The 115003-nt window shown below is 60.2% G+C and carries 105 protein-coding genes, 1 tRNA gene and 1 other annotated feature (2 of these 107 cut by a window edge); of the genes, 45 read left to right on the top strand and 61 right to left on the bottom strand.

The features are described from left to right. From fusA to rpsL, 3 genes are all read right to left on the bottom strand, one after another. Nucleotides 1-444: the beginning of an elongation factor G gene (fusA, locus tag SJY33_RS02700; RefSeq protein WP_379920994.1), read on the bottom strand. Its footprint begins 1650 nt before the window's first position; the window shows 444 of its 2094 coding nt (coding positions 1-444); it begins with the start codon at nucleotides 442-444; its stop codon lies off the left edge, out of view. A gap of 150 nt (nucleotides 445-594) precedes the next feature. Beyond that, a complete protein-coding gene (gene rpsG / locus SJY33_RS02695; RefSeq protein WP_379920993.1) occupies nucleotides 595-1065 on the bottom strand; it encodes a 30S ribosomal protein S7 in 471 nt (156 codons plus the stop codon). Between the two features lie 148 nt (nucleotides 1066-1213). After that, nucleotides 1214-1585, bottom strand: coding sequence for a 30S ribosomal protein S12 (gene rpsL, locus SJY33_RS02690; protein WP_006831873.1), 372 nt, complete (start codon nucleotides 1583-1585; stop codon nucleotides 1214-1216). Nucleotides 1586-2457: 872 nt separating this feature from the next. On the opposite strand from rpsL, the gene SJY33_RS02685 reads away from it, so the two are divergent. The 5 genes from SJY33_RS02685 (at nucleotide 2458) to SJY33_RS02665 (ending at nucleotide 6328) form a co-directional block, all read left to right on the top strand. After that, nucleotides 2458-2859, top strand: coding sequence for a hypothetical protein (locus tag SJY33_RS02685; RefSeq protein WP_379920992.1), 402 nt, complete (start codon nucleotides 2458-2460; stop codon nucleotides 2857-2859). Between the two features lie 26 nt (nucleotides 2860-2885). Continuing rightward, on the top strand, nucleotides 2886-3623 hold the full coding sequence (locus SJY33_RS02680; protein WP_379920991.1) for a DUF6683 family protein: 738 nt from the start codon (nucleotides 2886-2888) through the stop codon (nucleotides 3621-3623). Between the two features lie 92 nt (nucleotides 3624-3715). Continuing rightward, nucleotides 3716-4483 carry a DUF6683 family protein gene (locus SJY33_RS02675; protein WP_379920990.1) on the top strand — a complete coding sequence of 256 codons (768 nt, stop codon included), beginning with the start codon at nucleotides 3716-3718 and terminating at the stop codon, nucleotides 4481-4483. Continuing rightward, the gene (locus SJY33_RS02670; protein WP_379920989.1) at nucleotides 4480-5037 is read left to right on the top strand and encodes a hypothetical protein; all 558 of its coding nucleotides are present in this window, start codon (nucleotides 4480-4482) and stop codon (nucleotides 5035-5037) included. Before SJY33_RS02675 ends, SJY33_RS02670 begins: the two co-directional genes overlap by 4 nt. A gap of 481 nt (nucleotides 5038-5518) precedes the next feature. Continuing rightward, nucleotides 5519-6328: a hypothetical protein gene (locus SJY33_RS02665; protein ID WP_379920988.1), complete on the top strand. Its 810-nt coding sequence runs from the start codon at nucleotides 5519-5521 to the stop codon at nucleotides 6326-6328. Here SJY33_RS02665 and SJY33_RS02660 read toward each other — a convergent pair. The 5 genes from SJY33_RS02660 to SJY33_RS02640 form a co-directional block, all read right to left on the bottom strand. After that, the gene (locus SJY33_RS02660) at nucleotides 6325-7119 is read right to left on the bottom strand and encodes a LysR family transcriptional regulator (protein WP_379920987.1); all 795 of its coding nucleotides are present in this window, start codon (nucleotides 7117-7119) and stop codon (nucleotides 6325-6327) included. The two genes, SJY33_RS02665 and SJY33_RS02660, sit on opposite strands and share 4 nt — an antisense overlap. Before the next feature lie 39 nt (nucleotides 7120-7158). After that, complete coding sequence (gene apaG, locus SJY33_RS02655; RefSeq protein WP_379920986.1) at nucleotides 7159-7572, bottom strand: Co2+/Mg2+ efflux protein ApaG; 414 nt, start codon at nucleotides 7570-7572, stop codon at nucleotides 7159-7161. A gap of 225 nt (nucleotides 7573-7797) precedes the next feature. After that, nucleotides 7798-8427: a 2-hydroxychromene-2-carboxylate isomerase gene (locus SJY33_RS02650; RefSeq protein ID WP_379920985.1), complete on the bottom strand. Its 630-nt coding sequence runs from the start codon at nucleotides 8425-8427 to the stop codon at nucleotides 7798-7800. Nucleotides 8428-8751: 324 nt separating this feature from the next. Next, nucleotides 8752-9969, bottom strand: coding sequence for a trans-sulfuration enzyme family protein (locus SJY33_RS02645; RefSeq protein ID WP_379920984.1), 1218 nt, complete (start codon nucleotides 9967-9969; stop codon nucleotides 8752-8754). Nucleotides 9970-9979: 10 nt separating this feature from the next. Further along, nucleotides 9980-10519 (bottom strand): TetR/AcrR family transcriptional regulator, encoded by a 540-nt coding sequence (locus SJY33_RS02640; protein ID WP_379920982.1) that lies wholly within the window; start codon nucleotides 10517-10519, stop codon nucleotides 9980-9982. Between the two features lie 84 nt (nucleotides 10520-10603). Between SJY33_RS02640 and SJY33_RS02635 the strand changes: the two genes are divergently transcribed. Together SJY33_RS02635 and SJY33_RS02630 are read left to right on the top strand one after the other, a co-directional pair. Then, the gene (locus SJY33_RS02635; RefSeq protein WP_379920981.1) at nucleotides 10604-10999 is read left to right on the top strand and encodes a hypothetical protein; all 396 of its coding nucleotides are present in this window, start codon (nucleotides 10604-10606) and stop codon (nucleotides 10997-10999) included. A 144-nt stretch (nucleotides 11000-11143) separates the two neighbouring features. Then, nucleotides 11144-12376, top strand: a complete 1233-nt coding sequence (locus SJY33_RS02630) for a phospholipid carrier-dependent glycosyltransferase (RefSeq protein ID WP_379920980.1) — start codon at nucleotides 11144-11146, stop codon at nucleotides 12374-12376. A 34-nt stretch (nucleotides 12377-12410) separates the two neighbouring features. Here SJY33_RS02630 and SJY33_RS02625 read toward each other — a convergent pair whose 3' ends face one another. From SJY33_RS02625 to SJY33_RS02605, 5 genes are all read right to left on the bottom strand, one after another. Beyond that, nucleotides 12411-13505 carry a glycosyltransferase gene (locus SJY33_RS02625; protein WP_379923505.1) on the bottom strand — a complete coding sequence of 365 codons (1095 nt, stop codon included), beginning with the start codon at nucleotides 13503-13505 and terminating at the stop codon, nucleotides 12411-12413. Nucleotides 13506-13636: 131 nt separating this feature from the next. Next, nucleotides 13637-14695 (bottom strand): 3-isopropylmalate dehydrogenase, encoded by a 1059-nt coding sequence (leuB, locus tag SJY33_RS02620; protein WP_379920979.1) that lies wholly within the window; start codon nucleotides 14693-14695, stop codon nucleotides 13637-13639. Nucleotides 14696-14707: 12 nt separating this feature from the next. Beyond that, the gene (locus SJY33_RS02615) at nucleotides 14708-15310 is read right to left on the bottom strand and encodes a DNA repair protein RecO (protein WP_379920978.1); all 603 of its coding nucleotides are present in this window, start codon (nucleotides 15308-15310) and stop codon (nucleotides 14708-14710) included. An 18-nt stretch (nucleotides 15311-15328) separates the two neighbouring features. After that, on the bottom strand, nucleotides 15329-15580 hold the full coding sequence (locus SJY33_RS02610; protein WP_379920977.1) for an accessory factor UbiK family protein: 252 nt from the start codon (nucleotides 15578-15580) through the stop codon (nucleotides 15329-15331). A 117-nt stretch (nucleotides 15581-15697) separates the two neighbouring features. Then, nucleotides 15698-16246, bottom strand: a complete 549-nt coding sequence (locus tag SJY33_RS02605) for a TspO/MBR family protein (protein ID WP_379920976.1) — start codon at nucleotides 16244-16246, stop codon at nucleotides 15698-15700. 296 nt (nucleotides 16247-16542) lie between these two features. Here SJY33_RS02605 and SJY33_RS02600 point away from each other — a divergent pair, with 296 nt between their 5' ends. Beyond that, entirely contained in the window at nucleotides 16543-16755 is a 213-nt protein-coding gene (locus tag SJY33_RS02600) for a hypothetical protein (protein ID WP_379920975.1), read from the top strand. A gap of 129 nt (nucleotides 16756-16884) precedes the next feature. On the opposite strand, the gene SJY33_RS02595 is transcribed toward SJY33_RS02600, so the two are convergent. After that, nucleotides 16885-17649, bottom strand: a complete 765-nt coding sequence (locus tag SJY33_RS02595; protein WP_379920974.1) for a TlyA family RNA methyltransferase — start codon at nucleotides 17647-17649, stop codon at nucleotides 16885-16887. 49 nt (nucleotides 17650-17698) lie between these two features. Here SJY33_RS02595 and SJY33_RS02590 point away from each other — a divergent pair, with 49 nt between their 5' ends. The 4 genes from SJY33_RS02590 to SJY33_RS02575 all read left to right on the top strand — a co-directional run bounded on the left by SJY33_RS02590 (nucleotide 17699) and on the right by SJY33_RS02575 (nucleotide 21491). After that, nucleotides 17699-18250, top strand: a complete 552-nt coding sequence (locus SJY33_RS02590) for a hypothetical protein (protein WP_379920973.1) — start codon at nucleotides 17699-17701, stop codon at nucleotides 18248-18250. A gap of 597 nt (nucleotides 18251-18847) precedes the next feature. Continuing rightward, the gene (locus tag SJY33_RS02585) at nucleotides 18848-19927 is read left to right on the top strand and encodes a branched-chain amino acid aminotransferase (protein ID WP_379920972.1); all 1080 of its coding nucleotides are present in this window, start codon (nucleotides 18848-18850) and stop codon (nucleotides 19925-19927) included. Between the two features lie 8 nt (nucleotides 19928-19935). After that, nucleotides 19936-20862, top strand: a complete 927-nt coding sequence (locus SJY33_RS02580) for a rhodanese-related sulfurtransferase (protein ID WP_379920971.1) — start codon at nucleotides 19936-19938, stop codon at nucleotides 20860-20862. Further along, nucleotides 20859-21491: a glutathione S-transferase gene (locus tag SJY33_RS02575; protein WP_379920970.1), complete on the top strand. Its 633-nt coding sequence runs from the start codon at nucleotides 20859-20861 to the stop codon at nucleotides 21489-21491. The genes SJY33_RS02580 and SJY33_RS02575 overlap by 4 nt, the downstream gene beginning before the upstream one ends. A 2-nt stretch (nucleotides 21492-21493) precedes the next feature. Here the strand turns inward: SJY33_RS02575 and SJY33_RS02570 are convergent, their stop codons facing one another. Further along, nucleotides 21494-22402, bottom strand: a complete 909-nt coding sequence (locus tag SJY33_RS02570; RefSeq protein WP_379923504.1) for a LysR family transcriptional regulator — start codon at nucleotides 22400-22402, stop codon at nucleotides 21494-21496. 132 nt (nucleotides 22403-22534) lie between these two features. On the opposite strand from SJY33_RS02570, the gene SJY33_RS02565 reads away from it, so the two are divergent. Both SJY33_RS02565 and SJY33_RS02560 read left to right on the top strand, forming a co-directional pair. Beyond that, the gene (locus SJY33_RS02565; RefSeq protein WP_379920969.1) at nucleotides 22535-23236 is read left to right on the top strand and encodes a pirin family protein; all 702 of its coding nucleotides are present in this window, start codon (nucleotides 22535-22537) and stop codon (nucleotides 23234-23236) included. 83 nt (nucleotides 23237-23319) lie between these two features. After that, nucleotides 23320-23916, top strand: coding sequence for an FMN-dependent NADH-azoreductase (locus SJY33_RS02560; RefSeq protein ID WP_379920968.1), 597 nt, complete (start codon nucleotides 23320-23322; stop codon nucleotides 23914-23916). 54 nt (nucleotides 23917-23970) lie between these two features. On the opposite strand, the gene SJY33_RS02555 is transcribed toward SJY33_RS02560, so the two are convergent. The 3 genes from SJY33_RS02555 to SJY33_RS02545 are packed head-to-tail and all read right to left on the bottom strand — an operon-like array spanning nucleotide 23971 to nucleotide 28050. Further along, nucleotides 23971-24873: a DMT family transporter gene (locus SJY33_RS02555; RefSeq protein ID WP_379920967.1), complete on the bottom strand. Its 903-nt coding sequence runs from the start codon at nucleotides 24871-24873 to the stop codon at nucleotides 23971-23973. Beyond that, nucleotides 24873-26963, bottom strand: a complete 2091-nt coding sequence (locus SJY33_RS02550; RefSeq protein ID WP_379920966.1) for an NAD(+) synthase — start codon at nucleotides 26961-26963, stop codon at nucleotides 24873-24875. Before SJY33_RS02550 ends, SJY33_RS02555 begins: the two co-directional genes overlap by 1 nt. A 52-nt stretch (nucleotides 26964-27015) precedes the next feature. Further along, the gene (locus SJY33_RS02545; RefSeq protein ID WP_379920965.1) at nucleotides 27016-28050 is read right to left on the bottom strand and encodes a DNA topoisomerase IB; all 1035 of its coding nucleotides are present in this window, start codon (nucleotides 28048-28050) and stop codon (nucleotides 27016-27018) included. A gap of 98 nt (nucleotides 28051-28148) precedes the next feature. Between SJY33_RS02545 and yghU the strand changes: the two genes are divergently transcribed. After that, on the top strand, nucleotides 28149-29021 hold the full coding sequence (gene yghU, locus SJY33_RS02540; RefSeq protein ID WP_379920964.1) for a glutathione-dependent disulfide-bond oxidoreductase: 873 nt from the start codon (nucleotides 28149-28151) through the stop codon (nucleotides 29019-29021). An 80-nt stretch (nucleotides 29022-29101) separates the two neighbouring features. Next, nucleotides 29102-29176 (top strand) — tRNA-Gln (locus tag SJY33_RS02535). 1070 nt (nucleotides 29177-30246) lie between these two features. Here SJY33_RS02535 and SJY33_RS02530 read toward each other — a convergent pair. The 7 genes from SJY33_RS02530 to SJY33_RS02500 all read right to left on the bottom strand — a co-directional run bounded on the left by SJY33_RS02530 (nucleotide 30247) and on the right by SJY33_RS02500 (nucleotide 36977). Beyond that, nucleotides 30247-31143, bottom strand: coding sequence for a CPBP family intramembrane glutamic endopeptidase (locus tag SJY33_RS02530; RefSeq protein WP_379920963.1), 897 nt, complete (start codon nucleotides 31141-31143; stop codon nucleotides 30247-30249). 44 nt (nucleotides 31144-31187) lie between these two features. Continuing rightward, nucleotides 31188-33233: a M13 family metallopeptidase gene (locus SJY33_RS02525; RefSeq protein ID WP_379920962.1), complete on the bottom strand. Its 2046-nt coding sequence runs from the start codon at nucleotides 33231-33233 to the stop codon at nucleotides 31188-31190. 195 nt (nucleotides 33234-33428) lie between these two features. After that, a complete protein-coding gene (locus tag SJY33_RS02520) occupies nucleotides 33429-34226 on the bottom strand; it encodes a hypothetical protein (RefSeq protein WP_379920961.1) in 798 nt (265 codons plus the stop codon). Between the two features lie 128 nt (nucleotides 34227-34354). After that, nucleotides 34355-34777, bottom strand: a complete 423-nt coding sequence (locus SJY33_RS02515) for a hypothetical protein (protein ID WP_379920960.1) — start codon at nucleotides 34775-34777, stop codon at nucleotides 34355-34357. Further along, nucleotides 34774-35571: a CPBP family intramembrane glutamic endopeptidase gene (locus SJY33_RS02510; protein ID WP_379920959.1), complete on the bottom strand. Its 798-nt coding sequence runs from the start codon at nucleotides 35569-35571 to the stop codon at nucleotides 34774-34776. The genes SJY33_RS02515 and SJY33_RS02510 overlap by 4 nt, the downstream gene beginning before the upstream one ends. After that, complete coding sequence (locus SJY33_RS02505) at nucleotides 35568-36248, bottom strand: hypothetical protein (protein WP_379920958.1); 681 nt, start codon at nucleotides 36246-36248, stop codon at nucleotides 35568-35570. Before SJY33_RS02505 ends, SJY33_RS02510 begins: the two co-directional genes overlap by 4 nt. A 36-nt stretch (nucleotides 36249-36284) precedes the next feature. Next, nucleotides 36285-36977, bottom strand: a complete 693-nt coding sequence (locus SJY33_RS02500; protein ID WP_379920957.1) for a hypothetical protein — start codon at nucleotides 36975-36977, stop codon at nucleotides 36285-36287. A 244-nt stretch (nucleotides 36978-37221) separates the two neighbouring features. On the opposite strand from SJY33_RS02500, the gene SJY33_RS02495 reads away from it, so the two are divergent. After that, nucleotides 37222-38370 (top strand): helix-turn-helix domain-containing protein, encoded by a 1149-nt coding sequence (locus SJY33_RS02495; protein WP_379920956.1) that lies wholly within the window; start codon nucleotides 37222-37224, stop codon nucleotides 38368-38370. 224 nt (nucleotides 38371-38594) lie between these two features. Then, complete coding sequence (locus SJY33_RS02490; protein ID WP_379920954.1) at nucleotides 38595-39698, top strand: MFS transporter; 1104 nt, start codon at nucleotides 38595-38597, stop codon at nucleotides 39696-39698. On the opposite strand, the gene SJY33_RS02485 is transcribed toward SJY33_RS02490, so the two are convergent. The 4 genes from SJY33_RS02485 to SJY33_RS02470 all read right to left on the bottom strand — a co-directional run bounded on the left by SJY33_RS02485 (nucleotide 39634) and on the right by SJY33_RS02470 (nucleotide 42309). After that, the gene (locus SJY33_RS02485; protein ID WP_379923503.1) at nucleotides 39634-39867 is read right to left on the bottom strand and encodes a hypothetical protein; all 234 of its coding nucleotides are present in this window, start codon (nucleotides 39865-39867) and stop codon (nucleotides 39634-39636) included. The two genes, SJY33_RS02490 and SJY33_RS02485, sit on opposite strands and share 65 nt — an antisense overlap. 498 nt (nucleotides 39868-40365) lie before the next feature. After that, nucleotides 40366-41118 carry a hypothetical protein gene (locus tag SJY33_RS02480; RefSeq protein WP_379920953.1) on the bottom strand — a complete coding sequence of 251 codons (753 nt, stop codon included), beginning with the start codon at nucleotides 41116-41118 and terminating at the stop codon, nucleotides 40366-40368. Next, complete coding sequence (locus SJY33_RS02475) at nucleotides 41118-41717, bottom strand: hypothetical protein (protein WP_379920952.1); 600 nt, start codon at nucleotides 41715-41717, stop codon at nucleotides 41118-41120. The genes SJY33_RS02480 and SJY33_RS02475 overlap by 1 nt, the downstream gene beginning before the upstream one ends. 73 nt (nucleotides 41718-41790) lie before the next feature. Then, a complete protein-coding gene (locus SJY33_RS02470) occupies nucleotides 41791-42309 on the bottom strand; it encodes a hypothetical protein (protein WP_379920951.1) in 519 nt (172 codons plus the stop codon). A 1053-nt stretch (nucleotides 42310-43362) separates the two neighbouring features. Here SJY33_RS02470 and SJY33_RS02465 point away from each other — a divergent pair. After that, nucleotides 43363-45117 carry a hypothetical protein gene (locus SJY33_RS02465; RefSeq protein ID WP_379920949.1) on the top strand — a complete coding sequence of 585 codons (1755 nt, stop codon included), beginning with the start codon at nucleotides 43363-43365 and terminating at the stop codon, nucleotides 45115-45117. An 82-nt stretch (nucleotides 45118-45199) separates the two neighbouring features. Here SJY33_RS02465 and SJY33_RS02460 read toward each other — a convergent pair whose 3' ends face one another. The 11 genes from SJY33_RS02460 to SJY33_RS02410 all read right to left on the bottom strand — a co-directional run bounded on the left by SJY33_RS02460 (nucleotide 45200) and on the right by SJY33_RS02410 (nucleotide 54534). Then, nucleotides 45200-45703 (bottom strand): helix-turn-helix transcriptional regulator, encoded by a 504-nt coding sequence (locus SJY33_RS02460; protein ID WP_379920948.1) that lies wholly within the window; start codon nucleotides 45701-45703, stop codon nucleotides 45200-45202. A 9-nt stretch (nucleotides 45704-45712) separates the two neighbouring features. Further along, on the bottom strand, nucleotides 45713-46330 hold the full coding sequence (locus SJY33_RS02455; RefSeq protein WP_379920947.1) for a cytochrome b/b6 domain-containing protein: 618 nt from the start codon (nucleotides 46328-46330) through the stop codon (nucleotides 45713-45715). Between the two features lie 164 nt (nucleotides 46331-46494). Further along, nucleotides 46495-47190, bottom strand: a complete 696-nt coding sequence (locus SJY33_RS02450) for a VIT family protein (RefSeq protein ID WP_379920946.1) — start codon at nucleotides 47188-47190, stop codon at nucleotides 46495-46497. 157 nt (nucleotides 47191-47347) lie between these two features. Then, on the bottom strand, nucleotides 47348-48151 hold the full coding sequence (locus tag SJY33_RS02445) for a lipid II flippase family protein (RefSeq protein ID WP_379920945.1): 804 nt from the start codon (nucleotides 48149-48151) through the stop codon (nucleotides 47348-47350). An 18-nt stretch (nucleotides 48152-48169) separates the two neighbouring features. Next, nucleotides 48170-48943 (bottom strand): sulfite exporter TauE/SafE family protein, encoded by a 774-nt coding sequence (locus tag SJY33_RS02440; RefSeq protein WP_379920943.1) that lies wholly within the window; start codon nucleotides 48941-48943, stop codon nucleotides 48170-48172. A gap of 32 nt (nucleotides 48944-48975) precedes the next feature. After that, nucleotides 48976-51417 (bottom strand): TonB-dependent receptor, encoded by a 2442-nt coding sequence (locus tag SJY33_RS02435; RefSeq protein ID WP_379920942.1) that lies wholly within the window; start codon nucleotides 51415-51417, stop codon nucleotides 48976-48978. Nucleotides 51418-51504: 87 nt separating this feature from the next. Next, nucleotides 51505-51672, bottom strand: a complete 168-nt coding sequence (locus tag SJY33_RS02430) for a YezD family protein (RefSeq protein ID WP_291055151.1) — start codon at nucleotides 51670-51672, stop codon at nucleotides 51505-51507. Nucleotides 51673-51815: 143 nt separating this feature from the next. Beyond that, on the bottom strand, nucleotides 51816-52256 hold the full coding sequence (locus SJY33_RS02425; RefSeq protein ID WP_379920941.1) for an RrF2 family transcriptional regulator: 441 nt from the start codon (nucleotides 52254-52256) through the stop codon (nucleotides 51816-51818). 177 nt (nucleotides 52257-52433) lie between these two features. Beyond that, nucleotides 52434-53360: a hypothetical protein gene (locus SJY33_RS02420; RefSeq protein WP_379920940.1), complete on the bottom strand. Its 927-nt coding sequence runs from the start codon at nucleotides 53358-53360 to the stop codon at nucleotides 52434-52436. Between the two features lie 188 nt (nucleotides 53361-53548). After that, the gene (locus tag SJY33_RS02415; protein ID WP_379920939.1) at nucleotides 53549-53974 is read right to left on the bottom strand and encodes a hypothetical protein; all 426 of its coding nucleotides are present in this window, start codon (nucleotides 53972-53974) and stop codon (nucleotides 53549-53551) included. Between the two features lie 8 nt (nucleotides 53975-53982). Further along, complete coding sequence (locus SJY33_RS02410) at nucleotides 53983-54534, bottom strand: hypothetical protein (protein WP_379920938.1); 552 nt, start codon at nucleotides 54532-54534, stop codon at nucleotides 53983-53985. 489 nt (nucleotides 54535-55023) lie between these two features. On the opposite strand from SJY33_RS02410, the gene SJY33_RS02405 reads away from it, so the two are divergent. Next, nucleotides 55024-56892, top strand: coding sequence for a methyl-accepting chemotaxis protein (locus SJY33_RS02405; protein WP_379920937.1), 1869 nt, complete (start codon nucleotides 55024-55026; stop codon nucleotides 56890-56892). 40 nt (nucleotides 56893-56932) lie between these two features. Next, nucleotides 56933-58177 (top strand): alginate export family protein, encoded by a 1245-nt coding sequence (locus SJY33_RS02400; RefSeq protein WP_379920936.1) that lies wholly within the window; start codon nucleotides 56933-56935, stop codon nucleotides 58175-58177. Nucleotides 58178-58402: 225 nt separating this feature from the next. Here SJY33_RS02400 and SJY33_RS02395 read toward each other — a convergent pair whose 3' ends face one another. From SJY33_RS02395 to SJY33_RS02385, 3 genes are all read right to left on the bottom strand, one after another. After that, nucleotides 58403-58924: a hypothetical protein gene (locus SJY33_RS02395; protein WP_379920935.1), complete on the bottom strand. Its 522-nt coding sequence runs from the start codon at nucleotides 58922-58924 to the stop codon at nucleotides 58403-58405. Nucleotides 58925-59422: 498 nt separating this feature from the next. Next, nucleotides 59423-61444 carry a site-specific integrase gene (locus SJY33_RS02390; protein ID WP_379920934.1) on the bottom strand — a complete coding sequence of 674 codons (2022 nt, stop codon included), beginning with the start codon at nucleotides 61442-61444 and terminating at the stop codon, nucleotides 59423-59425. Between the two features lie 313 nt (nucleotides 61445-61757). Then, nucleotides 61758-63044: an Hsp70 family protein gene (locus SJY33_RS02385; protein WP_379920933.1), complete on the bottom strand. Its 1287-nt coding sequence runs from the start codon at nucleotides 63042-63044 to the stop codon at nucleotides 61758-61760. Nucleotides 63045-63211: 167 nt separating this feature from the next. Here SJY33_RS02385 and SJY33_RS02380 point away from each other — a divergent pair, with 167 nt between their 5' ends. Genes SJY33_RS02380 through SJY33_RS02370 form a run of 3 tightly spaced genes read left to right on the top strand, consistent with a single transcriptional unit; the run spans nucleotide 63212 to nucleotide 66163 of the window. Then, nucleotides 63212-64174 carry a mechanosensitive ion channel family protein gene (locus SJY33_RS02380; RefSeq protein ID WP_379920932.1) on the top strand — a complete coding sequence of 321 codons (963 nt, stop codon included), beginning with the start codon at nucleotides 63212-63214 and terminating at the stop codon, nucleotides 64172-64174. Between the two features lie 8 nt (nucleotides 64175-64182). After that, nucleotides 64183-65322 carry a hypothetical protein gene (locus SJY33_RS02375; RefSeq protein ID WP_379920931.1) on the top strand — a complete coding sequence of 380 codons (1140 nt, stop codon included), beginning with the start codon at nucleotides 64183-64185 and terminating at the stop codon, nucleotides 65320-65322. A 1-nt stretch (nucleotide 65323) separates the two neighbouring features. Further along, nucleotides 65324-66163 carry a mechanosensitive ion channel family protein gene (locus SJY33_RS02370; RefSeq protein ID WP_379920930.1) on the top strand — a complete coding sequence of 280 codons (840 nt, stop codon included), beginning with the start codon at nucleotides 65324-65326 and terminating at the stop codon, nucleotides 66161-66163. Nucleotides 66164-66390: 227 nt separating this feature from the next. Here SJY33_RS02370 and SJY33_RS02365 read toward each other — a convergent pair whose 3' ends face one another. Both SJY33_RS02365 and SJY33_RS02360 read right to left on the bottom strand, forming a co-directional pair. Then, on the bottom strand, nucleotides 66391-70638 hold the full coding sequence (locus SJY33_RS02365) for a translocation/assembly module TamB domain-containing protein (protein WP_379920928.1): 4248 nt from the start codon (nucleotides 70636-70638) through the stop codon (nucleotides 66391-66393). Further along, the gene (locus tag SJY33_RS02360) at nucleotides 70638-72905 is read right to left on the bottom strand and encodes an autotransporter assembly complex family protein (protein ID WP_379920927.1); all 2268 of its coding nucleotides are present in this window, start codon (nucleotides 72903-72905) and stop codon (nucleotides 70638-70640) included. The genes SJY33_RS02365 and SJY33_RS02360 overlap by 1 nt, the downstream gene beginning before the upstream one ends. Nucleotides 72906-72959: 54 nt before the next feature. On the opposite strand from SJY33_RS02360, the gene SJY33_RS02355 reads away from it, so the two are divergent. Together SJY33_RS02355 and SJY33_RS02350 are read left to right on the top strand one after the other, a co-directional pair. Beyond that, nucleotides 72960-74012 (top strand): YihY/virulence factor BrkB family protein, encoded by a 1053-nt coding sequence (locus SJY33_RS02355; protein WP_379920926.1) that lies wholly within the window; start codon nucleotides 72960-72962, stop codon nucleotides 74010-74012. A 125-nt stretch (nucleotides 74013-74137) separates the two neighbouring features. Continuing rightward, nucleotides 74138-74193, top strand: a sequence feature (sul1 is cis-regulatory element that is thought to sense ions involved in sulfur or methionine metabolism; They are found in Alphaproteobacteria). Between the two features lie 40 nt (nucleotides 74194-74233). Next, the gene (locus SJY33_RS02350) at nucleotides 74234-75718 is read left to right on the top strand and encodes a SulP family inorganic anion transporter (RefSeq protein ID WP_379920925.1); all 1485 of its coding nucleotides are present in this window, start codon (nucleotides 74234-74236) and stop codon (nucleotides 75716-75718) included. 19 nt (nucleotides 75719-75737) lie between these two features. On the opposite strand, the gene SJY33_RS02345 is transcribed toward SJY33_RS02350, so the two are convergent. Continuing rightward, on the bottom strand, nucleotides 75738-76481 hold the full coding sequence (locus SJY33_RS02345) for a haloacid dehalogenase type II (protein ID WP_379920924.1): 744 nt from the start codon (nucleotides 76479-76481) through the stop codon (nucleotides 75738-75740). A 210-nt stretch (nucleotides 76482-76691) separates the two neighbouring features. On the opposite strand from SJY33_RS02345, the gene SJY33_RS02340 reads away from it, so the two are divergent. Together SJY33_RS02340 and SJY33_RS02335 are read left to right on the top strand one after the other, a co-directional pair. Then, entirely contained in the window at nucleotides 76692-77141 is a 450-nt protein-coding gene (locus tag SJY33_RS02340; RefSeq protein WP_379920922.1) for an MAPEG family protein, read from the top strand. A gap of 11 nt (nucleotides 77142-77152) precedes the next feature. Then, a complete protein-coding gene (locus tag SJY33_RS02335) occupies nucleotides 77153-77581 on the top strand; it encodes an MAPEG family protein (protein ID WP_379920921.1) in 429 nt (142 codons plus the stop codon). A 23-nt stretch (nucleotides 77582-77604) separates the two neighbouring features. Here the strand turns inward: SJY33_RS02335 and trxB are convergent, their stop codons facing one another. Together trxB and SJY33_RS02325 are read right to left on the bottom strand one after the other, a co-directional pair. Further along, nucleotides 77605-78576 carry a thioredoxin-disulfide reductase gene (gene trxB / locus SJY33_RS02330; RefSeq protein WP_379920920.1) on the bottom strand — a complete coding sequence of 324 codons (972 nt, stop codon included), beginning with the start codon at nucleotides 78574-78576 and terminating at the stop codon, nucleotides 77605-77607. Nucleotides 78577-78632: 56 nt separating this feature from the next. Next, a complete protein-coding gene (locus tag SJY33_RS02325) occupies nucleotides 78633-79448 on the bottom strand; it encodes a tyrosine-protein phosphatase (RefSeq protein ID WP_379920919.1) in 816 nt (271 codons plus the stop codon). Between the two features lie 151 nt (nucleotides 79449-79599). Between SJY33_RS02325 and SJY33_RS02320 the strand changes: the two genes are divergently transcribed. Then, nucleotides 79600-80061 (top strand): PleD family two-component system response regulator, encoded by a 462-nt coding sequence (locus SJY33_RS02320; RefSeq protein ID WP_379920918.1) that lies wholly within the window; start codon nucleotides 79600-79602, stop codon nucleotides 80059-80061. On the opposite strand, the gene SJY33_RS02315 is transcribed toward SJY33_RS02320, so the two are convergent. Together SJY33_RS02315 and SJY33_RS02310 are read right to left on the bottom strand one after the other, a co-directional pair. Further along, the gene (locus SJY33_RS02315) at nucleotides 80058-81716 is read right to left on the bottom strand and encodes an acyl-CoA dehydrogenase family protein (RefSeq protein ID WP_379920917.1); all 1659 of its coding nucleotides are present in this window, start codon (nucleotides 81714-81716) and stop codon (nucleotides 80058-80060) included. The two genes, SJY33_RS02320 and SJY33_RS02315, sit on opposite strands and share 4 nt — an antisense overlap. A gap of 8 nt (nucleotides 81717-81724) precedes the next feature. Continuing rightward, nucleotides 81725-82861: an acyl-CoA dehydrogenase family protein gene (locus SJY33_RS02310; protein ID WP_379920916.1), complete on the bottom strand. Its 1137-nt coding sequence runs from the start codon at nucleotides 82859-82861 to the stop codon at nucleotides 81725-81727. Nucleotides 82862-83098: 237 nt separating this feature from the next. On the opposite strand from SJY33_RS02310, the gene SJY33_RS02305 reads away from it, so the two are divergent. From SJY33_RS02305 to SJY33_RS02295, 3 genes are all read left to right on the top strand, one after another. After that, entirely contained in the window at nucleotides 83099-83464 is a 366-nt protein-coding gene (locus tag SJY33_RS02305) for an ArsR/SmtB family transcription factor (protein ID WP_379920914.1), read from the top strand. A gap of 15 nt (nucleotides 83465-83479) precedes the next feature. Further along, complete coding sequence (locus SJY33_RS02300; protein ID WP_379920913.1) at nucleotides 83480-84142, top strand: carbonic anhydrase; 663 nt, start codon at nucleotides 83480-83482, stop codon at nucleotides 84140-84142. A gap of 95 nt (nucleotides 84143-84237) precedes the next feature. After that, a complete protein-coding gene (locus SJY33_RS02295; protein ID WP_379920912.1) occupies nucleotides 84238-85770 on the top strand; it encodes a SulP family inorganic anion transporter in 1533 nt (510 codons plus the stop codon). Between the two features lie 21 nt (nucleotides 85771-85791). Here SJY33_RS02295 and SJY33_RS02290 read toward each other — a convergent pair whose 3' ends face one another. Next, nucleotides 85792-86157 (bottom strand): ArsR/SmtB family transcription factor, encoded by a 366-nt coding sequence (locus SJY33_RS02290; RefSeq protein ID WP_379920911.1) that lies wholly within the window; start codon nucleotides 86155-86157, stop codon nucleotides 85792-85794. A 246-nt stretch (nucleotides 86158-86403) separates the two neighbouring features. On the opposite strand from SJY33_RS02290, the gene SJY33_RS02285 reads away from it, so the two are divergent. Beyond that, nucleotides 86404-88368: an alkyl/aryl-sulfatase gene (locus tag SJY33_RS02285; RefSeq protein ID WP_379920910.1), complete on the top strand. Its 1965-nt coding sequence runs from the start codon at nucleotides 86404-86406 to the stop codon at nucleotides 88366-88368. 63 nt (nucleotides 88369-88431) lie between these two features. On the opposite strand, the gene SJY33_RS02280 is transcribed toward SJY33_RS02285, so the two are convergent. The 4 genes from SJY33_RS02280 to SJY33_RS02265 all read right to left on the bottom strand — a co-directional run bounded on the left by SJY33_RS02280 (nucleotide 88432) and on the right by SJY33_RS02265 (nucleotide 96763). Further along, nucleotides 88432-90810: a glycoside hydrolase family 3 N-terminal domain-containing protein gene (locus SJY33_RS02280; RefSeq protein WP_379920909.1), complete on the bottom strand. Its 2379-nt coding sequence runs from the start codon at nucleotides 90808-90810 to the stop codon at nucleotides 88432-88434. Nucleotides 90811-90889: 79 nt separating this feature from the next. Then, a complete protein-coding gene (locus SJY33_RS02275) occupies nucleotides 90890-92101 on the bottom strand; it encodes an MFS transporter (RefSeq protein WP_379920908.1) in 1212 nt (403 codons plus the stop codon). Next, nucleotides 92098-93156, bottom strand: coding sequence for a LacI family DNA-binding transcriptional regulator (locus SJY33_RS02270; RefSeq protein ID WP_379920907.1), 1059 nt, complete (start codon nucleotides 93154-93156; stop codon nucleotides 92098-92100). The genes SJY33_RS02275 and SJY33_RS02270 overlap by 4 nt, the downstream gene beginning before the upstream one ends. Before the next feature lie 301 nt (nucleotides 93157-93457). Next, complete coding sequence (locus SJY33_RS02265) at nucleotides 93458-96763, bottom strand: TonB-dependent receptor (protein ID WP_379920906.1); 3306 nt, start codon at nucleotides 96761-96763, stop codon at nucleotides 93458-93460. A gap of 159 nt (nucleotides 96764-96922) precedes the next feature. Between SJY33_RS02265 and SJY33_RS02260 the strand changes: the two genes are divergently transcribed. The 5 genes from SJY33_RS02260 to SJY33_RS02240 all read left to right on the top strand — a co-directional run bounded on the left by SJY33_RS02260 (nucleotide 96923) and on the right by SJY33_RS02240 (nucleotide 101957). Continuing rightward, a complete protein-coding gene (locus SJY33_RS02260) occupies nucleotides 96923-98470 on the top strand; it encodes a tryptophan halogenase family protein (protein WP_379920905.1) in 1548 nt (515 codons plus the stop codon). Between the two features lie 89 nt (nucleotides 98471-98559). Beyond that, on the top strand, nucleotides 98560-99354 hold the full coding sequence (locus SJY33_RS02255) for an NTP transferase domain-containing protein (protein WP_379920904.1): 795 nt from the start codon (nucleotides 98560-98562) through the stop codon (nucleotides 99352-99354). Between the two features lie 5 nt (nucleotides 99355-99359). Further along, nucleotides 99360-100022 (top strand): HAD family hydrolase, encoded by a 663-nt coding sequence (locus tag SJY33_RS02250; protein WP_379920903.1) that lies wholly within the window; start codon nucleotides 99360-99362, stop codon nucleotides 100020-100022. Then, a complete protein-coding gene (locus SJY33_RS02245) occupies nucleotides 100019-101176 on the top strand; it encodes a hypothetical protein (RefSeq protein WP_379920902.1) in 1158 nt (385 codons plus the stop codon). Before SJY33_RS02250 ends, SJY33_RS02245 begins: the two co-directional genes overlap by 4 nt. 7 nt (nucleotides 101177-101183) lie before the next feature. After that, entirely contained in the window at nucleotides 101184-101957 is a 774-nt protein-coding gene (locus SJY33_RS02240) for an FkbM family methyltransferase (RefSeq protein WP_379920901.1), read from the top strand. On the opposite strand, the gene SJY33_RS02235 is transcribed toward SJY33_RS02240, so the two are convergent. From SJY33_RS02235 to SJY33_RS02215, 5 genes are all read right to left on the bottom strand, one after another. Beyond that, nucleotides 101930-102901 (bottom strand): NAD(P)/FAD-dependent oxidoreductase, encoded by a 972-nt coding sequence (locus tag SJY33_RS02235; protein ID WP_379920899.1) that lies wholly within the window; start codon nucleotides 102899-102901, stop codon nucleotides 101930-101932. The genes SJY33_RS02240 and SJY33_RS02235 overlap by 28 nt on opposite strands. A 28-nt stretch (nucleotides 102902-102929) precedes the next feature. Then, nucleotides 102930-103916 carry an L-histidine N(alpha)-methyltransferase gene (gene egtD / locus SJY33_RS02230; RefSeq protein WP_379920897.1) on the bottom strand — a complete coding sequence of 329 codons (987 nt, stop codon included), beginning with the start codon at nucleotides 103914-103916 and terminating at the stop codon, nucleotides 102930-102932. Between the two features lie 2 nt (nucleotides 103917-103918). Further along, nucleotides 103919-105190, bottom strand: coding sequence for an ergothioneine biosynthesis protein EgtB (egtB, locus tag SJY33_RS02225; RefSeq protein ID WP_379920896.1), 1272 nt, complete (start codon nucleotides 105188-105190; stop codon nucleotides 103919-103921). Between the two features lie 190 nt (nucleotides 105191-105380). Continuing rightward, on the bottom strand, nucleotides 105381-106763 hold the full coding sequence (locus tag SJY33_RS02220; protein ID WP_379920895.1) for a class II 3-deoxy-7-phosphoheptulonate synthase: 1383 nt from the start codon (nucleotides 106761-106763) through the stop codon (nucleotides 105381-105383). A 137-nt stretch (nucleotides 106764-106900) separates the two neighbouring features. Next, nucleotides 106901-109897 (bottom strand): M16 family metallopeptidase, encoded by a 2997-nt coding sequence (locus SJY33_RS02215; protein WP_379920894.1) that lies wholly within the window; start codon nucleotides 109895-109897, stop codon nucleotides 106901-106903. A 94-nt stretch (nucleotides 109898-109991) separates the two neighbouring features. Here SJY33_RS02215 and SJY33_RS02210 point away from each other — a divergent pair, with 94 nt between their 5' ends. The 7 genes from SJY33_RS02210 to SJY33_RS02180 all read left to right on the top strand — a co-directional run bounded on the left by SJY33_RS02210 (nucleotide 109992) and on the right by SJY33_RS02180 (nucleotide 114426). Next, the gene (locus SJY33_RS02210) at nucleotides 109992-110570 is read left to right on the top strand and encodes a NifU family protein (protein ID WP_379920892.1); all 579 of its coding nucleotides are present in this window, start codon (nucleotides 109992-109994) and stop codon (nucleotides 110568-110570) included. Nucleotides 110571-110601: 31 nt separating this feature from the next. Then, nucleotides 110602-111210 carry a malonic semialdehyde reductase gene (locus SJY33_RS02205; protein ID WP_379920891.1) on the top strand — a complete coding sequence of 203 codons (609 nt, stop codon included), beginning with the start codon at nucleotides 110602-110604 and terminating at the stop codon, nucleotides 111208-111210. Nucleotides 111211-111260: 50 nt separating this feature from the next. Then, nucleotides 111261-111890, top strand: coding sequence for a tRNA (adenosine(37)-N6)-threonylcarbamoyltransferase complex dimerization subunit type 1 TsaB (gene tsaB, locus SJY33_RS02200; RefSeq protein ID WP_379920890.1), 630 nt, complete (start codon nucleotides 111261-111263; stop codon nucleotides 111888-111890). After that, nucleotides 111887-112390 (top strand): GNAT family N-acetyltransferase, encoded by a 504-nt coding sequence (locus SJY33_RS02195; RefSeq protein ID WP_379920889.1) that lies wholly within the window; start codon nucleotides 111887-111889, stop codon nucleotides 112388-112390. Before tsaB ends, SJY33_RS02195 begins: the two co-directional genes overlap by 4 nt. A 116-nt stretch (nucleotides 112391-112506) precedes the next feature. Continuing rightward, nucleotides 112507-112959: a MucR family transcriptional regulator gene (locus SJY33_RS02190; RefSeq protein ID WP_379920888.1), complete on the top strand. Its 453-nt coding sequence runs from the start codon at nucleotides 112507-112509 to the stop codon at nucleotides 112957-112959. A gap of 168 nt (nucleotides 112960-113127) precedes the next feature. After that, entirely contained in the window at nucleotides 113128-113550 is a 423-nt protein-coding gene (locus tag SJY33_RS02185) for a Fur family transcriptional regulator (RefSeq protein WP_379920886.1), read from the top strand. A 9-nt stretch (nucleotides 113551-113559) separates the two neighbouring features. After that, nucleotides 113560-114426 carry a lysophospholipid acyltransferase family protein gene (locus SJY33_RS02180; protein WP_379920885.1) on the top strand — a complete coding sequence of 289 codons (867 nt, stop codon included), beginning with the start codon at nucleotides 113560-113562 and terminating at the stop codon, nucleotides 114424-114426. 206 nt (nucleotides 114427-114632) lie between these two features. Here the strand turns inward: SJY33_RS02180 and SJY33_RS02175 are convergent, their stop codons facing one another. After that, on the bottom strand, nucleotides 114633-115003 hold the 3' portion of the coding sequence (locus tag SJY33_RS02175; RefSeq protein WP_379920884.1) for a LysR family transcriptional regulator. Its footprint extends 514 nt past the window's final position; only the last 371 of its 885 coding nucleotides appear in the window; the start codon falls outside the window, past its right edge — the gene reads right to left on this strand; it ends in the stop codon at nucleotides 114633-114635.

The raw sequence follows: 115003 nt of genomic DNA, 5'->3' as shown, positions 1-115003 counted from the left end.
GCCGGTGCGGTCGAGCTTGTTGATGAAGCACATGCGCGGCACGCCGTACTTGTCGGCCTGACGCCATACGGTTTCGGACTGCGGCTCCACGCCGGCCACGCCATCGAAACAGGCGACCGCGCCATCGAGCACGCGCAGCGAGCGTTCAACTTCAATCGTGAAGTCGACGTGGCCGGGGGTGTCGATGATGTTGATCCGGTGTTCGGGACCCTTGCCGTCTTCGGCCTGCCAGAAACAGGTCGTCGCGGCCGAGGTGATCGTGATCCCGCGTTCCTGCTCCTGCTCCATCCAGTCCATCGTCGCAGCGCCATCATGCACTTCGCCGATCTTGTACGACTTGCCGGTGTAGAACAGAATCCGTTCGGTGGTGGTGGTCTTGCCGGCGTCGATGTGCGCCATGATGCCGATATTGCGATAGCGTTCGAGCGGATGGCTGCGTGCCATGATGAATTCCTTGGAGTTGGAGAAGCGGCCCGGCCCAACAAGAGACCCGTAGCGCGCTCCATATAGTGATGATTGTGACAGCCGGAAGACCCTGGGTTACCTTGGCGCTCCGGCTGTCTGCAATCAACGATCGTTCCAGCGCTCCGCCTGTTACCAGCGGTAGTGCGAGAAGGCGCGGTTGGCGTCTGCCATACGGTGCGTGTCTTCACGCTTCTTCACCGCATTGCCGCGGTTGTTCGCCGCATCCAGAAGCTCACCCGACAGACGTGCGGCCATGGTGGTTTCGGGACGACCGCGTGCAGCAGTGATCAGCCAGCGGATCGCGAGCGCCTGGGCACGTTCGGGGCGAACCTCGACCGGCACCTGATACGTGGCACCGCCAACGCGGCGGCTGCGGACTTCGACCTGCGGCTTCACATTGTTCAGCGCATCGTGGAACAGCTGGATCGGGTCCGCCTTGGCCTTGGCCTCAACAGTTTCGAGTGCGCTGTACACGATACCTTCAGCGACGGCCTTCTTGCCGTCATACATCAGGTTGTTCATGAACTTGGAAAGGATCTGATCCCCGTACTGGGGATCGGGCAGGATGACCCGCTTTTCGGGACGACGACGACGTGACATATTCTTGAACTCCTTCGGAGTGCGGCAAACCCGTCCGGGTTTACCTTGCGGCTCCGGCCCGCTCCCCCTCCCGGCCACCCACAGTCTACCTCGTTAGGGTAGCCGGGAGGGGGAGCGGGCCGAAGCCGAACCTACCGCACGTTAAACCTTACTTCGGACGCTTGGCGCCGTACTTCGAACGGCTCTGCTTGCGATCCTTCACACCCTGTGTGTCAAGCACGCCGCGAAGGACGTGGTAACGCACGCCGGGAAGATCGCGCACACGCCCGCCGCGGATCAGCACAACGCTGTGCTCCTGCAGGTTGTGGCCTTCGCCCGGGATGTAGCTGATGACTTCGCGCTGGTTGGTCAGGCGCACCTTGGCCACCTTGCGCAATGCCGAGTTCGGCTTCTTCGGGGTCGTCGTGTAAACGCGGGTGCAAACGCCGCGCTTCTGCGGGTTCTGCTCCATCGCAGGGACCTTGGACTTGGCCTTCTGCGGAACGCGGCCCTTGCGGACCAGCTGGTTGATTGTCGGCATTAAGTTCTCACTTCACCTTTTTGTCGACCCTTCCGGAAGGGGAAGCGACGCTGGCCAAAGGCCAAACCGGTTCCCACCTTCCATGAAGGGATCGAGACGAGGGCGACACCGGAACCGGACAATGTGAGAGGAGGGAGAAAGCCGAGCCCGTCACCCCGGACCTGATCCGGGACCGCAATCTGCCAGCACCAAGGCTGCGACCGCGAAATCCCGAATAATGCCGGGACGACGAACGAGACTGAAACGCTCCACCCGCATATCCGGCCCTTCGGCCACCGGGTTACTTTGACGACGGCCTCCCGTGCCCATTGACTGGAGAGCGAGAGACGGAGCCGCCAATGTTCAGCTCAAACCGGGAATAACCCCGGAAGATGCGCGCCCTTAGGCGGGATTGGGCGGGGGGTCAAGGGTCGGTGTTGGAGCAGAGGAGGCATCCAACACCCTCGCTTGTGGCGCCAAGCGGCACTCAGCGACAGCACGTGCGACGATATACCGGCGGCGCAGCCGCCGCAAAGCCGGAATCGAAGCCGAAGGCGCAGACGTGCGTAGCACACCTGCACGGCCGCCCGAGCGAATGTGAGGAAGGCAAGCAGCGCGGACGCGCTGCGCCCGGCGCTTGAGGGGCCGAACAAATAAACCCCCGGGGCCGCTAACCCCTGCGTTCATCACCCCGGCGGTTGCGCAAGCAGGCTAAACGCCAACGCCGGGGTATGGCTAGCTTCTCAAGCAACGTCTCGCGCGGGGCGGAGGCAGGGCAGATTTCGCGATAAAGCGAATAAAAGCTGCCTTTCAGTTATCGCCCCCAGAGCTGTCGTCGCAACTCTCGATTGCGTGCTTCCATAAGCTGCCGTTTGTGCTAGTTTTCATCGGCTTTGAAGGTCTTCGTCGCGCTTCTGGCCGTGGTGCACAACTTGGCGCTTTCGGGCTGCAGCGATGCTGCGCAGCCTGTGCAGGCGGGAAGCGGTGCTGTCCGACAAGATCCGCCAGCGATGGCGCAAGGATCGAGGCAGCACACTGGGCCCGCCGCGGATGAAAGCACGGCCAAAGGCGCACCGGCTGAAGCGCGAACGCTGTTAGACGAGGTGAAGCGTCTGAATGCGGCCTGTGTGGCTGTCGGCGGCGGGGTGAGTGGTTCACCCGATTGCGATCAGGCGCTGGTCCGTGAGGAGGAGCTCGAAGCGCTCGGTTATTGCATCGACTACCTTAATGAGGAAACGTTAGCCAGATGCGCTGCGTCGAGCGGCGCTGATAGTCAGGAGACATCATGGCCATGATATCACGAGAAAGGGGTCAACGCCCCGTGGGACACATCAGGGCTACGGTATTGCTTTGGCTGGCGGCAGCTGTTGCGCTACTGGGTATTGGCGGTGAGGCCCATGCCTTTGTCCCGTCCACCATCACCATCGCTCCGCCATTTGCTATGGCCAATCTTCAGCGGGAGCTGCTCGAACGTCGAGTGGAAGATAGCGAACCGCACCGGCAAGGCGAACAGGCTGCACCTGTCGCGCCGTCGACCAGGTTCACTTTCACGCCGAGCCGGGCACGGACACAGACCAACGTCAGGAACTTCGTCGCCCGCACGCCACACCCGGCAGCCCGTGCCGAGCTTGAGCAAATGTTCGCTGTGCAGCCAGGTCTGATGGACGAAATCAGCACTGCAGCGCGCAGCTTCGGTTTCGATCCGCACAATGTCGCCGATGCCTACGCGATGTGGTGGATGAACGCATGGCTGGTCGCCAACAAGCGCGACGAGGTGCCGGACGCGGCCACGGTCAAAGCGGTCAAGCGGCAGGTGCGCAATGCCTTTGCCGCCACGCCCGATTTCGCCGTCAGCGGCGATGCCGAGCGGCAGGAATATGCCGAGGCACTGCTGCTTCAGGCGACAATGCTCGGCTCGATGTTCGAGCAATCGAAGAACGATCCCAAGTTGCTCGATCAGCTTGCGGAGGCCGCCCGTCAAGGCGCCAAGGCCAGCGGCATCGACCTTTCCGAGATGACCCTCACCCAAGCTGGCTTCGTCCCGCGCAAGGAGCGGTGATGTTTATGTCATGCAACCAAACAGTGCCGATGTCGCAAAACCGATGCGAGCGCCGCGCGCCCGCGTTGTCAGGTTCGATCGGGAGAACGCGCATGCAACGAGGGATCGCATTTTGCGCGGCGATTGTCCTGGCGATTGGTAGCTCGGCGTCACATGCCCAATCGATGCCGTGGATCAATCCTCAGGTTCTGTCGACGACAACCGGTACGGACGTGATGAGCATTGTGTTGCAGGAAAGGACAGCAACTGGGGGCGAGTCGGATGAAGAAGCAGCCCTCGGTTCCGCGAAGGGGCTGACAGCCACAGGCAGGCAAGATGCCGGACAAGCCGCGGCTGTCGATTACCGCTATCGCTACAGTCCGGCCCGCACCCAGCAGAACTTGCGCAGCTTTCTGGCGCGCGCACCAAACCCGGCTGCCCGCGCCGAACTAGAGCAAATGTTCGCCGCGCAGCCAATGCTGATGGACGATATCCGCGCTGGCATTCAGCCTTATGGGCTCGATTCGCACAACGTCGCCGATGCCTTCGCTATGTGGTGGATCATGGCATGGCTAGCGTCTGAGGTGCGAATGCAGGAACCCAACCGCGAAATGGCGCAAAACGTTTCGCGTCAAGTCCGCAACGCCTTTGCGACGACATCCGATTTCGCCAGCACCAATGATGCCATAAGACAAGAATATGCCGAAGCACTGCTACTTCAGGCCTTGATCCTTGCAGAATTGATCAAGGCAGCAGGAGCCAACCCCGAGATCAAGGCGCAACTCCCCGCAATCGCTCAGAAGGATGCCAAAGTTAGCGGGATCGACCTTTCGCAGATGAACCTCACCCAAAGCGGAATCGTGCCGCGCAAAACGAAATGAACCTCGCTCGTCGCTCTGTTTCGCACTCCCTTGCGGTCGGCCTGGCAGGGCTGGTATGGCGCCGCGCCTTGCCGCTTGTCGCGCTGCTGGCGGCCACAGGGGCGAGCGCAGAAGGCTTTGCCATCGCTGATCTTACCCCGATCGGCGATGCGGCTGCGGCGGCGCTTGGGCCGGGCTATATCTTCAGGGCCGAGCCCAAGCGCGTGTCGCTCTATTGCGCGGAGTGCACGGGTTCACCGATGATCGATATTTTGCTGGGAACAGATGACTACGGGGCGGAGGAGAGCCTACGTCTGGGCCTGACCAGCGCAGCGGATGTGGAACGCAAGTGCCGGAGCCGCAATGCTGGCTGCCGGATCAAGGCGCTTGATATCGCGCCTGCGGTTGGATGGGTCAGCCAGTATCCCCGGCCCCGTGGCGATGGGGCAACGGCCTACATCATGCGAGACGGGCAGGTACTGACGCTGCGGGTCATATCAAGCAGCACCGGTACATCAAGCGAGGTCATGGAGCGCCTCCTGCCGTTGGCCCGGAGGCAGATCATCGGTCGCTGATCCCGCGCGGGGCAACGCCTTCGCCAAATCGCAACGGTGGATCGCGCCAGTCGCATAGACCACGAAGTAGACGTTCAACTATCCACCCAATTTAAGTCATGGCAAGATCGGCCAATTCTCGCCGAAAGCAGACCTTGTGCAATTTGGTTCCGCCAGCGAAGTCGCATCAGGTGTGGTTACAAATTGGCATATTTCCGCGGGCTGCTTTAATTCCGGGTCAAGCCTCGGCGCACGAAAAGCGAGGAAGGACGCCACCCCTCCCCTCCGCGATTCATTTGTGGGCGCCCTCAGGCGCCGGGCGGCGGACGTCCGTCCGCCTTGGCTTTCGCGCCATAAGGCGCGGCGGCCGGTCTGCCTTTCACGCCGGTGCTGTGCCTCGCGCGCCGTTGGTGGCTCCGCGCCCTCCCCCGGCCCCTCCCACAAGGTGAGGGGAGTTTGGTTTTTTCCTACTCCCCTCCCCTATGCAATCTCCCCCCGCGCAATGACCCACAAGCGTCCATCCCCAGCCGCCCGCGCCTCGCGCTCTGCTGCCCGCCCGATCATCCGCAACAAGCGCAAGACCCCGCGGCAGGCGACCTCCGCCGCCGCGTTCGAACTGGCGCCGCCTGCGCCCGATGATCCGCTGCTCGATTTCATGCCCGTGCCGCACGTCGCGGCCCGCTCCAACTCGATCACGCCCGATGTGCAGCGCGCCTTTATCGCGCAGCTCGCCGCCACCGGCATCGTCACGCAGGCGGCGCGGCATGTCGGCAAGAGCATGGAGTCGCTTTACAAGCTGCGCCAGAGGCCCGGCGCAGAAGGCTTTCGCGCGGCGTGGGATGCGGCAATCGACCGGGGGGTGGCGCGGCTGGAGGATTGCGCGCTCGCCCGCGCGATTCAAGGCGAAGAGCGGCTGATCCTCCACGGCGGCGAGGTGGTCGCGGCGGAGCGACGGCATAATGAACAGTTGGTGATGTTCTTCCTGCGCACCCGGCTGCCGCACCGCTACGACCAGCACAGGGACATCGGCCCTGGCCATCCGGTCTATCAGAAAGTCGCGGCAGCCTATGCCAGGGAACAGGTGCGGGTGGAGGAGGACCCGGTGCGGAAGGCCGCGGCGCAGCGTACACTCGCCAACAAGATCAACCAGTGGCACAAGGCGTTCATCAAGCTGTGGGAGGCGCGGCTGGAGGCCGTGGGGATCGATCTTGCTGACCCGCGCTTTGCGGAGCGGGCAGCGCAGCTCGGCGCAGAGGGGCGCTGGCCAACCGAAACCCCCGCAATGTTCGATGGCTTAGCTGAACCGCATTAGGCCTCACCCGCAAGATACGCTACCAATGCGCGCACCTTCTTCGATCGCCACTGCGGTGCGGGGGCGAGCAACCAGTAGGCGCGGTTGCCCGGTTCGGGTTCGCTCAATGCAATCAGGCGGCCCTGTGCCAGCGCGCTCGCCGCCAATGCCTGCGGCAAGACGGTGCGCCCCATCCCCGCCAACGCCGAGGCAAGCGCCTGTCCGGGGCTGCCTGCCTTGATACAGGGGTTCACCTCATCGGCCATCGGCATCCCGGGCCAATCGATCCAGGCGTCGCGGTGCTCCGGCGCAGCGACCGTCACGCGTAGCGGCAGGGCCAGCTGTATCCCCTGCAACTCGCCCGGCCCGTCGACCAGCCGGATCGCAAGATCAAGATTGGCCTCGGTGAAATCGGCGTGTTCATCGGGCGCGAGGATGTATTGAACACCCGGAGTGCCAGCCTGGAACACCGCCAGACGCGGGGCGAGCCACTCGGCGTAGAACTCGCGGGGGACGGCGATGGTGTAGCGGTCGGACGCCTGCCCGGCCTGCATTGCTTCGACGCTTTCCTCGAACCGAAGGAACCCTTCGCGCAGGGGGTCGAGCCCGGCAGCGCCTTCCGGCGTGAGTTCGAGACCCTTGGATGTGCGGCGAAACAGCACGACCCCGAGCACGTCTTCCAGCGCGCGGATCTGTTGCCCTACGGCGGCAGGCGTCACGGCCAGTTCGTCCGCGGCGCGGGTGAAGGAAAGGTGCCGCGCGGCGGCGTCGAACACGCGCAGGGCGTTCAGGGGCAGATGGGTGCGCTTCACGCCCGTGCGATTAGGCGTGCTTGCAGCGTCCCGCAAGACTTAGCGCGAAGGACGGCCTTCCGCAGTTTCGGGCGCAGCCAGCGGAAAGAAGGGGATGCGCACTTCAGCCGGCGAACCATCAGCCCGCTCGAAGGTGTAGAAACCCTCCATCGAACCGAATGGCGTGGTCAGCGGGCAGCCCGATACGTAATCGTGGCTTTGCCCCGGCGTAAGCAGCGGCTGTTCGCCCACAACGCCTTCGCCATCGACATGGTTCACCATACCGCGCCCGTCAGTGATGCGCCAATGGCGGGTGCGCAGCCGCATCGGCTCGTGCGAGGCGTTTTCGATGCGGATGTGATAGACCCAGAACCACTTGCCCGCTTCCGGATGCGATTGTTCGGGCAAATAGCTGACAGCGACGCGAACGGTCACTCCATCGGTTGTGGCGGCGTGCTGGAAGAACTCTTTCATGTCGCCTCTCAAGTTAGCGATTTGTCGCCGGGTCACAAGAGGGGCAACGCGCTTAATGAGACGTGTATCCCGCTGAGAGGATTTTTGCGCTCTTAAAAGTGTGGGCGCACCATGCGCGCAAGCGAGTAAGCAAAACGCAGTTTGGCGCCTTTTCCGCTAACATATAGCTCAGCCCGTGGCTTTTATAGGAACTCTTCACACATGCATGGGGTCCGATCCGCAAGATCAGCCGCGCGCCAGCAGGTCTTCGATCTGGCCAAGCCGTTCCTTACCGAAGAACATCTCACCGCCCTGATCCCGGTTGCGCGACGTTTCAACAAACATCGTGGGAATGCCGAAAGCTCCGCGCGCGACAACCGCATCGGTGCTGGCTGCCAGGCCTTGCTTCACAGCGTCGCTCTGGGCGCGGGCGAACAGATCATCGGTATCGAAAGCGGCGCCTTGCAGGACCGCCGCGATGGCATCAGGTGACGCGATATCAAACCCTTTTTCCCAGATGGCGGGCAACAGGCAATCCACAAACTGAACGCCGCGCCCATCCTGATCGGCTGCATAAAGCAACCGCTGCAGCAGGATGGAATTGAACGGGAACTGCGGGTGCATCCGATAATCGGTGAGGTTGTGACGATCAATGAAACGCTGCATTTCCAGCATCGCATATTCGTTCTTGCCCTTGACGTCGGCATCGCGCAGCATCGGCGGTGCGTTGCCTGTCAACTTGTGCATGCCTGCAAGGAACACGGGCCTGACATCAAGCTCCGCTTCGTGGCGGTTCACCAATTCGCGCAGAGGCCACCAGACAAGATATGCGTTGGGGCTGACGAAATCGAAGACGAGTTCTACGCGGCTTGCCATGATACCTCCCGATAAGACCCCTATGATGAAGGTTCAGCCAGCAGATCATAGTGACCATGTGTCAGTTCATCACAGGCAATTGGGGCGTGTTGTCGCATCAGGTTCGATCGCGTGCAAGCTGAAGCCCAATTTGTGGGTGCGCAGCGCGTGAAGCTGCCTTGCTGCATCGCCCCGGCCTTCGAAAAAGGCATGGCGCGATGGAAGGATCAGGCGGGGACGGTAGAGGCTCAGTGTCGCGCGCGCGGAAAGCAGGACGCGATGTTCGGAACCTTCGACAATCCTTGATGTTGAAAGGCCGCGATACCCGGCCATGCTTTCCCCGCGTCAGATCCCGGCCGAACGCAGCGCCTGATCCATATCCTCAACCAGGTCGGCAATATCTTCCAGCCCGACGTTGATCCGCAGCAGCCCTTCGCTCACGCCCATCGCTGTGCGTGCTTCATCGCCCATGTTGGCGTGGGTGCTGGATGCGGGGTGGCACATCAGGCTGCGCGCATCGCCGATATTGTTCGAAATATCGATCAGCTTGAGCGCATCGAGAATGGCAAAGGCCCGCGCACGCGTGCCGACGTCGATCGCGAAGATCGGACCCGTCGCGTCCATCTGCGTCTTGGCAAGATCATGTCGCGGGTGGCTGGGCAAGCCGGGGTGCCGCAGATGACCGCCTGCCGCCGTTATGCGAGGTTCAAGAAATTCGCCCAACGCCACGGCGTGTTCCGATTGTCTGAATGCGCGCAGTGGCAGCGTCTCCAGCCCTTTCAGCACCACCCAGGCATTGAACGCGCTGAGCGTCGGGCCTGTGTTGCGCTGAAACGGCATCAGCACATCATCGATCCACTGCTTCGATCCGCAGATCGCACCGGCCAGCACACGGCCCTGCCCGTCCATCAACTTGGTCGCGCTATAGGCCACCACGTCGGCACCAAATTCCATCGGACGCTGCAGAGCCGGAGAGGCAAAGGCGTTGTCGACGACTGTCGTGATCCCGTGTGCTTTGGCCAAGCCGCAGACATAGGCCAGATCAACCACATCGAGCGTGGGATTAGCCGGGGTTTCAAAGAAGAACACTTTGGTGTTGGGCCGGATTGCCGGCTCCCACGCGGCATTGTCAGCGCTGTCTACCAGCGTCGTCTCAATGCCGAACTTGGGAAGCAGAGTATCCGTAAGCCAGCGGCAGCTTCCAAACGCCGCGCGGGCAGCCACCACGTGATCGCCAGCGGATAACTGGCACAGCAGCGCCGCTGTCATCGCTGCCATGCCGCTTGCCTGCGTGCGGCAGGCTTCGGCCCCTTCCATAAGCGCAATGCGTTCTTCCAGCATCGCGAGCGTGGGGTTCTGCAGCCGCGAATAGGTCATCCCCTGCGCGGAACCGGCGAAGCGGTCAGCAACCGTCTGCGCATCGTCGTAGGTGTATCCCGACGTCAAAAACACCGCCTCGCTGGTCTCCCCATGCTCGCTGCGCCAGGTGCCGCCGCGCAATGCGCGGGTTGCGGGACGCCAATTTGCCGTGGCGGCGCGGTCCATGCCAGTGGTCTTCTTCATGGCGCGCTCCCTAAGCCTGCAAAAGCCCGCCCGCAAGCAGGCCTTGCTGCGCGGTATCTTCGTGTCCCACCGCAGCAAGCATCAAAGCGCCTTCGATCAGGGTCATCAGATAACGCGCCCCGCCAGCAGGGTCAGGATCGTCAGCGGGCATTTGGCCTTCAAGCCAGGCAAGCAGCCGCGCCATCATCTGCCGGGCTGCATCGCGATAGCCCGGAACGCCTCGGGCAGAGCCTGCCACGATATCCCACCACAGCACCAGAAAGGCCTGCATTTCAGGCTTGGTGCCTTCTGCCAGGATACGGGTCAGGCATTCCTGACGGGACGTTACCGGTTCGCCGGCCAAAGCCGTATCAAGCGCGGCAGAATACAGCGCAGCAAGATAGCCGAGCAGTTCAACGATCAGCGTTTCCTTGTTGCCAAAATGATAAATCAGCATCCGGTCGCTTGTACCGGCCGCTTTGGCCAGCGGGCGCAGACTTGCTCCGCCAAGACCATGTTCAAGAACATGCGCGGCAAGTTTCGGCAGAAGCGTTTCGCGTGACAGTTGCACCTAGGATTCTTTCCTGTTGTAGCGGACGCTACATGTATTTAAGGATGCTGTAGCAACCGCTATATCGGCAAGAGGCGTTCCGCCATGACCCCTAACGAAATTCTTTGGTTCGCCATCATTGCCGCTGGCCTTGTCGCCCTGATTATCATGCTGACCGGGCGGCGCGAAACGGGCAATCCGGTTGCGGCCGCCCTGTTGTTTTGCGCGTTTAGCGCCTTCACCGCGTTGCAGCTTACGCAGGAAGGCCTGATCGGCTTTTATATCAACCATACCCAGAACCTGTCCGGGCTTCAGGTCTGGTGGGATCTGATCGTGTGTACGCTGATCGCACTGTTCTTCATTCTGCCGCGCGCCCGCGCACAGGGCATGAACGTGGTTTTGTGGGCGATCTTTGTCGTCACGGCGGCCAGTATTGGCCTGCTTGCCATGTGCGCGCGTTTGTTCTGGCTTGAGCGCCGCGCGTCAACACGGACTGCATAATCCGGCTTGCTCTTGCGCTTCGGTCGGAATAATCGCGCCGCCATGGCCGAAGCGCAAGCGTTCCCCTCTCCCGCTAGCCTTCCGCCCCCGCGCCCCCGTGATCCGCTGGCGTGGTGCTTGGTGTTGGCGGGATTATTCGCTGCCTTGACCGGCTGGCGGTTATCGATCCCTTCGACACCCTATTTCGACGAAATCCACTACCTTCCCGCTGCACGCGAAATTCTGTCGCTGTTCACCGAAGGGCGCGGCGCCTACCTTAACCGCGAACACCCCCAACTGGCCAAGGAGCTGATCGCGGTTGGCATCGCCGTTTTCGGTGACAATGCGCTGGGCTGGAGGATCATGCCCTGGCTTTGCGGTGTGCTTGCCTACTTCGCTGCGCTGCGAACGATGTGGCACGCCAGCGCGGACCGCTTTGCGACTTTGGCCTTTGGTGTGCTGTTGGCAACAGGTTTCCACCTGTTCATCCATGCGCGCATAGCGATGCTCGATATTGTGATGGTAGCGGGCCTTGCGGTGGCGGCATGGCAGTTTGCAGGCGCGTGCGCGCAGCCTGAAACAGGGCGGCGCAGGCTGGTCTTCACAGGCGTAGCCATCGGCGCAGCGCTGGGTGCAAAGTGGAATGCAATCCCTTTGGCGATGGCACCGGGCATCACCTTTTTTATTGCGCGCGGACTTGCTGGACGACGGCGGCTATTCCTGTCGCGCCGCGGCGCGCCAGTGCCCGGGATTACATTGCTGGAAGCGTTCGTGTGGCTGGGTATCCTGCCATTGGCAGTTTATGCCGCCACCTTCATTCCCGGATACTGGCTAGCCGAATATCTGCACCCTTCCCCGCTGGCGGAAAAGGGCCTGATCGGCTTTCACCGCGATATCTTTGCGCTGCAAAGCGAACTGATGACCCCGCACCGCTACATGAGCGGTTGGTCGCAGTGGGTGCTGAATTTGCGCGCCGTCTGGTATCTGTACGAACCGATCGACGGGGCGCAGCGCGGGGTCATGCTGATCGGCAATCCGCTAACAATGTTATTGGGGTTGCCAGCGTTGGTGTGGTGTCTGTTTATCGGCATCTGGCAACGCAACTGGGCCCGGCTGGGTGCGGTGTTAGGGTATGCCATCAGCCTGGGGTTCTGGATCGCCGCGCCCAAGCCTGTGCAATTCTACTATCACTATTTCATGCCCAGCCTGTTTTTGCTTGGCGCACTGGCGCTCACCTGCAGCGACTTGCGCCGCTTGCCATATGGGCGCGGCCTGGGCTGGGCCATACCGGCGGCCTCTGCGGCGGTGTTCGCGTATTTCTTCCCGATCATCGCGGCGCTGCCACTGAAAAGTTCGGACAGCTTTATCACATGGGTATGGTTGCCCGGCTGGAGCTAGGCGGCGCGCCGCACTTCGCCGCGACGTCGGGGCGTCAGAAACGCCCCCACACGAACCGGCTGGACAAGGCGTAGTTCCAGACGGAACCGACGACGATTCCAGCCAACGCTGCCAGCACCCAGTGAATTCCGCTGCCTTCCATGAACGTGGCAATGGCGACATTTGCAAACGCTCCGACTGCACATGTGGCAATGAAACCCAGCCAGCCGCGCAGCAAGGCGCCTGCGCCCACAAGCCGCTTGTCGCGGTATGTCAGCCAGTTGTTCAACCAGAAGTTGAAGCTCATCGCCACCAGCACCGCGGCTGTCTGCGCAATGGCAAAACGTTCACCAAGCGCGAACAGCAAGGCAGTGAGCACAAGGAAGTGCACCAGCACACCAAACGCGCCCACAGTGCCAAACAGGGCAAACCGGGTTGGTATCACCTTGCCCAATGTCTTGTCGTAAAGACCGGCGAGGAAATCGAACAGAATGGCACGATCCAGCTTGCTTTCTCCTTCTCGGCGCGCGGCAAAGTTGAGGGGGAATTCTTTGACCCGCATCGGCGTGTCCGCCGTAGCCAGCAGATCTAGCAGAATTTTGAACCCTATACCTGAAAGACGCGGAACAAGCGTCCGGGCCGTGTCGGCCGGCAGCATGAAATACCCGCTCATCGGATCGGACAATTCCACCCCGGTAATCTTGCGAGCCAGGGCATTGGCATAGGTCGACAGTTTTTCACGCTCTGGCGCGGCCCAATCGGCGGTGCTTGCACCTTCGGCAAACCGGCTCGCCACGCAGATTTCGGCTGCGCCGCTTTTCAGAGCCGCGACCATGCCAGGCAACAACGCGGGGTCGTGCTGGTGATCGGCATCCATGACCGCAACATAGGGCGCGGCAGTGGCACAGAAACCTTCGATCGCTGCGCTCGCAAGCCCCCGGCGGCCAATCCGTTGGATCACGCGCACACGGGAATCGATCAGCGCCAGCGCGCGCGCTTCGTCGGCGGTGCCGTCCTTGCTGTCATCATCGACGATGATGACTTCCCACACCGCAGCATTGCCCATCGCCCGATCGATCCGTTCGACCAGCGGGCCAAGATTGCCGCGTTCGTTCAAGGTGGGCAGGATGATCGCGAGATCCAGCGTCATGGTCGAAGGCTCGGCCAAGCAATCGTCATGAACAAATTCGGTGTCTGATGCGGACACAAAGAAGGCGTTTTCCATGCCCCCCTAATGCACCCTAATTCTTTATAAACCATAACTGCGCCAGCCCGCACACATCAAAGGCGTGCGCGCACCGCAGCGCCGATAGCTGCGGTGCCGTGGGCACCGCCCAGATCGCCGCCGAGAATGCCGTCAGACAGCGTTGCGGCCACGGCGGCTTCGATCCGGACCGCTTCTGCCTCACGACCGAACGAATGGCGTAGCATCATCGCTGCCGACAGGATCGTTGCCATGGGGTTGGCTTTGCCTTGGCCGGCAATATCGGGCGCGCTGCCGTGAATCGGTTCGTACAGGCCGAAGGTGCCGTGATCGGTTCTGCGTTCGCCCAGCGATGCACTGGGAAGCAAGCCGATCGAGCCGACTGCTGCGCTTGCCAGATCGCTCAGAATGTCGCCGAACAGATTGCCCGTGAGCACCACCCCGAAGCGTTCGGGATGGCTCACCACCTGCATCGCTGCATTGTCGACATACATGTGATCAAGCGTGACCTGCGGATATTCCTGCGCCACTTCGACCACCACGTCTCGCCACAGTTGGCTTGTTTCCAGGACATTGGCCTTGTCCACGCTGGTAAGCGGCAACTTAGCCGTCAGGGCGGCGCGGAAGGCGACATGCGCGATGCGGCGCACTTCGTGTTCGGCATAAGACATGGCGTCCCAACCCTCACGCGCGCCATCTTCGGTCGTGCGCTGGCCCTTCGCGCCAAAATAGACGTCGCCAGTCAGCTCACGCACGATCAGCATGTCAAGACCGCCCGCAATGTCGGCGCGCAGCGGCGATAGGTGTTCCAGCCCCGAAAATACCCGCGCCGGACGAAGATTGGCAAACAGGCCAAGATGTTTGCGCAGACCCAGAATTGCTTGTTCCGGACGCAAGTGGCGTTCGAGAGCGTCGCACGCGGGATCGCCCACCGCGCCAAAAAGGATGGCGTCGCACGCGCGCGCCATCGTGAGCGTTTCGTCTGGCAACGGCACCCCGTGGCGATGATACGCCGCGCCGCCGACATCGCCCGAAAACAAGGTAAGGCCGGGTAGTGACAGCGACTCGATCACCGCGACCGCTTCTGCGGTGACTTCCGGGCCGATTCCGTCGCCCGGCAGAACTGCTATCTTCACGCCGATGTCCCCTTAACCGATGCGCGTTAACCGCTCGGTCAACACGCGCCTCGCGCCCATAACATCGCTTTTCGGGCCTGCAAGCAGGTAGTGAGAGAGCTGCCGTTCGAGGGTGGCGAGCATTTTGAGTTGCGCCGGCAGATCAGGCATAGCCTGGGGTAAAGCCCCGCCGTAACCCATCTCGCTCAGGAGCAGCGTTTCGTAGGCAATCAGACCGCTGATCCATCCGCGCGCCGACGGAGCGGATGAAATCGCTGTAAGCAGCGCGTCGAGCGCCTGATAGAGCGCGGGATAGGGCTGGCGTTCGGGTAAGGCTGCAGCTGCCAGCCCGCAGACCCACTGGATTGCTGCCGCTGGCAAGGGCTCGGTCATCAGCGCAGCGCGGGAATGTTCCAGTTCCAGCCGCGCAAAGGGTAACTGGCTGCCTCCCGGACGCGTGGTCAGATCGGCCGCAACGCGGTTGCCCGGCACCATGACGGCGCGCATATGCCGCCCACGCCCGCCTGCTATATAGGCCGCAACAAGCCCGTAATCGGCGGTCAGCATCCGCGCCAAAGCGCCCGTTTCGCCTTGAGGGCGCGACGCGAGCAGAATGGCAGGGGCGCGCAGGTTCATGTCCTGAGCGCCCGCGTTTTATTTGGGGGGCGACTTTGCTTCCAGTGCAGCAAGCCGCGCTTCCAGCGCATCGGCCTGTTCACGCGCCTTTTGCGCCATAGCCTTGACCGTTTCAAATTCTTCGCGGCTGATAAAATCAATTCCGCCAAATGCCTCGCGCATCCGCTCCCGCGCGCTTTCACGCGCTTCGCGGCTCATGCCCGCCATTGTTCCGGCGGCGCTGTTAGCAAGTTTGACGAGGTCGGCGATGATCGGGTTCTGGCTTTGCATGGCTTCTATTTGGGACGGCTTGCGCCGGAGAGCAAGCCCTTCCCTATCCCGCAATCCGAAGATCGTGACACAGCGGTTGTCGCCGCCATATCAGCAGACATTCTGGGCGAAAGGAAATCACAACGCCACCCGCGTTTCTGCGCCGTCTGCGTCGCGGTTCCCGCCATCGGGATTAGCCACGATAAAGGCATAATTGAGCGCGCCTGCAAAGCACACCCAGGCAAGGTAAGGCAGCAAGAGCAAACCCGCCACGCGCCGCACGCGCCATACCAGCGGAAGCGCCAGCAAAAGCAGCGCCCCGCTTGCCCCGATAACGTAAAGCGCCGCCACCATGTCCTGCATCCCGAAGAACACCGCCGTCCAGCTTTGCGTCAAAAGAAACTGCACCGCAAATAAGCCAAGCGCCAAGCCGCGCCCGGCCGCCCCCCAAGCGCTCGCAACTTTAGCCATAGCCAGCCCGATCAGAACGAATAGCACGAACCAGACAATGCCGAAGGTGACAGGCGGGGGGTATATTGCAGGTTTTTCCAAGCCGGCAAACCATGTGGTGTCAGGGCTGCCAAGCTGACCTGCGGCAATCCCGACCAGCAAGACCAACGGCACCATAAACAACGCCCATCGCAGAAAGCTTGCGCGCAATTGAGCAGGGGAAGCAAGGACGTTCATGGTATCTCCCGGTTCCAACGGCTGGGGCTGGCCGAATACCAGAGCCGCACAGGTCATGCCAACTTATTGCCCTGACCATGCCCCGCAATGAGGCACATGCGCCTTATTTGCCGAGCACCGCGCCCGAATTGTGTTAAAATTTTGGCAATTGGTCACGAAAGGCTTTGGCAAAAGAATTCTTCCTGCTAGAGGCTGCCTTATTCCTGCCGTGATTCAAAAGCGTGTTGGCGGCTGGAAGATCAATCAACGCGCTTAATGCTCATTACAGGCCCGCAAGGGTCACAGGGAAAATCACCATGAAGAAGACCTTTGCGCTCGTCGCCGTTCTCGCTCTCTCGACCGTCGCTTGCTCGGAGCCGGCTGAAGTCGTGACCACCGACGCCGACACCACTGCCGTTGCTGAAGAGCCGATGGCCATGGAAACCCCGATGGCCATGGAAACCCCGATGGCTGGCGAAACCCCGATGGCCATGGAAACCCCGATGGCGACCGAAACGCCGGCCATGTAATCCTTCGGGATTATCGGCCCCGGCTTCGTGCCGGAGTGGATAGGAAACAGGCCGGCAGCACCTTCGGGTTGCTGCCGGCCTTTTCTTTTGAGTGCGTTGCAACAACGGGCGAACGCCCCTTATCTGCCCTTACTTGCGTTGTGCGCTGATGAGGAATTCGACATTGCCTTGTGGCCCGGTAATTGGGCTCGTTTCAATGCCCTGAACCTGCCAGCCCAGCCCTTCGACCCAACCGCGCACTTCGTTGCAAACCCGCGAGTGCAGTGCAGAGTCACGCACTACCCCACCCTTGCCAACCTCTTCACGCCCAACCTCGAATTGCGGCTTGATCAACGCGACCAATTGGCACGGCGTATCAGCCAGTTGCAGTGGCACATCGAGCACTTTGGAAAGGCTGATAAAGCTCGCATCACACACCACCCAGTTGCAGGGCTTATCGATATGGTCAGGCGTGAGGATGCGCGCGCTGGTCTGTTCAAGCACTGTGACACGCGTATCTTCGCGCAGCCGCCAGGCAAGTTGGTTGGTGCCGCTGTCGACTGCAAATACATGCGCCGCGCCCTTTTGAAGCAGGACATCGGTAAACCCGCCGGTGGAAGAACCGATGTCCATTGCCGTGGCACCGGCCGGATCAAGACCGAAATGCTCGATCGCGTGGGCCAGCTTGATGCCCCCCCGGCTCACCCAGGGATGATCGCGCCCGCGCACGTCCAGCGCCGCATCGTCGGACAATTGCTGGCCGGGCTTGTCGACCTTGTTTTCACCCACAAATACCAGCCCGGCCATCACCAGCGCCTGCGCCCGCGCGCGGCTTTCGGCAAGGCCACGGTCGACCAGAAGCTGATCGACACGGCGTTTCTGGGGCTTGGCGGGACGAGACGATTTTTCAGACATGCATGTTCCGGGGTGGACAGGCCAAGGCTCTAGCGCGCAATGTGCAGGCATGAAAGTCACCTACATCCATCTTGCCGGGGCCCTGACATTGACCTTTGGTATCGCCGCTTGCGTGCCTGCAAGCACTGCGCCTTTGACCGCGCCGACCCCCGCCCCCGTTCTACGCCCCGCCCCGCCGCGGCCCGCGCCCGTTACTCAGGCGCCTGTTTACGACAACTGGATGGATGCGCGTGCGACGGCAGGTGCATGGCGGTATCAGACGGAGGCTCGCGGATCGACGGCGGTATTCATCGGTGGGACCGCCGCAGAATTCGCGCTGACGTGCAACCGTGATACCCGCAGCATCGCACTGACACGCTACGGCGTCACTCGGGCTGCACCGGCAATGACAATTCGCAGCGAAACCGCGACCCGCAGCCTGCCCATGAACCAGTCAGGCGCGTATCCCGCACAGGGGGCGAGCACACTCGCCCCTACCGATCCTTTGCTTGACGCAATGGCGCTGTCGAAGGGCCGTTTCGCCGTAGAGACTGAAGGACTATCGCCGCTTTACCTGCCGAGCCATGCCGAAGTCAGCCGGGTAATCGAAGATTGCCGATAGGCGCAGCCTCGCTTTCCACCGTATGCCCACCGATTCTCAACATGAATATCCACAGGCTTGTCATCTGCCTGTCCACAAACCCGGCCCGAAACGCGAAAACGCCCACGGCTTACCTCGGGCGTTTATCGCACCGCATTCTCGCGGCGAAGACTCAAGTATGACGGCGGAAAAGTTTTATACAAGTCTTGTAGAACGCGCGCCCATGATTCACATTGGTGGTTGAGGCCAGCGGCGAACGCGGCTCTCGGCTCCCGGTGATACGAGGGGTCTAGCTCACTAGCGCGAAAGGAGGTGATCCGATGTCTCATGGTTCAGTAGCGAGGTCGGTGAAGATCCCTACGGAGCATACTCGGTAATCGTCTTGCCAAGTAAGGCTTCGTGAGCGGCACTTCCGGCCGCTGACCATGCAAAGGGCAGTTCAACCTTAGGGTGGGGCTGCCCTTTACATTTGGGGCCTCGGCCCTCCGTGACTCACGATCATGCCTCGTTTAAGCTAAGTGGTCTCTGACGAGCGTGGACGCCCGCGGCGGGTCGCAGCACGGTATTCACGTCAACACTCATCTTGCTCTCGGGCGCGTGCAGGATTAGGCGCGACGGATGCATTTCACCCGCGTTCCCCATCCCGCCCCTACGCCAGATCATATTCGCGAAGGGCTGATCGCCGACCCTGGATTCGGGACCGTGTTCACCGACCATATGGTCGTGATCGATTACGATGAGGGGCTTGGCGGGTGGCAAACCCCCACCATCGGTCCGCGCGGGCCCATTTCGCTCGACCCTGCGGCCAGCGTTCTGCACTATGCGCAGGAAATCTTCGAAGGGATGAAGGCCTATGCGCATCCCGAAGGGGGGCTGTCGCTGTTCCGCCCCGATGCCAACGCCCGCCGCTTCAATGAAAGCGCCCAGCGCATGGCGATGCCGCCGATACCTGAGGCGACGTTCATCGCCGCCGTGCGCGAAGCGGTGCTGGCGGATGCGGCGTGGCTACCGCCGATCGCGGGCGGATCACTGTATATCCGGCCCTTCATGTTCGCGTCTGAAGCTTTCCTGGGCGTGAGACCCGCCCGGCAGTACAAGTTCATCGTGATCATCAGCGCTGCGGGCGATTACTTCAAGAAAGGGGTGAACCCGGTCAAGATCTGGGTCGCGCAGAATTACGTCCGCGCCGCTCCCGGCGGCACGGGAGCCGCGAAGACGGGAGGCAATTATGCCGCCAGTCTCGTCCCCCAGGCCGAAGCGATTGCACAAGGGTGCGATCAGGTGGTGTTCCTTGATGCGGTCGAACACCGCTGGGTTGAGGAACTGGGCGGCATGAACCTGTTCTTCGTCCGCGCGGATGGCTCTGTCATTACCCCGCCGCTGACAGGCACAATCCTGCCGGGTATCACCCGCGACAGCCTGATTGCCATGCTGCGCGAAGAAGGGCTTACCGTGCGCGAAGAGCCCTACTCGATCGACCAGTGGCGCGAAGAGGCCCGAACCGGAACCTTGCTGGAAACAATGGCCTGTGGCACTGCGGCGGTCGTCACCCCTGTTGGTACGGTTGCTTCGCCTGCGGGTGAATTTCAGATCGGCGCAGGCGGCACCGGTCAGATAACCGCTAAGATGCGCGAACGCCTGGTTGGCATTCAGAACGGCCAGATCGCCGATAGCCACGGCTGGGTCATGCGGGTTTGACCGCGCCAATGATCCACGTCGCCGCTCTCTACCAGTTCACGCCCTTCTCCGACCCCGAAGCTCTGCGCAGCCCCCTGCTGGCAGCGTGTGATGCGCATGGCATCAAGGGCACGTTGCTCATCGCGCGTGAGGGGATCAACGGGACGATAGCTGGCACCGACAATGCGCTGGCTTCGGCGCTCGCCCATATTCGCACGCTGCCGGGATGTGCGGGCCTTGACGTGAAGTTCTCCACCGCGCCCGAAATGCCGTTCCACCGCATGAAGGTGCGCGTGAAGCGCGAAATCGTGACGATGGGTGAGCCTCATATAGACCCCACGCTCGCCGTGGGCCACTATGTCGATCCGCATCATTGGAACGCACTGATCGCGGATCCCGACACGGTCGTGATCGACACCCGCAATGATTACGAAGTTGCTGTCGGTACCTTTGCTGGTGCTGTTGATCCACAGACGCCGTCTTTCCGTGATTTCCCGGTCTGGTTCCGCGAACATCGTGACGAGTTGCTGAAAGGCAAGAAAAAGGTCGCGATGTTCTGCACAGGCGGCATCCGCTGCGAGAAATCGACCAGCTTTCTACGTTCTGAAGGGATTGAGGAAGTCTATCACCTGAAGGGCGGCATCCTCAAATACCTCGAACATGTGCCCGAGGCAGAAAGCCTGTGGCAGGGCGAATGCTTCGTCTTCGATGAACGCGTCACGGTGCGCCACGGGCTCGAACAGGGCACGTTCCAGCTGTGCCGCGCCTGCCGCCGCCCCCTCGATGCTGCAGCACTCGCGCATCCCGATTACGAGGACGGCGTCAGCTGTCCCGCCTGTATCGACGAACGCACGCCCGAACAACGCGCCGGTTATGCCGAGCGTCAACGACAGGAAGCGTTAGCGAGAGCACGCGGCGAATTGCATGTGGGCGCGGTGCGCCCCCCAAAAAGATGATCGGAGCCCCAATCCTATATTCTTTTCGGCGCTGCCCCTATGCAATGCGCGCACGCATGGCGCTATGGGCGGCGGGCATCACGGTGGAGCTGCGCGAGGTGAAACTCGCCGCCAAGCCGCCGGAATTGGCCGCCGCCAGCTCCAAGGCGACCGTGCCGGTTCTGGTGCTGGTCGATGGAACAGTTATCGACGAAAGTCTCGCCATCATGCGTTGGGCGCTGGCGCAAAACGATCCCGGCGAATGGTTGGCGGGGAATGACGCTGCGCTGATTGCGGCAAACGACGGGCCTTTCAAACACCACCTCGACCGCGCAAAATATCCCGGCCGTTACGAGGAAGACGGCGTGACCGACCACCGCGCAGCCGCGCTGGCTATGCTGACACCGCTGGAGGCGCGGCTAGCCGATGCGCCCTTCCTGTGCGGAGGCAAGCGTAGTGTCACCGACATCGCATTGTTCCCCTTCATCCGCCAGTTCGCGCATATCGACCGCGAATGGTTCGCCGCCCAGCCGCTACCGCGCTTGCAAGACTGGTTGGAACAGCTTATCGCCTCCGATCTGTTCGCGGCAATCATGCCTAAATTTCTGCCTTGGAAAGCTGGCGACACGCAGATCCAGTTCGGGCCGTAAGGCTAAGCCCCGGAGACCTCCGTCCTCAGGCTATCCCTGAAAGCATCGACCAGCCAGCTCGCCGCGGGGCCCAATCGCGTATCGCGCCGCCAGATCGCGCTCAGACCGTAACTTGTGCCAGGTTTTTCCGGAAGGTTGAGCGCCACCAGCGCGCCGGACACCAGATCCCCCGCCACCATCGCGCGCGGCATGTTGCCCCAGCCAAGGCCTTCCTTCAGCAGCGAATGCTTTGCCCCCAGATCGCCCAGCCGCCAGGTCAGGGGGCTGAGAACCGAAAACTCCCGCCCTTCCGTCAACGGCGAACGGTCGGTCAGCACCAATTGCAGGTGATTGCGGCTTTCCCCCGGCGCAACGCCATCCCGCGCCAGCGGGTGCGAGGGCGCAGCAACCGGGATCAGGTCGATCGCACCGATAGCCTGCCGTTCTAGCGCGGGATGATCGCCGGGCACCGGGCCGCTGATGCCCAGCCCCGCCCCGCTGTCGATCAGGCAGGCCGCGACCGCGCCCAGCGCCTCGATCCGCAGGGTCAGCGCGCAGGTGGGGAAGATGCGCCGGAATTCGCCAAGGACATGTGCGGTTGCCTCGCCCGGCACCATGACGTCGACTACCAGCGTCAGTGCCGGTTCCTGCCCGGCATGAAGCGAGCGGGTTTTCGCCAGCAATGCGTCGACGCGATCCGCCACAGTGCGCGCTTCGGCCAACAGGCCTTCGCCTGCAGGGGTCAGTACCGGGCGACGCGATCCTTCTCGGGCAAACAGTGACAGGCCCAGTTGCGCCTCTAGCTGCGCGATACCGTATGATATGGCGGAGACCGCACGGCCCATCGCCTTGGCCGCTTCGCCAAAACTGCCGTGATCGGTCACGGCTATGAAGATACGCAGGTGATCGAGACTGGGGTCGCCAAGCTTCATAGGCGGCATGTTCGGATTATCCGAACATCTTGGCAAGTTTTATCGCAGTTTTCTGGATACTGTTGATGACCTATCTCCCGTCTTAACCGAGCGAGCCCATCCACGGGCCACTCCGCAAGAAGGAGAAACGCCATGATCGAACTTCGCCCCTTCAACACGCTGGGAGCCGCCAACCACGGATGGCTTGACGCGCATCATCACTTTTCGTTTGCCGACTATCACGACCCGGCCCGTGTCCACTGGGGCGCGCTTCGGGTTTGGAACGACGACAAGATCGCGGCCGGCACCGGATTTCCCGCCCATCCGCACAGTGACATGGAAATCATCACCTATGTTCGCAGCGGCGCGATCACGCACCGTGATAGCATGGGCAATGAAGGCCGCACCGAAGCGGGCGACGTTCAGGTCATGAGCGCGGGCAACGGCGTGCGCCATTCGGAATACAATCTGGAAGGCACGGACACCACGCTGTTCCAGATCTGGATCATCCCGGACCAGCGCGGCGGCGAGCCAAGCTGGGGTGCACGCCAGTTCCCCAAGGATGAACGCTCCGGCGCTTTCGTCCCGCTTGCCAGCGGGGTCGCGAATGACAACGATGCGTTGAAGATCCGCGCTGATGCCCGCGTTTTGGGTGCTACGATAAAGGCTGGCGAAAGCGTGACCTACAGCCCCCGCAGTGCTGACCGTCACATTTATCTCGTGCCCGCCACCGGCAAGATCCGCATCGATGAGATTGAAGCAAAAGCGCGTGATGGCGTGGCGATCACCGCGCTGGACAGCATTACGATCACCGCGCTTGAAGACAGTGAAGTCGTGCTGGTCGACGCCGCCTGACCTTGACCTTCGGAGCCGGCCAGTCTCCCCCTCCCTCTCAGTCAGCCGGCTCCCCCCGTACATCCCATCAAAGGAATTGTCCCATGAGCAACATTCTCTACGTCACCGCCAGTATCCGTTCGAATTCGGAATCCGTCTCACGCGGCCTTGGACAGCGGGTCTTGGATGGCTTGGTTGCCAAGTCGGGCGCCAGCGTCACGACCCGCGATCTGGCCGCCAATGATGTGCCCTACGTCACAGCTGAAAGCTTCGCGGCGGAACGCACCCCTGTGGCAGAACGCACGCCTGAACAGAACGAACTGGCGGCTTTTGCTGATACGCTGATTGCCGAGTTGCAGGCCGCTGACACCATCGTGATTGCTGCGCCGGTCTACAACTTCGCCCCGCCCGCGACGCTGAAGGCCTGGGCCGATCTGGTCGCCCGCGTGGGCACAACCTTCCGCTACACTGAAACTGGTCCCGAAGGGTTGCTGACCGGCAAGAAGGCCTATCTCGCCATCGCCAGCGGCGGCACCCCGGCAGGCAGCGACATTGACTTCATGACCCGCTGGCTGACATTCTTTCTTGGCTTCATCGGTATCACCGATGTCGAAATGGTCGCCGCCGATGGCATCATGGGTATCGACGGCGCAGAAACAATCGCCGCAGCCCAGCAGAAGGCCGAACAGATCGCAGGCTGATATACCCCGCCCCCTCCGGCACCGCCTGGAGGGGGTTTTTCTTGGTCTTTCCGCCTAGAGGCGCGGCCTGACCAGCAGGGGTTTGAAGATGTTGCGGCTCGGGCGGATCACGATGATCGCCACGCCGATGATCGCAAGACCCCCGCCCACGATAAGCGACCAGCCAATTGTATCACCGGTCAGCCAAGTGCCGAACGCGATCGTCAGTAGCGGTGTCAGCAGCGTAAGGGGCACGATCAGGTTGGCATCATGCGCTTGGAACAGCCGGAAATAGGCGGAATGGGCACCAACCGAAACGACAAGCCCCGCAAACAGCACGCAAGCGGCCACCGCGATTGGGGCGCCCTCAACGGCGGCGATTTGTCCTGTTTCAAACAGAAGCGTTGCCGGGAGCATGACGAAAAGCGAGGCCAGCCCCGCCCACGCTTGCAAGGAGACTGCACCAACTTCCAACCGTTTCACGAAGACTGACGCAAAAGCGCCAATCAACACACCAGCAAACGCAAAGCCCAGCCCCACCGGATCGCCCGCTTCGGACGGCGCGCCGATGGCAAGTCCGACGCCCCCCAGCGCCAGCGCCATGCCCAGCCTGCGCCGCCAGCGCACCTCCTCGCCCAGAAATATCACCGCAAACAGTACGGTCAGCGGTGCGCCAGCGAGATTGACGATCCCCACTGCCGACGGGGTCGCCGTCTGCAAGCCGATGAATTGCAGCCCGAAACTGCCTCCGGTTACCGCAAAGCCGATCAGCATCACCAATGGCAAGCGCGCTGGCCGTCCACGCAGCAGCAACGGAAACAACACGGCCAGAACCATTGCGGATCGCAGTACCGTATAAAACAGCGGCGGCAAGCCCAGTGTCGACACCGCAATCTTGCTCACGACAACGTTGAGCGCCCAAGCGACATTGCAGAACAGCATGATGCCGAGCGCCGAAAGAGGCAGGCTTTTGGGCATCAGGCTGCGGTGCTGCCGTAAACCTCTGCAATCACATCATCGGGAAGCGCGAAACGCAATTCTTCCCGCCAGACCGTTGCCACGGCATCCGACGGCGCGCGCCAGTCTCCACGCGGGGATAGCGCCCCGGCGGATGAAACCTTTGGGCCATTGGGGAGCGCCGACCGCTTGAATTGCGAAAAGCCGAAGAAGCGCGCGCAGAACTTGTCCATCCAGCGCACGATGGTGGCAAGATCGTAAACGTTACGGCCTTCATCCGGAAAGCCTGCGGGCCATAGTCCCTGATCCGCATCCTTCCATGCGTGCCAGCCAAGGAAGGCGACCTTGGAAGGACGTTGGCCATAACGGATCACGTGATGGAGGAAGAAGTCGTTGAGTTCGTAAGGGCCGACGAGGCTTTCGGTCGACTGCATCGCCCCGTCGGCACCCGGTGGCACCAGTTCCGGCGAGATTTCCGTACCCAGCACGTCTTCGAGCACATGACCACAGGCATTGGTAAACTGGCCGGTGCGGATCACCCAGCGGATCAGATACTGAATCAGCGTCTTGGGTACGCCCGCGTTAACGCCGTAATGGCTCATGTGATCGCCCACGCCATAGGTGCACCAGCCGAGCGCCAGCTCCGAAAGATCGCCCGTACCGATCACGAAGCCGCCGTGCTGTCCGGCAAGGCGGAACAGGTAATCGGTTCGGAGGCCCGCCTGCACGTTTTCGAACGTCACATCATGCACGGGTTCGCCATCTGCAAAGGCGTGGCCGATGTCTTTCAGCATCCGGTTTGCAGCAGGACGAATGTCGATCTCGCCGGCGGTAATATCCATCGCTTCCATGAGGCGGTGTGCGTTTGTCCTGGTGCCGTCCGACGTGCCGAAGCCGGGCATGGTGTAGCCGCGGATCGTAGTGCGCGGCAGGCCCAACCGATCGCATGCCTTGGCTGCCACGATCAGCGCATGGGTGCTGTCGAGCCCACCGGAAATGCCGATAATCAGGCTCTTTGCGCCGGTCGACTCGATCCGGCGCATCAGCGCGTCAACCTGGATATTGAAGGCTTCGTAGCAGTCCTCGTCCAGCTTTTCGCGCCGATCAGGAACAAAGGGGAACCGCGCCACGGGCCGTTTCAGCCCGATATCGCCTTCGGTATAAGCATGATCGAACAGAATCCGGCGATAGGTATCCGCAGGGCTTCCAGCCCATTCAGCGGCATCGGCAAAGGTCTGATTGCGTATTCGTTCGGCGGCAAGTCGTTCGGTGTCGATGTCGACGATGCACAATTCTCCCGCCGGATCGAAGCGTTCGCTTTGCGCCAGAAGATCGCCCATCTCATAGATCACCCCCTGTCCGTCCCAGGCGAGATCGGTGGTACTTTCGCCGTACCCGCTGGCGGAATAGACATAGGCTGCAATCGCCCGGCTGGCGAGCGATCGGCAATGCAGATGCCGGTCATCCGCGCGCCCGATCGTGACGGGTGAGGCGGACAGATTGCACAAGATCAGCGCGCCAGCCATCGCGGCCTGCATCGCTGGCGGCACAGGCGCCCAGAAATCCTCGCAGATTTCCACGCCGAACCGGAAGCCGGGAAGGTTTGCCGCAGCGAAAACCAGATCGGTGCCAAACGGCACTTCCTCCCCCGCGACGTCAATCCACAGATCGGTACACCCGCGTCCGTGGGCAAAGTGGCGTTTTTCGTAGAACTCGCGGTAATTGGGCAAAAAGCTCTTGGGCACCACACCCAGAATTTGCCCGCGTGCGATCACCACCGCGCAATTGTAAAGCTTATCAGCGCGCCGCAGCGGTGCCCCCAAGACCAGCACCGGGTCCAGATCGGCGGATGCAGCAACAATCTCAGCAAGCGCCTCCTCTGCCCGCTCGATCAGCGCGTTTTGCAAAAGCAGATCATCAATCGCATAGGATGACAGCGTCAGTTCAGGATAGACAACCAGATCGACCCGGGCATCGTGCGCCTTTTTCGCTTCGGTCAGTACGCCAGCCGTGTTGTAAGGAACATCGGCAGGACGACAATTCGGCGTCGCAGTGGCTACGCGGACAAAACCGTGGCCGTGCATATCGAAAAAGGGATGGGCTTCGTTCATTACCGGCACGTCTCCTGCTGGCGCCGGGCATAACGTGCCTGCGAGCGGCTGCCTAGGCCGTGTCGTCATCCATCAAATCAGCCGCAGTGCCGCATTCCTCCAGAAAGGCAATCAATCCGCGTTCCGCTCGTGTTTGCCAGCGCGTCGCGCGAGGCAGCCTGTATGATGCGCGCCATTCTGCCTGTCCTTCGATCCGTGCGATCACCGCGGGATGCACATAAGAACTTCGAGCAATGGCAGGCGTATTTCCAAGCTTGGCGGCAACGTGTTCCAACATTTCGCCCATGCGTACCTGACCGCTGCCGGTGGCCAACTTTTCAAACGCAAGGCTGCTGGCGTGAAATGTGCGGAAATGCTTGGCGCTGAAATCCTCGCCCATTGTTTCTCGCAAATAGGCATTCACGTCGTTCGAGGTTACGGGCCGAACTTCGCCGTCGTCATCCTCGTATCGGAAAAGATGGTCGTCATCGCCTCCAAGATCCTGCATTCGTCCTACAGCGCGGGCCAGCCGCTGATCATCGAGTTCAAGCTCGCGTTCCTTCCCGCCCTTGCCGACAAACTGAAGGGCAATGCGGCGCTTGCCAATATCGGCGTGATCGGAACGCAACGTCGTTGCGCCATAACTTTCATTCGTGCGCGCATAATGTTCGTTGCCAACACGGATGGCTGACAGATCCAGCAATCGCACCACGGCAGCCAGCGCTCTTGTGCGCGTAACATTTGCTTGTCGCAGATCCTCATCCACCCGCTTGCGCATCAGCGGCAACAACTTGCCGAAACCCGCGCACGCATCATACTTTTCGCTTTCACGCTGGCTGCGAAACGCCGGATGATAGCGGTACTGTTTCCGCCCCGCATCGTCGTATCCTGTGGCAAGGATATGTCCGGTATCCACCGGACAGAACCAGGCATCCGAATAGGCGGGCGGCAAGGCAATGGCAGTCAAACGCGTGCGTTCCGCCTTGTCGCGTATCAATGCACCCGCAGGATCATAATAGGCCCAGCCCTTGCCTGCCCGGCGCCGGGTGATGCCGGGAAGATCGTCGTCAACATAAACCAGCTTTTCCATTCGCAACCAAATGCGCATGCTGGCCGGAATGTTCCACCTTGCGCTACGGTGAAGTCAACGCCAGCTACAATGACCGAACGCTGCGCAGACTTGCTGTCCCACCAGGAGTAACAATCATGGCTGACCCAACCTATACCCCACCCGCCGTCTGGAGCGCCGATACGGTTTCGGGTGGACGTTTTGCCTCAATCAATCGCCCGACAGCAGGCGCAAGAGAAACGAACGTTTTGCCCGAGGGCAAACATCCTTTCCAACTTTATTCGCTGGCCACACCCAACGGGGTGAAAGCAACCATCATGCTCGAAGAACTGATCGAGGCAGGTCATGCCGGGGCCGAGTACGACGCCTGGACGGTTAACATATCGGAGGGCCAACAATTCGGGAGCGGTTTTGTCGAAGTGAACCCGAATTCCAAAATTCCTGCGCTATTGGATCGTAGCGGTACGGTTCCGTTCAGGATCTTCGAAAGCGGTGCGATTCTCGTCCATCTGGCTGAAAAATTCGGGGCCTTCCTCCCCTCAGACTCCGCCGCCCGTGCCGAAGTGCTGAGCTGGGTATTCTGGCAAGTCGCCAGCGGCCCGTTCATGGGCGGCGGCTTCGGCCATTTTTACGCCTATGCACCTGAAAAATACGAATATCCAATCAACCGTTATGCGATGGAAACCAAACGCATTTTCGACGTAGCCGACAAGCGTCTGGCACAAAGTCGCTTCTTGGGCGGCGATGCATACAGCATAGCAGATATTGCGAACTATCCCTGGCTCGCGCCCTTTACCGAAGGCAACATCTACAATGATGCCAAGACCTTCCTGAGCATCGACGAATACACGCATGTCGCGCGCTGGGTTGCAGACATCAGCGCCCGCCCGGCTGTGCAGCGTGGCAGGATCGTCAACAAGGTCTGGGGCCCTGAAGACACCCAATTGAAGGAACGCCATTCTGCCGCAGATTTTGATGGAAAACGATTGGTTGCCGGCCCACCTTCATGAGCTTGTATAAAAAAGGGGGAGAACAGGTGTTTTCGCCCCCTTCACAACCTCGATTCAGCCGCTATAGAGCGCGCTCTTGCTGGGGCGTAGCCAAGCGGTAAGGCACCGGTTTTTGGTACCGGCATGCGAAGGTTCGAATCCTTCCGCCCCAGCCAGGAATTTCTTCAGATCCAAACGTCTGAAAAATAACGCGTTTCTCTTCGAGTCAAAACCCCGTGGTACCTTACCGTGGCACCCTGTCGTGGTCTTAGTTTCGCCACCATGATTCGAGTGGATTCCGGGCGCAAGAAGGCTGCCGGATTTGCGCAGCTTTTCCACCGGCACATGCACAGGTTTTGTACCGTGAGTCCGCGTCGTGCCCGCTCAACTTTTGTAAACCGCCGATCAGCTACGATGACGGTCGATGGGACAAAACTGCCATTCCCTATCGATGTGTTGAACGGCAGCTCTTTTCAGGAGCCGACGTCCAAAGTTTGTTTGATCGGCATTGCAGAGCAGTAGACATGTGTCCTGAGCGAACTGGCCGGTTTTCGGCAGCAGGGCAAACACTGCGGAGTAAACCGATAGCTGGCCAGGCTTGGTTGATGGATGAAGGACTAAAAGGACGGTCGCAATGTCTCCCGACTGGGATCGGGAATCATTGTGTCACACGTTTGAAATCTTGCATTTGAGGCTGCTCCCTTCCTGCGTTTTATGAAAACGTAGGGGTCTCGCCACGCGGCAGACAAAAATGGTCGCCAGCTGCTGTTTGCGACATTGCCGCCTGCAGTTCCTGCAATTCTGCCTTCACGGTCGATCAAGATGATCCAATTGCCCTCGACAGCAATGGTCCCGATATGACGGTCGTCGCAGTTTGCCTTGAGCATCTTCGCTGAGCCTTGCGAGCGCATAAGCGCCAGTCGCTCGCGATAGGCAGCCATGGCGCAGGCAGAATGATACTCGGCAAAGGCGCAGCGGCTGCGGCGCAGGAACCATTGTCTTTGGGGTTCGATCCAGCGCGAAGTTGTTTCAGGCGCATGCGTCAACCGCGCGGCGAGTTCGGTATCGAGAGCGCGCAGGGCGGGATCGCTGCAAACCAGCTGATCGGTTGCAAACACAGGCGCGGTGCAATCGGCGGTCTGCTGCTCGGGTGGGGGAGAGACGGGCGCGACCTGCGCGCTTGCTGCTCCAGCCATACCGAGCGCCGCAGCCGTAAGCCACATTCCCGCCGGTTTAGGCCCCATGCTCAAGCGCTCGCCGGTTGCAGGGCGTGCGCGTCCTTCGCACGGCTCCAGAATGGCAACACGACATGACCGGCGTGCACGGCCCTCACGGCGAGCCACACTCCGGTAGTGGTCGCCAGTATGCAGGGGATCAGCGAGGCTTCCAGCCCGAAGCCGCCGCCGGTGATCAGATCGGGGCCGGTGATGACCGTCTTGAACAGGCCGGGATCAGCCACACTGCCCGATACCACCCCGCCGAATACCGCCGACTGGGTGTAGTTCCACGAGATGTGAAAGCCAATCCCCAACCACAGCCGCCGTGTCAGCATGTAGGCTGCGGCCAACAGCAGACCCGCCTCGATACTGATGAAGATCGCGCCGGTCAGGGTCGCTGCCAGGTTCATCAGGTGCACAAAGCCGAACACCACCGAGGAGATCACCACCGAGGCCCAGCTGCCGAGCCATTCCTCGACGATGCGGAACAGCGCGCCGCGGAACAGCAATTCTTCAAGAAAGCCCGAACTGATCGCCATGGCGATAGCGGGGATCATCACGGACAGCGGGTTCATCCCCTCGATCCGGGCAAAGCCGAGCACCATCAGCACCAGCACTCCCGCAGTGTAGAGGCCCGAGCCTACGAGCAGGCCGATGCCCAGCTCGCGAAGACCCGGGCTGAGCGCGAGATCACTGGGCTCGCGCCGTTCGACGAAGCGGGCAAAACCGATATAAACCCACATCGCTAATGCGATCATCCCCGAGGCGGCGAATATCGTCATCGGCACGTTGCCCTGGTTCTGGCCCATCAAGCCGTTGCTCATTCCCAGGCACATGAACAGCGGGAAACCGAGCAGCAAAAGCCGGGTCGGCGGAAACTGCAACACACGAAGCCATAGCTGCGTCGGTTCCGCATGATTGGCCATGTCAAAGTCTCCCGATTGTGATGGAGGCTACGCAGGCTGCAGGCTCACCAGATGCGCACGCGCTGTTCCGGCGGCAGGTAAAGCTTGTCGTCCGGCTTGATCCCGAACGCGTCATACCAGGCGTCGACATTGCGGACGATGCCGTTGACCCGGAACTCGCCGGGCGAGTGCACGTCGGACAGCACGCGGCGGCGGGTTTCGGCCTCGCCAGTGATGTTGCGCCAGAGCTGCGCCCAAGCGAGGAAGAAGCGCTGGTCGCCGGTGAAGCCGCCGATCACCGGAGCCTTGCCGCCCTGCTTTTCGGTGACGTAACGGCGATAGGCGGCGTGTGCGACCGAAAGACCGCCGAGATCGCCAATATTCTCGCCGAGGTTCTGGCGGCCGTTGATAGCGAGGCCGGGCAGGGCTTCGTAGCCGTTGAACTGGTCGACCAGCCCTGCGGTGCGTTTCTCGAACTCCGCGCGGCTGGCATCGCTCCACCAGTTGCGAAGCTTGCCGTCGCCATCCTGCCGGCTGCCCTGATCGTCAAAGGCGTGACCGATCTCGTGACCGATGACCGCCGCGATCGACCCGAAATTGACCGCCGGATCGGCCTTGGGATCGAAGAACGGCGGCTGGAGAATCCCGGCGGGATAACTCATCGAATTGGTCGAGGGGCTGTAGCCCGCGTTCACCTCCTGCGGCGAATAGGGGAACTCCCACGGTCGTGCGCCTTCTTCCAGTTTCTTCAGGCTGTCAGCACGCTTCCACTGGACCAGGCGTGACTGGTTGCCGACCAGATCATCAGACGTGATCCGCACGCCGGAACGATCATGCCAGCGTTCGGGAAAGCCGATGCGGGCGGTTATCCGCTCCAGCTTGCGCAGCGCCTCGGCGCGGGTCGGGGCGTCCATCCAGTCAAGTTTGGCGATCCGCTCGGCATAAGTCGCACGCAGGTAGCCGACCATCTCCAATACCTTCGCGCGGTCGGAAGCGCCGAAATATTCGGCGACGTAGAGCCGACCGATTTCCTCGCCGAGTGCATTGTTGACCGCTCCGATGCTCTCGAACTTGGGCGCGCGGCGCTGGGGTGCGTCCTGAAGGCGCTTACCATGAAAATCGAAATGCGCCTGAACCCACGGCTCGGATAGCGAGTCTGCCCAGGCGTCCAGTGTCTTGAACATGAGAAAGGATTGCAGATCACGCACTGGCGTTTCGGCGAACAGCTTTGCCATTTCGCGTACGGCGGTATCGGTCGTCACCTTGATCTGCGGCTGTCCGGCCAGGCTCTGTTCGTTGAGGAACGCGTCCCAATCGAAGCCGGGGGCAAAGGCCTTGAGCTGTGCCGGGGCCATGACGTTGTTCATGCGCACCACGTCCCGGCTCTGAGACAACGTCCAGTGTCGTTCTGCCACCGCGGTCTCGATCGCCATGACCCGCGCCGCGCGCTCGTCTGGATCGTCAATCCCGGCGCGGCGGAAACTGTCGGCGATATAGGCCAGCAGCGCCTTGCGGTGGCCGATATAGGGCTCTTGGTCGGCGAGGTAGTAATCGCGCGAGGGCATCGTTAGCCCCCCCACCCCCAGCCCGGCGATCATGCGGCTGGGATCATCGACATTCGGCAACACCCCACCGGCGATAAAGCCGTCTATCCACGGATACGCCATGATCCGCGCAAGATCCGAGCGATCCTGCATGCCGCCGACGGTGGCGAGTGTGCTGGCAATCGGGGTGATGCCCAGCGCATTGCGCCGCTCCATATCGGCGTGCGCGCGGTGGAAATCGCCGATCATCTGTTCCGGGCTGCCGGGCTCATCGGTGGTCTCGCGCGCCATTGCAATGATCCCGGCGATGCGCTGTTCGGTGGCGAGATACACCTCTACGAAGGAATCGATGTAGGGCACGCCTTCGGGCGGCTTGGCGGTCTTGAGCCAGCCTTCGTTGACGTAGCGGTAGAAATCGTCGCCGGGCTTGATGGTGGAGGAAAGCGAGGCAGTATCGACTCCCCAATCCGCGGCCGCGGGCTCAGCTGGCTCCGAGCGGGCGTTTCCGTCCCAAACCGGCGCGAGCAGCAGGGCAACGGCGCTGACAGATACAAGCAGTGTTCGCATAATACGTCTCCTTCCCGAAAGTGAGAATCGCGCGGGACACATGTGGGCCGGGCGCACGATGGCGTGCGACTGGCTCCTTTTTGAAGCGGGTTGCTGCGGCTGACCGGGCTAGCCTCGTCCCCGGTCAGCCGCCTCGCGTCATGCGCCTTGCGCTAGACTTCGAGCGCTGATGCCAACGCCGCGGCCGGAGCAGGATCAATCCCGGCATGTGCGGGCTGAAACGCTTTCGATCGAGTAGATCGTGCCATCGCGCGAATTCGTGACAAGGCACTGTTTTGACGCTTCGCGCCAGAAGGTCATGTAGCGGGTGTCACCGGCGATCTTGTTGTCGCGCATCACAAAGCCGCGGCTCGTCAGCTGGCTGATGACGTATTTGCGATCCTGTCCGGTAAGGTCGTTGAATTCGGCATACCCGCTGTAGCCGCCGCTATAGTTGTGGCCGCCGCGATAGCTGGTCTGGCTGGCGCGTTCGCGCACGCCGCTGTTGTATCCGTTGGAGTAGTCGTTGTTGCGGTTGTAGTTGTGATAGGCCTGTCCATAGAGCCCATCGCGGTGGCCGCGTTCGAATTCGGACAGGCCGCGCTCGTCATAATCCTTTTCTTCGCGGTGATGCGACTTGCTGGCCAGTGCCACAATCCCGAGAAGTGCGGCCGCGCCCACGGCAACGGCAGCGGTCTTGTCGCCATTGCCGCCCTTCTGGTTGCAGTCAGCATTGGTGGTCTGGGTGATCGACTGAAAATTGCCGTCGTAGGTCACGACCTTGACGCATTCCTTGGTGTTGCCGTTCCACCAATAATTGATCTTGCTGTCGTATTCGGTGTGACCGGAGATGCGGTGAAATCCGCGGAATTCGAGCTGTTCTTCGCCGCTCGACCCGCGTGCGCCGACAAGGTCGCGGACCGATCCGGGCGTATTGGCCAAAGCTGCCATAGGCGCCATCACCATGGCCGCGGTGGCGACTGCTGCACACAATTTTCCAGCAATTCTGATCATTTGATCCCCCTCCGTCGAAGACATGTCTTCAGATGGGAAGGTGACACAAGTTATTGCCTAGAGCATTGGACAATTGCGGCCACCTTCTGGGCGTTTCGCGCCATAAGGTGGCCGGATACCGGGACGCCTCAGCCGGTCGCGCCGATGGTAATGGTGAAGTTCGTCGTTTCGCCCCGACGCGCGGCGTTGCGCATCATGTAAAGATCGATGGTGTAATCGCCCGATGAAGGGATGACCTCCTGCATCGTGTTCCCCGATGTCGAACCGATGAACATGGCCTGCTGGGCGCCGGGCGCAGTGACGTTGAAATAGGTCGACCCATTGCTGGCATTCAGCTTCACCGTCATGGTCTGCCCGGCACGCAGGTTCACCACGAAGAGGCGCGACTGATCGCCCTTGAGCGTGCCCTTGATCGTTTTGGCGGACTTGCCCTTGGCGAACTGCACGCGTTCGGGCTTGGCGGTCTGTGCCTCGGCAATCGTGGCGAAGGGCACTGTTGCCGCAGTCACGGTCAGCGCCGTCGCCACCAGAGGAAGAAGGTAACGCATCATTGCTCTCCTGCAGGATGGGCTGGTGGATCTGCTCCGTCGTCGCGCCAGCCCGCGCGCACGCTTTCGTTCCGCACCAGCCACAGTCCATAAAGGAACAGCGGTCCGGTCAGGATCAGTCCGACGACAAGCTGGGTCTGCCATAGGTCCGGCGGGAGCGCTGCGTTCTTGTCGCCGCCGCTTCCGACCAGGAATACCGTGAAGTCCCACAGAGCATGGATCGCCATGATCGGGATGATCGAGCGCGTGCGGATGCGGATCGCGAGATAGGCTGCACCGCTCATGAAGGCATTGAGCGCCTGCACGCCCGCCGCAGCGATCTCGCCGGTCAGAAACGCGTTCATTATGTGCACCGATCCGAAGGCGAGGGTCACCAACCCGAACGCTGCCCAGAAAGGCAAGGCCTTGCGCGCGCCGCCCCACAGCACGCCGCGAAACGCCAGCTCTTCCGAAAAGCCGACCATTGCGGTGTTGATCAGCACCATCGTCACCGCGGCGGCTTCCAGTTTGCCGGTAGTGAGCCCGAAAATTGCCATGCCTGCCAGATAGAGCATCGGCAGCCACAAGACCTTCCACCAGCCCGGCACATACGGCGCCCGGAACCCGAGATCGCGCCAACCCGCCAGCCACGCTGTCCCCAACAGAAACAGCGCCGCCCCGGCCACACCCCAGGCGATATCCTTTGTCACCAGATCCTGCAGGCTTATCTCGGAATCGAGCAGCAAGGTTGGCACAACCAGTGTGATGGCTGCCCAGATCACGACGACAATGATCGAAATCAGGAGGCGCGAGGTCATGGCGTTACGTTCTCCATGGTGGCGAACAGCACGCCATATCCGGTCATGATGATCAGGATCGTCGCCACCAGGGTCGCGCCGACGGCATTTGCGGCGGCGGTGCCAAGTCCGCAGGCAAGCTTGCTGCGGAACCAAAAGGTCTGCTGCGCCAGATACCAGACAAGCCCGCCCACAAAGACGCCGTTCGACACGGCCCTTGCGGTCTCCCCGCCCATATGGCTGATCGCTGCGCCAATCCCGATCAGAAGGGTGATCGGCGCGGTTACGAAGCATTGGGCATAGAACACCGGCCGCAATGTCTCGCGGTCGAGCGCGATGCCCATCTTCTGCAACAGCCGCAGCGACAGAATCAGCGGCAGCAGGCTGAACATGAACACCCGGAAGATCAGCAGGTTCTGGGTATCCTGCAACACGGCGGGCAGGGAGCCTTCGATGCCAGCGGGGGCGGCCTGTTCGAACAGGTGGTTGATGACGAGACAGATCATCAGGAACAGCGGCGGGCTTAGCGTGTCGCTGTATTGATCCGACTGGACATCACCGAGCTCGGTATCGGCATAGTCCATCATCCGCTGCGGATGGCGAACGGTGAGGAACAAGGTGCGCGGGTAGAACACAAGCATTACCATGACTTCATAAAGCAGCTCTTCGAGCGACTTGAGCAGTCTCATAAAGTCCATCGGCCGACCCCCCGTGCCGCTCTATGCCTCGCCCCTTTATCCTCCGGTCAGGAAGGCGTCGGGAATTTCGTAAGTTTCCGTTCCGATCCTCGCGATGGTAATATCGCCCTTCTTCTGCGAGCTGATCTTCATTGCCGCGGTGCCATCCGCCTCGGCGGTGGAGAAGGACAGGAAGCTGCCGCCGGGATTGAAAAAGATCGCGCGCTTGGTTCCGTCCGGGAGCATGACCTCGACCGTAGTTCCCGTGTCCCCGCCACGCATCACCCCGGCGTTGCACATGCCGGCCCCAGCCCCCTTGTACCCGGCGCAGGAAATCTGGGCGGTGGCGTTGTAGCTAGTGCCTGCGACCAGCGCATCGCCCTGTCCGTCGCCTTCGCCGGACATGGCAGCGCGATCATTCGAAACGGAAACCAGCGTAACACCGTCAATCAAGGTGAGCACTTTGCCGCCGAGCTTTTCGGCCTCTTCCGGTGTCGGGCAGCCGACCAGCGCGGCGCTGTCGTCGAGGAAATCGACGGTCGCTGCGGTTTCGCCGATGCGGCGACACGGTGCACCGGCGCCGGGATAGCCATCACCGACAACATTGAGGCTAGCGGGCCACTGGAACGCTCCAGCGGTTTCCGCACCAGCCGCATCATCGCCCGCTGGGGGCGCCTGATTGCACGCTGTCAGCAGAGCAATCGCCGCCGCAGCGCTCAAAATTCCTACGTGTATCCGATTGTTATTCATGATTGCCCCCCTTTGCCGCGCTGCTCGGCTGCTTGTTGCCGCGCTGACCTGCGCACCCTTTTCCCCCGCCATAATGCGTCAGGCAGGCGCATGTGGCCATCGTCATTCATCGCCATTTTCTGGACAAATCGCGCCAGCGGCGGCGAGCCTTTTTGCCAAGCTGCGACAATAACTTGTTTTATCGGCTAATCTGGGCGATAATCTTGACTGCGGCCGGGCTGCCGGTCGGTGGGGCATCAAAGCTATGTTCGATCCGCTTGACAGGCGTTCTTTGCAGGTTTCGGCCCAATCTGCATTCAAGCTCCTGCGGACCGGACGTGCGGACGCAGAGTTTGCGATCAGGATGCTGGGCGCCAAGGCACAAAGGAATGTACCGACCGCCACGACGCTGCATCTTGGCCAATGGCTCGACTGGCCGGAGTGGTTGCGCGACGGAACCGCGCTGAGCGGCTCGGGGCCGCTGCCGTCCACGGTCTCGCTTGCGGATGATCTCATCATAATCGGCAACATTATCGACAATGCCGATTACTTTGCGCTGGTGGAACGGATGCTCACCTCGCCGCGTCCTGTGATGGGCACAACCGGCGCATTGTCGCTGCTGCATGCCCCCGACATGGGGCTGGCGCTGGCAGCGCTGGTGCGGGCAATGGCAGCGCAGAACCCCTTCGTGCTGATCCAGTTGGAAGAGCGCGATAACATGGTCGAGATCGCCTTTATTCCGCCGTGGCCGATGGGGCCATTGTTCCGTTTCTCGGCAAGCGCCGGAGCGGCGCTGATCTACCGCGCAATCGAATCGTTACACTGCAACGAGCTGGCGGCGATGGTGCTCGAAACACAGCTCTTTGACTTGCCCGAAGCGCAGCACATGCTGGCCGGATTCCAGTGCCAGCTCGCCCCGTCGACCGGGACCGAGCGGTTGCGCTTTCCGCGCGAGTGGAAAAATACACCCAATCTGCACCACGATGCCATGCTATGGGCGGTGGCTCAGACAAAACTGGCTGCGCTTGTGAGCGAGACGGGCGAATCCGACGATGTCGCCGCTGTGCGCGCCTTCATCGTCCACATGCTGGTTTGCGAGCGACGGGTGCCACGGCTCAAGCAGGCGGCGGCGTATCTCAACCAGTCGAGCCGCACCATCGTGCGCCTGCTCGCCCGTCACGACACCAGCTTCCATGCCCTCGTCGAGGAGGAGCGCAAGGCGCGTGCGATGCTGGTGATCGCGGATCAATCGGTCTCGCTGGCCGAGGCGGCCCAATCTCTGGGCTTCAGCGACATGTCCAGCTTTGGCCGCTCGTTCCGCAACTGGTTCGGCGACACTCCCGGCAATCTGCGCAAGGCGTGGGCAGCCCGCGCAGTGGTCGCTTCGGGGCCCAGCATCCCTCGCGCCTTCTGATATGGCTCGACGCTGGGGCGTTTCTGCCAACCTGACCACTCTTTGCACCAGCGTGGCATTCGAGCGCGCAGCCTATTTCGGGTTGCAAAGCATATTGGCGCTCTACCTTGCCGATGTGCTGCTGGACGATGGCGCTGCTGGCGCGGTGTGGCTCCTGCCGGCATTGAAAGCGGCTTCCGGCGCACAGGGCGTAGCGATGGCGGCGCTGATAACGGGCCTATTCGGTGCGCGCTGGCGACACTGCCCCATTGATCGGCGGGATCATCGCAGACCGGCTGATCGGCCCGCACCGTGCGATACTGCTGGGCGGGCTGATGATGGCCGCCGGGCATGGCCTGTTGGTCGTCGAGGCGGTGATCATCCCCGCGCTCACGTTGATCGCGCTGGGATCCGGCTTTTTCAAAGGCTCCGCCGCAGCGCGCCTTAGCGGACTTTACGGCGCCGGGGATCCTCGACGGGTCGAAGGTTTCCGAATGTTCTATCTGGCGATCAACATCGCCGGGCTGATCGCGCCGCTGGTGATCGGAACGGTGGGGGAGCGGGTGCACTGGCACGCAGGCTTTGCCCTTTCCTGCGCGGCAATGGTGTCGGGTCTGGCGATATATGCATATGGTTATCACGCCAGTGCTGTAGAGGCTTCCAGCGCTGGGAGCGAAGCATCCTCAACCCACACCCGGCAAACGCGGATTGCGCCGATCGCTCTGATCGGGCTAGAGATCGCCACGGCCTTGCTGACGGTGCCCAACGCGCAATTGACCAATGCCTATCTTCTGTGGGCCAAGGAAGGATTCGAGCGGGATGTGGCCGGGTGGCGCATCCCGGTGAGCTGGCTGATCGCCGCCGATGGCCTCGTCAGCCTCGCTGCACTGGTTGCAAGCGGGATGTTCTGGGCATGGCACGACAGGCATCGCGGAGCGGCTGCGGCTGAGACCAAGGCACTTGCGGGTGCAGGCTTTGTGGTCGTCGGTGGAGCATGCCTGACGCTGGCGGCACTGGTGCATGGCCGCACCGGGGTGCCGATCATGTGGGGTCTGGCCTTCCAGCTTCTTAACAGCCTCGGTCTGGCCAATGTGCTGCCCGCAGTCATGGCGAGCTTCGGGCAAGCCAGCCCCCATCGTCTTGGGGCAACGGTGATGGCCGGGTTCTACCTCTCGCTGTTTGCCGGCGGGTTGATCAGCACCTGGCTGGCAAGCCAGTTCGTCACTCTCCCGATCACGACATTCTGGCTGCTTCATGCGCTATGCGGCGTGGCCGGAGCTCTGATCATAGCATTGCTGAAGTGGTACGCGGCTGTCCGCCATCCGCAAGCACCCGGGCGCCTCGGATGAGTGCTCCGGTTCTAGTCCACATAAAGGTTGCGCCCTTATCCCGCCAGAACTCTGACCGGCTTTCGGTCCAGCGGAACAGATCGCACTCATGCCGGTGCCAGAAGCTGCCATGGACAAAGACAACCGCCCGATATCGCGTCAGAACGATATCGGGTTTATGGCCACAGATGAATCGGCTGCACGCCCTGCGTTCGCGGACGATGCCGCGCTATAAGGCGACGACGTCGAGGATACGGTAGTCGATTTCGACGACGAAGCGATCTTCTCTCTGGTTTAGGCAGTGTTCGACATTGCGTCAGTGCAACGCGGCATAGGGGATTAGCTTGGTTGAAATATGCAGGCCAGCCCCCCCTCATTGTTATCATAGAGCTAGGAACAGGACGAGTGGAGCTGCAAAAAAAGGGGTCCTGCCCAATTCCCAGACTATTAACCAATCAGCGTCACATTCCCGACTTGCACATTAAGCAGATAGATTGCGGCGCCAGTGCCATCGTGGCTCCTCGTCGGCGATCACGTCGGTACGTACGCCCTTGTTAGCCAACGGAAGATTGGCCGGGCAATTTGTTGGCAATGCAAGGGCGCCGATTTAGGTCGGTCGAAAAGACCTAGGACCTTCGGAATATGCGGCGCGGCCCCGATCGTGCCGAGGCCGCGCCGCAATGGGCTGTCAAGCAGCGTTACTGTACTGCGCGCAAATCTCAGCCTCGAGCTGCCTCTGATAGCGGGCTAGTTCTTCGGCTAGCCCGTGCTCGGGCCGCCGCCTCAGGAACGCTGAGATCTGGGCGACTGCGGCAGGGCGATAGCGAAGCCCTTCTTGCCCCTGGACTTCGCACCAGGCGAACCAGGCAAGCGTCAGCAATAGCGTATCCAGTTCGACGTGATGCCGAAGCTGCTCCCACTGATCAGGGCTCGTCGGTCGTACCGGCGATGCTTTCCCAGCGATGAGTGCCTGCGCGATGCCCAAGCGCAAACAGACCTGCGACAGGTGCGACCAGGATTTGCCTGCGCCTTTGATCATCAGGCCAAGATCGATGTGGGACCGGTCCCACGGAGCGTGTTTGGCCTGTAACTGCGGCGGCAACACGATCCCGTGACGCATGGCTGCCAGAACCACGACTGGGATGTCGACGCCCACCCCTCCGAAGCTCAGCACCCGGTGCTGCGGCCGGCGCCGGATAAAATCTAGCGCCTGGTCGACCAAGGCTCCTTCGTCAGGCCAATCGGCCAGCGTCCAGCTTGCCAGCGTTCCAATGACGATCTCGCCGCTTGTCCCGATCGTGAATTCAAGTGCGGCGGCGGCGGTAACGATCTTGATGGCGACAGCCTTGCGGCTGGTCTTGGAATCGATCTGGCGATGCATCTCGAACAACGCTTCGTCAGAGGCGAATTCGAGGTCAAATGAAATATAGGACTGGGTCATCAGAATGCCTCCGCGGGACCAAAGGGTGTGAGGGGACGCGCTCGCTGAAGGGCTTGCCAAGCCTGGAATGCGGCGGCCAACTTGGCACGCTCACGCTGATCCGGCCTGCAGAACACCGATGCGAGGAAAAGCGCCTGTGCCTCGTCCTCAACGCGCCGAACGCGTTCGCCGATAACGTCGTCGCGGCTGGCGCGGGTCAGGGAGAAGAAGCGGGCGACCGTCGTCATCGCCATTTCCGGAACAACGGTCAGCTGCACGTCGCAATCAGGCCGCAGGGCCGTGAGCACTTGTGCGGTGGTCGGCGCCGGCATGGAACCGCCCGCGGCGAGGTTGCGGACCAGTCCCCGCGGCAGACGTGGTGGCCGAACGAGCACGGTCGCGCAGTTCGGCACCAGATTGGCGATGTGCTTCATTGCCTCGACGCGTGACAACGCAGGTGGGACGACGGCCGTGCGGACGTCAAAGGAAGTGGAAACGGTGTCATCGGTGACGACGAAGACGCTGGCTGCGACGGCCCGACTGGCGGGCGCCAGTTCGGTGCAATCGCGGACGATGGCCAATGCGCATGTGACCGTGGGCGACGGATGGCAGGTATTCATGGGTATGCTCCAGATACAAAAACGGCGGCACCCAGTGGGCACCGCCGGAAGATTGATGGGGGTGTGGTTGAGGTCAGCGCGCCACGGACGACCGCAGCGCCGAGGGCAGCGTCACGGCGGAGTATGGTGCTCGCTCCGCAGAAAGCTCGAGCAGGTCATCGACCTCGCCTGCCATCGCTTCGATGCCACGCTCGATCTCGAGTGCCGGCCGCATCGCCACAGAGACTAACCGGCCGGCACGCAGCTGCCAGCCGTGACGGTGATCCGCGGATACCAGAACAACCGGCTGTCCGGGGCCAAACCGCGCCGGCTCGACCGTCCTGGCGATGGTGACCTTGCCGACGGTGGTGATCAGCGAGAGATAGCGCCGGATCGCACCGCTGCGCTGCCGCTCGCTCACGGCAATGAGGTAGTCGACCCCGGCAGCGCCTGCAGCGCGCCCCAGGCTATCGAAGGTCCCGTCGCCTTCATCGGCCAACATGGCTGCAACGCGAAAGTGCGTGCCGACCGGAAACGGTAGCAGGCCCATCAACTTTGCCAACGCTGCGGCCAAGGCACGTTGCAGAGCGACCTCTGGGTGGTTCAATTTCATATTCTTTCCTTTCGATGTGGACCCGCCACGCGAAAGGACTTTTTCCTCCCCACGGCCGGATCACCGGCCCTTGCTACCCCTAACGCCTACATCCTCGCGCGCCGGAGGCCTCGGTCGCGCGCCATGCCGCGCTGGCTGCTTAGGCAGCCGCGCAGTTATCGAAAGTTTCCGACAACCCTAACGGAGCGTCCAAGGCCTCGCGAAGGCCGCTCCACATCCTGGCTCTGCCGGACACTGCCTGCGGGCTACACCCCGGAGCCTGCGAAGGGGCGCCTCAAAGGTGGATGAATAAAGTGCGTCCACCTTTGAGGTATTGCGCCTGTAAACACATCTGCCCCTGCGGATGTGTTTGCGGTATTGCGCCTAAAAATTATGGGCGTTGGAGCCACCAAGTGGCCTTTTTGGGTGAAAAATGCCCTGCACGTTTTCCGCATCGATTCGAAAACGTGGGGTTTGTGTAGCCACACATTCGATCGGACACCGCTAATCAGGCTTGAGAATGTCGATTTCTTCGATCATTCTTATCTATACACGGTCGCAATCTGGCCGAATGCACGCTTGCGGCATCATTCTCTATGTGGGATCCGAGCGATCAATTACGGAAAGCACGTTTTCCGCATCATTCTGGAAGGATGCCTCAATTAGCGGATTTGCACGTTATCGGCATCATTCGTAAATTGCCAATCCAGCCTCTCGATCGCCAACGCCGTTGTCACGTTTTCCGCATCATTCCGAAAAACGCTGTAGTAAGCGATTGCCAGCTCGCGCGTTTACTGCATCATTCCTCAGGCGGGATTGAGCCATCACCGGCCAAAATGCACGTTTTTCGCATCAATCCCCATGAATAAGTTTACTTCTGATGGGCGGCTATGGCAAAATACGTTTTCAGCATCACATATTTTTGAGCTGAGTTCGCTGTCGGATAACGTGCCCGACCCCTATAATGGTCGTATCGGCCCCGCTCGTGGGTCGAATTGCACGTTTTCCGCATCATTCGCTTGAGTACTCAGCGCAGCTGGCTGTACTCGGATTTAGTCGTTGGAAGGTCAATTCATGGAACCTGAGACCACCCCTGAGACACCGGATAGCTCGCACGGCGATGCTGCCTCAAATTCCGTATCACCGGTAATTCCGACGAAGGACACCCACGCTTCGGGCTCCGCTGCATCAGGTGAGGACATCGATGACGGGTCGCTTTCTGCCTCGGCGAAGTCGAAGTCCGAGTATGCGAGGGATGCCAGGGACCGTGAGAGGTTCATGGCCTGGCTGGGGCTGGACGATGATGAAGCGATTGAGCTTTATCATCGTATGCGAATGTCGCAGATACCATCCGAGCATGCTTTGCTTGGTGCGACCGCTGAAGACCGCCTCACGCGCATGAAGGAAGCGCTTGAGGCGAGGCTTCGATCGTTACCACGCTTCACCTACCCTGAGTTTCGTAGCCGGCTTCAAATCGGTCAGCGCGTGAAGATAACGTCGGACCTGTTTAACATCGTCCCGGAAGATGCTGATGAGCTGGCGAAGATGGCCTTGCTGTCAGGTGAAATGATCACTCGGATGATCGACAGGATTGACGAGCAGATGGCTCTTCATCTGGAGATTGTCGATCGCCTCGAAGCCGTTCGAAGGGTCGAGGAAAAGGCTATCGCGTCACCTCCGGTTTGGGCGCTCGAGATGGCTCGAATGATTGAAGGCCTCGGCTTTGATCGCCTTTCGATCCGCTCGAAAGGGAAGCATATTGTTGATGATATAAGACAGGTCCTGAAGCAGCACGGAAGTCCGTCCGAAGATACCGCTGACATGTTTGATCGCCTAGCTGACAGATTGGCGCAGAGCATCGAAGGCGCACCGGATGATGATGATTTGAAGGCGGATACGCCGGCTATCATTGACGACGATGCGGTGTTCCCGATGGAATCCGTGATCCCACGGGAGTTCGCGCCTGATGTTCCGTCACCGCGCTTAAAATCAGTGGTAAATAATGTTCTGTCAGGACGCATGGTTGAAGCGTTCTTTGCTGGTGAGGTCGGAGCCAAGACGGCTTCTGAGCCGAGCCCTGATGAGCCGCGTTCTGGTGGCTTTGCTGTAATTGAAGGGCTGGATAACGCGTTTAGGTTCGAGGGTATCTACAGCCAGTTCGAACGTGGTGAGGCATCTCCGCTGAATGCTTCTTGGATGGCGCGCATCGAGGAGCGAGAGGGCTTCGGCATGACAGAAGTTATGCTGAGGGATGGCATTCTCCCCGACGCGGCATGGTTCCGTTATGAGGTTGCGCATGGCGATTATGTGCTGGTGCAGATGCGGGGTGCATCTAACCTGTTGCCGCCTTTTAGGGATGCGGCAGGATTGGCCACCATAGGTTCCGGTATGACATCCGGCATGCTTCCGCCTTATGCGTCGATGGCGCAATATGGCGAGATGGTGGGAGCCTCCGAGACGGAGTTTCGAAGCTTGGAAGCATGGGATGCTCCGGGCATGGGCCCGGTTCATTTGCAGCCTGCGGTTCTGAACGGGAACCACGGTGATCCGGTTCAGGCCTATGAGGTCATGAAGCGTGCAGTAGACATCCATCTGTCGAATGTGTTGGGCGCTGGCAAGTCTGCCCGCATATCGCCACTGGCGCATGATCACATGGCGAGGTTCTGGCTGTTCCTAGTCGTCGGCCGGATGCGTTGCTCGCAGCTTGAACAGTTGTGGCCGGACGGGTTCTTCCACGGTGTGGAAGGGCATGATGTTGGGCTCGGCAATGATGGGCATCTGCGTTTGCTGCGGATGAACAAGGGCTCGATTGAAGCGTCGATCGTTTAGAATCTTGTCCGCTTTAGCGGATGAGCAGGTGGCCCTCCAACATCCATCAGCGGGTTGGCACCGAAAAGGCGCTTATCTCAAATTATGGTCTGCTCATCGGCGCATCAACCAGCTCTTCCAGAAACAGTGCGATGAGGCCGGTCTGTGCATCCACCCCGGCTTTAGCGTAGACCCGTGCCAACTGAGCTCGGATTGTGCCGGTTGCTGAACCGCGCAGCGCAGCGATCTGGGCGATGTCGCAGCCCTTTATGGCAAACAGCGCCACATCGGCTTCGGCCGGGGTAAGCGCCCATTCCTCGAAGCGCAGGCGCACGAGTTCGGCCAGCGCGCCTTTGGCGGCCGCTATGGCCGTTTCATCACGCCGCGCCGACGCGATCAGGCCGCGCACCTGCAACGCGCCGAGCACGACGGCGGCAAGCAGGGCAAAGGCCGCCATCGCCTCGATAAGCAAATGTACGCCAATCCCTTCGGCCATGATATCTGCCGCCAGATCGGCGATGAAGAACGCGGCGGCCAGGGCCTGCAAGGCCACCAGGATCGTTATCCCGGTTGCCTTGCGTTCCAGTTTGCGGGCACGTGTCTGCATCTGACCTGCCTATCGCTGCAGCGGCAGCATCGCCACAAGAACCTGCCGCCCGCTCCGGCGGGTTTCGAACAGCACGCCTGCCAGATGCAGCAGGATCAGCAGATAGAGCAGGTTGGCGGCCGTCTCATGCACTTCGCCCAGCAGGCCTTCTTCTTCCTCGCCGCCCTCGTCATGTTCCTCGCCGTGTTGGTCAGAGCGCACCAACTCGGTCGCACCGCGCTGCCCGGCGTCATTGTCGGCGAGGTTGATCGGTGGCGGACCTGCCATGGCAATGCCGGTGGCAATGATCGTCAGCAGGCAACCCCAGATCGCATAGACCATGAAGGCACCCAACGGATTGTGAGAAGCGTGCTGGCTGGACCGCCCGGTACGGATTTCTCGCAGGTGGGCCAAGGCCTTGCGGGGGCTGGGCCAGAAGGCATTAAAGCGGGCTTCGCCAGGTCCAATCAGACCCCATAGCAAGCGCAGGCCAAGGATCGCGGCTAAGCCATAGCCTACCCAGATATGAAGGCCTGAGCCTTCCTCGGTGAAAACGGCATTGGCGAGCACGGCGATCGCAATTGACCAGTGGGTGATCTTGACCACGGGATCCCAGCGGCGGCGGATCGATGGTGCAGTGGTGTTCATGGCAGTGCCTCCTATCAAGGCGCCCGGCCCCGTCTTTGTCGAAGGGGCTGAAAGCGCACCGGCAGGCAAGAGGTGGAGCACTGCAGCACGCACAACCATTGGCGCACCGCTTACATCAGGAAGATAAGCAGTAGCTTATGCGCCAATTGCGGAGGTCAGGAGCCTCAGACGCTGACGCCGAAGAGCCAACCGACCGCGGCTGTGATGGCCATTGCGAAGATGCCCCAGCCGAGCACGCGCAGGACTGCCGGCACGATCGGCGCCGCGCCGGCCTTTGCTCCGAGAGCACCCAAGATCGCCAAAGACAGCACCGACACGATCAGCACGGACAGGATGATGGCCGAAGGAGGCGCAAAAAATGCCGCGATGACGGGGATCGCCGCTGCCACGCTGAAGGTCGCACCTGAAGCCAGGGCGGCTTGCAACGGACGGGCTGCAAGATGATCGGACAGACCCAATTCGTCCCGCACATGGGCGGCAAGTGGATCATGCGCGGATAGCTCCCGCGCAACGATAGCCGCAGTCTCGGCGCTGAGGCCGCGGCTCTGGTAGATTGCGGCAAGCTCAGCCTCCGGCGTCAGCGACAGCGCCTCTTGTTCGCGCTTGATGTCCGCTTGCTCCGAATCGCGCTGGGACGAGACCGAAATATACTCGCCAGCTGCCATCGACATAGCGCCTGCGACCAGTGCCGCCACGCCCGCGACGAGGATTGCCCGTGGTTCGGGGGTCGCCGCCGCCACCCCGAGGATCAGCGACGAGACCGAAACAATCCCGTCGTTGGCCCCCAACACGGCTGCCCGCAGCCACCCGGTGCGCTGAACATAATGCGGGTCGTCGGGATGCGTGCTCGTGGAGCTCATGGTTGCCTTCCCTCGTCCGCCGCAACTGCGCGGGGGCGTGTCCTGCTGTCGGACGAACCATAGCGGAAAACAAGGGGTGGCGTATGATCCCTCGGTTTTGCGGTCCTGCGCGTTCTTGGGTCCGCGCCGCCAACATGACAGAGCTGAGTCTGCCGCCCTATATCCAGCCGGCGGCCCAGGCGATGGCAACGGCCGCAGGCACCAGCAGGATTTGTGCCAGCACTGTTCCTGCCAACCGGCTCAACGACACCCACACCATCGCGCGGCGGAAGGTCGCCTCGCTTACGCTGCCATCGACCACATCGTCGGTCAGCGCCGAGATTTGCGGGTCGATCAGCGCGAACAGCAGGATCGTGGCAAAGCCGTTGACGATCGCGGTCATCTGAGAGGCAGTGACGCGGAATTCAGGCATCAGGTATCCGGCATAAAGCGACGCGATCACGCCGACCGCCAGCAACCCTTGGGCAAGCGCGTTGGCGATCAGCACCCGCCAGCTGACCCCGCGCGGGCGCTTGATCGCCCGCACCGTGCCGGCAGACGGCAAGGCGACTGATTGCCTGATTGTCCGCAGCCCCGCCGGCGAGACCGAGCGCAGCAACAGCCGCGCGGTCGAACGGTTGGCCTGAAAATACACGATCGCCGCGGCAAACACCCGCTGCCCGGTCGGCACCAGCACGATCCCCAGCGCGACCGATGCCGCCGCCGATGCCAGCACCAGCCGCAGGTCCAGCAGCAGCGCCTCGCCCCCGCCGTTCGCTAAAGCCGTCTCGATCCGCTTGGCGAGGAACGGCCCCATAAATCCGTTCGAGGTGCGTGACACCAGCAGCAGCACGTTGAACAGCGCAAAGCTCAATGCGATCCGCCCGGTGCGCACGCCGGCGATCCGCGCGGCGTATGCGAGCGCGCCGATCAGGTTGATGACGCCCGTCAGAGCGCAGATCGCGATCAGTTCGGTATCCATGCCGGTGCTCCTGCCGGCCTAGATGATCGGCCACGCGCTGATGATGCTGTAAGCACTGGTGACGATCAGCACCAGCGACACCGCAATCAGCAGGGCCCGCGGGCGGACCCGGCTCGCCAGCATGGCGCCGAACGGCGCAGCGATCACCCCTCCGATAATCAGCCCAACGGTGATCGCGGTGAAGGCGGCGAAGCCCAACGTGGCGATAAACGCGATCGAGATCGACAGCGTCAGCAGGAATTCGGCCGAATTGACCGTGCCGATCACCTTGCGCGGATCGCCGCCCTGAATCAGCAGGTTCGATGTGACCACCGGACCCCAGCCGCCACCACCGGCCGCATCCAGAAACCCGCCTGCCAGCGCTAGCGGGCTGGTGTAGCGCGGGTGCTCGAACCTGGGTTTGGTCATCCGAATTGCCCGCCACAGCAGATAAAAGCCGATCCCGGTCAGATAGATCATCACGAACGGCCGCGCCGCCGAGGCATCGATGGTCGACAACAAATATGCCCCGCTCACCCCACCCAGCACGCCGAAAGGCACGAGCCGCCAGAACAACCCCCAGTCGACATTGCGGTGCCAGATATGGCTCGCCCCCGATGCGCCGGTGGTGAACAGTTCGACCAGATGGACGCTGGCCGAAGCCGTCGCCGGTGGCACGCCGAGCGCGCTCACCAGCAACGTCTGGGTGATCACTCCGAAGGCCATACCCAGCGCTCCGTCGATCATCTGCGCGGCCATGCCGATGGCGATGAACGGAGCAATATCGATCAGGAAGGGGACGAGATCAGGCATGAGGCGGTCCTCTTTGCACGCAATGGCGGTGACTAGAGCGTAATGGCAGCCGTCGCGCCCCAGGTGCGCGGATCGCCCGGAAGCCCTGCAATCAGGCCGGTGTTACCCGGCCCGACAAAAAGCTGCTCGAAATAGTTTTCGTCAAAGGCATTTCTGACCCAGGCGAACAGGTTGAGTCCGCCATCAGTTCGGAAACCCAGCCGGAAATTGGACAGATCGTAGCCTTCGACATTGGTGTAGATCGAAGGCGACGGGTTGGACGAAAAGCCCGACCGGTAGGTGCCGTCATAGCCCAGATAGACCTCGCCTTGTTGACCCAGCACGGTGGCGGACAGATTGCCTTCTGCCCCATAGGAGAACGCCCATTTCGACACGCCCGGCAGACGCTGGCCGGAGATGTCGCAATTAGCCGGGCTGATGCCGCCCGGGGTGCCAGGTGCCGACTGGGTCTGGCCGGGCGCCGCCACGGTGCCGCCCGACAATTTCGGCGGGCACGGCGCATCGGTGAAGCTTTCATACTTGGCATCGGTGTAGGCGGCGTTGGTGTAGGCGGTGAACCGCTGACCCGGCCGGATCGCGAAATCCGCCTCGACCCCTTGCGAGCGCACCTTGCCCGCATTGGCCAGATAGCCGCGCAGCACCCCGAACTGGCCGTTGTTGACCGTCGCCTGATAGTCGCGAATGTCGGTGCGATAGGCGGCGAGGTTCAAGGTCGCGCGGCGATCCCAGAACTGCGATTTGAGGCCCACCTCGAAGTGGTCGACCTTTTCGGGCCGGATCGTCCCGGCCTCGGCGATCGGCACGCCAGCGGCATCGGTCGGCAGCCCGTTCTGGTTGATCCCGATGGTCTTGAAGCTCTTGGCATAGGTTCCGTAGGCCAGCACATCGGGCGCCAGTTCATAGGATGCGGTGAGATCGTAGGTCAGGTTCCAGTCGCTGTCCGAAGGCGCGCTGGTCTGCGGGGTGAATACCCCTAGCTGCGCCCGCGAACGTGTATCGGTTTCCGCTCCGGTCAGCTCCACCCCGGTGCCGGCGAACACGCGGCGCTGGTAGAAGCCCGACTTCTTGTCGTAATTGAGCCGGGCGCCGGGCTGGATGGTGAAGGCATCGGTGACCTTCCAGCTGAGCTGTCCGAACAGCGCGGCGCTGGTGCTTTCGAGCACCTGCGTGTTGCGCGCGGTCAGCCCGTCGAGCACACCGGGATCGAGCGACAGCGGGTTATTGGGCGCGATGTTCCAGCGGCTGGCGGCGCGACCTTGCGCTTCGGTCCCTTGCGTATCGATCCGCTGATCGAAGGCGAAGGCGCCCAGCACAAAGTCGAACTTGTCTCCGGTGTAGGCGTAGCGGAACTCCTGCGTGATCTGGTCCTGTTGCGACGGGTTTTGCGACAGCGCAACGATCGACAGACCGGTGAAGTCGCGGTCGTTTTCGGGCTTCCAGTCCCAGATGCGATAGGCGGTGACCGACGTCAGCGTGCCCGGCCCGACATCCCAGGTGATCTTCAGCGCCGCGCCGGCGATGACGTTGCCGGCGTTAAGATTGGAATCGAGGTCGGTGACCCGATCGAAGGGGTTTGTCGATGGCGGGGCGTAATTCTGCGCCGCGGCGAGCGCGGCGAACTGGCGGTTGAGCGGCCGCTGCGTGGCGCCGGTGCCGACGAACACCGATCCGCAGCACACCGCATCCTGCTTGTTGTAATCGCCCACCAGCTTGATCTTCAGCGTATCGGTGGGCTCCCACAGGAGCTGCGCGCGCAGGCCGATATTGTCGAGGCTCTGGATGTTCTCGCCGGTCACGTCGTTGCGGATCGTGCCGTTACGACTGGTGCCTGAAAAGGCGATGCGCGCTGCCACATTCTCCGACAGCGGGCCGGACACCGCAAGGCGCGCCTGCTGGAAGTTGAAATTGCCGATGCTGACCTCAGCCCGGCCTTCAAAATCGAAGGTCGGCTGGTTGGTCTGGATGTTAATCGCGCCCGCCGTGGTGTTCTTGCCATAGAGCGTGCCTTGCGGCCCGCGCAGCACTTCGATCTGCGCAACATCGAGGAAGTCGAACGTGGCCGAGGCAACGCGCGAATAATAGACGTCGTCCACATAGATGCCGACGCCCTGTTCGAACCCGTCACTGGTCAGGCCGAACGGCACGCCCAGTCCGCGGATGTTGACCGCGGTGTTTCGCGGGTTCGAGGAATAGAATTGCAGCGTTGGCGCCAATTGCTGCAGCCGGTTCACATTGAACGCTCCCGTCTCGTCCAACTGCTTCGCGCCGAGAACCGACACGGCAATCGGAATGTCCTGGGCACTTTCGGAACGGCGGCGGGCGGTGACGATGATGTCATTGGTCTCAGGCTCCTGTTCGGCGGTGGTATCGGAAGTCGGCGATGCAACTTCGTCCTGCGCGGCCAAGGGGGCGGGAAGCAGCGCGGTCAGGCTTGCGCCGAGCAGCATGGCGCTGCGGTTGGAAAACGGATACATGGTCTCGCCTTTGCAAGCGGGCATGCATCCGGTGGTCCGGTCTGCTCGTCCCTGGTGATGTGTGGTGGGGGTGGGGAACGGTGCCGATCAATCGGTCAGCCGCTTCCTTTCGGTCACGTCGATTTGCATGACCTTGCCGTCATGCACGGTCAGCTGGATTGCGCCGTAGCGCAGACGCCCAAGCGCCTCGCTGACCAGCGCCAGCGCATCGGGCAAAATACCGCCTGCGCCAGATTGTTTCTCGTCACGGTCCATAAGCGGGCCTTTCGTTGCACGGATTCGATCCGCAACGAGAGAGTTAAACTCAAGTGATTTGATTGACAATAGACGTTGTGAGCAGAATTTCTGTCTGGCGTTGAAAGGTGGGGTTTGTGCGCCAAGGCGAATTCATGGGCCAGCTAGGCCTCGTCCTCAGTGAAGGCCGGCACCAGTGTGATGGGATCGGACAAGCGGATCTCATCGAGGATTTGCGCAGTCCGGTCGCGCACATCCAGCAGCAAGGCGCGTGTCCGGCACTCGCCTTCTTCAAGGCAGTTCTTGCACTTCTCATGAGCAAAGCGACTGGCGCACGGCACCAAGGCCAAGCTGCCTCGCATGTGCCGGATCAGATCGCCATAGGTGATGTCCACCGGCGGTATGGCGAGCCAGTAACCTCCGTCGCGCCCACGCAGCGACTCAACGAGCCCCGCACGGGTGAGCTCAGACAGGATCACGGTGAGAAACTTGGCGGGGATATTCTGTTCGTCTGCAATGGCGGCGAGCTGCACTGGCCCCTCGCCATAGCGATCGGCAAGGTGCTGCATTGCGCGTATGGCGTAGCGGGTCTTCTGGGACAGCATCGCGGATTGTCTATCGGACGGGTAGGCATAGCGGTCAAGCCGCTCTGCATTCTCAAGTAAGGTTGGACGGCAGGAACGGGTCAAAGCCGCCACGCCGCTTTCAGGACATTGCCACGGTACCGCCTAGGACCTTTAGTGGGTGGATTGGCGAATGGCGGCTATCGCCGCCTCCGCACCCTACTGGTCCAGCACATCAGGTTGCGCCTTGGCAGCGCGCTCGGTCTCGACTGCCGCTCGAGCGATATCATTATAAACCCGCCTCGCTGACGAGTTTCGGGAAGCGTTATACAGCTCCGCCACCAGCGCTCGATCAAACGATGTCATCTCGGCAGGCGGTTCAGCGTCGGTGAACAAGGTGAGAATCGTGGGGGCTGCGATCGCGTCTTCTGCCGAAGGCGCAGAGGTGCCGATGAGAGTGCGCACAGTCGCATAATCTGCCAGTTGCGCGAGAGTTAAACCATGCGCCGCTTCGCGCGAGATCAGCACTGCGGCCCCGGTAATCTCGGTAGTGACGATCGGGTCAGAAGAGTTGAAAGCCTCGACTTCCGCATATTCTGGGAAACGAGCCTGGTCTCCGAAGCGCACGCGGAACGCTCTTCCGTTGACATCACGAACAGCTACCCGGTTCCATGCACGAACCGGCCCTACCTCCCTCAAAACTTGCTCCTGCTGGTATCCGGCGAGGTGCGCGATTGCGGGAGAGTCAGCAGATAGCCAGCGATCCGGCGGGCCGGCCTCAGGCGCCATGAAAGCAACTTTGACTGTCGGAGTGCAATCAGGTTTGTCGTTTGATCCGATGCCGAAGTCTCGGGCATGGTCGCGGATGCGCTGGGCGATAGCCTCGGCTTCGAGGGCTGCAAGGCCTAGCACCTGAACGCATACCGGGTAGAGAAATTTAGCCACCGGCTGCCGCAGCTTCGGAGAACGGACAATCTGCTTGGTGAAATCGCGCAATTCTTCGCGTCGCTCGCTTTCGGTCGGCGGCGGCGTCACGATGATAGTGGTGCCCTCCGGCACTTGCGGCTCAGCAGATTGCGTGAGTTCAACCGTCGCGGGCGGCAAGGCTGCCAAGGCAAGCGCGAAGGTGACGGCTTCGAATAACATGAGCCACATCATAACCGTTTAATGATAAACCGTAAATCGGTTACTCTGCACGAAATGTCCGGGATGGGGTCGGTTTCGGAATGGCAGGTTTTTTGTCGGCCAAACGGAATAGCCGCCAAGCCGCTTCCGGGACCGCACACCGGCCCCACTCATGGCCGGATGTGGGTGGTTTCCTGCCATGCGCCAATTCAGAACGGTGCCGGCACCTTGTAAGTCAATGTAACCATCTCAAGTTCACCGTTTGCCCCGAAAACGGCCTCGATATCCCAGTAGCGCTTTCCCAGTCCGTCAGGCGCATATGAAAGCCGATAAGGCTGGCGGACTTTTGTGTTGGTTTCGACACGAACGACTTTCCATGCGTCCTTGAACGGGAGGTCCACAAAGATTTTGCGGGGCGAAATATCGGCCTCCCCGTAAGATGCCACTGACCCAGCGAGCAGTGTAAATGGCTGAAACTCACCGCCACGCAGGGCCTCCTGACTTTTTTCAAGCGAAGCAATAATCGAAGCGGCTTCTTCTGGGGTTAGTCCGTTCAATTGCTGCTGTTGCGCCGAAGCAGAAGTCTGGATGCCAAGTCCAAGTAGAATGGCAGCCGTTAATTTTATTTTGCTCATATCGACCCCTAGTTTTTCAGACCTGAAAGAAGATTCTCGAACTCGGGATCGTGTGCCAAAGCCAATTCCCGAAATGCGGCGGCAATTTCATTGATCTCTGTTTTTCCAGCGCAGCTGTGCTGCTCTGCGATTAGCTTTTTGCCACCCTTTGCCACGGCAACCTCATAGTTGGCTCCATCGGTGCAGATCACATCCTTGGCTCCGTAGTAGGGCAGAGACGCGAGCTTGTTGATCGAAGCGTCGGTCAGGCGATCCGAAAGCTGCTCAAATTCGTCAAGCGAGATGGCAATCTCGTTCCGCCTTGTCACGATGACTGGGCTGCCGGGGTCCCAACGATATCCAGATATATTCATGAACCACCCGTCATCGGTGCGGTAAATCATGACCTGTTGCGATGCGGGACCGGGTGACAGGCTTGCCCGGTAGGTGATCGAATACGCCGTATTTCCTGCGAGATACGGGTCACAGGCATCCAACAGATGATACTCGGGCGTTGATCTGACATCAGCACAGGAAATCTCGCTGGCGCCGCCCGCCGCAAGTGACAAAAAAACCCGCAAGGACAATCCCGATCATGACGCACATCCCCTTCGACCTTAGGTGATTTATTGATCGTCCGATATGAACTCCACATGACAGAATGGTTCGGGCAAGGATGGCATCAACGACCAGCCCATCGCCCATCCAACTCCAATGACCGATGTGGGGTCGGTTTCAGCAAGGCAGGATTTTTCCAGAAGCGATGCAGAGCTGCCATACCGCTTTCAGGGTCGCGCATCGGCCCCGCTTATGGCTGCTGGTGGGTGGAAAACTGAATAGCTGCTTTCTGGCCGATTTCCTGGGTCTTTCTTGAATAATATCCCATAAATTTAAGCGTTGCCGCTTATGGTAGGTGGCACACGGTTACATTGCCCCTGCATTCGGGGATATCAAACTGGCGTGGCCCGACCATCACTCTCTACGCAAATTCGCGGGTGTTGTTGTAAGCCGTTTCCCGACAATTCTTGCATAATTGAGAAGCCTCGAACGCGCTGTCAGGGAAATTCTCAATGCTGCCCAGAGCCGATTGGCTGCAGAACCTCCGGTTCTCAAGCAAGATTACAGGCTTGGTTATCCTGTCACTTGTGCTGCTTGCGCTGGCGACCGTGGTTGTCATGCAATTCGTTCTCAGTTCCTCAGCCAGTAGCGATGCGCAGGAGCGTCAGGAAACAAATATGCGGGTCGCCTGGGATGTGCTGGGCCAATACGGGGATGACTTTTCGGAGCAGGCCGGCAAGCTGTATATCGGTGATCGCAGCCTTGATGGATTTTACGAGCCGGTCGACCGCATCAAGACACTGGTCGGGGGCACCGCAACGGTGTTTCATCTCGACACCCGGATCACCACCAACGTCATGAAGCCCGATGGATCGCGCGCGGTCGGCACCAAGCTTACCGACCCTGCGGTGCGCGATGCAGTGCTGGTGCGCGGCGTGCCGTTTCGCGGGGAAGCCGATATTCTCGATGTGCCCTATTTCACCGCTTACGACCCGATTAAGGATCGCAGCGGGAAGGTGATCGGGGTGCTTTACACCGGCATCCCCAAAGCGGAATTCCTAGCCGCGGTCAACACAGCGATGCTGACGATTGCAGCGGTCAGCCTGATCGTTACTGCACTGGTGGGCTTTGCTGCCTACATGGTCCTCAACCGGACGTTTGGACCGCTGGCGCAATTGTGCAGCCTGCTGGACCGGCTGCGGCAGGGAGAGACCGGCTTTTCGGTCGACGGCGTGCAGCGTCAGGACGAGGTCGGTATAATCGCCCGCGCCATCGCCGCCTTCCGCGAAGCAATCGTCACCCGCGAACGTGACGAGGCGGCGCAGCGCGAGGTTGTGGCGATGATCGGGAAGAGCCTTGGCGAAATTGCTGGAGGTGATCTGACCGTCGCGATCACGACGCCGTTTCCCAAAGCCTACGAACCTATCCGCCAAGATTTCAACCGCGCGACCGAGGCGCTGGGCGCGGCGATGGCCAAGGTGGTTACATCCAGCCGGGCGATCAACACAGGCGCGGGCGAGATCAGTCAGGCCTCTGATGATCTGGCGCAGCGCACAGAACGTCAGGCCACCAGCCTTGCTGAGACGGCAGCCGCGATGGACAAGATCACCGCCGGCGTGCGCGATTCGGCGCGCAATGCTGGGTCCGCACGCGACACCATTGATCAGACCCGCAACGATGCCGAACACTCGGCGCAGATGGTGGCCAACGTGATCGAGGCGATGCGGGCGATCGAAACCGCCTCGGGCGAGATTTCGCAGATCATCTCGGTGATCGATAGCATCGCCTTCCAGACCAACCTGCTGGCGCTCAACGCCGGGGTCGAAGCGGCCCGCGCGGGGGAAGCGGGCAAGGGATTTGCTGTGGTCGCCTCCGAAGTGCGCTCGCTCGCGCAGCGTTCGGCGGAAGCCTCGGGAGACGTCAAGGCCCTGATTTCGGGATCGGCGCAGCAGGTTGAAGGCGGGGTCAAGCTGGTCAACGAAGCCAGCGAGGCGCTGACCCGGGTGTTCGGCAGGATCGACGAAATCAGCGCCGCTGTCCGCTCGCTCGCTCAGGCAGCCGAACAGCAGTCAGCCAGTCTCCAGCTAGTCAACACGTCCGTGTCCGACATGAACTTGGTGACCCAGCAGAACGCTGCAATGGTGGAAGAGGCGACCGCCGCTGCGCGCAGTCTGGCTGGCGAGGCCGATCTGCTGTCGCAGGAAATGGGGCGGTTCCATATCGGGCAGGGTGGCGGCATGGCGATGCCGGTTGTGCCGCCCGCTGCGCCAGTGCACCGCCTGCCCCCGCCCCGCACCCAGCCCCGCCCCGCGCGCACCGTCGCTTCTGCTGCCGCAGCCGCTTCGACCATCCCGGATGACAGCGACTGGTCCGATTTCTGAAGGATGCCCTGAGGGGCGCCCCATCACCAAGGATTTTGCCATGAACCTGCAAACCCTTCAGCCCCGGCATCGGGCCACCCTGATCGCGTGTGCTTCGATTGTCGCAGCCGCCATTCCGGCATCCCCGGCGGTTGCCGAAGACATCACTTTGAAGCCGCTGGCCGACATCCGCCTGCAGCTTGAAACGCTGGAGGTGGATAACCTACCGGAGCCTTCGGAAGCGACCACAGTGCGCGTGCGCGGCGGCGTCGAACTTGCCGCTGGCCGGTTCATCGCCCGGCTGGAAGGGCAAGGTAATTTCGCGCTGGTCGACAATTATGCAGACGGCCTCAACAGCCTGACCGATCGCCCGATCATCCCCGATCCCGAAAATGCCGCCATCTATCAGGCCTATCTGCGCTACTCCGCGCCCAGCGTCACGGCGACGGTAGGGCGGCAAGAGATTGATCTTGATGACGCCCGCTTTGTCGGCACCGCACCGATCCGCCAGAACGCCCAGAATTTCGATGCGCTGCGGGTGAAGTGGACCGGGATCAAGGATCTGACCGTCGATGTCAGCTATGCGTGGTCGTTCCGTCCGTTCTGGGGCCGGGACGGGTTCGGCTCCCGCCCGGAAGAGGTCGATGGCAACAACATCTTCGTGAATGTCGCCGCCCAGACCGGGATCGGCACGCTGGCCGGATTTGCCTATGTGGCCGATCTTGACGATCCGAGGGCGCAGTCGTTCCGCCTGTCGAGCCAGACCTACGGGCTGCGGCTGACCGGCAGCCGGACAATCACGGAAGGCGTTAGCCTCGCCTATCTTGCCAGCTACGCACGCCAGTTCGATGCCGGGCGCAATCCCAACGATTACGCCGCCGATTACGCCGCGCTGGAAGGCACGGCGGTGATGGGAGAGTGGCGGCTTGGCGCGGGTTTCGAGATGCTGGGCGCGGATGATGGCACCGCGTTTGCTTCGTTCCAGACGCCGTTCAGTTCGGGGGTCAAGTTCCTTGGCCTGGCCGGACGTTTCTTGCCGACCCCGCCTGACGGCGTGCGAGATTACTACGGCACGCTCCACTACAAGGCGGGCGATGTCGGGCCGCTGAGCGATGTGAACCTGAAGGCCGTGCTGCACCACTTCACCAGCGATAGGGAATTGCGGATCTATGGGGACGAGCTTGATCTGATGGCCAGTGGCAAGCTGGGTGCGACGCTGCTGACCCTGCGCTACGCTGGTTATCGCGAGCGCGGCTTTTCTGCCGATACGCAGCGCTTCATGTTGCAACTCGAATGGAAATACTGAACGGAAATGCTTCTCGATTTGGCGCGGCTAATGGCGGATGGACTGATTAAGCTGACCGTGCGATTTGGGCTCCTCAAACGACCGATTTGGGGTCGGTTTCGGAATGGCAGGTTTTTTGTCGGCCAAACGGAATAGCCGCCATGCCGCTTCCTGGACCGCACACCGGCCCCACTCATGGCCGGATGTGGGTGGAAATTTGCCAGTCTGCCTCCGGCTCAGCGAAAGCTAAACATCGTCGGCCGAAACAAGCCGCAGCCGTTCTTGCGCGCCAACGCCGTCTTTGCTCGCATAAGTCTCGCTACGGACGGGGTGGTCGGCATCTGACAGATCGAACCAGAGGTCGTGCTGGTGGGATTCAGAGGCTGGCTCAAGGTCGGTAACATCGCGAAGGGTGAAGTGCAGCCCGCCGGTGCCTATGCCCGCCAGCTCAAGGCGCGGCTGATTGCCTTGAGGGCAATAATGTGTTGCGAGCAAGCTTCTGCCATCGCGATGGTATAGTGTGAGAGAGTGAGGCTGTCCGCGCACTCGCCAACTCTCAACCAATACGCTGTCACCTGCCGTCAGATAGAATTGGATGCGAAGCGGGCTCTGAGGATTGTCTGCGGGTCGCCAGACACCGACCATCCGGGTGAGCTGCGAGAACGCTTCTTCTGCGTTGGTTACTGTCTGTTCGGTGCGAGATCCAGCCATATCTGACTGCGCCGATGCTGGTCCGATCAATTGAATGAGGATGATGAGAGCAGCCAAGAACCGCATGGAACCTCCTAGTAACCATCACCATGCGGTAGGGGGAATACGACCGCAATGGGGTCGATAGCTGACGGACAGGAAATTTTCGCGAACCGGGCATAGCCGACGCAGCCCTTGAACGATCGCCGAAGCGGCTGGCTGGCGACTGAATGAGCTATGTTAGCGGGCCGGTCACGACCCCCTGATCTCGTTCGCCGATCAGTCCGCAGTCCCGCCCGCATTCGGCCCTTGCAGCCGGATTCATCGTATGTCACATGCCTGTGCACACGCCGGTTTCGGCGTGCTGCAACCCGCGGTTTTCCGGGCTTTGCGGGTGGTCGGAAAAGTGGACTCGCATCCTGTCTACCGATCCAAAACGAAGAGCGGTTCAATCGCGCCATTCTCTCCCGCCGTCAAACGCGAGGGTCACGTGCTTCACTCGCAGATTTGGCGAGAAGGCAATCGCGCACCGACTGCCAACATTGTACCCAAGCGGGGCCCGGCACACTCTTGGCCTTAGGTCGACATTATTTGCCCGGCCGCCCTCGCTTTTCGCGGTGCACGCAAGCGGGCGGGAAGCAGCGCAGCTGGGAAAGGATCGAGGTGCCCGGTCACAATTGGGATCGCCGTCGCCGCCTTCTGCAGCAATGCCATATGAGCTTTCGAATAGCGCCCTTCGGTCTCGCTAGAGAGCTTATGCCCTGCGAAGTCGGCCCTTAATTCTGGCATCACTTCGGCCCCCTTCATTGCGTTGATCACGGTGTGCCTGAAGGATTGCGTAGCCTGGCCCGTTTTCAAGAATGGCAAAGCGCGCGCAATCTTTGTCCAGATCGTATTGTAGTAGGCATCTCCCAAGGTGCCCTTCCCGCTTTCTGGCATAAGTTCAGGGAACAGCATGGTTTCGCCTGCGCTGCGCAACGCTATGACGTAATCAGGCAGACCTAGGCGCGTGAGTTCGCTCGCGAAGGGCAGTTTGCGGGCCGAGGTGATCGTCTTGAGGCGCCGGATTTCTGTGGGCCTGACGTTGAACTGCCAATGGCCATCGTCCACCTCGATATCATCCAGCTTGAGACCGCAGATTTCCTCGCGCCGCATGCCGGTATACCAGCCGATCATGGGCACAAAATACCAGGCGCTGTGGACGAGGAGGTCACCTGGATGCATTCGGCGGGCCAAGGATTTGGACCCTGTCCACGGCGGGAGGCTGAACAGCATCCGGCCCTGCTCCTCGGTGTAAGCGTCGCGCTGGTCGCGGGCGTTGCGATCATCGTTTTCGATGAATGCGCTGTAGTCCAGCGGGCTGAGCAGATGGTGCTTTTCGAACCAAGTGGTGAGCTGGCGCAGGAAGCCCCAATGGCGGTTTGTTGTGCTGAGGCCGAGCCCGAGCTGATCCCTTGTCAGCGCACCGGAAGGCATTTCGGCGGCTTTGCCGTCGTCTTTACGCTTGGCGGCCTTCGCAATGGCCTCTTCGCCCCGCCGCACGCGCTCCGCGGTTTCCTGGACGATTTCCCAGATGGTCATTTTCCGGTGCTTGGGCGATTTGCGGAAAGAGGGGCCATGCAGCGCCTCGAAGCAGTTGTTGAGCTGGACGAGATGGTCGTGGGCTACGGTCGCCAACGGCTGGCCGTGCATAACCTGCTCAAGCAGAAGTGCCGGCAGCTTGAACTGCTCACGGGTTTTGTTTGTCCAAGGCTCGCCGCTCTTACGGCGCGCTGTTCCGTCCTTGCCGCCAGTGCGCGGGTTGTGCTCGAAGAACTTCTCGACCGACTCGGTCGGCGTCATGGTCACCCAAGGCCCGACGATGACCGGAGCCGCTTGTGTTGGCGGCATCTGCGGTGCCGACGCATTCAGCTGAGGCTGCGCCGGCTGCTCATACCCCGCAACAGGGACAGGGGCGTAGGCGGCACCGGGATTGGCAAGCGTCTGGCGGAACTCCCGGATCGCCTCGATGCGCGCCTGATTGACGACCTTGCGGGCCATTGCCTCGCGCAAGGCTGACTGTTCCACGCCGATCTCGGCCAGCCGGGCGATCGCGGCTTCCTCTGCGCCATCCTGCGCGAGCGAGGTAGCAAGTTCCGACCACGCCATGACCACAATCGGCTCATCATCGGCATCAGGATCGATACGCGCAACGAGGAAATCCTCGACCTTGCCCTTGGCCGCGCCATCCATCGCTGCCAGTTCGCTTGCACCGAGCCGGAGCGAGAGCGCCTTTTCGATGTCCTCGTGATCATCAGGCGGCAAGACATGAAACTGAGCGTGCATGACCTCGAGCCGGTCGCGTTCGACCAGCATCTGGCGGCGGAAGATTTCCGCGCGCTGGGCGGCGGTCAGTCCGTCGGTCGCAATCTTGGCGGTCATGGTCATCGCGAGCCGTTCACAGATCAGGGTCATGGCCGGGGACAGCAGGGCTGCCCGTTTCCGGCTGGTGGTCTTGAGCGAGAAGCGTAGCCGAAAAGGCTTATCGGGACCTAAACGTATGAGTTGGCGGAAGTAATAGGTTCCCTGCTTGCGGGTAACGTTCTGGATGCTGCACATGGCCGTGGTCCCTGCCGTGGCACCCTGCCGTGGCACCCTGCCGTGGCACCCTGCCGTGGTGCTTTGGCCGGATGCAGTTGCAAGAAACACGTTATTTCAGATATTTGGATCATTCTTGGCTGGGGATCCTTCCGCCCCAGCCAGTTTCCCAAAAACGTTATCTATAGTGCCCAAAGGGCCGCACGGTGGCCCGTGTAATCCTGCTTTGTCGGCCATTATCGCAAGCCTGCCATCACGGATCGGGGAACGTGGGTCGATCAGATGGCGCCGGGTTCGAGGCTCAACGGCAAAACAATTAAAGCCTATAGCGCCCTCACGCCGCCCAGAGCGTTGGCTCAGCCTCTGTACCAATCATGGCGAGCCCGTGTGCGATAGACGTCAGTTCGCCGCCCGAAGCAATTCTGTCCGACCCGAAGCGGCCTTCAAAAAGGCGGCGCACCGCGGGGATCATCGAAGAACCACCGGTCAGAAAAACGCGGTCGATGTGCTGTGCAGGAATTGCGGCGCGCAAAAGCGCGTGATCAAGAGCCTGTTCAATGCGAACAAGGTCAGGGGCGATCCAGTCTTCGAATGCGGCGCGCTGCACATCCACCGCAATATCGAGCCCACCGCCGCCAAACCGGAACGTCGCGCTTTCGCTGTCCGACAGGGCGCGCTTCAATTGTCCCACCGCGGCGTACAACGGATAGCCTTGCTCATGTTCGATCAGCGCGATCAGACGATCGATGGCAGCAGGATCGACCGCGTTTCGTTGGAGACGCCGCAGTTCTTCAAGCGTCTTGCGATTGCGCATTAGCGCGAGACGCGACCAGTCGGAAAAATCCGAAAACCAACCATCCGGAATGTCCAGCAGCTTGTCAAAGGAACGATACTTGCCGCCCTTCCCCAGCATCGGAAGCACCAACCGATCAACAATTCGCTGGTCGAAGCGATCACCGGCGATCCCGATCCCCGAGGAAGCCAGCGGAGTGCAGCGGCGCTGTGCGCCGGGTTCGGCGATCCGGACGATGGAGAAATCAGTCGTACCCCCGCCAAAATCGGCCACCAAGACAGTCGCAGGTTCAGTCAGCCGGGTGGCGTAACTGAAGGCCGCTCCCAGCGGCTCGTACACATAGTGCACTTCCACCCCAAATGTACCGAACATGGCCCGGTAGCGTTCACGGGCGAGGTCGCTGTCAGGCTGCGCGCCTGCGTATTCGACCGGCCTTCCGACGATCAGGCGTCGAGGTCGGTGGTCCAATTTTCCGCGCGCATGCGATGCGAGTTTGCGGAGGAACAGCGCACCCATATCCTCAAACCGATAAGGACGGTTGAAGATGAGCGCTCGTTCAAAAAACGGGCTAGCCACCACGGATTTGAAAGACTGAACGAAACGGCAATCCGAAGGGCCTTCAAGATATTCCTCGATAGCCCATGGCCCTGCTTCACTTGCAATGCCCCCTGCGACCTCGCCATCCTCCCAGAAACACAGGGCGGAACGGAATGTCGGGCCCGTTCCGTTTGCGCTTTGAAATTCAATCAGCTCGGAACTTCCCTCGCCATCCGAAATTGCGGCGACGGTATTGGTGGTGCCAAAATCCAGGCCAATTGCCTCGATCATATTGAAATTCCGTTCGCGTTTAGGCTGTGAAGCATGGAAGGCAGTGCGTTGCTGGGCCCTACGCGCCCCCGTACAAGTTGCAAGTGAGGCCCGTTGGTGGAACAAAAGCGCTCAAGCGACGTATTGGTGCGCTGAACTGTGGCTGTGGCCATGATGGAGTTGTAACCGTGTCCAACCAGCTTGCGTCGCCGAATGTTGCCAGTGAGGCGATAGAAACAATCAACGGAATGATCACCGGCTTTGCCGAACTGCTGCCGCTGATTGCGATCGCCATCGTGGTATTTCTGATCTTCTGGTTCATTGCATCGACGACCCGAAAGATGGTCGAACGTTATGCCGAACGGTCAGAAAATCATGCTGGGGCCGCCGTGGCGTTTTCCCGACTTGCCTATTTTGCCATCATGATCCTTGGGCTTCTGATAGCCGTCACCATCGCCTTTCCAACGATCACGCCCGCCAAGATGTTTTCCGCGCTCGGCATCGGCGGTGTAGCCATCGGCTTTGCCTTCAAGGACATCTTCCAGAATCTTCTGGCAGGCATCCTGATTTTGGTCCGCCAGCCTTTCCGTGTCGGGGATGAAATCAGCAGTGGCGACTTCACTGGAACGGTTGAAAAGATTGAAACCCGTGCAACGTTCATCCGCACCTACGATGGCAGACGGATCATCGTACCCAACAGCAATATCTATACCGAACCTGTAACGGTGATCACGGCATATGGCATTTTGCGCAGCGAATATGATGTCGGAATCGGATACGGCGATGATGTGGCGGAAGCACGCAAACTCGCACTGGAAGCTGTCAAAGCCGTCGACGGCGTGCTGGCTGACCCCGCCCCAGATGTGCTGCTTTGGGATCTTGCCGGGTTTTCACAGAACCTGCGCGTTCGGTGGTGGACAGACCCGAAACGTGCAAGTGTCGTACAGGTCAAAGACCGCGTCCTCGAAGCGGTTGCCAAGAAGCTTTCAGCCGCATCGATCGATCTTCCATTCCCCACGAGTGTTGTTTTGCTGCACGATCAGACCGAAGAGACTGATGGGGATCGGACCCGTCAGCGCGAAGGCTGGCCCGCCGGGGCCAATCCGCCAAGCGCGCGGCCAATCGGTGCGCGTTCGCGGGCCATGGAATAGGCGCTTTGGTGGATTTGGACACTCTAGTTCCCATAGGACAATACGCGCCGCCGGCCCTTCCCACGCAAGAGCGTTTCCACGCGATCCTCGCCAAGCTGAAAGCCATGTTTGTCGCCCGAACGGGCACCGATATCATCGCAAACGAGCGGTTAACCACGGACTCGCTTCGCCAGCTTGACCGTGATGTGATAACGCCCATTTGCAGCCTTCAGATCGAGGCTCTCGACGCTGCATCGGTGCAATGGCTTGCCAAACCGGCCTCGCCGGGCACGATTCTGGCCATCATCACTGCGCCTTGCGATCAGAATGATAGCTTTACGCGCTGGGCCAACCAGTCTGACCTTCATCGTATTGATCCCCCATCGTCGCGTTCGGCCCCGATTAACTGGGGGCCGCTGGAGGCTCTTCCTACGCACAAGACGCTGGTGATTCCGCAGCTGGAACGCTGGTTCTTGCGCTCGGCTGAAGGGCTGGACAGGGTGCGTCAATTAATGACGATATTGGCGCAAAAACGGCGCGTTATTGTGGGATGCAACAGCTTCGCATGGGCGTATCTATCAAAAGCCATTCGGATCGATCTGATAGCGCCGGGCCCATTCACATTCAAACCGCTCGACGGAGAAGCTTTGGGTAAGTGGCTCACCGAACGCGCACATGACAGCGACGCCGCCGATTTCCGCCTCGTCGATAGTGACATATCGCTTTTGCAGGACAGGACGTCCAAGGAAGCGCAGCATTTCTTTCAGACACTTGCAGGCCGAAGCCGCGGTATCCCGTCGACGGCATGGCACATGTGGCAGGAAATGCTGCGGATCGATGAACCGGATGCAATCAACCATGGGGCTCAGGGCGATCACTCGCGTCAAAGGGACGACTATTGGGTGGCCTCGCTTGAAGAACTGATCCTGCCGGGCACCTATCCGAGGGAGCTTTTGTTTGCGCTTCATGGCCTGTGTCTTCACGGCGGCCTGAGTACGGCCGAGCTGACTGCCATAATGCCCGAAGCACCCGGTGCGGCCATGATCCCTGCATTGCGCACGAGCCAATTCGTACAGGAACACGAAGGCATCCTGAGCATCCGTCCCGAAGCGTATCTGGCTATTCGCAGCGGGCTGCAGTCAAGCGGGTTTCCGCTGGGGGCAATCTGATATGATGGAAGCTGGCGCAACAGGATCGGTGCGTGCGGAAACCGAGGCAGCCCAGCTGCTTCGTGATTTTCAGGATATCAGTTACTTTCAGATATTCCTGATTGCCGCACTTGCTTGGGCGGTGGTTTATCTTTCTCGCAGAATCCTGCCATTCCTTGCCGAGCGCGGGCCCAGCCAAACCCGGCTCTATCTGCTGGGAGCGGTGCCCATCGTGCGGCTACTTGCAATCGTGGCAGCAACCTTGTGGATTTTGCCGCTGGTCTTCAACATCACGTTGCAGAACTTCCTGGTAATCGCAGGCGCGGCGAGTGTTGCCATCGGTTTTGCCTTCAAAGACTTTGTCAGCAGTCTAATTGCGGGAATAGTCGCAATTTTCGAACGCCCCTATCGTTCGGGAGATTGGGTCAAAATCGGTGAGGACTATGGTGAGATACGGCGCATGGGGCTGCGCGGCATGACAATTCAGACACCCGACGACAATGCCGTGGTGGTGCCGCATTCGCGGCTTTGGACCGAGAATATCTCCAATTCGAATGATGGCGCTCAAACACTTCAGTGTGTCGCGAATTTCTATCTTTCGCCGGGGCATGATGCAGCCAAGATCCGTGACGCGCTGTACGATATTGCGCTGACTAGCCCCTATCTCGACTATGCGCGCCCCGTCGTCGTCGTCCTGTCAGAAGAGCCGTGGGGCACACATTACAAGATCCGCGCCTACCCCTTCGATATGCGCGATCAGTTCCTGTTTATTTCAGACATGACCGCGCGCGGAAAGCGCACTGTGGCTATGATGGGAGGGCTCCCCGCTGCGGTCACGCCCGCCGTCGAACGCACCGCCTGACGCCGGCGTATCGACCGTGTCAGGCTTTCAGTCTGATACCCTAGTGGGCTGTGTTTGTGGCACGGCTGCGTTCCCGGACTCAGCCTCAAGCGCGCTGTCGATGCCTGTCGCGGTCTTGCTAACCTTTTCCTGTGCAGCGCTGTACCGCTCGTCAAAGGTGGGCTCGTCCTTGCAAGCAGGTGTCATCAACAGCAACACAGCAGATACGGCGAAGCGCGTACCGCGCATCAGTAATCCTTCCGATACCGAACATTGACATTGGTAGCGCCCGAGCCGCCCGCTTGGCTCAGCACCGACAATGCAGGTGTCAGCGCCACTTCCAGCTGCGTTGCGGTGAAGCCCCGCGCATCGGTGATGAATTCGACATAAATGTCGTCAGTAATGTACTGGCCTACTGCCAGTGCTGTTCCCCTGCCCTGCGTTTCATCGCCGCCCAGGATGCGCAGACGGTCGACGCCCGATGCTGCCCGAAGCTTGCCAAGCGGATTGAGACCACCACCCGATCCACGCAGCGAATTGAGCGAGGCGGCAAGTTGCACGGCTTGGATGGCAGACAGGTTGCCGATCGAACTGCCGAAGAGAACACGGGCGAGAATTTCATCCTGCGGCAGCCCGGGCACGCTGGTGAACGCTATTTCCGGGTCCATCGCACGTCCCGATACGTTGACCGATACGGTCACATCCTCGATCGTTTCGCTTGCTGCGATGGCGATGACCGGATCGATGGTGGCTCCGCCCGTGAAGCGCACACGGCCTTCGTTGAGATCGAAGGAACGCCCGGCAAATCCAAGCGTGCCCCGAACCAGTTCAACAGCGCCCGTGACGCGCGGCGCGGTGCTGGTCCCGCCAAGCTCAAGGTCTGCCCGCCATTCGCTTTCCAAACCCATTCCCGACACATACAACTGTTCGGGCGCGGTCAGCGCGATATCGAGCCGTAGCTGGTCAAAGATTCCGGATGCGGGTTGCGCCGGCTCATCGCCTGTAATCCGCTGCGGCCCCTTGGGCGGTTTGAACCGAACACCGGTCAATTCGGGCACCTGCGCAGCGCCCTGGCGTATGATCTGATAGCGCGTTTCAGGCAGAACAAGGCTGCCGGAGAGCACCGCAGCCTGCGCCGCGCTTTTGCTTAGCCGCAATTGTCCTGTGGCCGACGCCGCTAATCCTTCACTGCGCGCAAGACGGGCATCGTCCAGCGACACAGCGATATCCATCGGATAACCGCGATCTGCGGCTAGGCTCACATAGCCTTGAGCATTCAAGGTGCCGTCTCCCGCCGTCGCGCTCAATCGTTCAAGTTCGAACCTGTCGCCAGAAAATGACCCGCGAATATCCATATTGGACAGGCGCGTGCCGTATGTCTGATTTTCGTAGGTCAGTTTGCTTGCGCGGACGATGCCTGCAAGCTGCGGGTCCTGCACCCGACCAGAGAAGTCGGCGGCAATGCCAATCGGACCCGATAGCCGTTGATCTGGCTGGCCCGCGAACGAGAACAGCGTATCGGCCGGGCCATTGTATCGTATGCCCCCTGACAGCGGCGCAGCCATGAGGCGTGTGGTCCAATCGCCCGTTCCTGGAGGGAGCGGGGTAAGGGATGCAACCATACGGCCGATCACGGTGCCGCGTCGGCGCATCACCGCACGAGCCTCGCCTCCGTTGGGAAGCAACTTACCAACGAAATTGATGTCAAGCGGCTGGCTGACCGATACCGCAGTGGTGCGTGTGAAGCCATTGATCTGAAGCCGCGCATCAGCACTGGGAAAGGCATTCGGACTGACTTGCGCAAAGTCCAGGCTGCCTGTGGCGCTGCCATCAAGGCCCAACCCGGGCACGAATGCATTCACGATTTCAAGATCAAGCGATTCCAAACGGCTTTGCAGCTTGATTCCGTCGCCATAATTCCCCGCAAGACGAACACTGCCCTGCCCGAAATCGATGTTGGTCGGGAGCAGTTCGTAGCTCCCGTCCCCCGGGATGATACGCGCAGGGTTGGTTGTTCGGAAATTGATCCCCCGGACCTTCCCTTGCAGCGCGGCACGCCAGAGATCGGGTGCCAGTTCCGCATTCGCTGCCACGCGGAACGGTACGCCGCTTACGCCTTCTGCCAATACGCGCGCCGTTCCGCTTCCGTCGCGGTAGTTGATCTTGGCCCGTCCCGCGGTGAGGTTGAGACTGCCAAAACTTGTCTGCGCCAGCTGCGCATCAGCCACGACAAGGGGAGCATCGAACAAGACAATGCGTGCATCGACGATTGCGGAGCCAATCGAAAGCTGCGCCGGGCCGGAAAGAACGGTATTTCTCGCTCGAAGATTGATCAGCGCTTCCTGATACTCACCCTGAGCGCCCAATCGGACCACACCGCTAAGTCCCTGCCCATTCGCGGTCAACCTGCCCGCAAACGGACCTGATGGTGTTTGGCGCAGCGAGCCTGCAAAATCGATACCGGCCAGATTGGCTCTGGAGATATCGATAGTAAGCTGCGGCCCGGTTCCTAACAGGACGTCAGCGGTTAGAGGGCCGTAATCGGTGTCCGCACTCGCATCGAGGCGATATCCGTTCGCTGCACCATTGATCTGAGCGCGCAGATTGGCAAGACCGATGCCAAACCCGGGGCGCTCCGCAGTGATCGTAGCACGAGGACTGGTTATCGTCCCGCCAACCCTCACGCCTACAGGGCCATATTGTTCGGTCACCCCGTCAGCGTTGAACGCTATGGTGCCGTCGCTGGAATAACTTCCAGAACCTTGCGTGATGCGAACCTGGGGCGAGGTGAGGCGCAAGCGGTTGAACCGGGCGATACCATCCGCGCCATACCGAACGTCAGCCGACGCGGCGAGATTGCCTCCCAAAAAGTCGCGCACGCTTTCATTCAGCAAGTTGGTCGAGCGCGCCCGGACTGTGCCTGCCAAGGCATAGCCTCCCCGTTCGGTCTGAAGATCTACATCGGTTTCGATATTGAAAATACCGACGCTTTCGACGCGGTAATTGTCGATTCGCCCGTCGATGGCACCGGTGTAAAGACCCGTCGAAAGATCGGCGAGAACGATGATGTTTGCATCGATACGGTCGGAACGCAGCCGAAGATTATCGGACAGGACGCGGGTGCCTTCAATCGCAATGTCCCCGCCAAGCGTCACATTGACCAATGTGCCACCTGCAACGGTATCGAGCCCTGTGATCCGGGATGCGCTTGCCTGCACCGGGATGAGGATCTGATCGGCATCGACCTTCGCAGCACCGCGGGCGACGACGTTCTGCAAGCCCATATCGTTCATGACGAGCCGGGCGGCATTGATTTCGTATTGCGCGTCAGGCGTCGCAAAAGCGCCATCAAGAAGCAATTGCGCACGCAGCCCGCTTCCTGAAAGATTGGGAGCAATCGCAGACGGTTTCAGAAGCACGAAGCTCAATCGCAGTTCGTCGAAGACGCTGTCGCCAAGGTCTACGACGCCGTTGGTGTTGACGCGGAAGGCGTCGCTCGACACGGCGCCGGCAAGATTGACGCGCCGCTCATCCGCTTCCGCGGTCAGATCGACATTGAGGATCGGTCCAAGAAGGGCAGCGGTCGATCCTTCGAAAAGGCGAGCCGCCCGGGTTGGGCCCTTGACCGCAAACGTGCCGCTGCGCGCCGAAATTCCAAGCCGTGCGAATTCTGACCCGGCAAGGTCAGCATCGATGCGCCCGTTCCAGTTTGACCAGGTGCCAGCACCCGAAACCTTCACCCGCAAGGGATCGCGCAAACCGCCAAGTGCGGCGATGACGCCGTCGCCGGGTGCGTTAAGATCAAGATCGATGTCCAGCTTGTTGTCCTGTGGCACCGCATCGAGCCTAAGCGCAACACGGTCGCCGCCGCTTCGTCCTTGACCAGCGATAGTCGTCCCGTTGAACGTTACCTGTGCGCGCCCGCTGGCAATCCGGGCATTGCCTGCAAGTTCGGCAACGCGCCGTTCGCCGCTGACCGGAGCTTCCGCCACAAAGCGGTCGATCCGCATCTCTGCGATATCGATGTCGAGGTCTGGAAGAAGCGGATCGTTGTTGGGGGGCGTCTCGTTGAAAACCGGAAGTCTCAGCAATGTTGCCCGTTCGGCGGTCAGGGAACGCACATCAATATGGTTGTTGACGTAAGCGAAGGGGCGCCAGTCCACACGCATTTCAGGGGACGTGAGGAATGCGCCTGATGGATCGGTGAGACTGAAATCGTGGATGATCATCTCACCATAAAGCGACCCTTCGATCCGCCCGATGGCGATGCCCATGCCGTTTTCGAATTCGAAAGCCTCGATCTGATTGACCACGAACCGGCGTCCGGGTGCAGTATCCAGCAGCGCAACAACCGCAACGAGGATGCCGATCAGCGATGCGAGTACAATCGCTGTCCATTTGAAGATTGTGCGGCCACGGTTAGGACGATTAGCGGCTGCCGGATCAGGCATCTGATCGGGCACGCCCTCGGCAAAGGGTTCGGACTGGTCGACCATCAGAATGCCTGTCCGATAGATACATAAACCGCGATGTTGCTTTCTCCCGGCTGGCGATCAAGCGGAATAGCGACATCGAACCGCAGAGGCCCGAAATTGGTGTAATATCGACCGCCAATACCCGCGCCGTAACGCAGGTTTGAAAAATCAGGCGTCGTACCTTCGTACACCTGTCCGGCATCGACAAAACCGACAACGCCGAAATTGCCGAAGCGGTACCGGACTTCGGCAGCCACTTCATTCAGACTGCGTCCGCCAATTGGCCGGAAAAACGTGGGGCTTTCACCCTCGTCTGGATTGTCAGGGTCGAAATCGAGATTGGCCAATTCGATCTTGGGACCAAGTTCCTGAAAGCCGAACCCGCGGACCGATCCGCCCCCGCCAGCGTAAAACCGCCTGGAGGGTGCAAGGTCAAAGCGTTCGATCCCCTGGATCGTGCCAAGCCGCGCTCGGCCCGCGATCACAATGGAATCCGTCACAGAATAATAGGCCGAGGCATCAATCCGGGCACGAACGTAAGGCGTGAACCCATCCTGCAACGAACCTTCCGGTTCTACCAGGGCCGTGACACGAAATCCGCGGGTAGCATCGAGCAGGCTGTCTGTCCGATCAACGCCAACCTGGCCGGTCAGCCCTCCGATGAAGAAAGTGCGGCGGTTCAATTCACCCAGATCGAAATCGAAATCCTGTTCGTTCGTTCCGATCAGACGGATACCGTAGGCGTAGGTCAGCGGCTTCTGCCACAGCGGCGTTGAGTCATAACTGATCAGCGCAGAAAGCTGCCCGGTGAACGCTTCAAATGCAGCGAAATCCGAACGCAATGCTTCGGCCCTTACCTGAAGCGTGCGATCACGCTGTCCGGCATTGGAGCGGCGGAACGAAAGCCCTGCTCCTTGCTCCTGCGTCCCTGCAACCACATTGGCGATTAAAGCGCCTTCAGGCGGGAACAGATTGCGGTGGGTCCAACTTCCTTCCAGGCGGAAGCCCTGCCCCGTGCCAAAACCGGCGCTGCCTGCAATCGTGCGTGGCGGGCCTGCGTCCTGTTCAACCAGCACGGTGGCAAATTCTGTACCGTCACCCGCGGGCTCACCCGTTCGTTGAGGCACCACAGAGATCGTGTTGAAAAGTCCGGTCGCTACCAAAGCCTGTCGAAGATCATCGATATCGCGGCTGTCATAAAGATCGCCGCGATCGAACCGGGCGAGCACCGCGATATGTTCGGCGTCGAAAGCCAGATTGCCGGTGGTTTCGATCGCGCCGAACCGCGAACGCGGCCCCACATCGATCGGCAAGGTGTACACGCCATCCTTCGTATCGGGATCGAGCAGAATGTCGCGTTGGCCTACTGCCGCGAACGGGTATCCGTTTTCGGGCAAGCGGACCGCGATATTTGCTTCGCTGCCCTGCACGCGTTCGGCAATGATTGGCTCACCCACCGCAAGCGCCATGTTTTGTGTAATGAGGTCTGCCGGCACCACCGGATCGGCGTTGATGACAATATCGGAAAAGACGAACCGCTCTCCGGAAACCACAGACAGGACCGCAGTCAACGGCTGGCCTGTCGGATCTTCGGAACGGTCTATACGGGTAGTCACGCTCGCTTCGTACCACCCTTCGGATGCAAGAATCCGCTGCAGCAGGGCGCTGTCTTCAGTCAACCGCGCGGCGACCTGCGCGACGTTCGCCGCTTCGCCGTCACCATCTTCAAGCGCGGACAGGTCTTCGAACATCGCTGCAAGCGCAGAGCCGGTGTCTTCATCTGCCGCCTCAAGCCCTTCGATACGGACACTGTAGGCGATCTCGACGACTTCATCGTCGGACGCATCCTCAGCAAGTTCGACTGGTGCAACCTCGAAGCTCTGCAGTGACGGCAATGGTGCGATCAGTTCCGCGTCGCGGATCGGCGCGTCGCCGATTTCCTCCACCAGGTCACCGTCAGCCAGAGCAGGATCGCCTAACGGGGGCTGGGAACCCTCGGTCGTTTCAGCCGAGCCGTTGATGCTTTCAGCAGCCATCCGCCGCTCAAAATCTTCGATAGTCTCCAACGGCCCATCAAGCTCAGCGTCCAAGGAAGGCGCAATTGGCGGGACGGCCTCTTCAAACTCGTCATCGGTGATGATCGTTTCAATATCCGGAAGACCATCTTCTGCAACAGGAACCGGCAAAACCGTTTGTTCGGCTCCGGCATTCTGACTGCTGGTGGCGGAGACGGAGGCGCCCAAGGCGGCGCTCTGCAAACCCATCGCGATCGAGGTTCCCATCAGCATGCCGCACCGCAGGATGGAACACCTGTCCCGATTGCCTGTTACATATGAAAAGGAGTGCATTCCTGCCCATCAACTGTGAGAAGCCAATCAGGCTTCTGTAACCAAAGAAATTACAAACTGACACGTCTGCAAATGCGTAAAGAAAATCTTCACGATCACGATCCCACTTCCTTACGCCATAGCCACCTCGGTGCAATGGCGAATTCGCCGTGGGCGATGTCCGGAGATGCATGGAAATCCATCATGAAGCGCGTGTACGCCATGTGGAGCTTTCACAACCTTGCTCTTCTAGGCGCTGGTGTCGCCTTCTTCACATTCCTTGCAATCACGCCGCTGATCGCGGCGACCGTGATGATTTACGGCCTCGTCGGCGATGTGGCGATGGTTCAACGTCAGATTCAGTCGCTGACAACCGTGCTTCCAGCCGAGGCTCGCACGCTGATAGAAGAGCAGCTGATCGGTGTCGTGACGACAAGTTCAGGCGTCACAGGTTTCACATTAGTCATCGCGTTGCTGTTTTCGGTGTATGGCGGCATGCGCGCTGCCAACGGCCTTATCGGTGCGCTCAATATTATCAACGAGCGCCACGAAACGCGCAGTATCGTCAAGCTGACTCTGCGCGTTGCCGCGCTGACGCTTGCTGCCATATTGATCGCACTGGTCGGTATCTCCAGCGCGGCCATTTTCACTTGGCTGCAAACGCAGGCTGAAGGGCTCATCGGTCACGGCTGGGAGCTCCTTTTCAAGGCGGTGACCTGGGTAGTCTCGATGCTGCTCGGGAGCGGAGGATTTGCGCTCATCATGCGATACGGCCCGGATCGAAAGCCCGCGGCTTGGCGATGGATTGTTCCGGGCGCGCTTCTGGCAACGATATCATGGATCGTGATAAGCTACAGTTTTGCGCTCTATGTGGCCTATGTCAGTGATTACAACGCCACATATGGTTCGCTATCCGCGATTGTTGTCTTTTTGATGTGGCTGTTTTTGAGCGCATATGGCGTTCTGGCAGGAGCACTTCTGAACGCCGAAATCGAACGCCAGGCAACCGGGGGCGATGCCGCTTCTTCAGTTCCCCACCACCGTGCGCCGACACGTCTCAGACCGTAAGCCCCGCTTCTGGCAATAAAGGCAAACGTCACAGGTTTGGCGACCACCTTGTCGCTGGTATCGTATCGATCGTCCGTCGGTCCGACCTTGCTTTTTAGCAAGTTTACCGCGATAGGCGCGCCATCGATGGACTTGTTATTTTGACGAGTGGCTCGGCCCGGCGCCTATCCCCGGGACAATGTGGCAACCATGTTGCCGATTATCGTATCCGGACGTTCCGCATGACAAACTTTGCCACGCTTCGCCGCGACTGGCTTTCCAATCCACGGGCCGACATCTTGGCCGGTATCGTCGTTGCGCTTGCATTGATCCCGGAAGCCATAGGGTTTTCGATCATTGCTGGCGTCGATCCGCGCGTGGGGCTTTACGCATCAGTGGCGATTGCAATCGTGATCTCGTTTACAGGCGGGCGCCCCGGCATGATCTCGGCTGCGACCGCTGCTGTTGCCGTGCTGGTGGTGCCGCTGGTGCGCGATCACGGGGTCGAATACCTGTTTGCCGCGACCATCCTGATGGGGGTCATGCAGATTATTGCCGGGCTGCTGCGCCTCAACCTGGTGATGCAGTTTGTCTCGCGCTCGGTCATCACCGGCTTTGTCAACGCGCTGGCGATCCTCATCTTCATGGCTCAGCTGCCACAACTGACAGACGTGACATGGCAGGCCTACGCGATGGTCGCGGGCGGGCTTGCCATCATCTATCTGCTGCCGCGTTTGACAACGGTTGTGCCGCCGCCGCTGGTGGCGATCATTGTCCTTACTATCATCGCCGTGTGGAGCGGCGCTTCGGTCAATACCGTGGCCGACATGGGGAATCTGCCTGAAGGGCTTCCCAGCCTCGTCTGGCCTGATGTGCCGCTGACTTGGGAAACTTTGCAGATTATCGCACCCTATTCTGCGGCAATGGCGGCAGTGGGTCTGCTTGAATCGTTGCTGACAGCGCAAATCGTCGATGACATGACCGACACGGGAAGCGACAAGCGCCGCGAATGTGCCGGTCAAGGGACCGCCAACATTGCGGCCGCGCTGGTTGGCGGCATGGGCGGCTGCGCGATGATTGGGCAATCGGTCATCAATGTTACGTCAGGCGGACGCGGACGATTGTCGACCTTCACTGCCGGTGCATTTCTGATGTTCCTGCTTGCGGTTCTTGGCCCTTACGTGGGCCGCGTGCCGATGCCTGCCTTGGTGGCCATCATGATCATGGTATCCATCAGCACCTTCAGCTGGAACTCAATCCCCAACCTTCGCCAACATCCGTGGCCGTCGTCGGTCGTGATGCTCACAACGGTTTTTGTTGTGGTTGGAACGCATGATCTTTCTCTCGGCGTGCTGGCGGGGGTTCTCCTTTCCGGGATCTTCTTTGCCGGCAAGGTGCAGAGAATGTTCGCGATCGAACGAACGATATCAGCAGACGGCACAACCGCGCATTATCGCGTGATCGGTCAGATATTCTTCGCTTCGGTCGAACGTTTTGTCGAAGCGATGGGGGGCGAAGACACCGCCCCCCATGTGACTATTGATATGACGCAGGCGCACTTCTGGGACATCTCGGGGGTTGCAGCGCTCGACAAGATCGTAGCGCGATTGCGCCGCGATGGACGCACCGTCGAGGTCATCGGCTATAACCGTGCAAGCGCCGACATCGTCGACAGATACGCGCTTCACGACAAAACGGGCTTTGAACTGGGCGTCAGTCCGCATTGAACCGACCCGAATTGCCGCCTCAGCAGCCAAATTGTTCTGCAAGGTCGACAAAACTGGACGCCGACCAATCCCAATTCTGCGCCTGATCGGCATCAGGCGCCGGTGCCCCGCCATATTCAAGCGGCCTGTCCACATAGGCCGTCAGCAAGCCGCAATTGCGTGCGGCAGCCAGATCGCTGTGATGCGCCGCGACCAAACATAATTGCCCAGGCGCGATATCAAGGAGTTCTGCCGTGCGCAGATAGGCCTTGGGGTCAGGCTTGTACGCGCCGCTTACTTCTGCGCCAAGGATGGCGTCCCAAGGCAAGCCGCCCTGCTTAGCCATCGCCAGCAAAAGCGATACATTCCCATTGGATAGCGTGACGATAGGAAACCGGGCCTTCATCCGCGTAAGACCCGGAACAGAATCGCTCCACGGCTTCAGCCGATGCCACGCACGGTTCCATTCTTCCAGAAGCGCCTTGTCGACGCTTGTTGGGTCAACACCCCAGCTCCGCAGCGTAGCCACAAGCATTTCGCGGTGAAGCACGTCCAGCGGTACGAACTGTCTTTCCGACCGCTTCATGCCGATCATCGCCGCGATGTACTGCTCTCGCCATGCATCGGCAAAGGCGCCAGCGTTGGCGCAATCCTGTCCAATTTGCGACAGAAATTTGGCTGATTCTGTCGCAATCCCGGTCCGCCAATCGACCACCGTGCCGAAGACGTCGAAGGCCAGTACCTTTACTTGCAACAAGTTGCTGCCTTCATGCGGCATGGCCATCCCCCGATAACTGGACCGATACGCTCACCCCAGTTGTATGCGGTGGGGCATCAAAAAGCATGTTGGCCCCTCGCCGCAGCATTTGCAAATTCAGCAGATGCCTGTTTGCGCGAAGAATATACCAACCCGCCACGTTTCGGTTGCGTTTGACAATCCAATCTCCCCCCCGCATTTCGTATACCGAGCTAAGTTCTTTAAGGGGACCAATCAATGCAAGCGCAAATACTCGCGCCCGCCGCCGTTCTGGTGGTGTGGTCGATCATCATGTTGTTCTGGATGGCCAGCGTTCGATTACCCGCGTTGAAAAAGGCCGGGATCGATCTTGGCGCACGACCTGGCGGCCGGGGGCAGGATCTGGAAGGTCAGGTCGATCCGCGCGCCAACTGGCCTGCGCATAACTACGCGCACCTGATGGAACAGCCAACGTTGTTCTACGCTGCTGTGGTGATCCTCGCGATCGCCGGGTCAGGCGCATTGGATGTGTTGGCTGCATGGATCTATGTGGTTCTGCGGATCATCCATTCGATCTGGCAATCGACCGTCAACAAAGTGCCTGTGCGCTTCACGATCTTCATTCTCGCCACATTCGCGTTGTTGTTTCTGGGAGTGCGAGCTTTTGTAGCGACCGTGCTGGCGGACCCTTCCGCGCTGCCCGTTTGAGGAGTTCGATTATGCTCGGTATGGATATCTTGCAGCCCGTGGTGGCGCTTCTGGCGTGGACGATGGTGATGTGGCTTTGGATGTACGCAACCCGCATTCCGGCGATGAATGCTGCGGGGATCGACGCCAAGACGCTTGTCGGCAGCGATGGCGCAAGCCTGCGCTCCAAACTGCCCGATACCGCGAGTTGGAAAGCCGATAATTACAACCATTTGCACGAAGCACCTACGGTGTTTTATGCAGTGGCTATTGTGCTTGCGATTGTTGGCCAAGGCGATGGTTTCAACACCTTGCTCGCATGGGCGTATGTCGTGTTGCGGGTAGCGCACAGCATTGTGCAGGCGACCGTAAACCGTGTAATTGTGCGATTTGCCTTGTTTGCGCTGTCAACGCTTGTGCTGATGGCGCTGATCCTGCACGCCGCGTTGGCAATATTCTGACCTACTAAAGTAGCGGCGGAGCTTTACTCCGCCGCTACCGCTTCATGCACGGCGTGTTGCCGTGCAGCCAGGAAACGTTCGCCGTCGAGCGCAGCCATGCAGCCCATTCCCGCTGCCGTCACAGCTTGGCGATAGACATGGTCGGTCACATCTCCTGCGGCAAAGACGCCAGGAATGACGGTCTTGGGCGTACCCGGCTCGGTTAGAAGGTAGCCGTTGTCGTCCATTGGCAGCTTGCCTGCAAACAGCGATGTCGCAGGCGCATGCCCAATCGCGACAAAAGCGCCATCGACCTCAAGCGTCGATGCCTCGGCCGTAACAGTGTCCGTCAAGGCGAGGTGATGGAGCATACCATTGGCCCCCGCCTCGAAACTGTCGACAGCCTTGTTCCAAAGCACTGTAATCTTGGGATTGGCAAACAGCCGTTCTTGCAAGATCCGCTCGGCACGAAGGCTATCGCGGCGGTGGATCAAGGTCACGTTGTCGGAGTGGTTGGTAAGGTACAACGCTTCTTCAACTGCGGTGTTGCCGCCACCAATGACCGCCACGGTTTTCCCGCGGTAGAAGAAACCATCGCATGTGGCACAGGCGCTCACGCCCTTGCCGCCCAACTCCATCTCGCCCGGGACGCCCAGCCATTTTGCCTGCGCACCGGTGCAGATCACCACGCAATCCGCAATGTATTCATCACCGCTATCGCCAATGGCGCGGAAAGGCGAGCCGTGGTCCAGATCGACCGTTACGATGGTATCCCACATCATACGCGTGCCTACGTGTTCTGCCTGCTGGCGCATTTCCTCCATCAGCCATGGGCCTTGCACGACGTCGCGAAAACCGGGGTAATTTTCGACATCTGTCGTGATCGTCAATTGTCCGCCAGGCTGCAATCCCTGAACGACAATCGGTTCCAGCATCGCACGCGCCGCGTAGATCGCAGCCGAGTAGCCCGCAGGGCCGGAACCGATGATGAGCATCTTGGTGGTATGGGTCGCCATGGTAGTGCCTCTGGTGAATTTTCAGGGGTGCGATATGGGGATAATCGCGGCGATTGTCACGCCAGCAGCTTGGTTCTGAGACGCTGTTTTCTTGCACTATCGACATTTAAAATTGCCGTCAGATACGCATCGACCGAACCGTGAATTCGTGCGATCTCCGCCATGTATCTATCTATATATTCCGGCAAAACACCCATTAGATTATGCAAGGCCCCGTCTTCAATCTCTCCATAATGGGCTTGCATTCGCGGCAGGGATTGGCGTTCGAGAATTTCGCGGGTGGGCGCCGCATTTGTCAGAAGAAATTCACCGACAATGTCGTCGTGATGCACACCGAGGGTATGCAATAGCAGGGCGACCGCAATTCCTGTCCGGTCCTTCCCTGCGAAGCAGTGTACCAGACTGCCACCTTCGTTCTCGTCCAGCGCGATGAAATACCGGCTGAACATATCGATCATCGCGGGATTCACAGGCATGCGCGTATAGACCGCCAGCATGCGTTCGCGAGCCTTTTCCCGGGTCATCGTAATTGTCCCGCCGCCACCTTCATGCGGCGGTGAATTGCTTGTTTCCCCTTCGTAGGCAATCACTTGCGCGGCAAAGTTCGGATGCCGTCTGCAGGGAAAGCCCTGACGCTCGCTGACACCGCGGAGGTCTATCACCGTACGGATATTCAGCGTGTGGAGCAGTTCGAGGTCGGACACTGAAGCGTCCATATGCTGTCCTGACCGAAACAACACACCGCTTTGCACGCGCCCGCCTTCAGTGGTCGGATAACCACCATAATCGCGCAGATTGTGAATGCCCTGCGTGACATAGAACGAACCGATGCGCGCAGGTCGCAGGGGAGTTTCAGAAGAATCGTTGGTCATGACAAAGCCCATTACATCCCTGCCAAGCAGGGGCAAGGCAGTGGCAAGGCAGGGCCTAGGGGCCTTTGCGGGGGGCATGGCCAACCCGGGCGGAAGGCTTTGACGGTTAATGAGGCATTTCCCATCACCATTCAGCATGAAGCCCCTGCCAATGGCCCGAATTTTGATAGCCGATGATGACGAGTTGATCGCCGAACTGGCCAGCGAAGTATTGATTGACGCCGGCCATGCGTGCGGATGGGTGACAAGTGCATCTGCGGCCTGGAACTGCGTTCACCGCAAGCGGCCCGATATCCTGATGCTCGACCAATCGATGCCAGGCGAATCTGGGATGACCCTGCTGCGCCGCTTGCGCCGTTCGCCAATACTCTACGATTTGCCTGTGATCATGTTCACGGCCATGAGCGGTGAACAGGACGCGTTCCAGGCCATCTATGCAGGCGCTCAGGATTTTCTGACCAAACCGTTCGAACCCCATGATCTCAAACGACGGGTGTCTCGGCTTCTGAAGCTGCGCGGCTCACGCCCTCGCCACGTCGATCTCAAGATCGCAATGTGCGCAGATCCGGTTCAGGCGAGAGTGGCCGAACCGACCTATCGCCGCGTGCTTTAACCTGCTGAAGATGTGGGCAGCGCGGCTAGAAGTCCGCGGCCGATTACTTGCGCCTGAATCTCAGCCGCGCCTTCGAAGATGTTGAGAATTCTCGCATCACACAGAACACGGCTGATCGGATATTCAAGAGCATAACCGTTGCCCCCATGGATCTGAACCGCGTTGTCAGCCGCGGTCCATGCTGTACGGGCTGCCAGAAGTTTCGCCATTCCCGCTTCAATGTCGCACCGCGCCCCGGCGTCCTTTGCGCGAGCAGCGGCATAAGTAAGTTCGCGCGCCATCACTATCTCAGTCGCCATCATCGCCAACTTGTCAGCAACGCGTGGGAAGCCGATCAGCGCCTGTCCGAATTGCTTCCGGCCCATCGCATAATCGATGGCCAGTTCAAACGCGTTCGACGCCACGCCAATGGCACGCGCCGCAGTCTGTATCCGCGCGCCTTCAAAGGTGCGCATCAGTTGCTTGAAACCCTGCCCCTCCGCTGCGCCAAGCAGACCGTCGGATTTCACCGCGAACTCGTCCAGCCCAAGCGCATATTCCTTCATGCCGCGGTAGCCGAGCACTGCGATTTCGCTGCCGTCTATGCCAGGGTCGGGAAATGGCGTCCCTTCGGTCCCGCGTGTTTTTTCGGCAAGCAACATCGATAGCCCGCCATATCCCTTGGTATCCTGATCGGTGCGCACCAGGAGCGTCATCAAATCCGCACGCGCTGCGTGAGTGATCCACGTTTTTGCGCCTGTGACCAGCCAACTTCCATCGGGCTGCTGTTCCCCCCTTGTCCAGACCGAAGCCAGGTCACTGCCCGTATCTGGCTCGGTAAACACCGCAGTGGGCAAACAGGAGCCATCGGCAATCTTGGGCAGGAACCGGGCCCTTTGCTCGTCCGTCCCGTTTTCTGCAATCAATTCGCCGGCTATCTCCGAACGTGTTCCCAATGACCCTGCACAGATCCAGCCGCGTGAAAGCTCTTCGGACACAACAGCCATCGCCAGTTTGCCGAGGCCCAACCCGCCGTACCGTTCGGGAATGCATACACCGAACACGCCGAGCGCGGCCATATCGGCAATCACGGTGTCGGGTATGAGCATATCGGCAAGATGCCATTCGTGTGCGTGCGGCGTGATGGCTGCGGATGTAAACGCGCGCATTTGATCGCGTATCTGATCGAGCACGTCGTCACCCAAGGCGTCGCAAGGCCGCGCCCCTTGTTCAAGCAAGGCCGTTAACGCGGCGCGGGTTGCTGGCGTATTTCCTTCACTCAGAAAGCGGGCAACGGCAGGCTGCGCTGCAAAATGGAGGGCATCAGCTTCGGTCGCAAACACCGAAGGGCGCACGACTTCGTTGGCGCTCATGGGAAGGGCGTAAGCAATCTGCGCGAGATATTCGCCAAAGCCAATCTGCAGCACCAGCTGCTCTGCGTCACCAAACCGCCCCGCGGCTTGCGTGCGAACCGCCCAATCCAAGGTGGCATCAAGCGCGGCCAGACTGGCAGCTATCCATGCAAAGCCGTGAACACGGTGCTGTTCGCGCGTCATGGCAACAGGGTCTACTACTCCCCCTGATGAAACCGCGCGCGCAACCTGACCGCGTACAGCTTCGCAATATACCTTCGCAGCGATCAACGCGGTGCGGGCATCAAGAAGCCAATCGTTCATAGCCCGCATCATTCGTAAGTGCCGAGCAACCCACGGGCTACGACCCAGTCGTGTATCTCGCTCGGTCCGTCATAGATCCGCATCGTGCGTAGCTTGTTGCTCATGAGATACAGTGGCAGCTCGCGGGTCATCCCCATGCCGCCATACAATTGCATCGCATGATCGACAATGTCGTAGGCGCTTTCGATACAGAACGATTTGATCATGGAGATTTCGCTGCGGGTGTCACGGCCTTCATCGATTTTCCACGCGCAGTCATACGTCATCAAGCGCATCGCATGGATCTTCGTTGCGGCATCGCTTACCCAGTTCTGCACGGTCTGGCGCGCTGACAGAGGCTTACCGAACGTTGTGCGCTGCGGCGCATAGTCGATCATCATGTCCAATGCTCGCTGAGCCATCCCGATTGCCCATGATGCCATTTCAATCCGCCGCGTTCCCAGCCGCACCTGCATCGGCGCAAAGCCCTGCCCGCGAGTGCCAAGCAGCTTCCAACCCGGCACCCGGCAATCGTCCAGCGCAATTTCGTAGGTTGCGGTGCCATCGATCATCGGGATCTTGCGCAGGACGTTAAAACCGGGGGTATCACGATCGACAAGAAAGGCGGACATGCCATTTCTGCCGTTTGGATTTTTATCGGTGACAGCCATCAGGATTGTAAAATCCGCTTCAGCTCCTTTGGTAATCCATATCTTGCGACCATTGATAATCCAGTCATCGCCATCCTGCACGGCCGAGGTGACCATACGCTGGGGATCGGCGCCAGCACCGGGTTCGGATATGCCAATCGCGCTGATGGTTTCGCCGCGCACATAAGGTTCCAGATACGCTTGCCGCTGGCGTTCGTCAGCGGCGACCATCAGCATGCGCAGATTGGGCGAATCGGGGGGAAGATAATAGGGAACCACGGTCTTTCCGAGTTCCTCGCTGACACCCACCATTGCCACCATCGGCAGGTTCATCCCGCCCACCTCTTCAGGTGCGTCCAATCCCCATAATCCCAGCTCGCGGCTGACGGTATCGACCGCGGCGGTTTCTTCTGCAGTCAAATAGGTGCCTTGCCCTAGATTCTCGCGGGCGATTACAGTGCTTTCCATTGGTGTCAGTTGATCGCGAACGAACTTGCCCACGAGATCTTTGAGCATTGCGTGTTCATGGGAAAGCTCGAAATTCATAACCCGGTCCCTGATTTGCGGCCTAACTGAAGCTTTGACACCATACTATGCGCAGGCTGTCACTCGCTCAGAATGCATCAATCATGCAATTGGCGCATGCCATCCTTGAGACACAACGATGCGACGGCGAATTGTTGACCGGTGATATGAACTCTCATATGCATGAACGTGCAAGCCTGCAAAACTTTGCAGGCGTCGGAGAACACGATGCCAAGCAGGTTGATTGTCTCGCGGGAACTTGCCGATCTCATGAAGTTGCTCGCTCATGCCGATCGACTGCGACTGATTGAAGAGTTGCGCAACGGCGAACGGGACGTAACGGGATTGGCCGCGGCACTTCATTTGCCCGCCACTCGCGTGTCCCAGCACCTCTCGCAACTGCGCGCCCAGCGGCTGGTCGAAGAGCGGCGCGATGGCCGGTCGCATTTCTACCGGCTTTCTCATCCGCATCTGGCCGACTGGATTCTCGAAGCCCTGCCCTTCGTCGATATCCGCGCCCGATTGGCAGAAGCTGACCATATCGATGCCGCTCGCGCCTTGTGGAGTGCGAACGATGTCAAAACATCCTATTAAGAAGGAATATCCCCGATGCCCCATTTTGCCCACGGTGTGGTCAAGTTCAAACGCGACATCTTTCCCGGCAAGGCCGAACTTTTCGAAAAGTTGAGCGCAGGTCAGAGCCCCGAGGCGCTGTTCATTACCTGCTCTGACAGCCGAATCGAAACCGCCATGCTCACCCAGACCGATCCAGGTGAGCTGTTCATTTGTCGCAATGCGGGCAATATTGTCCCCCCGCACACCAATCAAACCGGCGGAATGACGGCGTCGATCGAATTTGCCATCGGTGCGTTGAAGATCCCGCATATCGTGATCTGCGGCCACACCGAATGCGGCGCAATGAAGGGCGCGATGAACCGGGATGGCCTGACGACATTGCCCCACGTCCGCGAATGGCTCGGCTATGCACAAGGCGCGGTTGATATCGTAGACGCTCTGGGGACAGATCTCGACGACACCGGGAAGATGCGCATGTTGCTTGAACAGAATGTCATGCTTCAGTTGCAGCACTTGAAAACCCACCCGACCGTTGCGGTCGCGCTCGCGCAAGGGGCTGTGAAGCTTCATGGCTGGGTCTACGATATCAAGACTGGCGAAGTGTCAGCTTACAATGAAGACACCGACAGCTGGATTTCGGTTGAAGAACGTTATGCCAGTGAATTGCTCGAAATCATGGGCGAAGAAGGAGCCTGACAGGCGTGAATCTTCCCTCCGCGGTTAAACCCTGATCCTCCGTTTTGGAAAGCCAAACGATGCGAGCGCCGACTGCCGATAAATTGACCTCAGCTGTGATAGGACGCGATTTTCTTGCGTCGATCGTGGTGTTTCTTGTTGCTTTGCCTTTGTGCATGGGTGTGGCCATCGCTTCCGGCGCGCCCCCCGCGCTAGGTTTGATCAGCGGAATTGTAGGAGGAGTGGTGGTCGGCGCGATTGCCGGTTCGCCTCTGCAAGTTAGTGGGCCTGCAGCGGGCATGGCCGTGCTGGTTTACCAACTTGTTCAGGAACACGGCCTCATCATGCTCGGTGTGGTAGGGCTGATCGCGGGCGCGTTGCAGTTGATGGCCGGTGTGTTCAAGCTTGGTCAGTGGTTCCGCGCAATCTCACCTTCGGTCATTCATGGGATGCTGGCGGGGATCGGTGTGCTAATCTTTGCCTCCCAGCTTCATGTCATGCTCGACGATGCTCCGCGTGCAAACGGACTGCTCAATATCGCTGCAATCCCTGAAGCAATTATCAAGGTGTTCCCCGCAGACGGTTCTGTGCATCACCTTGCAGCCATGGCAGGGATCGTCACCATCGCTACCATCGTGTTGTGGAACCAGTTCAAGCCCAAGTCGCTATCGCTGATCCCTGGCCCGCTGCTAGGTGTGATCGTCGGCACTGTATTTGCGATGGTCTTTTCGCTGCCAATTACATTGGTCAACCTGCCCGAAACGCTGGCCGGTGGACTTAACATTCCCACTAGTGAGGCATTTGCGGGCCTTGCTGACCCCGACATTCTGACGCTGGGCCTAGTCTTCGCATTTGTAGCCAGCGCAGAAACGCTTTTGTGTGCAACTGCGGTGGACAAGATGCACGTTGGCGTGCGGACGGATTACGACAAGGAATTGCGGGCGCAAGGCATTGGCAACATGATCTGCGGCGGTCTTGGTGCGCTTCCTATGACGGGCGTGATCGTGCGGTCTTCAGCCAACGTGGAAGCCGGTGCCACAACCCGGATTTCGGCTATCATGCACGGTGTCTGGCTGCTGCTGGCGGTCGCTGCCTTCCCCTTCATCCTTAACGCGATCCCCACGTCGGTTCTTGCCGCGATCCTGGTTTACACCGGTTACAAGCTGGTCAACGTCGCGCAAATTCGCAAAATTGCCGAATTTGGTCGGCAGGAACTTGTAATCTACTTTGCAACGCTGCTGGGCGTAGTGTTCATTGATTTGTTGAGCGGTGTGATTCTTGGCTTTGTGCTGGCGACGCTGAAACTCGTCTACACCTTCTCGCATCTCGATATCCGGCGCGAATACAACGAAGCTGCCAATCGCGTCGACCTGTGGATGACAGGTTCGGCAACCTTTTTCTCGATCCCGCAGCTGGGCAAATCGCTGGAAAGTTCGCCGTTTGGTTCAGAGGTACACATTCACGTCGAGAAGCTCGATTACATCGATCATGCCTGCCTTGAAATGTTGTCCTCTTGGGAGAAGCTGCACCAGTCCACTGGCGGTTCGCTGATTGTGGAATGGAGCGATCTGGTCGAACGGTATGGCCGGCGTTCGGACGACCCGAGCAAGACCGAGATTCCCGGGCTGATGGTACGCCCCGTCGCTTGATCTCTCGATTTCGGAGGCAGCCTAGATTTTGGTTCTGGCTGCCTCCGACTGCCACAAACGTTTGGCATAGCTGATGTCTTCAGCCGTGGCGCGGCTCAGACGATGCGCGATGAAATTGATACCATCAATCAACCACAGCGCCATTTCAGGCTGAGCCGGCCGATAAACCCGCTTCTGTCCGTCAATGGTTGTTTCGACCAGAGCAATGGCCCGCAAGACGCCGAGATGCTGTGATACCCGGGTGGGCGATATGCCCGATATCTCTCCCAGATCATTCACGGCCTGATCGCCCGATTGCAGTTTAAGCAGTAAGCGAATGCGATCCGAATGGGAGATCTGGCGCAACATGTGGGCCAGTTCATTTGCAACTATTTCACGGCTGGGCATTCGTGCGGCCTTTCACCAATGGAACGAATTGGCGTTTCGTCCTTCAATGCGCGAGACTTGAACATGGTACTGCAGTTTTGCCGGCTCAGTATATCCCAAACAGTCCCGTCTCATAGGACAAGACCAAGACTGCGCAGCATCCCTTCCTTACGGAAGATTTAGGCCCTCGCCTGCGTCTAGGCCGTGCTTGCAACCACCTTTCCAGCAAGGCATCATCGTACCGGGTGAAGGGGAGTAACAAACAGGATGATCATCGCGGGATTGCGCGCCGGAGCGACATTCGCATTTGTCACGGCAACCTTGGCCAGCGCGCATGCGCAGGACACAAGTATCGAGGCCAGCGAAGGAACGCGCGCGGTGCAAGGGCAAACGTTGGCGCAACTACCGGCAGAAGGTGCGCGTGACGCTGCATTTTCAACCCGCGGGTTCCTCGCCACACGTGCTGAACCGGTGATCCTGGGCTTTGGCGGAAAGCCGGTATGGAACCTTGCGGCCTATGATTTTGTGCAAGGCCCTGCACCCGATACCGTAAACCCCAGTTTGTGGCGGCACATGACGCACCTGAAACATCACGGGTTGTATCAGGTTACATCGAACATATGGCAGGTTCGCGGGTTCGATTTGTCAAACATGACAATCATCCGCGGCGAAACCGGATGGATCATCATTGATCCGCTTACGAGTGTCGAAACAGCTCGCGCAGCGCTGGAACTGGTTAATCAGACGCTTGGCCAACGCCCTGTCAGCGCGGTTATTTACTCGCACAGCCATGCTGATCATTTCGGCGGCGTACGCGGCGTGATCGTCCCGGAGGACGCAACATCTGGCCGTGTGACCGTGATCGCACCCGAGGGTTTCATGGCAGAAGCCACGTCAGAAAACATCATGGCTGGGGGTGCCATGCTACGGCGCGCCGCGTATCAATTCGGGACCGGGATCATGCCGGGTGCAACGGGGCAGATGGGCAGTGGGATCGGCACGGCAGTGTCGGCTGGCACTTTGTCGCTAATAGCACCCAACGCAACCATATCGTCCACGGGTGAGGCGCGAACCGTGGACGGTGTCCATCTGGAATTCCAGATCGTGTCCGGAAGCGAAGCGCCGGCTGAACTCAATGTCTTCGTTGTGCCCGAAAAAACCTTCCTGATTGCCGAAATTGCGACGTGTACCTTGCACAACATCCTTACGCCCCGCGGCGCCAAGGTGCGCGATGCGCGGGCTTGGGCGCAATATCTCGATGAGGCGGCCATCCGCTACGCACCGCAGAGTAATACAGTGGTGTCCAGCCATTGCTGGCCCATTTTCGGGCGCGAGACGGGAATGGCATGGCTAGGTGAGCAGCGGGACAATTACCGTTGGCTCCACGATCAGACCGTGAGACGCATGAACCGCGGCGAAACAATGCATGAAATCGCTGAAGCGCTGGAAACGGCCTCTCCTCCCGGTTTGGCGGGCGAATGGTCGACGAAAGGCTACTATGGAACCGTCAGCCACAACGCCAAGGCGATCTATCAATTTTATCTTGGTTGGTACGATGCAGTTCCCGCCAACCTTCATGCCCACCCGCCGATAGTGAGGGCCAAAAAACTGGTAGACGCGCTAGGCGGTGCGGATCGCACAATGGCACTGGCAGACGCCGCGATGACGGCCGGCGATTATCGCTGGGCTTCCGATCTGCTCCAGAATCTGGTCTTCGCGGTTCCCGATGATCAGACGGCAAAAGCCATGCTGGCGAAAAGTTACCGCCAGCAAGGCTATCAGGCACAAAGCGCGATTTGGCGTAACCAATTTCTCGCCGCAGCCAATGATCTTGTGCAAAACCGTCCGGCTGCAAATGCTGCGCAAAGTACGGATCTTATTGCGGCATTGTCCACGCAGGAATTACTTGATTCCGCCGCGACGCGCTTCGCGCCCGAACGTTTCGGAAAGCAAGCACTGACCGTGGCTATTGAACTAACCGATCGCGGCGAACATGCGACAATTGCGGCAAATGGGGCGGCGATGATCGGCCGTGTGGGGACGCTTCCGGCTTCGCCTGACGTGACCGTGCGCGGATCAAGGGCATTGCTTCTGGGGCTGATGTTCCTGAAGCAACCTGTTGCCGCAGTCGAGCGGGGTGGACTGGTCATTGAAGGCGATCGAAGTGCGCTTCAGGCGCTGATGAATGCGCTTGATCCCATGCCGCAGGGTTTCGACATCGTCACCCCCTAGCCCCTTGGGCTCCCGGTGGCGAACCGTCGCAAGGACTTGAACGCCATCGGGCAACGAGCCCACCTAGAATGAACACTCCGCGTCAGTTGCGCCTTCATCCCGTACAATGTCACTTATCTGGAGCGTGAAAAGGGCGTCTGATGCCAACGTCAGTTTGCCGCCGGTTTCGGTCAGACAAGTCGAGGTCAACACCATTTCGCGCCAGCCCTTGCCTTCGGCTACAGACAGACCTTGCGTTATGTCGAGCGACTGCGCTCCCGCAGTTACCGTGAACGGCGCTTCAGGGCGCGCTGTCACCTGATAGGTGATCCGCCAGGCCGCGCTATTATCGGGGCCGGTCAGGGTCAGTTTGGCGCCTGGTGAAAACGTAATCCGCCGCGCATCTTCCTGCGCCCCGCGATCAACACCCGAAGCCGTGATGCCATTGCCAGTGCCGCGAAGATCGGGAAGCAGCGCATTGTCCGCCACAGCCTGGACCTGCGCGCCGAGCTTGCCATTGGCAAACCAGACAGCGCCTGCATCGTTCGCCAGCGCATTGCAGGTTTCGTCCAGCTGAACGAAAGGTTCTGCGACGTTGAGCTCAAGGCCATAACCTAAAGGGAACAGTGCGCCTTGAGGTCCGTTTAGCGGCGCTCCGTCACAGGATGCGGGCCAACTGAAGGACAAGCGGCCACTGGCAGGACGTACACCAAACAATACGTCGGCAACCCCTGCGCCTTCGCTGCCGGGAAGCCACGCCGCGACAAAGGCATCGGCGGCATTGAGCTCTCGATTTACCCACATGGGGCGACCTGACAGGAACACAGCCACCGTCGGAATGCCGCGAGCGCGATATGATTTGAGCAGATTGAGCCCTTCCTCATCGCGGAACGCCAGATCTCTACGATCGCCCACGAATTCGGCGTATGGTTCCTCACCGAACACCACGATGGCCGCATCTGGTGCAGTGCTTATGTTGGTCCGGGATGCCAGCACGGCCTCGCCGCCTCCGGCTTTGGCCGCTGCAGCGATGCCGTCGTAAATTGACGTCGCCCCCGGAAAATCGGCATCCGTCAGATCACCGCCTCCCTGCCAGGTGATCGACCAGCCTCCGGCCTGCTGCGGGATATTGTCCGCGGCGGCGCCTGCCACCTCGATGCGTGCGCCCGGTTTCAAAGGCAGGACGCCGCTATTCTTGAGCAGCACCTGTGATTTTGCCACGGCTTCGCGTGCGATGGCGCGATGTTCGGGGGAGCCAAGCCTATCCCATTTGCCGCCCAGCGCCCGAGCCGAAGGCGTCACTTCGCCTTCCAGAACGCCGAGCTTTTGCTTTAAACGCAGCACTCTCAGAACGGCCTCATCAAGCCGAGCCATCGGAATGGTTCCGTCCTGGACCTGTTTGACAAGATTGGCATGCAGCGCCTTCCAGTCTTCGGGCACCATGTAGACATCAAGTCCTGCCAACAACGATTGCGCACAATCGGCATTCGTGCATCCTTTGACCTGTCCGTGGCCGTTCCAGTCACCAACCACAAGACCGCCAAAACCAAGCCTGCCGCGCAATTCGTCGGTCAGAAGCGGGCGATTGCCGTGCATCTTGTTCCCGTTGATCGAATTGAAGCTCGCCATGACGCTGACGACCCCGGCACCGATCGCAGCGGGATAAGGCGCTGCATGCACTGCCATCAAATCCTCAAGGTCGCCATTGACATCCCCCTGATCAACGCCTTGCGCGGTGCCGCCGTCGCCGAAGAAATGCTTCGCTGTAGCCGCGACCTTACCCGTGCCAAGAAAGCCGGGTTCGCCCGGACGCCCCTGAAGGCCTTCAACCATAGCGGCGCCAAGCCGGCTGACGAGCGCCGGGTCTTCGGAATAGCTTTCATACGTCCGGCCCCAGCGATCATCCCGCGCCACCGCAATGGTGGGGGCGAAAGTCCAGTCTATGCCGGTCACTTCGATTTCAACCGCGGTCGCCGCACCGATGCGCCGGACCAGGTCTGCATCGCCAGTAGCGCCAAGACCGATATTGTGAGGGAAAATGGTCGCGCCAATCACGTTCGCGTGGCCATGCACGGCGTCGGTGGCCCATACAGCGGGAATCGCCGGCTCGCCATCGGGCAGCGGCGCGGTGGATGCCGCCCAGTATTCGTCCGCAAGCTTCAACCAATCCGCAGCGGGCGCCTTGTCATTGCCGTAGGGTCCGGAATTTCCGCCGTTTAAAATCGTGCCGAACCGGTAGCTGCGCACATCATCTGGCGTAATTGCGCCTATGTCAGGCATCACCAATTGCGAAACCTTGCGTTCAAGGCTCATTCGCGCAAGCAATGCCTCCGGAGCAAGTTCGGCCGTTGCAGCAGGACCGGTTTGACCTGCCGAACGAAGGTACGGTGCAGCGTTACATCCGGCCAGAAGCCCCGCCAAGGCCGCGCCGCGGGCCAGTTTGCCGATCCAATTCCGTGCCATTCCCGCAGTCCCTCCCAAGACTGAAAAATACTTGTGAACGTTATCAAACTATGCCGCTGGTAATGGGCTTTGGCAAGTATCAAGCGCGGCGGGGGACGCGGCGAATGAGCGCCGCCAACATCGCGGCGCTTGTCAGCGACAACACAGCAAACAGGACAAACAGCGCGTCGTAGCCAAAGCGCGGCACCAGCAACACGGTCAGCCAAGGCATCACCATACCCGGGACGGTATTGGTGAGATTGAACATGCCCAGATCGCGGGCACGGTGCTGCGGTGCAGGAAGCACGCGCAAAGTCTGGCTCGAGTGCAAAGCCAGAAATATCGCCGCTGCAACAGCAAACATAACATAACCTGTGATTGCTGCGCGCAGATCGTCTGCAGCGGCCATAAGCAGCATTCCGCAGGCGCATACCACCGCGGTTGCGACAAGCGGCACGATAGGCCGGTGGTGACGGTCCGACCAGCGCCCCAGCATCAGCGACAACGGCACCGAGCAGATTAAGACAATGCTGAAGATATTGGCTGCGCCGTTTTCGGGATAACCAAGCGATAGTGATCGCAGCCAGTACAAAAGAAAAGCAAACATGCCGCCTTCCGCTACCTGAACCAGCAGCCGGGCAGTCCACATCCGCAGCACCACCCGTTCGCGAAGGGGCTCTCGCGTGGCGGGGCGATCAGCCGCTAACATCAACGATGGCTGCACCTTGCCCTTGCCCAACGCAACCGCAGGCAGAACCAGCCCCGTCACAATAATCGCGACAAGTTCCAGCCGCGCTCCCGGAGCAATCAGTCCGGCCTGCGTCACCAACGATCCCGCTATAGCCCCCAGCGCCGGTGACAGGGCAAGCGCGCCCCCAAGCACACCCTTCTGCTGGTCTGGAAAACAATCCCCCGCCCATGCCATCAGCGGTGACAGCATCAGGTTAAGCGTCACCTGCCACACCATCACCAATCCAATGATTTCGGCCACACTGCTCGCACCTCCGATGGCGATCAGCGCCAGGTTTGAAGCAATTAGCCCCACGAGAATGAAGGGTCGCCGGGTGCGACTGCGATCGCTTAAAATTCCAACGCCAATGTTGGCGATACTGGCAGCCACCGCGCCCAGAAAGATGACCTTCGCCAGCGCAGCCACATCCTCACCGCCTTGCAGATCCGCGATCCGCTGTGGCAACAACACCGTCAGAAGCGGCACATAGGCAACAGCGCCTCCTGCCGCAGCGAGCGCAAACAGCGTGAGAAACCAGCGCGGCTGGCGATGTGGGGTTGTAATAGCGTCGCGCGCGGTCAAGCCGGTGCCTGCCGCGGCGGCGCCGTGGAGGATCTTTCAACCAATTGTGCCGCAACTTCAATGACAGCATCGTCGTCGTTGTCAGGCGCCCGCGCGATCAGCTGCTCAACCGCGCGGCTCACCGTTTCGGCGATTGGTTGGTCAACCGCAGAAAGCGGCGGCTGCGAGTAGCGGACAATCGGAGTGTTATCGAAAGAGATTACCGATAAATCTTCCGGCACGAACAACCCCCTTTCTCGCGCAACTTCAAGAGCAGCCAGTGCCATCTGGTCTGAGGACGCCAAGATCGCGGTGAGATCCGGGTTTCGGTCAAGCAAGGCACGCGCAGCACGGGTGCCTGAAGCATAGCCGAAATCTCCCACTTCCAGCAGCCCATCCTGCGGCAAACCGGCCTCGGTCATCGCACGTTTCCAACCATCGATGCGCCAGCCGCTAAGGCTGTAAGTTGATGGACCGGCGATCATAGCGATCCTTCGATGCCCCAGCTCAACCAGCCGCGATGTGGCTAGAAAACCAGCGCCCTCATCACCCATCGTCAGTGCAATACCTGGCCCTGACGCGTTCGATCCGATACGCGCAAACGGAATGCCGCGCTCTGCCAAAAGAGCTGTAATTAGATGATTTTCCGAGTGGGGAGGCGTCAAGATAACGCCGTCGGGTTGAAGGGCTGAAAGCGCCGCCCCCAATTCGCGTTCCACGTGATCGGAACGGGTATCAACTAGTTCGACCATCATCCTGTAGCCGTGTTGGCTGCAAGTTAGAATGCCTCCGAGAAGCATCTGGTCGACCCAGTCGGTGCCCCGTCGTTCACGCCAGTCTTCCAACGTGCGTTCGCGGTCATTGATGGCAAGAATGATATAGGACCGCGAACCGCTCATGCGCCGTGCCGCGAGGCTGGGGACATACCCAAGCCGATCGATCGCGGCCCGCACCTTGTCGCGAAGCTGGGGGCGGACGTTCGGCCCGCCATTGACCACCCGGCTTACGGTTTGAAGCGATACACCGGCTTCTTCTGCGACGTCTCTGATCGTGACCGTCTTGCGCATCCGCGCCATTGTCTTTCGGTCCCTGCCCCGCCTGTTACTGCACACGCCTACCCGGCACATGTTCTGCCGGTGACAGGATCCATACAGCCAAAGATGGCGTCGGATCCTGTGACAAGGAGTTGCGCAGGAAAACCCGCTACTGCAACCCCCTAGCCCTGGTTTTCGTCCGACAATACTCGGCCAACCGGACATTTATCATCAACGCAATTCAATCCGCCGCCATTGGACAGTAACTTGATGCGGTTGGAAAAAGGCAGCGCTCAGCGTTTCCGCCTTGCGCCGCCTTGTTATTGTCACGCCGTATCGCGCATCAGAAGTTAAAGCGGGCGATGAAGGTAAAGCGCCGATCGTTGCGGAACACCGCTGACGTCGTACGCGTCCCGTCGAAATCGACCACTGTTGACAGCTCAGTGGTTTCGTCGAGCAGGTTGACACCCTGCACACCCAGCTTGATGTTCGGGGTCACGCTGTAGAAGATCGTCCCGTCAAGCTGGCCGCCGGCATCCTGGTAGATCGCCGAGAACGGGAAGAGATCGTCCCGCGGCGTCACAAGGAAATCACTGCGCCAGTTGTATGCAGTGCGGATCGACAGCGGTCCCTTTTCATAGAACAGCGTCGCATTGACCGTGTGCTTCGACGTCCCGGCCAAAGGCAACTGACCGCCGAACGGTCCGTTGTTCAAAGGCTGGCCGCTTGAATTGACCGAGGGCGAGCCAATCCCCGAGATGTTCGGGTTCGGGAAATCGCCGGCGTCAATGTAGGTGTAAGTAACCGCTGTCCCGAGCCCGTCGAGGAAGCCCGGCAGGAAATTGAAGGTCTGCTGATAACTGAATTCAAGACCTTTCAGCGTGCCATCAATGTCGTTTGCCGGACCACTGATGATCACATCCTGCGATGTGCCACCGGGCGTGGTGTAATTTACCAGCCCCGTGCCGTTGGAGATGATCCCAGAAATATCCTTCGCAAACAGCGCAAGGCTAAGCTGGCCGACATTGGCGAAGTAGTATTCGAAGCTCAGATCGTAATTCCACGCCTCGGTTGGCATGATGTTGCGATTGCCTGTTCTCACTGACAGGAGCGGCCCGTCGTTCACACGCCCGCTGAACCCGAGCACGCCGCTGGCGTTGAACAGGTTGAGATCGGGACGACTGATCCCCTTTGATACTGCACCGCGAACAACGATCCCGCCGCCATTATCGTAACGGACGTTGAACGCGGGCAGGAAGTGATCAAAATCGATATCGCGGTTGTCCCGGATCAACTCGCCGGTATGCAGCGCGGCAAATTCGGCGAGACGGGCGCCGGTGAGCTGGCAGAAGGCCTGTTGCGGTACACCCGTACCTGCACCAAGGCAGGCTGCGGTGATTTCTGACACCTGAACAATGCCGTCGCCGTTGCCGCCGCTGGTCACTGCATCGAACCGCGCCGGATCAGGGAATGCCAGAACCGAATTGTTGCTGACGTTCGTACGGACATACCGCAAACCGATATTGCCCGAAATCGAAGCACCCCCGTCAAAGTCGGCACCGAAGTCGAGGCGGGCATAGGCTGCCGATGTAATCTCGGTCACGTCCGAAATCTCACCGGGACAGAACGTATCACACTGGACAACCGTACCATCGATCAGCGTGCGGCTGCGGCCATTGACGCCCAGGTTGAAACGTTCGGGCGATTGCCCGAGCGTGCTGATGGCATCCCACTGCTGGTCAGTGACGCCGTCCAGATATTCCTGGAGGAAATCGTCGCCGCCGTAGAAGAAGGCTCCGCCCCCTGCGATCGGAGTTCCCGCCTCGCCGCGCTGGAAATTGTCGGCAAATGGCGTGCGATAGCCCGAAGCGGTGGGGAATTCGTCGGCGTAAACACCGCCCGCGATGGCGAATTCCTGACCCGGAAGACCGGTGAAGAAACGACCCGGCACGAACCCGCCGGTGGCTGCGCAGCCCGGCCCTTCGTTCCACGGTGCGCAGCCGGCACGGCCTGCCCATGGCGCCGAAAGATTACCCCAAGTGCTGAAGTTGGTATTGCGGTTGATCCGGTCGCGTGCGGCCCAACGCCCACCAATCTCGACCCGGCGGAAGAACCCGTCGTCGCTGAGGTCATATTCGAGGCTGCCCGAAAGCGTAAACAGTTCGCCTTCGTTCTTCTCACGGCCGTCAAGACCGAACCAGTAGTAGTTGTTAAGTCCGCTGGTGAAGTAATCGGCAGGGGCGCCGACGGGTGCAAGAAACTCAATGTCCGGCGTTCCGCCGCGCAGATCGATTGCAATGTCGGCCCAGGTGCTTAGCGCACCGAACACCGCATCGCGGGTCAGGTCTGAGGTCAGGCTCTGCATCTCGACCTTACCGCGGAACCGTTCGGAGAAGTTCATCTTCGCATCGAACGAAATGTCCTGTGTCACCGAATTGGCTTCACGCAAGAAGCGCAGAGAATCCATCGGGATCCCGCCACGACCAAAGGGGTTGGCATAAGCATCGCCGACGTTCTGCGTGAGAATACCGCTAACGAAATTACCGTTCGCGTCGAATTCGTAGGCCGTTCCCGGACGCGGCTGGTTCGTCGATACGCCATCATCGATCCGGCCGAGCAGCGCGTATTCTTCAGTCGAGAATGTGGTTTCCGAACGCAGGAATTCCAGTGTCATCACCAGATCACCGTCGAGCGTTTCGAACTGACCGACCGCCGAAAAGGCTTCGCGGTCACGGTCAAGCGTGGTGGAACGCACGTTGGCAAACTGCGGCACCAGCACCGAATTGGCCGGAGGGAAGTTTTCCGGCGTGAAGTTGGGGACATCCCCGAACCCGCCCGAGTTAAGCGGGAAGATTCGCGCGCAACCTGCGCTGAGATCGGCGGGGCGGTAACAATAGTCGACCAGCTGTGAAGCATCGGTGCGGCTTTTCAGCTCCGACTTCGAATAGCTCAACTGAAGACCGAAGGTGCCCTGTCCGGTTTCGAAGGTGTCGGATACCAAAACGTTGACAGTCGGCGACCATTCCTGGCGCAAGTCGCCATAATTCGCTTCGACCGAACCTGCGATCCGGAATCCGCGCCGGTCAAGCGGTTTGCGGGTAACCAGATTGACGAGGCCGGCGATGTGGCCTTCGATCTGATCGGCAGTGATGTTCTTGTAGGTTTCCACTCGCCCCACGAGTTCGGGCGAGACATCCTCGAAGCTGAGCGAGCGACCGCCATTGGCCGAGAAGATGTCACGGCCGTTAAGTTGCGAACTGACATAGGGCAGACCGCGAATGATAACACCGGTGCCTTCGACCGAAAAACGCGTGGGGTCCGATGTCTTTTCAAACCGGCCGATGTTCACACCGGGAATACGTTGAAGCGTTTCGGCAACTGAACGGTCGGGAAGCGCGCCGATGTCTTCGGCGGTGATGACATCAACAACCGTGTCGGCCCGCCGCTTGATGTTCTGGGCCGACTGCAAGGATGCACGAAAACCGGTGACAACGATCGTGTCGTCGTCATCCTCAACCGAAGCGTTGTCAGCGGCGGTATCGGCATCCTGCGCGAGAGCCGGCGTGGCGGTTGCAACTGAAATAGCCAACGCCGATGCGGTGCCAAGTGCGAACAGGCGCCGAGGTGGCGCAACAGGTGCGATTTTCATGATGTTTCAAGTCTCCCCATGGCGCGCGACAGATTCTTGTCTGTAGCTGCGAATTACAGGTCAGTGATAGCGCAAGTTGAGAGCGTTCTCAAGACTTGTAATCTTAGGTTCATATTGCATTCTGGCAACAGTTGCCGGGGTGGTGTATCCCATGGGTGCATGGGGCGCAGAGACCCGATCGGGATCGAGGAAAACGTGACAATAGAACGGATTATCATTGTCGGCGGGGGCACTGCCGGATGGATGGCAGCGGCTGCTCTTTCGCGTATTAAGGCTGGCCGGGCTGTGGAAATCACTCTTGTCGAATCCGAAACCATCGGCACTGTTGGCGTGGGCGAGGCAACCATTCCCCCCTTCGTCGGTTTCAATGATCTGCTCGGCGTCAAGGAAAGCGAAATGCTGGCCGAGGTCGGCGGAACCTTCAAACTGGGTATCCAGTTTGAAAACTGGGGAAAGCTCGGCGACAGCTACATCCACCCCTTTGGCGCCTATGGCTACACGATGGGCGGCATCAGCTTTCACCACGTCTGGCACCGCATGAACCGCGCTGGGGACAGGCGCCCGATCCAGGTGTTCAACCTTGAAACCATGGCGGCCTATTTCGGAAAATTCGCGCGTACCGAAGATTTCAAGCGCGACGACATCCCGCCAGTCAATTATGCCTATCACCTTGACGCGGGTCGCTACGCTGCTTTCCTGCGCCGCTTTGCCGAAGCGCGCGGAGTGATGCGACATGAGGGCAAGGTGGTCGATGCGGCTCTGGACGGCGAAACCGGATTTGTCACTGGCATCACGCTGGAAGATGGCCGTAACTTTGCAGGCGACATGTTCATCGATTGCTCCGGTTTCCGCGGCTTGCTGATCGAACAGGCGCTTAAGACCGGGTATGAGGACTGGAGCCATTATCTCCCCTGCAATCGCGCCGTCGCCCTGCCCTGTCAGCGCGATGACGGTAGCCCGCCGCCGCCCTTCACGCGCGCAACGGCGCACAGCGCCGGCTGGCAGTGGCAGGTGCCGCTGCAACACAGGAATGGCAACGGCCACGTTTATTGCTCGTCCTATATGGAGGACCAACAGGCGCTCGACATTCTGCTTGGCAACATCGCAGGAAAGCCACAGGCCGAGCCCCATTGGCTGCGTTTTACAACGGGTCGTCGCAAGAAGTTCTGGAACAAGAACGTAATCGCGCTGGGGCTTGCGGCGGGCTTCATGGAGCCTCTGGAATCGACCTCGATCCATCTCATCAACACAGGGATCGACAAGCTGATTTCGCTATTGTCACTTGATGGGATTACGCAGGTGCAGGAGGATACTTTCAACCGCCTGACCGGCCGCGAATATGCCCGCATCCGCGATTTCCTTATTTTGCACTACAACGCAACGCAGCGCAGCGATTCCGATTTCTGGAATTATGTCCGCACCATGGACGTACCTGACACCCTGCGCGAAAAGATCGCGATTTTCCGCGCCAACGGCCAGATCTTCCGCGAAGAAGATGAACTTTTCACCGAAACCAGCTGGGCAGCCGTAATGATGGGCCAGGGGATCACGATGGACGGTCACAATGCCATGGCAGACGCGCTCGACACTGCGACGACCCGCAGCGAAGTGGACGAAATGGAAAAGTCGATCCGTTATCTCGTTCAGGCGATGCCGGGGCATGGCGATTACCTTGCACGCTATTGCCCTGCTCCTGTCAGCGCCTGATTGGCGAAGCGGGCGATTGTTGACAAACATGGGTGGTCGCTGAAAGGGGAACCATCGCCCTCCCCGCTTTTCGCTAAGGTCTTCCCGCCATGATCGATGAACCGCACGGCTGGACCGCGCTGGTGCTGGCAGGACAGCGGCCCGGCGTCGATCCTGTCGCCGCGCATTTCGCGCTTGACGCCAAGGCGCTGGTGCCTGTTGCGGGCATGGCAATGGCGGGCCGGGTGTTGATGGCCCTGGCTGATACGCCTGCAATTGCACGGATCATCGTTCTTGCGCAAAATACGGCGCAATTGGAAGGCCATCGTGATCTGGCCTGGGCGGTCAATGACTCAAAAATCGAGTTTCGCGTATCGGGCGTCACAATCAGCGGTTCGTTACTTGATGCGGTGAACGATCCGGCAATCGGCCTGCCAGTGCTGGTGACGACTGCCGATAACGTCATGCTTACCCCTGCAACTCTTGCCGAGTTTATCTCGGGTTCCGGAACAAGCGATGTGTCGGTTGGCCTTGTCGCGCGCGAACGGCTCGAAGCTGCCGTTGGGGCTAACAAACGGACATGGCTGACATTCAAAGGCGGTGCTTTCACCGGGGCCAACCTGTTTGCGCTGTCTGCCCCCGCGGCCCGTAACGTGCTGACCTTTTGGGAAAGTGTTGAACACGATCGCAAATCGGTGCTGCGGCTGGCCGCACATTTTGGCCCGGCGCTGATGGTCAGGCTGCTACTTCGGCGAATGACCATACATCAAGCGCTCGCTGCTGCGGGGGCCAGGCTGGGGGCAACGGCCGCGCCCGTGATGCTGTCGGATGGGCGGATGGGCGTTGATGTCGACAAGGTCGAAGATCATGTGCTGGCCGAGCGGTTGTTGGCGGTTCGGGACTGAATCTTGTGCAACGGATTGCTCTCTACGATCTTGATCGGACGGTCACACGCGCCCCGACTTTCACGCCTTTTCTTGCGCACATGGCGGCGCGCGGATGGCGCCTGCGGTTAATCGGTCTGCCTTTGTGGGTCATCGCGATGATCGGTTACAAAGCCAGGCTGTACGGCCGCAAGACACTGAAAGAGTTTGGCCTGCGGCTTCTGGTCGGGGATGAGGTCCTCAACACGCATCTGCAGCCTCGCATTGATGCGTTTGTGGCCCAGCAGCTGACGCGCAACATTCAGCCCGGTGCGATCGCACAAATCACTGCGGATCGTACAGACGGCGTCCGGTTAATCCTGATAACCGCTGCGCCCGAAATCTATGTCGACGCGATGGCGCAGGCGCTTGGCTTCGATGCCTGTATCGCAACACTGCATCGCCGGGATGAAAACGGGAACTTGCGCGCGGCTATCGAAGGGCACAATAACTATGGCCCCGTCAAGATCGACCGGGTGAAGGCTTGGCTGACCGCGCATGGTATCGACCGAGCAGATTGTCACATCACAGCCTATACTGACCATGCCAGCGATGCGCCGATCCTCAATTTTGCCGATGTAGGAGTGCTGGTTGGCCGCTATGCCAAACGGCAAGGCGAATGGTTGTATGTTGATTGGAGCGGGGCATGAAGCGCATCTGCTTCCTGTTCAATCACGACCAGACACACCAGCTGGCCCATTCGCTTCCGATCGCGCTCGCCCTTGCGGCGCGCGGTCAGCATCGCGTCACTCTGGCGTATGTCAGGGACGCGATCCGGGACGAGATCAGGCGTCAGGCCGACCCGGGATTGCTCGCGCGGGTCGAAATTGTGAAACTGGGCCTGAAACGCGGCGGTTCGCAGATGCTTGCCGGGGCCCTGGAACGGTTGATCCCTGCGACCAAGCTGCTCGTTTATCGCGATAATCTGGAATTTTTTGCCGGTTTCGATGCCGTGGTTGTGTCGGAAAAAACGACCCTTCTGCTTAAGACACGTTATGAGCTTGCCGACCTGAAGCTGATCCATACCCGCCACGGCGCAGGCGATCGGGCCATCGGCTTCAACAAGCAATCGGCTGACTTCGATCTGGTGTTGGTGTCGGGTCCGAAAATCCGCGACCGCCTGATCGCAGAAGCTGGACTGACGCCTGACCAAATCGCTCTTGTCGGTTACCCAAAGTTCGATCTGTGCGCCGGCAACCGCTTTGCAGACACCTTCCCCGCGCCCGAACGCCCTGTGGTGATTTACAACCCCCACCCCTCGCCCAAATTGTCGAGCTGGTTTCGGCATGGTCAGGCGGTCATCGCAGCCTTCCGCAATCAGGATCGCTACAACCTGATATTCGCCCCGCACGTGATGCTGTTCGAACGCAAGCGCGTCGTGACGGTGGATCCGCCCGGCGTGGCACGCGTGGTTCCTCCCGGCCCCGAAACCCGCGCCAACCCGCGTATTCATGTCGACATTGCCAGCGCGGCAAGCAGCGACATGCGCTACACCAACCGCGCCGACATCTATCTGGGCGATGTCAGCAGTCAGGTCTATGAGTTCCTGCGGACGCCGAGGCCGTGTCTTTTTCTGAATTCGCATAACGTCGATTGGCAGGATGATCCCAACTATCTGCATTGGCGGGCTGGTCCGGTGCTGGATGACGCAACTGGACTGCTCGATGCGATTGATGCTGCAGTTGCATCGCATTCGAGCTATGCGCCGATCCAGCGGGCGCTGATCGACGCGACCTTTTCGCTCTCTGATCGCCCCTCCGCCGAACGTGCTGCAGATGCAATTACCGCCTTTCTCAAAGGATAGACTGCCCTTGGCTAATTTCAGCGATTTCTGGCAGTACGGCGTAGTCAAAACGCTGCGTAAATGGAAAGCTGCGGCGTTGTCGCCTATCACGGCAGCGCGCAGCAGCGGCCCGGTGCGGTCGGCCTATGGTGTGTTGATGACGCCGAACTGGCAGGATACCACGTTTCGGTATTGCATCTTCGGCACCTATGGCCGCGATCTGTCCGACCTGCTTTTGCGCCGCTGCGATGATTTCGTGTTTGTCGATATTGGCGCCAATCAGGGGCTATATTCGCTGCTCGCTGCGCAAAATCCGCGGTGCCGCAGCGTTATCGCCTTCGAACCCGTGCCAGCAACGCATCAACGTCTGGCTGCGAATGTAGCTATGAACGGCGGAGCGGAACGGACAATCCTGCACCGGCTCGCCATCGCGGACAGTGTCGGCGCCGTTAAGATCAGCGTTGCCGCCGGCCACACTGGCACTGCCACGCTGGCAGGGCGGAAGGCGCAAACCGGCGGCGGCGTGACAATCCAGACTATCGATGCTGCACTTGTTGATCCGCTGCTTGCCGGCGACTTGCCGCTTTTCGTGAAGATCGACGTCGAGGGTCTTGAAGCCGTCGTAATCAGCGAATTGACCAAAACCCGCGCGTTTGCGCGGATCGATGCGATCTTTTACGAGGTCGATAATCGCTGGGCAAACGCCGCTGATATCGAAGCCTTGCTACGCGGTGCCGGCTTTACGAACTTCGCCAAATATGGCCGTGGGCATCATTACGACATCCTGGCCACCCGTTCCTGACACACGATTTCGGCAAGCACCCGACCCGATAGCCAGGCCCCTTCGACACGTGGGCTGTGAAGATAGTCCCCTGCCATACCGACTTGCACTTTTGTATCGAAATAAGCGCCCTCACAACGCCGTGCCTGCGGCAGCGCATACAACCAGCGATGCGCATCAAGGTGTAATGTTTCGGCATGCGCAGTTCCGGTCGCAGCATGAAAATCCGCCAACACGGTCTGCGCAGCATCCTCCTTGGCCAGATCGATGATTGTACGGCTGCGCGATGCGGACGCGTGGATTACCCAAGTTTCCGGCCCGCTGCGTTCGGGCTTCGCACAATTGCGGGCTGCCCAACTAACAGGCCCCGTGTCAGAGCGAAACGTATCCGGCGCAAATGACAGCGGCGTATGAAACGCCGCCATCACCGCCCAACAAGGCGCTGACTGAACGCTTTGAGCCAAGGCGGCCAGATCGGGGGCAACGTTGGATAGAAGCACGGCGGCCTGTTCGGCAGGCACCGCGATCAGCACGGTGCGCGCCGTATAGGTTTGACCGTCCGCTTCCACGCGCCATCCGCCCGGCCCGCGCACAAGCCGTTCAGCGCGCATACCCCAACGCACATCCAGCTGCTGTGCCATTGCTTTGATGCAAGCATTCATCGCAGGCGTGCCGACCCACGCGTCGTCCCCGGCGGCAGGCCAGCGCGCAGCAGCGCCTGCCGCCTCCCACGCGTTTACAGCTTTGCGGAACGACGGTTCACGGGCAGTGAAATACTGCGCGCCGTGATCGAACGTGACGGTGTCGCCGCCGATTTCAATGCGGCGCGCCGCCATTCGACCGCCGGGCCCCCTGCCCTTGTCGATCACGATGACGCCCAGCCCCAATTCGGCCAATCGGGTCGCGGCTGATAGCCCTGCCATTCCGCCACCGACGATTACAATTTCCGTATCTTCGTTCATCATCGCGCAACGCGCAGCAATCGTGGAAGTTTCACGGTGCCGAACGCGGGGCGCACGCTTCGGCCAGCAAAAGCGAAAATTGCCCGTCTTCGTCCGTCCAGCGCGCCCGGGGCTCCCACCCTCCTGCGGCCAGCAAGGACTGGCTGGAACGACGCGTAAACTTGTGGCTGTTTTCGGTATGTATGCTTTCGCCCGCCACCATGCTGAACGTCTGTTCGCTGACGGTGAAGGAGATGTCCTCATTCGCGACAAGATGCATCTCGATCCGCGCAAAGGTGTCGTTCCAACGTGCTTCGTGTCGGAAGGATTCGACCGGAACAGTGCCTGCCAGCTCACGATTGATGCGGGTAAGCAGGTTGAGGTTGAACTGCGCTGTCACCCCGGCCGCGTCGTCGTAAGCAGCAAGCAGAACCTCTTCATCCTTGACCAGATCCATGCCGATCAGCAGCAATGCGCCTTCCCCCAAGGTTTCGCGCATGGACCGCAGCAGATCGGTCGCGGTGCGGGCGATCATGTTGCCGATGGTCGAACCTGGAAAGAACCCGAGTTTGGGCAGCGATGCAGTTTCGCCAGGCAATTCGACCCGCCGCATGAAATCGGCTTCGACAGGGTAAACGGGAAGCCCGGGGAATTTCTCTTCCAGCGCGGCCGACGATGCGCGCAGGAAGTCGCCCGCAATATCAAGCGGCACGTAGGCTGATGGCTGAATGGCGGAGAGCAGTAAGGGGGTCTTGACCGATGAACCCGATCCAAATTCCACCACGGTACGGCCCGGCCCGATCAGCTTGGCAATATCGGCAGATCTGCTGCGAAGTATCGATGCCTCTGCTCTAGTGGGGTAATATTCGGGAAGCTGGGTGATATCCTCAAAAAGTTGAGAGCCGATATCGTCATAGAACCAGCGCGCAGGGATGGCCTTTTGTGCAGAAGCCAAGCCGGCAAGGACATCGGCGCGAAACGCCAGATCGATACCGCTTTCGTCACGATTGACCAGCTGGAGGCCTTTGGCAAACGTCATGATTAGAGATCCTTTGCCAGCCGCAGCCCGGTGAATTGCCAGCGCTGATGGGGATAGAAGAAATTGCGATAGGACGGACGCGAATGGCCACGCACGGTTGCACAGGATGCGCCGCGAAGGATGACCTGACCGCTCATAAACTTGCCATTGTATTCGCCCACTGCGCCTTCGGCGGGACGAAATCCGGGATAGGGCAGATAGGCCGATCGCGTAAATTGCCAGCAATCGCCAAACAGGCCCGGCCCGCCCGTGGGAAGCGGCGGCACCGCGCCGTCAAGCTGGTTGCCCCCCGAAGGATCATGCGCAGCGTCGCTTCCAGCAATGTCCTGCCCGCGTGCGATGACTTCCCATTCAAATTCGGTTGGCAAACGTGCCCCCGCCCACGTCGCAAACGCATCAGCTTCGTAATAGGAGATATGGGCGACAGGCGCATGAGGGTCACGGATCTTCCAACCTTGATGCGTGAACTGGCGTTCCTCATGCCAGTACAAGGGTGCAGCAATGTTTTGCGCGTTTATCCAGGCCCAGCCATCGGCCAGCCACAAGCGGGCTTCCCGGTAGCCACCATCAGCGATGAACTGATCCCATTCGCCATTGGTGACTAACCTGTCCGCCAGCGCGAAGGGTTCAAGCAACGTGCGATGACGCGGTCCTTCGTTATCGAACGAAAATCCACCGCCGGCATGTCCCACCAGACCGATGCCCCCGGGATGATTGTGCCAGTCCATCGGTTGATTTGAACCTGTGGGCGCATGTGGTGTCCCCTCCCACATCGCCGGGCCAAGCGGGTTCTGAAACAGCGCATGTTTGATATCGGTCAGCAGCAATTCGATGTGTTGCTGTTCATGCGAGATCCCCAACGCGATCAGATTTGCCAAAGCTGGGTCTTCCAGAAGAGGCACCATCTCCTGATTTACCGCAGCGCGCCAATCCAGCACTTCATTCAAAGCGGGACGCGACAACATGCCGCGGGCATCGCGTGCAATGCGCGCACCTTCGGCTTCGTAATACGAGTTGAAAAGAAAGGGCCAATCCGGATTGTGCAACTGATACCCGCGCGAATGTTCGCGCAGCAGGAACGTTTCCCAGAACCACGTCGTATGGGCCAGATGCCATTTGGCTGGGGACGCATCGGGCATCGACTGAACGGTGGCATCGGAATCGCTCAATGGTTGGACCAACGCCTCTGTCAGGGCGCGGGTGTCGCGAAAGGCCTGTGCCAGCGGGCCTTGTTCTCGCAAAACGGCGGACGGCTGATATTCGCTGCGATGCACGTGCTCTCCTGCTTTCGCATGGCCCCAGACAAACATGCCCAAGGGTGATGACACAGAAAAGACATTAGCCTGACCGATGTTCCACCAGGTCGAAATTACGCCAAATTGTGTTTGGACGCAAAGTGGTTTGGCGGCCGGCGGGATGTCCCGGCCATGTGAAGGGGGAAGAGCGGTCTTCCCCCTTTAAAGGTCAGGCCGCGTGGCTGACTGCGGTGTCACGCCCACTGGCCGCTTCGTTGAGCATCTCTGCCACCAGAAAAGCCAACTCTAGCGATTGCTCCGCGTTGAGACGCGGATCGCAATGGGTGTGGTAGCGATCGCCAAGGCGTTCTTCGGTAATCGCAACCGCGCCGCCGACACATTCGGTCACATCCTGCCCGGTCATTTCGATATGAATGCCGCCGGGATGCGAGCCTTCGGCGCGGTGGACGGCGAAGAAGCCTTTCACCTCGCGGGTGATGCGATCGAAGGGCCGGGTCTTGAAACCGGTATCCGATTTCACAACGTTTCCGTGCATGGGATCGCAGCTCCAGACGACGGGATGCCCTTCGCGCTGCACCGCGCGCACGAGCTTGGGCAGACCATCTTCCACCTTATCATGACCAAAGCGGCTGATGAGCGTAATTCGCCCCGCCTCGCGCTTGGGGTTGAGTTCGTCGAGCAAGCGCAGCAGCGCGTCCGGTTCCAGCGAAGGGCCGCACTTCATGCCCAGCGGATTGCCGATCCCGCGCGCAAATTCGATATGCGCCGATCCGGCGAACCGGGTCCGATCGCCAATCCACAGCATGTGCGCTGACGTGGCGTACCAGTCACCGGTCAGCGAATCCTGCCGTGTCATCGCCTGTTCGTAAGGCAACAGCAGGCTTTCGTGGCTGGTGTAAAAGCTGGTGCCCTTAAGCTGCGGCACCGTTGCCGGATCGATCCCGCAAGCTTCCATGAAATCCAGCGCTTCGCCGATACGGTCTGCCATCTGGGAAAACTTTTCAGTCCACGGCGTGCGGCCCATGAAGTCGAGCGTCCATTGGTGCACCTGCCGCAGATTGGCATATCCGCCGCCTGCAAAGGCGCGCAGCAGGTTCAGCGTAGCAGCGGCCTGCGAGTACGCACGAACCATGCGCTGCGGATCGTTCCGCCGCGACACCGGATCGAAATCGATCCCGTTGATGTTATCACCAAGATAGCTCGGCAAGGTCACGCCGTCGATCGTCTCGGTCGGCGCTGAACGTGGCTTGGCGAACTGGCCCGCCATACGCCCGACCTTCACCACCGGACGCTTGCTGGCAAAGGTCATCACCACCGCCATCTGCAACAGCACGCGGAACGTGTCGCGGATGTTATTGGGATGGAATTCGGCAAAGCTTTCCGCGCAATCGCCGCCTTGCAACAGGAAGCCATGGCCATTGGCAACCTGCGCCAAATCGGCCTTAAGCGCGCGTGCTTCCCCGGCGAAGACCAGCGGAGGATAATGGGCAAGAGTGTGCTCTGCCTGCGCCAGTTCGGCCGCGTCGTCATACTGCGGCAGATGGCGCGCTTCGTGCGCCTTCCAGCTTTGCGGGGTCCACGTTTCAGGCACGATCACAACTCTTTCTTGTCAACATGGCACGCCACCAGGTGCGGGGGCGCCCGCTACAGGAGGCGGGTTTCAATTGTAAAGCGGCAATGCCCATTTGAACAACTTTATTTCCCGGACACGGTCAGCGACAACCGCGATCACCGCCCCTGTGTCATAGGCGTTGCCCCATTGGCCGCAGGAGCCGTTGCCAGCGTCTGCCCCTCCGGAATAACGGCGAGACGGAACGGTAATGGCTTGGCGAGATAACGCTGCGCAAGGAACTGCATTACCTGCGGGGTTGTCTGCGAATAGTCTGCCAGCAGGCTGCGCAGCAATTCAATTCGCCGGGGTTCGTTCGTCGCGCCTTCAAGGTTGTAGAGCCAGAATTGGTTTCCGGTCGAAGCGCGGCGGATGAGCTGGCTCAGCGGTTCTGTGACTCGGGCCAGTTCATCAGCGGTAGGCGGACTGGCAGCCAGATCTTGCGCGATCCGCGCGGCCTCGCTGAAGAAGACGGGCACAAATTCCGGTTCAAGCTGAGCGAGTGCCGTAATGCGCCCCCCACTGGCTAAGTCGCTCGGCCAATTGGAAAACACTTGCGGCGAATAACTGGCACCGGCACGTTCACGCAAGGCATCAAGCAGCCGGTTGTTGAACAACTGGGTCAAAATCTCAAGCTGACGGCTTTCACGCAGACTTGGTACACCGCCGCCGCTTGGCCAGGCCACCACGGCAGCGGCCTGATTGGCATCGCCGCGGTGTGTGACGATCGTGGGTGTTTCAGACGTCGGCGCAAAAGCGGGCACACGCGCCGCCACGTCGGCCGGGATCGGTTCGCGCGGCGCAAGCGCCCCAAAGGTGTTGCGCAGTTGTTCGATTACCGCAGGCCGATCGAATTCACCAAAGACGAGCACTTCGATCGGGCCCTGCTTCAGCAAGGGTTCCCACACGGCGCGAAAACCCTCGGGCGTGACGGCTTGCAGCGTCTGGGGATCAGGTGTTGCGAACCGGGCGTCGCCCCCGGTTACAAGATATTCCAGATCGCGGTTCAAAACGCCGCCCGGGCTGGTCGAAAAGGTGTTGTAGGCCAGCTCCGCAGCGGCCTTGGCGCGGATCACGGGATCCTTGTCCCAGCGCGGCATGCCAAGCTTTGCGGCAAACAGATAGAGCTGGTCTTCGACATCTTCGGATCGGGTTTGTGCGGTAAAGGTGAACACGGCTTCATCGATCGCAAAGTCAAAGCCCAGCTTGCGTCCCGTTGCCAGCCGGTCAAGCTCGTTCTGGCCCAGGTCGCCCAGACCTGATCCGACCAAAGCGCCCTCGCCCAGAGCTGCATAGGCTGCGGTGTCCTTGTCGAACGCGCGGTAGCCTGCGCCAAAGCGCACGCGCACTGTGACCCGCCCCGGTTCGGCATCATTGGCCCAGACCAGCGCCTTCACACCATTGGCAAAATCAACCTGTTCGACCTCCAGCACGCCCAGCCGTTTTTGATCCGTGATCGTGCCGGGCTCACCCACCGGGGGAAGATCATCGAACGAAACGGTCTGCGCAGCCAGCCGGGCCGATCCGTCAATCGCGGCTTCTGTTGCCAGCGCGGTTCGCAGCCTTGCCACGTCGGCTTCACCGGCGGTAGGCGTGACATAGACGGAACGTGTCACCGTGCCTTCGAACAGACCGCGGGTGCGTTGGAGCACCGCATCGGGCGTCAGCCGCGGCTTCATGTTGCGAAACACGTCAAGCACCACCTGCGGCGCTGCGACCGTTTCGCGAATGTCGACTGCGTTGATCAGATTGTTGGCAAGGTTCGATCCGGCTTCGACTGTTTCCTGTTCGACCCCATTTGCAAAAACGACGTCGAATTCGGCGACTTCGCGGTCGATTTCTTCCTGAGTGGGCGGGTTGGCGATCGCATCGGCGATAACGCTGCGGACATCGGCAAGTGCGGCCTGCCAGTCTTCGGTTAAAGGGGCAAACGTCACAAAGGTCGCATCGGTGGAACGCGACACGTCATCCTGTTGCACCTGCGCATACAGGTAGCTGCCGCCGCCGCGTGCGCGCGCTTCAAGTCTGCGATTGATGATTGCCTGGGAAATGGCATCACCCATCAATCCTTCGTTATAAAGGATCGTATCATCCACCTGCCGCCACGGACGCATCACCGCAAAGGTCAGGCTGCGCGGCAAATCGGGTTCGACGCCAACGGCAAGCTCACCGATCGGGGCGCCAGGCACGGCGGCATCCTGCGCGTTGGCCGGGGGCAGCGGATCGCCGAAATCGGGAGCGACACCGGGCTTACCGGCACCCTTCCAATCGCCAAACCACTGCTCAACCAGCCCTGCCAGCACCATCGGATCGGCATCACCGGCAACCACGATCACGGTATTTTCCGGACGATACCAGCGTTCGTAAAACGCTTTGACGTCCTTCCCGTCTGCGGCGCGCAAGGTGTCTTCGGTTCCGATCGGGCTGCGGGTCGCAAGGCGCTGGCCGGCAAAGAATGTCTGACGCGTGAGGTCAGCCATCCGCAGCCCCGCCCCGCCACGTTCGCGTTTTTCGGCCAGCACAATTGGCCGCTCTGCCGACACGTTGGCATCGTTCAGGACGGGCTCCCGGATCATGCCTGACAAAAGCTTGAAGCTTTCCGACAACTTGGCGGCATCGATATTCGGGATATCAAGCTTGTATGCGGTGTGGGTCGGCGTGGTTTCGGCATTGGCATCGCTACCGAATGTCGCGCCTAAACGCTGCCATGCGGAAATCGCTTCGGCTTTGCCCAGGTATTTGCTTTCACGGAACAACAGGTGTTCCAGCAGGTGGGCATAGCCCTGTTCGGCATCGGTTTCATGAAGCGAGCCTGCATCCACCCGCACGCGGATCGATACCTGCCGGGGCGGCACGCCATTGCGCCGCACGGCATAGCGAAGGCCATTCTTCATCTCGCCAAACAGCCACTTGTCATCGACCGGAATGTCCGAATTGCGGTACAGCCACGGGACATCCTGACCCGTTTGCAAAGCGGTGGGAGCCGGAACCGCAGGCTGTGCGGGCGCTTCGATCGGCGCAGGGGGCGGCGTCTGCTGCGCAAGCAGCGGCTGCACCAACGCAAGGGGGACAAGAACGGTGGCGATTGCGCTGGTCGCGCGAAGAAATGACGTCATACGCATCATATAGGGCGGCAAAGTCTGAAGCGATAGTGAATGCGTGCCTAGCCCTGCCCTTGCCGCCTGCCGCCGTGCGCCCTAGATTGAGAGCATGTACATTGAAACCGAAACCACCCCGAACCCTGCGGCCCTGAAGTTTCTTCCCGGCCAGCCCGTCATGACCGCTGGCAGCCGCGAATTTGCGACACCCGAAGCGGCCGAGGCCAGCCCGCTCGCAGAAGCGATCTTCGACACCGGCGAAGTGGTCAACGTGTTCTTCGGCACCAATTTCGTCAGCGTCACCGCTGCACCCGGCGCTGATTGGAGCGCGTTAAAGCCGCAGGTGATCGCCATTCTTCTCGATCATTTTGTGTCGCAAGCGCCGCTGTTTGTCGCTGCAAGCGGGAATGGCATTTCCGTTCCGCCCGAAGACGAAGCGGTTGTGGAGGAACGCGCTGAAGACGCCGAAGTCATCGCTGCGATCAACGAACTGCTCGAAACTCGTGTGCGCCCTGCCGTGGCGGGCGATGGCGGCGATGTCGCCTATCGGGGGTTCCGTGACGGTGTTGTCTATCTGACACTTCAAGGTTCGTGCGCAGGTTGCCCGTCCAGCACCGCGACGTTGAAGCATGGTATCGAAGGCCTTTTGAAACATTATGTCCCCGAAGTCGTTGAAGTCCGGGCAGCCTGATTTTTTTCCAACGACACCACGGGGAGTTCCCATGACGACGCAGTTCCATGATCACGTTTTGCCAAAAGCAGCGCTCGATCAGCTTTTCAATGAAGCGCGCAGCTACAACGGTTGGCTTGATCGCGAAGTGACCGACGACCAACTCCATGCGATCTGGGATCTCATGAAGATGGCCCCCACATCGGCGAACATGCAGCCAGTGCGGATCGTGTGGGTCAAATCGGACGATGCGCGGGCCAAGCTGGTCGAATGCGTATCGGACGGCAACAAGGACAAGGTCGGCGCAGCGCCTGTGACTGCGATCATCGGCTATGATATCGACTTTCACGAAGAACTGCCGTGGTTGTTTCCGCACACCGATGCAAAAAGCTGGTTTGAGGGAGACGAGCAGGGTCGAAAGGAAGGCGCATTCCGCAACTCTTCGCTGCAAGGTGCCTACCTGATGCTTGCCGCGCGTGCGGTGGGGCTTGATTGCGGCCCAATGTCCGGCTTTGATGCCGATGCGGTGCAGGCCGCCTTTTGCGCAGACGAACCGCGCCACCGCGTCAACTTCATCTGTTCGGTGGGCTATGGTGATCCCGAAAGCCTGTTCGATCGCAGCCCGCGTCCAGCGTTCGATCGCTTCAACCGGATCGCATGATCTGCATGTCACGCTTGCACGGGCGCGCGGTGTAAGGCATCGCGCGCCCGATGCGAGTGCTTGCTATAGAAACTGCCTCCGAGGCTTGCAGCATTGCCCTTGTCGAGGGGAATGACGTAATTGCGCGCGATCACCGTGTCATGGGCCGCGGCCATGCCGAGGCGCTGATCCCCATGATCGGCAATCTGCCGCATAAGGGCCGCGCCGAACGCATCCTTGTAGGGCTGGGGCCAGGCAGCTTCACGGGTGTCAGGATCGGCCTTGCGACGGCGCGTGCGCTGGGGTTTGCATGGAATGCACAGGTCTATGGCTATCCCACGCTCGCGCTTATCGCGGCGCAGGTGCGCGAACACCTGTCTGCAAAAGCTGTCACGGTGTGCGTCAATGGCGGGCATGGCGAATGGTTCGTTCAGGACTTCGCCGCGGACGGAACGCCGGTGTGCGCACTGCAATCGGTTACGCCGGACGCTGCAAGGATGCGCGGCGCCTGTGCCGTCATCGCTGGCAACCGCGCCGCCGAATTTGCCGCGTTGCTGGGAGGCGTTGCGGAAGCAATCACGGTATTGCCTGATGCGGCGTGTGTCGGCCTGTTGCCCGATGGTGCGCTGATCGATCATCTTGCGCCGATCTATGGCCGGGGCGCCGATGCTACGCCGATGGCGGAACGACGCGGTCCATGATCTTGCCGCGCCCTACACCCTCTCCGGCGCAGATCGACCGGATCATGACTGTGATGGAGGCGGCGTTCGATCCCGCATACGGAGAGGCATGGAACCGCAAGCAGGTGGCAGATGCGCTGGGCTTTTCCAGTACGCACGCCCTTGTTGTTGATGCGCAGGGTGCGCCGATTTCTGATGAGGACAATGGGGCGTGTAAGCCTGTGCGGATACCTGCCGGGTTCGTGCTCACACGCCATGTGCTCGACGAAGAAGAACTTCTGCTGATCGCTGTGGTCCCCGCCGCCCGGCGTCGCGGCGTCGGTGCAGCTCTGATCGACCACCTGTTCGCCGCAGCGCGCAGCCGCGGCGTCACCCGGATCTTTCTGGAGATGCGGCGCGGCAATCCTGCTCTGCAATTGTATCGGAAGGTTGGCTTTGAACCGATTGGAGAAAGGCGTAACTATTACCGCATGGCTAATGGCGATCGAGTCGATGCCATTACTTTTGCACGAACGATCTGAAGTTAGTCGTTTCATCGCGCATTTATGGCTAAGTAAACCCAAGCAGTTGCCAAGTTTGTCATCATCATTCATGGGACAGCATCCGGCGCTACTTGATCGCCGCCTGAGAGGAACTCATGCAGGATCTGGAAATTGATATGAACGAAACCCTGATCACTCTGACCAGTGACATTGTCGCTGCACATGTCAGCAACAATGATGTCGCGGTGACTGATCTTCCCGGGCTGATTACCAACGTTTACAATGCTCTTGCCAATCTTGGTGAGAAGGTTGAGGTTGAAGAACCTAAACCCAAGCCCGCCGTTGCCATTCGCAATTCGGTGAAGTCCGATCACATCGTATGCCTTGAAGATGGCAAGGAGCTGAAGATGCTTAAGCGGTATCTTCGCACCAATTACGATATGACTCCCGAAGAATACCGGGCGCGCTGGGGTCTTCCGGCCGATTATCCGATGGTCGCCCCCAACTATGCTGAAAAACGCCGCGATCTTGCCAAGAAGATCGGTCTGGGTCGCAAGCCCGGCACCACGGTTGCGCCCAAGGGTCGCCGCACGAAGAAGTCGGCCTGACGTTTTCACATCGGCACGGCCGCGCCGCCAGTGGTCAGCGGCCTTGCCCCTGTTGAGAGCGTAGCAAGCCTGCTTGAGCAAGCAGCCTCCTCCCTGTAGGGAAGAGGCTGTCTTGCTTTCGGGCGATCGCATCCCATCGTTGCGGCGCACATGGCGATGGAGTGTTCCTTGAACCAAAGAATTGATCTTGAACAACTTTGCGCCGAAAAAGGTCTGCGCATCACCGAACAGCGCCGCGTCATCGCCAAGGTGCTTTCGGAAAGCGACGATCACCCCGATGTCGAACTGCTGCACAGCCGCGCAGCCGCGGTTGATCCGCGCATTTCGATTGCCACGGTGTATCGCACTGTGCGGTTGTTCGAAGAGGCGGGCATTCTGGATCGCCATGATTTCGGCGACGGGCGTTCGCGGTACGAACCTGTGCCCGAAGCCCATCACGATCACCTGATCGATGTCGAAACCGGCAAGGTGGTCGAATTTGTCGATCCCGAAGTCGAAGCATTGCAGCGCCAGATTGCAGAACGTTTGGGATACCGCCTCGTCGATCACCGGATGGAACTGTACGGCGTACGCCTGTCGCGCAATGACTGACCCCATCCGATGACTGATTGGGACTTGCGGCAGGCCGCCGCACGGGGCGAAACCACCCCGATTTCGGCGATGGGCTGGGTCAGGCTGGCTATTCGCGCGCTGGCACTGCTTGCGCTAATCCTTGTGTTTGTGCCGCTGCATTATCTGTACCGGGTCGTCTCCTATGGCTCGCCCTTCCCGATGCTGTTCCTGCGTTATGCTGCGCGCGTATGCGGCGCCCGGGTCGAGGTTATCGGCACCTATCTGAAGCGCGACGTGTTCTTTGTGGCCAACCACATTTCGTGGGTCGATATCCTCGCGCTCGCCGGTGCTAGCGGCACGGCTTTCGTGGCGAAGGCCGAACTGGCGCAGGCCCCGATGGTGGGTTGGCTTGCCAGTCTCAATCGCACAGTGTTCGTCAAACGCGAACACCGCATGGGCGTGGCGGAACAGATCAATGCGCTGAAGGAAGCGCTGGTCGACAATTGGTCGGTCACGGTCTTCCCCGAAGGCACCACGACTGACGGGCAATCGCTGTTGCCGTTCAAGACGTCGATGCTGTCGGTGCTCGAACCTCCGCCTCCGGGTGTTCTGGTGCAGCCCGTCATCGTCGATTACGGCGCGGTGGCGGAATGGATCGGGTGGATTGGCGAGGAAAGCGGCCTTAATAATGCTAAACGCGTCCTGTCGCGCAAAGGCAGCTTTGCAGTGCGTCTCCATTACCTTGAACCCTTCAGCCCCGAAGACTTCCGTGGGCGCAAGGCCATAAGCATGGAATCGCGCCGCCGGATCGAAGAGGCGCTGGTTGCCATCATGGGCCGCCCCTTGCGTCCCTTTGCGCACACCGTGCCGCCGGTGCGGTACGAGGCGAAGATCGATCGCGAACCGATCATCTGAACCGCCGGGGTGTCCCGTGTAGGAGACACATGAGACACTGTTCAGGGATCAAAAATCCATCCCCCCGCACGTCGCATTGGAGCGGAGCACCGCAAGCGGCGTGAATTCGCTAAACGACGGAAGGCGGTGCAGCATCGCGGCGGATTTGCCACCGTACAGTGACGTAGGAAAGCGCCGCGCACCCAGCCGCAGCGCGTGGCGAAGACCTACAGACCCGCCCTGACCAGCCAGTCGTGGAAGATCCGCACCGGGCGGCTTTCCAGCGACACCGGCTTGCACACGAACCAGTAGCTGTAAGGGCTTTCGACCGGTTTGCCGGGAAGATTGGTCAGGCGATTGTCATTGGCGCGGCGCAGGTGATCGTCGTGCATGATCGCGATCCCCAGCCCTTGTGCTGCTGCCTCCAGCATCAATGCGCCGGAATCGTAATGATCGATCGCAGCCGGATTCATCGTGTCGAGCGCATTGGCCTTTTTCCAGGCCATGAAACTTTCGGGCAGTTCATTATGAATGAGAAAGGTCTGCTTTGTCATCACATCGGGGGTGATGTCCCCGCCAATGGCGCGCGCGGTGTCCT

Source organism: Erythrobacter sp. R86502 (genome assembly GCF_042466465.1).
GTDB lineage: Bacteria > Pseudomonadota > Alphaproteobacteria > Sphingomonadales > Sphingomonadaceae > Erythrobacter.
Note: the sequence above shows the minus strand (reverse complement) of the source record. Positions and strands in the feature narration are given on the sequence as shown.

Bases quoted from the DNA above. Each gene is read 5' to 3' on its own strand.
- SJY33_RS02515 (WP_379920960.1), bottom strand. From the start codon at position 34,777: ATGATGCGTTACCTTCTTCCTCTGGTGGCGACGGCGCTGACCGTGACT.
- SJY33_RS02195 (WP_379920889.1), top strand. From the start codon at position 111,887: ATGATCTTGCCGCGCCCTACACCCTCTCCGGCGCAGATCGACCGGATC.
- SJY33_RS02560 (WP_379920968.1), top strand. From the start codon at position 23,320: ATGAGCAACATTCTCTACGTCACCGCCAGTATCCGTTCGAATTCGGAA.
- SJY33_RS02210 (WP_379920892.1), top strand. From the start codon at position 109,992: ATGTACATTGAAACCGAAACCACCCCGAACCCTGCGGCCCTGAAGTTT.
- SJY33_RS02635 (WP_379920981.1), top strand. From the start codon at position 10,604: ATGACCCCTAACGAAATTCTTTGGTTCGCCATCATTGCCGCTGGCCTT.
- SJY33_RS02425 (WP_379920941.1), bottom strand. From the start codon at position 52,256: ATGCTGTCCCAGAAGACCCGCTACGCCATACGCGCAATGCAGCACCTT.
- SJY33_RS02435 (WP_379920942.1), bottom strand. From the start codon at position 51,417: ATGTATCCGTTTTCCAACCGCAGCGCCATGCTGCTCGGCGCAAGCCTG.
- apaG (WP_379920986.1), bottom strand. From the start codon at position 7,572: ATGAAAGAGTTCTTCCAGCACGCCGCCACAACCGATGGAGTGACCGTT.
- SJY33_RS02570 (WP_379923504.1), bottom strand. From the start codon at position 22,402: ATGAAGCTTGGCGACCCCAGTCTCGATCACCTGCGTATCTTCATAGCC.
- SJY33_RS02335 (WP_379920921.1), top strand. From the start codon at position 77,153: ATGCTCGGTATGGATATCTTGCAGCCCGTGGTGGCGCTTCTGGCGTGG.
- SJY33_RS02390 (WP_379920934.1), bottom strand. From the start codon at position 61,444: ATGTGCAGCATCCAGAACGTTACCCGCAAGCAGGGAACCTATTACTTC.
- SJY33_RS02365 (WP_379920928.1), bottom strand. From the start codon at position 70,638: ATGGTCGACCAGTCCGAACCCTTTGCCGAGGGCGTGCCCGATCAGATG.
- SJY33_RS02525 (WP_379920962.1), bottom strand. From the start codon at position 33,233: ATGCGAACACTGCTTGTATCTGTCAGCGCCGTTGCCCTGCTGCTCGCG.
- SJY33_RS02325 (WP_379920919.1), bottom strand. From the start codon at position 79,448: ATGACCAACGATTCTTCTGAAACTCCCCTGCGACCTGCGCGCATCGGT.
- SJY33_RS02420 (WP_379920940.1), bottom strand. From the start codon at position 53,360: ATGTTATTCGAAGCCGTCACCTTCGCGCTTGCCTTGGCAGCCTTGCCG.
- SJY33_RS02670 (WP_379920989.1), top strand. From the start codon at position 4,480: ATGAACCTCGCTCGTCGCTCTGTTTCGCACTCCCTTGCGGTCGGCCTG.
- SJY33_RS02565 (WP_379920969.1), top strand. From the start codon at position 22,535: ATGATCGAACTTCGCCCCTTCAACACGCTGGGAGCCGCCAACCACGGA.
- SJY33_RS02260 (WP_379920905.1), top strand. From the start codon at position 96,923: ATGGGGCGCAGAGACCCGATCGGGATCGAGGAAAACGTGACAATAGAA.
- SJY33_RS02445 (WP_379920945.1), bottom strand. From the start codon at position 48,151: ATGGATACCGAACTGATCGCGATCTGCGCTCTGACGGGCGTCATCAAC.
- SJY33_RS02650 (WP_379920985.1), bottom strand. From the start codon at position 8,427: ATGGCAAGCCGCGTAGAACTCGTCTTCGATTTCGTCAGCCCCAACGCA.
- SJY33_RS02315 (WP_379920917.1), bottom strand. From the start codon at position 81,716: ATGAACGATTGGCTTCTTGATGCCCGCACCGCGTTGATCGCTGCGAAG.
- SJY33_RS02505 (WP_379920958.1), bottom strand. From the start codon at position 36,248: ATGGACTTTATGAGACTGCTCAAGTCGCTCGAAGAGCTGCTTTATGAA.
- SJY33_RS02350 (WP_379920925.1), top strand. From the start codon at position 74,234: ATGACAAACTTTGCCACGCTTCGCCGCGACTGGCTTTCCAATCCACGG.
- SJY33_RS02520 (WP_379920961.1), bottom strand. From the start codon at position 34,226: ATGATCAGAATTGCTGGAAAATTGTGTGCAGCAGTCGCCACCGCGGCC.
- SJY33_RS02180 (WP_379920885.1), top strand. From the start codon at position 113,560: ATGACTGATTGGGACTTGCGGCAGGCCGCCGCACGGGGCGAAACCACC.
- SJY33_RS02600 (WP_379920975.1), top strand. From the start codon at position 16,543: ATGAAGAAGACCTTTGCGCTCGTCGCCGTTCTCGCTCTCTCGACCGTC.
- SJY33_RS02550 (WP_379920966.1), bottom strand. From the start codon at position 26,963: ATGAACGAAGCCCATCCCTTTTTCGATATGCACGGCCACGGTTTTGTC.
- yghU (WP_379920964.1), top strand. From the start codon at position 28,149: ATGGCTGACCCAACCTATACCCCACCCGCCGTCTGGAGCGCCGATACG.
- SJY33_RS02500 (WP_379920957.1), bottom strand. From the start codon at position 36,977: ATGAATAACAATCGGATACACGTAGGAATTTTGAGCGCTGCGGCGGCG.
- SJY33_RS02465 (WP_379920949.1), top strand. From the start codon at position 43,363: ATGGAACCTGAGACCACCCCTGAGACACCGGATAGCTCGCACGGCGAT.
- SJY33_RS02285 (WP_379920910.1), top strand. From the start codon at position 86,404: ATGATCATCGCGGGATTGCGCGCCGGAGCGACATTCGCATTTGTCACG.
- SJY33_RS02320 (WP_379920918.1), top strand. From the start codon at position 79,600: ATGGCCCGAATTTTGATAGCCGATGATGACGAGTTGATCGCCGAACTG.
- SJY33_RS02280 (WP_379920909.1), bottom strand. From the start codon at position 90,810: ATGGCACGGAATTGGATCGGCAAACTGGCCCGCGGCGCGGCCTTGGCG.
- SJY33_RS02615 (WP_379920978.1), bottom strand. From the start codon at position 15,310: ATGAACCTGCGCGCCCCTGCCATTCTGCTCGCGTCGCGCCCTCAAGGC.
- SJY33_RS02460 (WP_379920948.1), bottom strand. From the start codon at position 45,703: ATGCAGACACGTGCCCGCAAACTGGAACGCAAGGCAACCGGGATAACG.
- SJY33_RS02585 (WP_379920972.1), top strand. From the start codon at position 18,848: ATGCATTTCACCCGCGTTCCCCATCCCGCCCCTACGCCAGATCATATT.
- rpsL (WP_006831873.1), bottom strand. From the start codon at position 1,585: ATGCCGACAATCAACCAGCTGGTCCGCAAGGGCCGCGTTCCGCAGAAG.
- SJY33_RS02270 (WP_379920907.1), bottom strand. From the start codon at position 93,156: ATGGCGCGGATGCGCAAGACGGTCACGATCAGAGACGTCGCAGAAGAA.
- SJY33_RS02235 (WP_379920899.1), bottom strand. From the start codon at position 102,901: ATGATGAACGAAGATACGGAAATTGTAATCGTCGGTGGCGGAATGGCA.
- SJY33_RS02440 (WP_379920943.1), bottom strand. From the start codon at position 48,943: ATGCCTGATCTCGTCCCCTTCCTGATCGATATTGCTCCGTTCATCGCC.
- SJY33_RS02595 (WP_379920974.1), bottom strand. From the start codon at position 17,649: ATGTCTGAAAAATCGTCTCGTCCCGCCAAGCCCCAGAAACGCCGTGTC.
- SJY33_RS02255 (WP_379920904.1), top strand. From the start codon at position 98,560: ATGATCGATGAACCGCACGGCTGGACCGCGCTGGTGCTGGCAGGACAG.
- SJY33_RS02510 (WP_379920959.1), bottom strand. From the start codon at position 35,571: ATGACCTCGCGCCTCCTGATTTCGATCATTGTCGTCGTGATCTGGGCA.
- SJY33_RS02625 (WP_379923505.1), bottom strand. From the start codon at position 13,505: ATGACGCTGGATCTCGCGATCATCCTGCCCACCTTGAACGAACGCGGC.
- SJY33_RS02495 (WP_379920956.1), top strand. From the start codon at position 37,222: ATGTTCGATCCGCTTGACAGGCGTTCTTTGCAGGTTTCGGCCCAATCT.
- SJY33_RS02575 (WP_379920970.1), top strand. From the start codon at position 20,859: ATGATCGGAGCCCCAATCCTATATTCTTTTCGGCGCTGCCCCTATGCA.
- egtD (WP_379920897.1), bottom strand. From the start codon at position 103,916: ATGACGTTTGCCAAAGGCCTCCAGCTGGTCAATCGTGACGAAAGCGGT.
- SJY33_RS02610 (WP_379920977.1), bottom strand. From the start codon at position 15,580: ATGCAAAGCCAGAACCCGATCATCGCCGACCTCGTCAAACTTGCTAAC.
- SJY33_RS02430 (WP_291055151.1), bottom strand. From the start codon at position 51,672: ATGGACCGTGACGAGAAACAATCTGGCGCAGGCGGTATTTTGCCCGAT.
- SJY33_RS02590 (WP_379920973.1), top strand. From the start codon at position 17,699: ATGAAAGTCACCTACATCCATCTTGCCGGGGCCCTGACATTGACCTTT.
- SJY33_RS02400 (WP_379920936.1), top strand. From the start codon at position 56,933: ATGAACCTGCAAACCCTTCAGCCCCGGCATCGGGCCACCCTGATCGCG.
- rpsG (WP_379920993.1), bottom strand. From the start codon at position 1,065: ATGTCACGTCGTCGTCGTCCCGAAAAGCGGGTCATCCTGCCCGATCCC.
- SJY33_RS02645 (WP_379920984.1), bottom strand. From the start codon at position 9,969: ATGAAGAAGACCACTGGCATGGACCGCGCCGCCACGGCAAATTGGCGT.
- SJY33_RS02475 (WP_379920952.1), bottom strand. From the start codon at position 41,717: ATGAATACCTGCCATCCGTCGCCCACGGTCACATGCGCATTGGCCATC.
- SJY33_RS02385 (WP_379920933.1), bottom strand. From the start codon at position 63,044: ATGATCGAGGCAATTGGCCTGGATTTTGGCACCACCAATACCGTCGCC.
- SJY33_RS02555 (WP_379920967.1), bottom strand. From the start codon at position 24,873: ATGCCCAAAAGCCTGCCTCTTTCGGCGCTCGGCATCATGCTGTTCTGC.
- SJY33_RS02215 (WP_379920894.1), bottom strand. From the start codon at position 109,897: ATGACGTCATTTCTTCGCGCGACCAGCGCAATCGCCACCGTTCTTGTC.
- SJY33_RS02310 (WP_379920916.1), bottom strand. From the start codon at position 82,861: ATGCTCAAAGATCTCGTGGGCAAGTTCGTTCGCGATCAACTGACACCA.
- SJY33_RS02665 (WP_379920988.1), top strand. From the start codon at position 5,519: ATGACCCACAAGCGTCCATCCCCAGCCGCCCGCGCCTCGCGCTCTGCT.
- SJY33_RS02340 (WP_379920922.1), top strand. From the start codon at position 76,692: ATGCAAGCGCAAATACTCGCGCCCGCCGCCGTTCTGGTGGTGTGGTCG.
- SJY33_RS02360 (WP_379920927.1), bottom strand. From the start codon at position 72,905: ATGCTGATGGGAACCTCGATCGCGATGGGTTTGCAGAGCGCCGCCTTG.
- trxB (WP_379920920.1), bottom strand. From the start codon at position 78,576: ATGGCGACCCATACCACCAAGATGCTCATCATCGGTTCCGGCCCTGCG.
- SJY33_RS02530 (WP_379920963.1), bottom strand. From the start codon at position 31,143: ATGGCCAATCATGCGGAACCGACGCAGCTATGGCTTCGTGTGTTGCAG.
- SJY33_RS02480 (WP_379920953.1), bottom strand. From the start codon at position 41,118: ATGACCCAGTCCTATATTTCATTTGACCTCGAATTCGCCTCTGACGAA.
- SJY33_RS02455 (WP_379920947.1), bottom strand. From the start codon at position 46,330: ATGAACACCACTGCACCATCGATCCGCCGCCGCTGGGATCCCGTGGTC.
- SJY33_RS02245 (WP_379920902.1), top strand. From the start codon at position 100,019: ATGAAGCGCATCTGCTTCCTGTTCAATCACGACCAGACACACCAGCTG.
- SJY33_RS02470 (WP_379920951.1), bottom strand. From the start codon at position 42,309: ATGAAATTGAACCACCCAGAGGTCGCTCTGCAACGTGCCTTGGCCGCA.
- SJY33_RS02605 (WP_379920976.1), bottom strand. From the start codon at position 16,246: ATGAACGTCCTTGCTTCCCCTGCTCAATTGCGCGCAAGCTTTCTGCGA.
- SJY33_RS02190 (WP_379920888.1), top strand. From the start codon at position 112,507: ATGCAGGATCTGGAAATTGATATGAACGAAACCCTGATCACTCTGACC.
- tsaB (WP_379920890.1), top strand. From the start codon at position 111,261: ATGCGAGTGCTTGCTATAGAAACTGCCTCCGAGGCTTGCAGCATTGCC.
- SJY33_RS02345 (WP_379920924.1), bottom strand. From the start codon at position 76,481: ATGGCCATGCCGCATGAAGGCAGCAACTTGTTGCAAGTAAAGGTACTG.
- SJY33_RS02290 (WP_379920911.1), bottom strand. From the start codon at position 86,157: ATGCCCAGCCGTGAAATAGTTGCAAATGAACTGGCCCACATGTTGCGC.
- SJY33_RS02580 (WP_379920971.1), top strand. From the start codon at position 19,936: ATGATCCACGTCGCCGCTCTCTACCAGTTCACGCCCTTCTCCGACCCC.
- SJY33_RS02205 (WP_379920891.1), top strand. From the start codon at position 110,602: ATGACGACGCAGTTCCATGATCACGTTTTGCCAAAAGCAGCGCTCGAT.
- SJY33_RS02265 (WP_379920906.1), bottom strand. From the start codon at position 96,763: ATGAAAATCGCACCTGTTGCGCCACCTCGGCGCCTGTTCGCACTTGGC.
- SJY33_RS02545 (WP_379920965.1), bottom strand. From the start codon at position 28,050: ATGCGCATTTGGTTGCGAATGGAAAAGCTGGTTTATGTTGACGACGAT.
- SJY33_RS02405 (WP_379920937.1), top strand. From the start codon at position 55,024: ATGCTGCCCAGAGCCGATTGGCTGCAGAACCTCCGGTTCTCAAGCAAG.
- SJY33_RS02305 (WP_379920914.1), top strand. From the start codon at position 83,099: ATGCCAAGCAGGTTGATTGTCTCGCGGGAACTTGCCGATCTCATGAAG.
- SJY33_RS02450 (WP_379920946.1), bottom strand. From the start codon at position 47,190: ATGAGCTCCACGAGCACGCATCCCGACGACCCGCATTATGTTCAGCGC.
- SJY33_RS02370 (WP_379920930.1), top strand. From the start codon at position 65,324: ATGATGGAAGCTGGCGCAACAGGATCGGTGCGTGCGGAAACCGAGGCA.
- SJY33_RS02300 (WP_379920913.1), top strand. From the start codon at position 83,480: ATGCCCCATTTTGCCCACGGTGTGGTCAAGTTCAAACGCGACATCTTT.
- SJY33_RS02415 (WP_379920939.1), bottom strand. From the start codon at position 53,974: ATGAGCAAAATAAAATTAACGGCTGCCATTCTACTTGGACTTGGCATC.
- SJY33_RS02675 (WP_379920990.1), top strand. From the start codon at position 3,716: ATGCAACGAGGGATCGCATTTTGCGCGGCGATTGTCCTGGCGATTGGT.